Annotated in this window: 111 protein-coding genes, 4 tRNA genes and 1 other annotated feature; of the genes, 71 read left to right on the forward strand and 44 right to left on the reverse strand. The window is 52.3% G+C overall.

Going from position 1 to position 115,343, the window contains the following annotated elements; genetic code table 11:
• The first annotated feature begins 98 nt into the window (after positions 1-98).
• A complete protein-coding gene (gene ygiD / locus RAHAQ2_RS03115) occupies positions 99-887 on the forward strand; it encodes a 4,5-DOPA-extradiol-dioxygenase (RefSeq protein WP_015695856.1) in 789 nt (262 codons plus the stop codon).
• A 51-nt stretch (positions 888-938) separates the two neighbouring features.
• On the opposite strand, the gene RAHAQ2_RS03120 is transcribed toward ygiD, so the two are convergent.
• From RAHAQ2_RS03120 to tolC, 3 genes are all read right to left on the reverse strand, one after another.
• A complete protein-coding gene (locus RAHAQ2_RS03120; protein ID WP_015695857.1) occupies positions 939-2,099 on the reverse strand; it encodes a glutathionylspermidine synthase family protein in 1,161 nt (386 codons plus the stop codon).
• A 9-nt stretch (positions 2,100-2,108) separates the two neighbouring features.
• Complete coding sequence (locus RAHAQ2_RS03125) at positions 2,109-2,780, reverse strand: DUF1190 family protein (protein WP_015695858.1); 672 nt, start codon at positions 2,778-2,780, stop codon at positions 2,109-2,111.
• A gap of 185 nt (positions 2,781-2,965) precedes the next feature.
• Positions 2,966-4,459, reverse strand: coding sequence for an outer membrane channel protein TolC (tolC, locus tag RAHAQ2_RS03130; RefSeq protein WP_015695859.1), 1,494 nt, complete (start codon positions 4,457-4,459; stop codon positions 2,966-2,968).
• 230 nt (positions 4,460-4,689) lie between these two features.
• On the opposite strand from tolC, the gene nudF reads away from it, so the two are divergent.
• The 5 genes from nudF (at position 4,690) to parE (ending at position 9,195) form a co-directional block, all read left to right on the forward strand.
• Positions 4,690-5,322: an ADP-ribose diphosphatase gene (gene nudF, locus RAHAQ2_RS03135; RefSeq protein ID WP_015695860.1), complete on the forward strand. Its 633-nt coding sequence runs from the start codon at positions 4,690-4,692 to the stop codon at positions 5,320-5,322.
• Positions 5,322-5,747 carry a DUF1249 family protein gene (locus tag RAHAQ2_RS03140; RefSeq protein WP_015695861.1) on the forward strand — a complete coding sequence of 142 codons (426 nt, stop codon included), beginning with the start codon at positions 5,322-5,324 and terminating at the stop codon, positions 5,745-5,747. The genes nudF and RAHAQ2_RS03140 overlap by 1 nt, the downstream gene beginning before the upstream one ends.
• A gap of 27 nt (positions 5,748-5,774) precedes the next feature.
• Positions 5,775-6,605 (forward strand): 3',5'-cyclic-AMP phosphodiesterase, encoded by an 831-nt coding sequence (gene cpdA / locus RAHAQ2_RS03145; protein ID WP_015695862.1) that lies wholly within the window; start codon positions 5,775-5,777, stop codon positions 6,603-6,605.
• Positions 6,602-7,183 (forward strand): esterase YqiA, encoded by a 582-nt coding sequence (gene yqiA, locus RAHAQ2_RS03150; protein ID WP_015695863.1) that lies wholly within the window; start codon positions 6,602-6,604, stop codon positions 7,181-7,183. The genes cpdA and yqiA overlap by 4 nt, the downstream gene beginning before the upstream one ends.
• A 116-nt stretch (positions 7,184-7,299) precedes the next feature.
• The gene (parE, locus tag RAHAQ2_RS03155; protein WP_015695864.1) at positions 7,300-9,195 is read left to right on the forward strand and encodes a DNA topoisomerase IV subunit B; all 1,896 of its coding nucleotides are present in this window, start codon (positions 7,300-7,302) and stop codon (positions 9,193-9,195) included.
• A gap of 82 nt (positions 9,196-9,277) precedes the next feature.
• Here the strand turns inward: parE and RAHAQ2_RS03160 are convergent, their stop codons facing one another.
• Positions 9,278-9,583 carry a putative quinol monooxygenase gene (locus RAHAQ2_RS03160; RefSeq protein WP_015695865.1) on the reverse strand — a complete coding sequence of 102 codons (306 nt, stop codon included), beginning with the start codon at positions 9,581-9,583 and terminating at the stop codon, positions 9,278-9,280.
• 30 nt (positions 9,584-9,613) lie between these two features.
• Complete coding sequence (locus tag RAHAQ2_RS03165) at positions 9,614-10,201, reverse strand: NAD(P)H-dependent oxidoreductase (RefSeq protein WP_015695866.1); 588 nt, start codon at positions 10,199-10,201, stop codon at positions 9,614-9,616.
• A gap of 331 nt (positions 10,202-10,532) precedes the next feature.
• Between RAHAQ2_RS03165 and parC the strand changes: the two genes are divergently transcribed.
• The 3 genes from parC to ftsP all read left to right on the forward strand — a co-directional run bounded on the left by parC (position 10,533) and on the right by ftsP (position 15,260).
• A complete protein-coding gene (gene parC, locus RAHAQ2_RS03170; protein WP_015695867.1) occupies positions 10,533-12,806 on the forward strand; it encodes a DNA topoisomerase IV subunit A in 2,274 nt (757 codons plus the stop codon).
• 216 nt (positions 12,807-13,022) lie between these two features.
• Positions 13,023-13,760 carry a 1-acylglycerol-3-phosphate O-acyltransferase gene (locus tag RAHAQ2_RS03175; protein ID WP_015695868.1) on the forward strand — a complete coding sequence of 246 codons (738 nt, stop codon included), beginning with the start codon at positions 13,023-13,025 and terminating at the stop codon, positions 13,758-13,760.
• An 84-nt stretch (positions 13,761-13,844) separates the two neighbouring features.
• Complete coding sequence (gene ftsP / locus RAHAQ2_RS03180) at positions 13,845-15,260, forward strand: cell division protein FtsP (protein ID WP_015695869.1); 1,416 nt, start codon at positions 13,845-13,847, stop codon at positions 15,258-15,260.
• A gap of 66 nt (positions 15,261-15,326) precedes the next feature.
• Here the strand turns inward: ftsP and dkgA are convergent, their stop codons facing one another.
• Together dkgA and ahr are read right to left on the reverse strand one after the other, a co-directional pair.
• The gene (gene dkgA, locus RAHAQ2_RS03185) at positions 15,327-16,151 is read right to left on the reverse strand and encodes a 2,5-didehydrogluconate reductase DkgA (RefSeq protein ID WP_015695870.1); all 825 of its coding nucleotides are present in this window, start codon (positions 16,149-16,151) and stop codon (positions 15,327-15,329) included.
• A gap of 127 nt (positions 16,152-16,278) precedes the next feature.
• Entirely contained in the window at positions 16,279-17,316 is a 1,038-nt protein-coding gene (ahr, locus tag RAHAQ2_RS03190) for an NADPH-dependent aldehyde reductase Ahr (RefSeq protein WP_015695871.1), read from the reverse strand.
• 305 nt (positions 17,317-17,621) lie between these two features.
• On the opposite strand from ahr, the gene RAHAQ2_RS03195 reads away from it, so the two are divergent.
• Positions 17,622-18,557, forward strand: a complete 936-nt coding sequence (locus RAHAQ2_RS03195) for an AraC family transcriptional regulator (RefSeq protein ID WP_015695872.1) — start codon at positions 17,622-17,624, stop codon at positions 18,555-18,557.
• 9 nt (positions 18,558-18,566) lie between these two features.
• Here the strand turns inward: RAHAQ2_RS03195 and RAHAQ2_RS03200 are convergent, their stop codons facing one another.
• The 5 genes from RAHAQ2_RS03200 to RAHAQ2_RS03220 form a co-directional block, all read right to left on the reverse strand.
• Positions 18,567-19,226 carry a DedA family protein gene (locus tag RAHAQ2_RS03200; RefSeq protein ID WP_015695873.1) on the reverse strand — a complete coding sequence of 220 codons (660 nt, stop codon included), beginning with the start codon at positions 19,224-19,226 and terminating at the stop codon, positions 18,567-18,569.
• A 213-nt stretch (positions 19,227-19,439) separates the two neighbouring features.
• Positions 19,440-20,633, reverse strand: coding sequence for a cystathionine beta-lyase (gene metC, locus RAHAQ2_RS03205; RefSeq protein WP_015695874.1), 1,194 nt, complete (start codon positions 20,631-20,633; stop codon positions 19,440-19,442).
• 177 nt (positions 20,634-20,810) lie between these two features.
• Positions 20,811-22,103 carry a TRAP transporter large permease gene (locus tag RAHAQ2_RS03210; protein WP_015695875.1) on the reverse strand — a complete coding sequence of 431 codons (1,293 nt, stop codon included), beginning with the start codon at positions 22,101-22,103 and terminating at the stop codon, positions 20,811-20,813.
• A gap of 12 nt (positions 22,104-22,115) precedes the next feature.
• A complete protein-coding gene (locus tag RAHAQ2_RS03215; RefSeq protein WP_015695876.1) occupies positions 22,116-22,628 on the reverse strand; it encodes a TRAP transporter small permease in 513 nt (170 codons plus the stop codon).
• Between the two features lie 56 nt (positions 22,629-22,684).
• Positions 22,685-23,662: a TRAP transporter substrate-binding protein gene (locus RAHAQ2_RS03220; protein WP_015695877.1), complete on the reverse strand. Its 978-nt coding sequence runs from the start codon at positions 23,660-23,662 to the stop codon at positions 22,685-22,687.
• Positions 23,663-24,184: 522 nt separating this feature from the next.
• On the opposite strand from RAHAQ2_RS03220, the gene exbB reads away from it, so the two are divergent.
• Together exbB and exbD are read left to right on the forward strand one after the other, a co-directional pair.
• A complete protein-coding gene (gene exbB, locus RAHAQ2_RS03225) occupies positions 24,185-25,102 on the forward strand; it encodes a tol-pal system-associated acyl-CoA thioesterase (protein WP_238532070.1) in 918 nt (305 codons plus the stop codon).
• Positions 25,103-25,111: 9 nt separating this feature from the next.
• Entirely contained in the window at positions 25,112-25,546 is a 435-nt protein-coding gene (gene exbD, locus RAHAQ2_RS03230; RefSeq protein WP_015695879.1) for a TonB system transport protein ExbD, read from the forward strand.
• 72 nt (positions 25,547-25,618) lie between these two features.
• On the opposite strand, the gene garD is transcribed toward exbD, so the two are convergent.
• On the reverse strand, positions 25,619-27,190 hold the full coding sequence (garD, locus tag RAHAQ2_RS03235) for a galactarate dehydratase (RefSeq protein WP_015695880.1): 1,572 nt from the start codon (positions 27,188-27,190) through the stop codon (positions 25,619-25,621).
• 551 nt (positions 27,191-27,741) lie between these two features.
• Here garD and RAHAQ2_RS03240 point away from each other — a divergent pair.
• From RAHAQ2_RS03240 to RAHAQ2_RS03260, 5 genes are all read left to right on the forward strand, one after another.
• Positions 27,742-29,088 carry an MFS transporter gene (locus tag RAHAQ2_RS03240; protein ID WP_015695881.1) on the forward strand — a complete coding sequence of 449 codons (1,347 nt, stop codon included), beginning with the start codon at positions 27,742-27,744 and terminating at the stop codon, positions 29,086-29,088.
• Positions 29,089-29,145: 57 nt separating this feature from the next.
• On the forward strand, positions 29,146-29,916 hold the full coding sequence (garL, locus tag RAHAQ2_RS03245; RefSeq protein ID WP_015695882.1) for a 2-dehydro-3-deoxyglucarate aldolase: 771 nt from the start codon (positions 29,146-29,148) through the stop codon (positions 29,914-29,916).
• Positions 29,900-30,838, forward strand: a complete 939-nt coding sequence (garR, locus tag RAHAQ2_RS03250) for a 2-hydroxy-3-oxopropionate reductase (RefSeq protein WP_269430062.1) — start codon at positions 29,900-29,902, stop codon at positions 30,836-30,838. Before garL ends, garR begins: the two co-directional genes overlap by 17 nt.
• A 116-nt stretch (positions 30,839-30,954) precedes the next feature.
• On the forward strand, positions 30,955-32,094 hold the full coding sequence (locus tag RAHAQ2_RS03255; protein ID WP_015695884.1) for a glycerate kinase: 1,140 nt from the start codon (positions 30,955-30,957) through the stop codon (positions 32,092-32,094).
• Positions 32,095-32,211: 117 nt separating this feature from the next.
• Positions 32,212-33,519 (forward strand): amino acid deaminase, encoded by a 1,308-nt coding sequence (locus RAHAQ2_RS03260; RefSeq protein ID WP_015695885.1) that lies wholly within the window; start codon positions 32,212-32,214, stop codon positions 33,517-33,519.
• A 27-nt stretch (positions 33,520-33,546) separates the two neighbouring features.
• On the opposite strand, the gene barA is transcribed toward RAHAQ2_RS03260, so the two are convergent.
• Positions 33,547-36,297: a two-component sensor histidine kinase BarA gene (barA, locus tag RAHAQ2_RS03265; protein WP_015695886.1), complete on the reverse strand. Its 2,751-nt coding sequence runs from the start codon at positions 36,295-36,297 to the stop codon at positions 33,547-33,549.
• Positions 36,298-36,360: 63 nt separating this feature from the next.
• Between barA and rlmD the strand changes: the two genes are divergently transcribed.
• From rlmD to queE, 6 genes are all read left to right on the forward strand, one after another.
• On the forward strand, positions 36,361-37,731 hold the full coding sequence (gene rlmD, locus RAHAQ2_RS03270) for a 23S rRNA (uracil(1939)-C(5))-methyltransferase RlmD (RefSeq protein ID WP_015695887.1): 1,371 nt from the start codon (positions 36,361-36,363) through the stop codon (positions 37,729-37,731).
• 9 nt (positions 37,732-37,740) lie between these two features.
• Positions 37,741-39,978: a GTP diphosphokinase gene (relA, locus tag RAHAQ2_RS03275; RefSeq protein WP_015695888.1), complete on the forward strand. Its 2,238-nt coding sequence runs from the start codon at positions 37,741-37,743 to the stop codon at positions 39,976-39,978.
• A gap of 76 nt (positions 39,979-40,054) precedes the next feature.
• Positions 40,055-40,858 (forward strand): nucleoside triphosphate pyrophosphohydrolase, encoded by an 804-nt coding sequence (gene mazG, locus RAHAQ2_RS03280; protein ID WP_015695889.1) that lies wholly within the window; start codon positions 40,055-40,057, stop codon positions 40,856-40,858.
• Between the two features lie 349 nt (positions 40,859-41,207).
• Complete coding sequence (gene pyrG, locus RAHAQ2_RS03285; RefSeq protein ID WP_013573994.1) at positions 41,208-42,845, forward strand: glutamine hydrolyzing CTP synthase; 1,638 nt, start codon at positions 41,208-41,210, stop codon at positions 42,843-42,845.
• Positions 42,846-42,921: 76 nt separating this feature from the next.
• On the forward strand, positions 42,922-44,226 hold the full coding sequence (eno, locus tag RAHAQ2_RS03290) for a phosphopyruvate hydratase (RefSeq protein ID WP_015695890.1): 1,305 nt from the start codon (positions 42,922-42,924) through the stop codon (positions 44,224-44,226).
• A gap of 167 nt (positions 44,227-44,393) precedes the next feature.
• Entirely contained in the window at positions 44,394-45,065 is a 672-nt protein-coding gene (gene queE, locus RAHAQ2_RS03295) for a 7-carboxy-7-deazaguanine synthase QueE (protein WP_015695891.1), read from the forward strand.
• Between the two features lie 129 nt (positions 45,066-45,194).
• On the opposite strand, the gene queD is transcribed toward queE, so the two are convergent.
• Positions 45,195-45,554, reverse strand: coding sequence for a 6-carboxytetrahydropterin synthase QueD (gene queD / locus RAHAQ2_RS03300; protein ID WP_013574001.1), 360 nt, complete (start codon positions 45,552-45,554; stop codon positions 45,195-45,197).
• Between the two features lie 169 nt (positions 45,555-45,723).
• On the opposite strand from queD, the gene RAHAQ2_RS03305 reads away from it, so the two are divergent.
• The 4 genes from RAHAQ2_RS03305 (at position 45,724) to RAHAQ2_RS03320 (ending at position 51,403) form a co-directional block, all read left to right on the forward strand.
• The gene (locus tag RAHAQ2_RS03305; RefSeq protein ID WP_015695892.1) at positions 45,724-46,728 is read left to right on the forward strand and encodes a hypothetical protein; all 1,005 of its coding nucleotides are present in this window, start codon (positions 45,724-45,726) and stop codon (positions 46,726-46,728) included.
• Between the two features lie 346 nt (positions 46,729-47,074).
• On the forward strand, positions 47,075-48,877 hold the full coding sequence (cysJ, locus tag RAHAQ2_RS03310; RefSeq protein ID WP_015695893.1) for an NADPH-dependent assimilatory sulfite reductase flavoprotein subunit: 1,803 nt from the start codon (positions 47,075-47,077) through the stop codon (positions 48,875-48,877).
• Between the two features lie 27 nt (positions 48,878-48,904).
• Positions 48,905-50,641 carry an assimilatory sulfite reductase (NADPH) hemoprotein subunit gene (gene cysI, locus RAHAQ2_RS03315; RefSeq protein WP_015695894.1) on the forward strand — a complete coding sequence of 579 codons (1,737 nt, stop codon included), beginning with the start codon at positions 48,905-48,907 and terminating at the stop codon, positions 50,639-50,641.
• A gap of 24 nt (positions 50,642-50,665) precedes the next feature.
• Positions 50,666-51,403 (forward strand): phosphoadenylyl-sulfate reductase, encoded by a 738-nt coding sequence (locus RAHAQ2_RS03320; RefSeq protein WP_015695895.1) that lies wholly within the window; start codon positions 50,666-50,668, stop codon positions 51,401-51,403.
• 158 nt (positions 51,404-51,561) lie between these two features.
• Here RAHAQ2_RS03320 and RAHAQ2_RS03325 read toward each other — a convergent pair whose 3' ends face one another.
• Positions 51,562-52,599, reverse strand: a complete 1,038-nt coding sequence (locus tag RAHAQ2_RS03325; RefSeq protein ID WP_015695896.1) for an aminopeptidase — start codon at positions 52,597-52,599, stop codon at positions 51,562-51,564.
• A gap of 251 nt (positions 52,600-52,850) precedes the next feature.
• Between RAHAQ2_RS03325 and cysG the strand changes: the two genes are divergently transcribed.
• From cysG to rpoS, 13 genes are all read left to right on the forward strand, one after another.
• Positions 52,851-54,275 carry a siroheme synthase CysG gene (gene cysG, locus RAHAQ2_RS03330; RefSeq protein WP_015695897.1) on the forward strand — a complete coding sequence of 475 codons (1,425 nt, stop codon included), beginning with the start codon at positions 52,851-52,853 and terminating at the stop codon, positions 54,273-54,275.
• Positions 54,276-54,285: 10 nt separating this feature from the next.
• Positions 54,286-55,194: a sulfate adenylyltransferase subunit CysD gene (gene cysD / locus RAHAQ2_RS03335; protein WP_015695898.1), complete on the forward strand. Its 909-nt coding sequence runs from the start codon at positions 54,286-54,288 to the stop codon at positions 55,192-55,194.
• 13 nt (positions 55,195-55,207) lie between these two features.
• Complete coding sequence (gene cysN / locus RAHAQ2_RS03340; RefSeq protein ID WP_015695899.1) at positions 55,208-56,635, forward strand: sulfate adenylyltransferase subunit CysN; 1,428 nt, start codon at positions 55,208-55,210, stop codon at positions 56,633-56,635.
• Position 56,636: 1 nt separating this feature from the next.
• Entirely contained in the window at positions 56,637-57,260 is a 624-nt protein-coding gene (gene cysC, locus RAHAQ2_RS03345; protein ID WP_015695900.1) for an adenylyl-sulfate kinase, read from the forward strand.
• A gap of 59 nt (positions 57,261-57,319) precedes the next feature.
• Complete coding sequence (locus tag RAHAQ2_RS03350; protein WP_015695901.1) at positions 57,320-57,700, forward strand: DUF3561 family protein; 381 nt, start codon at positions 57,320-57,322, stop codon at positions 57,698-57,700.
• A 167-nt stretch (positions 57,701-57,867) separates the two neighbouring features.
• Positions 57,868-58,188, forward strand: coding sequence for a cell division protein FtsB (gene ftsB / locus RAHAQ2_RS03355; RefSeq protein WP_013574012.1), 321 nt, complete (start codon positions 57,868-57,870; stop codon positions 58,186-58,188).
• 2 nt (positions 58,189-58,190) lie between these two features.
• A complete protein-coding gene (gene ispD / locus RAHAQ2_RS03360) occupies positions 58,191-58,910 on the forward strand; it encodes a 2-C-methyl-D-erythritol 4-phosphate cytidylyltransferase (RefSeq protein WP_015695902.1) in 720 nt (239 codons plus the stop codon).
• The gene (ispF, locus tag RAHAQ2_RS03365) at positions 58,910-59,383 is read left to right on the forward strand and encodes a 2-C-methyl-D-erythritol 2,4-cyclodiphosphate synthase (protein ID WP_015695903.1); all 474 of its coding nucleotides are present in this window, start codon (positions 58,910-58,912) and stop codon (positions 59,381-59,383) included. Before ispD ends, ispF begins: the two co-directional genes overlap by 1 nt.
• Before the next feature lie 22 nt (positions 59,384-59,405).
• Positions 59,406-60,452, forward strand: coding sequence for a tRNA pseudouridine(13) synthase TruD (truD, locus tag RAHAQ2_RS03370; protein WP_037040573.1), 1,047 nt, complete (start codon positions 59,406-59,408; stop codon positions 60,450-60,452).
• The gene (surE, locus tag RAHAQ2_RS03375; RefSeq protein WP_015695905.1) at positions 60,433-61,197 is read left to right on the forward strand and encodes a 5'/3'-nucleotidase SurE; all 765 of its coding nucleotides are present in this window, start codon (positions 60,433-60,435) and stop codon (positions 61,195-61,197) included. The genes truD and surE overlap by 20 nt, the downstream gene beginning before the upstream one ends.
• Positions 61,187-61,813: a protein-L-isoaspartate(D-aspartate) O-methyltransferase gene (locus tag RAHAQ2_RS03380; protein ID WP_015695906.1), complete on the forward strand. Its 627-nt coding sequence runs from the start codon at positions 61,187-61,189 to the stop codon at positions 61,811-61,813. Before surE ends, RAHAQ2_RS03380 begins: the two co-directional genes overlap by 11 nt.
• A gap of 242 nt (positions 61,814-62,055) precedes the next feature.
• A complete protein-coding gene (nlpD, locus tag RAHAQ2_RS03385) occupies positions 62,056-63,075 on the forward strand; it encodes a murein hydrolase activator NlpD (RefSeq protein WP_015695907.1) in 1,020 nt (339 codons plus the stop codon).
• A gap of 51 nt (positions 63,076-63,126) precedes the next feature.
• Positions 63,127-64,113: an RNA polymerase sigma factor RpoS gene (rpoS, locus tag RAHAQ2_RS03390; protein WP_013574019.1), complete on the forward strand. Its 987-nt coding sequence runs from the start codon at positions 63,127-63,129 to the stop codon at positions 64,111-64,113.
• A gap of 98 nt (positions 64,114-64,211) precedes the next feature.
• Here rpoS and mutS read toward each other — a convergent pair whose 3' ends face one another.
• The gene (mutS, locus tag RAHAQ2_RS03395; protein WP_015695908.1) at positions 64,212-66,767 is read right to left on the reverse strand and encodes a DNA mismatch repair protein MutS; all 2,556 of its coding nucleotides are present in this window, start codon (positions 66,765-66,767) and stop codon (positions 64,212-64,214) included.
• Positions 66,768-67,297: 530 nt separating this feature from the next.
• Between mutS and RAHAQ2_RS03400 the strand changes: the two genes are divergently transcribed.
• The 23 genes from RAHAQ2_RS03400 (at position 67,298) to luxS (ending at position 89,784) form a co-directional block, all read left to right on the forward strand.
• Positions 67,298-67,912, forward strand: a complete 615-nt coding sequence (locus RAHAQ2_RS03400) for a fimbrial protein (RefSeq protein ID WP_015695909.1) — start codon at positions 67,298-67,300, stop codon at positions 67,910-67,912.
• A 57-nt stretch (positions 67,913-67,969) separates the two neighbouring features.
• Positions 67,970-68,698: a fimbrial chaperone gene (locus RAHAQ2_RS03405; protein ID WP_015695910.1), complete on the forward strand. Its 729-nt coding sequence runs from the start codon at positions 67,970-67,972 to the stop codon at positions 68,696-68,698.
• Positions 68,699-68,758: 60 nt separating this feature from the next.
• A complete protein-coding gene (locus RAHAQ2_RS03410; protein WP_015695911.1) occupies positions 68,759-71,350 on the forward strand; it encodes a fimbria/pilus outer membrane usher protein in 2,592 nt (863 codons plus the stop codon).
• Positions 71,341-71,913 (forward strand): fimbrial protein, encoded by a 573-nt coding sequence (locus RAHAQ2_RS03415; RefSeq protein WP_015695912.1) that lies wholly within the window; start codon positions 71,341-71,343, stop codon positions 71,911-71,913. The genes RAHAQ2_RS03410 and RAHAQ2_RS03415 overlap by 10 nt, the downstream gene beginning before the upstream one ends.
• 10 nt (positions 71,914-71,923) lie before the next feature.
• Positions 71,924-72,502 (forward strand): fimbrial protein, encoded by a 579-nt coding sequence (locus RAHAQ2_RS03420; protein WP_015695913.1) that lies wholly within the window; start codon positions 71,924-71,926, stop codon positions 72,500-72,502.
• Entirely contained in the window at positions 72,474-73,139 is a 666-nt protein-coding gene (locus RAHAQ2_RS03425) for a fimbrial protein (protein ID WP_148267111.1), read from the forward strand. The genes RAHAQ2_RS03420 and RAHAQ2_RS03425 overlap by 29 nt, the downstream gene beginning before the upstream one ends.
• A 15-nt stretch (positions 73,140-73,154) precedes the next feature.
• Positions 73,155-73,874: a fimbrial protein gene (locus RAHAQ2_RS03430; RefSeq protein ID WP_015695915.1), complete on the forward strand. Its 720-nt coding sequence runs from the start codon at positions 73,155-73,157 to the stop codon at positions 73,872-73,874.
• Positions 73,875-73,973: 99 nt separating this feature from the next.
• Positions 73,974-75,131 carry a fimbrial protein gene (locus tag RAHAQ2_RS03435; protein ID WP_015695916.1) on the forward strand — a complete coding sequence of 386 codons (1,158 nt, stop codon included), beginning with the start codon at positions 73,974-73,976 and terminating at the stop codon, positions 75,129-75,131.
• Positions 75,132-75,430: 299 nt separating this feature from the next.
• Entirely contained in the window at positions 75,431-78,091 is a 2,661-nt protein-coding gene (locus RAHAQ2_RS03440) for a hypothetical protein (protein ID WP_015695917.1), read from the forward strand.
• A gap of 153 nt (positions 78,092-78,244) precedes the next feature.
• On the forward strand, positions 78,245-79,348 hold the full coding sequence (gene mltB / locus RAHAQ2_RS03445) for a lytic murein transglycosylase B (RefSeq protein ID WP_015695918.1): 1,104 nt from the start codon (positions 78,245-78,247) through the stop codon (positions 79,346-79,348).
• 160 nt (positions 79,349-79,508) lie between these two features.
• Positions 79,509-80,003: a nicotinamide-nucleotide amidase gene (gene pncC / locus RAHAQ2_RS03450; protein ID WP_015695919.1), complete on the forward strand. Its 495-nt coding sequence runs from the start codon at positions 79,509-79,511 to the stop codon at positions 80,001-80,003.
• 107 nt (positions 80,004-80,110) lie between these two features.
• Complete coding sequence (gene recA / locus RAHAQ2_RS03455) at positions 80,111-81,175, forward strand: recombinase RecA (protein ID WP_015695920.1); 1,065 nt, start codon at positions 80,111-80,113, stop codon at positions 81,173-81,175.
• A gap of 270 nt (positions 81,176-81,445) precedes the next feature.
• Positions 81,446-81,988, forward strand: a complete 543-nt coding sequence (recX, locus tag RAHAQ2_RS03460) for a recombination regulator RecX (RefSeq protein WP_377433310.1) — start codon at positions 81,446-81,448, stop codon at positions 81,986-81,988.
• Positions 81,989-82,126: 138 nt separating this feature from the next.
• The gene (gene alaS / locus RAHAQ2_RS03465) at positions 82,127-84,754 is read left to right on the forward strand and encodes an alanine--tRNA ligase (protein WP_015695922.1); all 2,628 of its coding nucleotides are present in this window, start codon (positions 82,127-82,129) and stop codon (positions 84,752-84,754) included.
• 256 nt (positions 84,755-85,010) lie between these two features.
• Complete coding sequence (csrA, locus tag RAHAQ2_RS03470) at positions 85,011-85,196, forward strand: carbon storage regulator CsrA (RefSeq protein WP_013574027.1); 186 nt, start codon at positions 85,011-85,013, stop codon at positions 85,194-85,196.
• 324 nt (positions 85,197-85,520) lie between these two features.
• Positions 85,521-85,613: transfer RNA gene (locus tag RAHAQ2_RS03475), tRNA-Ser, on the forward strand.
• Between the two features lie 8 nt (positions 85,614-85,621).
• Positions 85,622-85,698: transfer RNA gene (locus RAHAQ2_RS03480), tRNA-Arg, on the forward strand.
• Positions 85,699-85,808: 110 nt separating this feature from the next.
• Positions 85,809-85,885, forward strand: a tRNA-Arg gene (locus RAHAQ2_RS03485).
• A gap of 180 nt (positions 85,886-86,065) precedes the next feature.
• Positions 86,066-86,142, forward strand: a tRNA-Arg gene (locus RAHAQ2_RS03490).
• Between the two features lie 320 nt (positions 86,143-86,462).
• Positions 86,463-87,029 carry a fructose-1-phosphate/6-phosphogluconate phosphatase gene (gene yqaB, locus RAHAQ2_RS03495; protein ID WP_015695923.1) on the forward strand — a complete coding sequence of 189 codons (567 nt, stop codon included), beginning with the start codon at positions 86,463-86,465 and terminating at the stop codon, positions 87,027-87,029.
• Positions 87,026-87,454 (forward strand): YqaA family protein, encoded by a 429-nt coding sequence (locus RAHAQ2_RS03500; protein ID WP_015695924.1) that lies wholly within the window; start codon positions 87,026-87,028, stop codon positions 87,452-87,454. The genes yqaB and RAHAQ2_RS03500 overlap by 4 nt, the downstream gene beginning before the upstream one ends.
• An 85-nt stretch (positions 87,455-87,539) precedes the next feature.
• Positions 87,540-89,111, forward strand: coding sequence for a glutamate--cysteine ligase (gene gshA / locus RAHAQ2_RS03505; protein WP_015695925.1), 1,572 nt, complete (start codon positions 87,540-87,542; stop codon positions 89,109-89,111).
• Positions 89,112-89,268: 157 nt separating this feature from the next.
• Complete coding sequence (gene luxS / locus RAHAQ2_RS03510) at positions 89,269-89,784, forward strand: S-ribosylhomocysteine lyase (RefSeq protein WP_015695926.1); 516 nt, start codon at positions 89,269-89,271, stop codon at positions 89,782-89,784.
• A 69-nt stretch (positions 89,785-89,853) separates the two neighbouring features.
• Here the strand turns inward: luxS and RAHAQ2_RS03515 are convergent, their stop codons facing one another.
• Positions 89,854-91,143: an HlyC/CorC family transporter gene (locus RAHAQ2_RS03515; protein ID WP_015695927.1), complete on the reverse strand. Its 1,290-nt coding sequence runs from the start codon at positions 91,141-91,143 to the stop codon at positions 89,854-89,856.
• Positions 91,144-91,159: 16 nt separating this feature from the next.
• On the reverse strand, positions 91,160-91,951 hold the full coding sequence (locus RAHAQ2_RS03520) for a cytochrome C assembly family protein (protein ID WP_013574033.1): 792 nt from the start codon (positions 91,949-91,951) through the stop codon (positions 91,160-91,162).
• A gap of 164 nt (positions 91,952-92,115) precedes the next feature.
• Here RAHAQ2_RS03520 and ffh point away from each other — a divergent pair, with 164 nt between their 5' ends.
• The 5 genes from ffh to rplS all read left to right on the forward strand — a co-directional run bounded on the left by ffh (position 92,116) and on the right by rplS (position 95,717).
• Positions 92,116-93,477, forward strand: coding sequence for a signal recognition particle protein (gene ffh, locus RAHAQ2_RS03525; protein WP_015695928.1), 1,362 nt, complete (start codon positions 92,116-92,118; stop codon positions 93,475-93,477).
• A gap of 178 nt (positions 93,478-93,655) precedes the next feature.
• Positions 93,656-93,904, forward strand: coding sequence for a 30S ribosomal protein S16 (rpsP, locus tag RAHAQ2_RS03530; protein WP_015689395.1), 249 nt, complete (start codon positions 93,656-93,658; stop codon positions 93,902-93,904).
• A gap of 18 nt (positions 93,905-93,922) precedes the next feature.
• The gene (gene rimM, locus RAHAQ2_RS03535) at positions 93,923-94,471 is read left to right on the forward strand and encodes a ribosome maturation factor RimM (RefSeq protein ID WP_015695929.1); all 549 of its coding nucleotides are present in this window, start codon (positions 93,923-93,925) and stop codon (positions 94,469-94,471) included.
• 76 nt (positions 94,472-94,547) lie between these two features.
• On the forward strand, positions 94,548-95,321 hold the full coding sequence (trmD, locus tag RAHAQ2_RS03540; protein ID WP_013574037.1) for a tRNA (guanosine(37)-N1)-methyltransferase TrmD: 774 nt from the start codon (positions 94,548-94,550) through the stop codon (positions 95,319-95,321).
• Positions 95,322-95,369: 48 nt separating this feature from the next.
• Entirely contained in the window at positions 95,370-95,717 is a 348-nt protein-coding gene (gene rplS / locus RAHAQ2_RS03545) for a 50S ribosomal protein L19 (protein WP_013574038.1), read from the forward strand.
• 91 nt (positions 95,718-95,808) lie between these two features.
• Here rplS and RAHAQ2_RS24780 read toward each other — a convergent pair whose 3' ends face one another.
• From RAHAQ2_RS24780 to RAHAQ2_RS03650, 23 genes are all read right to left on the reverse strand, one after another.
• Positions 95,809-95,988, reverse strand: coding sequence for an ogr/Delta-like zinc finger family protein (locus RAHAQ2_RS24780; protein WP_015695930.1), 180 nt, complete (start codon positions 95,986-95,988; stop codon positions 95,809-95,811).
• A gap of 65 nt (positions 95,989-96,053) precedes the next feature.
• On the reverse strand, positions 96,054-97,133 hold the full coding sequence (locus RAHAQ2_RS03550) for a contractile injection system protein, VgrG/Pvc8 family (RefSeq protein WP_015695931.1): 1,080 nt from the start codon (positions 97,131-97,133) through the stop codon (positions 96,054-96,056).
• Between the two features lie 2 nt (positions 97,134-97,135).
• Positions 97,136-97,606, reverse strand: a complete 471-nt coding sequence (locus tag RAHAQ2_RS03555) for a phage tail protein (RefSeq protein ID WP_015695932.1) — start codon at positions 97,604-97,606, stop codon at positions 97,136-97,138.
• Positions 97,603-99,234 (reverse strand): phage tail tape measure protein, encoded by a 1,632-nt coding sequence (locus RAHAQ2_RS03560; RefSeq protein WP_015695933.1) that lies wholly within the window; start codon positions 99,232-99,234, stop codon positions 97,603-97,605. The genes RAHAQ2_RS03555 and RAHAQ2_RS03560 overlap by 4 nt, the downstream gene beginning before the upstream one ends.
• The gene (locus RAHAQ2_RS03565; protein ID WP_037040551.1) at positions 99,227-99,361 is read right to left on the reverse strand and encodes a GpE family phage tail protein; all 135 of its coding nucleotides are present in this window, start codon (positions 99,359-99,361) and stop codon (positions 99,227-99,229) included. The genes RAHAQ2_RS03560 and RAHAQ2_RS03565 overlap by 8 nt, the downstream gene beginning before the upstream one ends.
• Before the next feature lie 20 nt (positions 99,362-99,381).
• The gene (locus RAHAQ2_RS03570; RefSeq protein WP_015695934.1) at positions 99,382-99,669 is read right to left on the reverse strand and encodes a phage tail assembly protein; all 288 of its coding nucleotides are present in this window, start codon (positions 99,667-99,669) and stop codon (positions 99,382-99,384) included.
• Between the two features lie 58 nt (positions 99,670-99,727).
• Entirely contained in the window at positions 99,728-100,237 is a 510-nt protein-coding gene (locus RAHAQ2_RS03575; protein WP_015695935.1) for a phage major tail tube protein, read from the reverse strand.
• Positions 100,238-100,251: 14 nt separating this feature from the next.
• Positions 100,252-101,421: a phage tail sheath protein gene (locus RAHAQ2_RS03580; RefSeq protein ID WP_015695936.1), complete on the reverse strand. Its 1,170-nt coding sequence runs from the start codon at positions 101,419-101,421 to the stop codon at positions 100,252-100,254.
• Between the two features lie 170 nt (positions 101,422-101,591).
• Positions 101,592-102,623 carry a phage tail protein gene (locus tag RAHAQ2_RS03585; protein WP_015695937.1) on the reverse strand — a complete coding sequence of 344 codons (1,032 nt, stop codon included), beginning with the start codon at positions 102,621-102,623 and terminating at the stop codon, positions 101,592-101,594.
• Entirely contained in the window at positions 102,613-103,227 is a 615-nt protein-coding gene (locus tag RAHAQ2_RS03590) for a phage tail protein I (protein WP_015695938.1), read from the reverse strand. The genes RAHAQ2_RS03585 and RAHAQ2_RS03590 overlap by 11 nt, the downstream gene beginning before the upstream one ends.
• Positions 103,220-104,128: a baseplate assembly protein gene (locus RAHAQ2_RS03595; RefSeq protein ID WP_015695939.1), complete on the reverse strand. Its 909-nt coding sequence runs from the start codon at positions 104,126-104,128 to the stop codon at positions 103,220-103,222. Before RAHAQ2_RS03595 ends, RAHAQ2_RS03590 begins: the two co-directional genes overlap by 8 nt.
• A 5-nt stretch (positions 104,129-104,133) precedes the next feature.
• A complete protein-coding gene (locus tag RAHAQ2_RS03600) occupies positions 104,134-104,484 on the reverse strand; it encodes a GPW/gp25 family protein (RefSeq protein WP_015695940.1) in 351 nt (116 codons plus the stop codon).
• The gene (locus RAHAQ2_RS03605; RefSeq protein WP_015695941.1) at positions 104,481-105,122 is read right to left on the reverse strand and encodes a phage baseplate assembly protein V; all 642 of its coding nucleotides are present in this window, start codon (positions 105,120-105,122) and stop codon (positions 104,481-104,483) included. Before RAHAQ2_RS03605 ends, RAHAQ2_RS03600 begins: the two co-directional genes overlap by 4 nt.
• Before the next feature lie 79 nt (positions 105,123-105,201).
• On the reverse strand, positions 105,202-105,663 hold the full coding sequence (locus RAHAQ2_RS03610) for a phage tail protein (RefSeq protein ID WP_015695942.1): 462 nt from the start codon (positions 105,661-105,663) through the stop codon (positions 105,202-105,204).
• Positions 105,626-105,874 (reverse strand): Rz1-like lysis system protein LysC, encoded by a 249-nt coding sequence (gene lysC / locus RAHAQ2_RS25895; RefSeq protein WP_148267150.1) that lies wholly within the window; start codon positions 105,872-105,874, stop codon positions 105,626-105,628. The genes RAHAQ2_RS03610 and lysC overlap by 38 nt, the downstream gene beginning before the upstream one ends.
• Complete coding sequence (gene lysB / locus RAHAQ2_RS03615) at positions 105,759-106,184, reverse strand: Rz-like lysis system protein LysB (RefSeq protein WP_015695943.1); 426 nt, start codon at positions 106,182-106,184, stop codon at positions 105,759-105,761. Before lysB ends, lysC begins: the two co-directional genes overlap by 116 nt.
• Entirely contained in the window at positions 106,185-106,694 is a 510-nt protein-coding gene (locus RAHAQ2_RS03620; RefSeq protein ID WP_037040549.1) for a lysozyme, read from the reverse strand.
• A complete protein-coding gene (locus RAHAQ2_RS03625; RefSeq protein ID WP_015695945.1) occupies positions 106,675-106,896 on the reverse strand; it encodes an HP1 family phage holin in 222 nt (73 codons plus the stop codon). Before RAHAQ2_RS03625 ends, RAHAQ2_RS03620 begins: the two co-directional genes overlap by 20 nt.
• Positions 106,887-107,090, reverse strand: a complete 204-nt coding sequence (locus tag RAHAQ2_RS03630) for a tail protein X (protein WP_015695946.1) — start codon at positions 107,088-107,090, stop codon at positions 106,887-106,889. Before RAHAQ2_RS03630 ends, RAHAQ2_RS03625 begins: the two co-directional genes overlap by 10 nt.
• Positions 107,091-107,301: 211 nt before the next feature.
• A complete protein-coding gene (locus RAHAQ2_RS03635) occupies positions 107,302-107,496 on the reverse strand; it encodes a hypothetical protein (RefSeq protein WP_015695947.1) in 195 nt (64 codons plus the stop codon).
• A gap of 112 nt (positions 107,497-107,608) precedes the next feature.
• A complete protein-coding gene (locus RAHAQ2_RS03640; protein ID WP_015695948.1) occupies positions 107,609-109,537 on the reverse strand; it encodes a replication endonuclease in 1,929 nt (642 codons plus the stop codon).
• 93 nt (positions 109,538-109,630) lie between these two features.
• Positions 109,631-109,852 (reverse strand): TraR/DksA C4-type zinc finger protein, encoded by a 222-nt coding sequence (locus RAHAQ2_RS03645; RefSeq protein ID WP_015695949.1) that lies wholly within the window; start codon positions 109,850-109,852, stop codon positions 109,631-109,633.
• A complete protein-coding gene (locus RAHAQ2_RS03650) occupies positions 109,852-110,127 on the reverse strand; it encodes a DUF5347 family protein (RefSeq protein WP_015695950.1) in 276 nt (91 codons plus the stop codon). Before RAHAQ2_RS03650 ends, RAHAQ2_RS03645 begins: the two co-directional genes overlap by 1 nt.
• Positions 110,128-110,259: 132 nt before the next feature.
• Here RAHAQ2_RS03650 and RAHAQ2_RS03655 point away from each other — a divergent pair, with 132 nt between their 5' ends.
• The 3 genes from RAHAQ2_RS03655 (at position 110,260) to tyrA (ending at position 113,345) form a co-directional block, all read left to right on the forward strand.
• Entirely contained in the window at positions 110,260-110,850 is a 591-nt protein-coding gene (locus tag RAHAQ2_RS03655) for a helix-turn-helix domain-containing protein (RefSeq protein ID WP_015695951.1), read from the forward strand.
• Positions 110,851-111,140: 290 nt separating this feature from the next.
• On the forward strand, positions 111,141-112,217 hold the full coding sequence (locus tag RAHAQ2_RS03660; protein WP_015695952.1) for a 3-deoxy-7-phosphoheptulonate synthase: 1,077 nt from the start codon (positions 111,141-111,143) through the stop codon (positions 112,215-112,217).
• A 6-nt stretch (positions 112,218-112,223) separates the two neighbouring features.
• Positions 112,224-113,345 (forward strand): bifunctional chorismate mutase/prephenate dehydrogenase, encoded by a 1,122-nt coding sequence (gene tyrA / locus RAHAQ2_RS03665; RefSeq protein WP_015695953.1) that lies wholly within the window; start codon positions 112,224-112,226, stop codon positions 113,343-113,345.
• Positions 113,346-113,408: 63 nt separating this feature from the next.
• Here the strand turns inward: tyrA and pheA are convergent, their stop codons facing one another.
• Positions 113,409-114,563, reverse strand: a complete 1,155-nt coding sequence (gene pheA / locus RAHAQ2_RS03670; protein ID WP_015695954.1) for a bifunctional chorismate mutase/prephenate dehydratase — start codon at positions 114,561-114,563, stop codon at positions 113,409-113,411.
• Positions 114,564-114,616: 53 nt separating this feature from the next.
• Positions 114,617-114,741: a sequence feature (Phe leader region), on the reverse strand.
• Positions 114,742-114,875: 134 nt separating this feature from the next.
• A complete protein-coding gene (gene raiA / locus RAHAQ2_RS03675; protein WP_015695955.1) occupies positions 114,876-115,220 on the reverse strand; it encodes a ribosome-associated translation inhibitor RaiA in 345 nt (114 codons plus the stop codon).
• Positions 115,221-115,343: the final 123 nt, after the last annotated feature.

Genomic DNA, 115,343 nt, shown 5'->3' on the forward strand with positions numbered 1-115,343 from the left:
TCCGGCTGTCAGCGTTCATCAAAAAGAGTACCGTATTGTCATCACGCGGCAGGTCACTCACCGGCCCTCTCCCTTTTATTTGCGGTAAGGAATTCATGATGACAACTCAACGTATGCCCGCACTTTTCTTAGGCCACGGCAGCCCGATGAACGTGCTGGAAGATAATATTTATACCCGTGCCTGGCATGCTCTGGGCGAAACATTGCCGCGTCCGAAGGCGATTCTGGCCGTGTCAGCTCACTGGTTCACTCGCGGCACTGCAGTAACGGCAATGGAAAGCCCGCGCACCATTCATGATTTTGGCGGTTTTCCGCAGGCGCTGTTTGACAAGCGCTATCCGGCACCGGGTTCACCGGCGCTGGCGAAACGGGTTCAGGAATTGCTCAGTCCGGTGAATGTGGTGGCTGATACCAGCGAGTGGGGGTTTGACCACGGAACCTGGGGTGTGCTGATCAAGATGTATCCTGACGCGGATATTCCGGTGATCCAGCTGAGTATCGACGGCACGCAGCCGCCGGAATACCACTATGAATTAGGCCGGAAACTCGCGGCCCTGCGTGACGAAGGCGTGATGATTGTCGCCAGCGGTAACGTGGTGCATAACCTGCGCATGGTGAAATGGGGCGGCGACGCCGAAGCTTATCCGTGGGCGACATCTTTCGAGACATTTGTGAAAGAGAATCTGACCTGGAAGGGCGAGGCGAAAGATCATCCTCTGGTGAAGTTTATGGAACATGAAGGCGGTGCATTATCGAATCCGTCTCCGGATCATTATCTGCCATTACTGTATGTTTTAGGGGCATGGGATGGTGCTGAACCGATCACGCAGCCAACGGACGGGATCGTGATGGCATCACTTTCGATGCTTTCCGTTCAGGTAGGCTAATTTGCTGAATAAAAAGGATAATGATTTTTCTCATTATCCTTTTTAGTTTTTTTATCCGACAATAGTATGCGGATAGAAACGTGACAGATCCTGCGTGATCAGCGCCTTATCTTCACGGATGCCGATCCCGCACGGCTGATCGTTGACCAGCCAGCTGCCGATCAAGGTGTAACTGCCTTCAAACACTGGCAGCGGATGGAACTGTTGCACAATCATGCCTTCAGCGCCATACGGGCCATCCACACGGGCGACTTCCTGGCCTTTCTCGATGACTTTAATGTTCGCGCCTTCGCGGGAAAACAGCGGCTTCACCACGTAGTGATCGAGTTCCGGATGCGGATCCTCGGCAAAATAAGCCGGTAACAGATTCGGGTGATCCGGGAACATTTCCCATAACAACGGCAGCAAAGCTTTATTCGACAGAATGGCTTTCCAGGCCGGTTCCAGCCAGCGTACACCGGCATCTTCCAGCTTGGTCGCGAAGACTTCGCGGAACATGAATTCCCACGGATACAGTTTAAACAGGTTAGAAATCACCTGATCCTGCGTGTCGGTGAATTGTCCGCGTTCCCCCAGACCGATTTCCTCGATAAACAGGAATTCGCTGGCCAGTTCTGCTTCCAGTGCGCAGTCCTGCAGATATTGCACGGTGCCGCGATCTTCTTCGGTGTCCTGACAGCAGGCGATGTGCAGCAAGGAGAAACCATGCTGATTTTTCAGCTCGGCAAAACGTTCAATCAGCTTTTCCTGCAGGCTGTTGTACTGATCCGCGTCCTGCGACAAATTGCCTGCCGCAATCTGATCTTCAAGCCACAGCCACTGGAAGAAGGCCGCTTCATACAAAGAGGTCGGCGTATCGGCGTTATTTTCCAGCAGCTTCGGCGGATTGACGCCGTCGTAAGCCAGATCCAGACGTGAATACAGGGAAGGCTGTTGCGTGCGCCATGAACTGCGGACAAATTCCCAGACGTGTTTCGGGATCTGGAATTTCGCCATCAGCTTGTCGTCATTTACCACGCGCTCAACGACCTTCAGGCACATCTGATGAATCTCCGCCGTCGCGTCTTCGATCTCTTCAATCTGCGCCAGCGTGAACTGGTAATACGCATCTTCACACCAGTACGGTTCGCCATACATAGTGTGGAAGTTGAAGCCAAACTCCGTGGCTTTTTCGCGCCAGCCCGGGCGCTCGTTAATGGGTAAACGTTTCATCGGTATCTCTTAGCCACCCATGCTGCGGCCAGGGCTGCGTGTCGTGGCGGAAGAGGTGCGCTGCATTGAGGTTTGTTTTGCCACGCTGTCGCCAAAACCGCCACGGGTAATGGTGTTGGTCACGGCGGGTTTCGGCGCCATCGCGGTTCTCGGCACGTTCATGGTACGGCCACCCGCGGTTGCCGGGCCGTAGTTTTTACCGGTCGCATCAACGAACTTACCGTTCGCCGGGCTGGCCGGGTTTTTTGAGCTGAACAATGGCTGTTGCGCATAACCGCCACCGCTCATCATCCGGCCCATCATGTAACCTGCCATCAGTGGCATCCACATGCTGCCACCGCTGCTCTGGTTTTCGGCCGTTGCGACGCCTGACTGCGCCGGAGCCTGAGTACACTGGCCTTCGCCGAATTCAGCGATACAGTCTTCACGGCTGGCGTATTTTGGTGCGGTTTTTGCCGCTTCCTGTTTCGCTGCGTCATAGGCGGCAACACACTGCGCACTGCCGGAAGGATTGGCTTTTGAGCAGTCATCCGCATTCTGATACAGAGAAACGGTTTCATCGGTTTTCTCACAGCCAGCCAGCATAAAGACGGCGCTGACTGCCAGTGCGACAGGAGTGATTCGAGAGCTACGCCATGATTTACGGAAGGTAGCCAGGTTAACGCGTTGTGTCCGTTTCATCGTTCTTATCCCATGTATAGGGCTTTTTTGCCCTTTCCCAGTAGGGACTAAGAATAGGGGAAAGCGGGTGATTGTTAAAGCAGCGACAGGCAATTGTTACGAGACTTTACAGAGCGGCGTGACGCAGACAAAAAAAAGCAGCCTTTTCAGGCTGCCTTGATGGAAATGCGGGGGACTTTTCAGAATCAGTTCTGGAAAGGATTGCCACTTTTCTTCGGTGTTGTGGTTGCGGTTGTTGCACTGGCGTTCTGAGCGCGTGGTGCAGGCGCAGTGGCGGTTTTATTACCGTAACCGTCTGCTGCGGCATCCTGATCTGGCGTTTCTGGTGCAACCTGATCCGGTGCGGTTGGAACGGGTTTACCCAGAGTACCATTCAGTGCCAGCAGGTCGCTTTCGTTGAGCGTACCCAGTGCCGATTTGATGTTCAGCTGGTTAATCAGGTACGTGTAACGTGCGCTGGAAAGCTGTTGTTTGGCGTTATACAGCGTGGTGGTGGCATCCAGCACATCAACGATTGTACGGGTACCGACCTGGTAACCGGCTTCCATCGCATCTAAAGAACTCTGTGCAGAAACAACGGCTTGTTTATACGCGTTGATGCTGCTGATCGAGGCCGAGATGTTGTTGAAGGAAGAACGAACGGTCTGCACGACGCTGCGGTGCGCGCTTTCAAGCTGCTCGCTGGCACCCACAAAATTGTACTGCGCCTGTTTCACCTGAGAGGTGACAGAACCGCCACTGTACAATGGCAGGGAGAAGCTCAGCCCAATCTTGTTCTGACCCGCATCGGCGTCCTGATAGCTGGAAGAGCCACCCGTTTTGTCACCGTGGTACTTGGTATTACTGATACCGGTTGAGGCCGTCAGATCAACCGTTGGCATGTGGCCTGTTTCAGCATAACGGATTTGTTCACGAGCCAGATCCTGTGACAAACGCGCAGACAGCAAGCTCAGGTTGCGGCTTTCGGCTTCTTTCAACAGCGTGGCGACCGGTTGCGGACGCGTGGTGTTGAAGTTATCGACATTCAGGGAAGACAGTTGCGGGTAATACATCCCGGTAACCTGACGCAGGGATTCCAGCGCGTTATCCAGGTTATTACGGGCCGTCACTTCGTTAGCCAATACGGTGTCGTATTGTGAACGGGCGTTCTGAACGTCGGTAATCGCGACCAGACCCACGTTAAAACGCTGAGTGGTTTGATCCAGCTGACGGTAAATAGCCTGTTTCTGCGCTTCGGTGTAGGAGAGTGAATCAATCGCACTCAATACGTTGAAATAAGCCGTCGCGGAGTTGAGGATCAGCGATTGTTGATCCGTCTGATAAGACACATCCTGAATACCGGCCGTTTTTTCCTGCAGCGTCAGGGCGCGCCATTTTGACATATCAAAGATGGTTTGCGTTAATTGCAGGCTGGCGCTGCCAACGTCGCTGTTAACGCCATTCGCATCACGGTAGCCATTGGTGTAATTGTAATCCGCACCCAATCCGAGTTGCGGTAATAAAGGACTGCGGCTTTCGTTAATTTTTTCGAATGCAGCATCCCGGTCAGCAGCAGATTTGCGCAGGTCCGGGTTACTTGTCCTGGCTTGCTGATAGACCTGCATCAGGTTTTCGGCCTGGCTTATCGTACTGAAGCCGCCCAGGCTGAGTCCGATGAGAAGGGGGAGCAGTTTCTTCATTTGCATTCCTTGTTGTGCAGCAATGTTGTTATGTATGGTGGCGCAGTCAAATTAACCAATAGACGCGGATTCTAGCAGAGTCAGGCTAGCGGGGCGGTTGGCTTAACGTGCCTTCCCGAGTGAATGAGCCTAAATCTATCACAAACAACCTTGATTATTATTAACGCATTTTCATCAAATTGACCTCAAAGGGCGATAAATTACCTTTATGAGGGATAAGGAAACATTCCATGTCTTCATTTAAACGGTCACCGGTTACTTTCGGCAAAGATGATGTAGAAATTATTGCACGTGAGACGCGATATAAAGGTTTTTTTTCTATTATTGCATATCGGTTTCGCCATCGGCTGTTTAATGGGGAAATGAGCGGAGAAGTTGTCCGCGAAGTTTTTGAGCGCGGCCATGCCGCCGTACTATTACCTTATGATCCGCAAAGGGATGAAGTTGTGCTGATCGAACAGATCCGCATCCCTGCTTTGGATTCCAGTGATACCCCTTGGCTTCTGGAGATGGTCGCCGGTATCATTGAAGAGGGCGAGACAGTTGAAGATGTTGCCCGCCGCGAAGCACTCGAGGAAGCGAACATTGTGGTGAAGCGCTGTAAACCGGCTGTGAATTACCTGGCAAGTCCGGGCGGAACCAGCGAGCGTCTTTCCATTATGGTTGGTGAAGTCGATGCCACGACGGCAGAAGGAATTCACGGTCTGGAAGCAGAGAATGAAGACATCCGGGTACATGTGGTCAGCCGCGAACAGGCTTACCGCTGGGTGGAAGAAGGAGCGATAGACAATGCGGCGTCAGTGATTGCCCTGCAATGGCTGCAGCTGCACCATGAATCCCTGAGAAAAGAGTGGGCCAACTAATGATTAAGCGCTATACCCCTGATTTCCCTGAAATGATGAGATTGTGTGAAACTAATTTTGCACAATTGCGCCGTTTGATGCCACGCACCGATGAACCTGGTGAAACGGTGACATATCAGGTGAGTAGCGCAACGTATTGCCTGACGATCCTCGAATCAACGCGTTATACCTCTCTGATAGAAATCAAACAGACCGCACCGGCAGTGAGTTACTGGAGCCTGCCTTCGCTCACCGTGCGTCTGTATCATGATGCGATGGTGGCCGAAGTGTGTGCGAGTCAGCAGATCTTTCGCTTCAAAGCACGTTATGATTATCCGAATAAAAAGTTGCATCAGCGTGATGAAAAGCATCAAATTAACCAGTTCCTTGCGGATTGGCTGCGTTATTGCCTTGCGCACGGAGCGATGGCAATTCCGGTTTGTTAGACAGACTTCAACAACAAAGGAAACGATTTGGAAAGCCTGTTTACACTGCCTTTGGTGAATGGGGCCAAAGTCAGGATTCTACAGATTACTGATACCCATCTTTTTGCCGGTGAAGATGAAACGTTGTTAGGCGTGAATACGTTCAACAGCTATCGCGCAGTGCTGGACGCCATCAAAGCGCAACAGCGCGAAGTCGATATTATCGCGGCAACAGGTGACCTGGCACAGGATCAGTCGGTGGAAGCCTATCACCAGTTTGCCCGCGGTATCAGCGAGCTGACAGCGCCCTGCGTCTGGCTGCCGGGCAACCATGATTTCCAGCCTGCGATGGTGAATGCTTTGCAGGATGCGGGGATCAGCCCTTCGAAACACGTTCTGCTCGGTGAACACTGGCAAATTATCCTGCTTGATACGCAGGTGTTCGGTGTGCCGCACGGCGAGCTGAGCGACTATCAGCTGGAATGGATGGAACGCTGCCTGAATGCCTGTCCCGATCGTTTCACGCTGCTGATGTTGCATCACCATCCGCTGCCTTCAGGCTGTACATGGCTTGATCAGCACAGCCTGCGCAATGCGCATATGCTGGCGAACACGCTGGTGAATTACCCGAAAGTGAATACGCTTTTGTGCGGACATATTCATCAGGAACTGGATCTCGACTGGTATGGCCGCCGTCTTTACGCGACGCCGTCGACCTGCGTACAGTTCAAACCGCACTGCACCAATTTCACGATTGATACCGTTGCGCCGGGTTGGCGCTACCTTGATTTGTATCCGGATGGCCGTGTGGAGACTGAAGTCTTCCGTCTGGAAACCAGCGAGTTTCATCCTGACACGGAGTCGGACGGCTACGAATGAACACCTTACTTTACCTGCACGGATTCAACAGTTCTCCAAACTCGGCGAAAGCCACGGCGTTAAAAAACTGGCTATCGGTCAATCATCCCCATATCAATATGATTATCCCGCAATTACCGCCTTATCCGGCCGATGCGGCTGAAGAACTTGAGAGTCTGGTGATTAGCAATGCGGGTAAAAAACTGGGTATTGTCGGCTCCTCGCTTGGCGGCTATTACGCTACCTGGTTGTCGCAATGTTTTGCTGTGCCAGCCGTGGTGGTGAATCCCGCCGTGAAGCCTTACGAGCTGCTGATTGACTTCCTCGGGCAAAACGAGAACCCCTACACCGGCCAGCAATATGTGTTAGAGTCACGCCACGTTTACGATCTGAAAGTCATGCAGGTCGAACCGCTGGAGTCGCCGGATTTACTCTGGTTACTGCAGCAAACGGGCGATGAAATTCTCGATTACCGTCAGGCTGTGGCGTATTACACCACCTGTCGCCAGACGGTTGAACCCGAGGGGAATCATGCATTTGTCGGCTTTGAACGCTATTTTTCGCCGATTGTAGATTTCCTGGAACTGGCCGCAGACTAACATCGTCAGGGTGACTTTTTCCCCCGGATTTATAGCGTCTGCTTGCTGCCACTGCTTCCACCCGCCCACATACTGTATCGTTAGCCCACAAACCTATGAGCCACGAATAATCAACGATGAGCCAATCAACTTATAACGCGGATTCCATAGAGGTCCTCAGCGGACTCGAACCGGTGCGCCGCCGTCCGGGCATGTACACCGATACGACCCGGCCAAACCATCTCGGTCAGGAAGTTATTGATAACAGCGTGGATGAAGCATTAGCTGGCCATGCCAAACGCATTGAAGTGATCCTTCACGAAGATCAGTCTCTCGAAGTCATTGATGACGGTCGCGGCATGCCGGTGGATATCCACGCGGAAGAAGGCGTTCCGGCGGTCGAACTGATCTTCTGCCGTCTGCACGCAGGCGGTAAATTCTCCAACAAAAATTACCAGTTTTCCGGCGGCCTGCATGGCGTGGGGATCTCGGTGGTTAACGCCTTATCCAAACGTGTCGAAGTGGCGGTAAAACGCGGCGGCGAAGTGTATGAAATGGCGTTTGAAAATGGCGATAAAGTGCAGGATTTGCACGTTACCGGGACCTGCGGTAAGCGCAACACCGGAACCAGCGTGCATTTCTGGCCTGACGGCAGCTTCTTCGACAGCCCGCGTTTTTCAGTCAGCCGCCTCAGTCATTTGCTGAAAGCCAAAGCCGTACTGTGTCCGGGCGTGGAAATCCTGTTCAAAGATAAAGTGAATAACACCGAGCAACGCTGGTGTTATGACGATGGTCTGACTGATTACCTGATGGAAGCGGTTAACGGCCTGATTACTCTGCCTGAAAAAGCCTTTGTCGGTGCCTTTGCCGGGGATACCGAAGCGGTAGACTGGGCGCTGTTATGGCTGCCGGAAGGCGGCGAACTGCTGACTGAAAGCTACGTCAACCTGATCCCAACGATGCAGGGCGGTACGCATGTTAACGGCCTGCGTCAGGGCCTGCTCGATGCCATGCGTGAGTTTTGCGAATTCCGCAATATTCTGCCGCGCGGCGTGAAGTTGTCTGCGGAAGATATCTGGGAACGCTGTGCCTATGTGCTGTCGGTAAAAATGCAGGATCCGCAATTCGCCGGTCAGACTAAAGAACGTTTGTCTTCACGTCAGTGCGCGGCCTTTGTTTCCGGCGTGGTGAAAGATGCCTTCAGTCTGTGGCTGAACCAGAACGTTCAGGCGGCAGAACAGCTGGCGGAACTGTGCATTTCCAGTGCCCAGCGTCGTCTGCGCGCGGCCAAAAAAGTTGTGCGTAAGAAACTGACCAGCGGCCCTGCGCTGCCGGGTAAACTGGCTGACTGTACGTCACAAGATCTGAACATGACTGAACTGTTCCTGGTGGAAGGGGATTCCGCGGGCGGTTCTGCCAAACAGGCGCGCGATCGTGAATATCAGGCGATCATGCCGCTCAAAGGTAAGATCCTCAACACCTGGGAAGTCTCTTCCGATGAAGTGCTGGCCTCGCAGGAAGTGCACGATATTTCTGTGGCGATCGGTATCGATCCGGACAGCGAAGATCTGACCCAGCTGCGTTACGGCAAAATCTGTATCCTGGCGGATGCGGACTCCGACGGCTTGCACATCGCCACCTTGCTGTGCGCGCTGTTTGTTCGTCACTTCCGATCCCTGGTGCGTGGCGGTCATGTGTATGTGGCGATGCCGCCGTTATACCGTATCGATCTGGGCAAAGAAGTGTTCTATGCGCTGGATGAACAGGAAAAAGAAGGCGTGCTGGAGCAACTGAAACGTAAGAAAGGCAAGCCGAACGTACAGCGCTTTAAAGGGCTGGGTGAAATGAACCCGTTGCAGCTGCGCGAAACCACGCTCGATCCGAATACCCGCCGTCTGGTGCAACTGACGATCGACGAAGATGATATCGATCAGACGCTGCGTATGATGGATATGTTGCTGGCGAAGAAACGTTCTGAAGATCGCCGTAACTGGTTGCAGGAAAAAGGCGATACCGCCGAACTGGACGTCTGATCCTTTCGCCGCTGCCATAAAAAATGCCGGACGCTTTGCAGCGCCGGCATTTTTGTTTCTGAATCGACAGAAGTTCAGGAAATCAGGCTTTCTCAATAATGTGGATCACCACATCCAGTACGTCTGCTTTGATATTTTCGCGGTGCCTGTCCATATGCTCAGCCTGCTGATGCGCTTCGAGATGCGCCAGGCTTTCCCAGTCTTCCAGCATGAAAATGGAATCTGGCACGGTTTTGCGCCAGGGGATCTGTCCGTTGAAATCCACGTAAGGCTCATAACGATGGCAGCCTTTCTCAGCGAGAACGCTGGGCAGCAGTGCTGTAATTTTTTCCATGACCGAATCGCGACGGCCTGGTTTTACTTTGATTTCAGCAATAACAGTGATCATAAAAACCTCTTTCCCGGGTGACCCTCAACCTTAAGCCTGACCGAATACATTTTCAAGGTGAGCACGGTAGCGCGCGAAATCACCTTCCACATCAGGTTGTTTGATCACGTCGTTACACATAAAGGTTGGCAGCGTATCGAGGCCGATAAACTGATTGGCTTTGTGCTGTGCCATGTAAACGCCGTCAACGCCGACGCCGTGGAAGAACTGTTCTTTATCTTCGAATGCTTCTAAAGGCGCGTTCCATGTCACGGACAACATGTAGCATTTGCCGTGCAACAGGCCGCCGGAACCGTACTTTTTCGACTGATCGGAACGGGTACGGCCATCGCTGGCATACAGCTTGCCGTGGCCTTCGGTGAACACTTCATCAATGTATTTTTTCAGCGTCCACGGCATGCCCATCCACCAGCCCGGTTGCTGATAAATGATGGCGTCGGCCCACAGATAACTTTCGATTTCGGTCTGCACGTCGTAACCGTCTTCAAGAACAGTCACGCGCACGTCGTGACCTTTGTCGCGCAGGAAGCTGCCGGCGACCTCGGTCAGGCTGTTATTCAGCGCGCCTTTGGAGTGGGCAAAGGTCTTACCGGCATTGATAATCAGGATATTACTCATGCTTTTTCCTTATGGGGAATTCTTAAATTCTGGTTGTCAGGCTGTTATCACCCAGTGTACTCAACTCTGCATGGCCGAAAAATGTGATATTGCGCATAAGACTATTGACTCAGATGCAATAATTAAAGAAATAGCGCGGCAATTTAACCATTTTGTTGTGGAATAACTGTTTAAAAATAAGGCATAAACACAGCAACTGTGACAGTCATACGGCAGATGATGTACTATCGCGGACATCATTGCCTCGCGGCAGCGGACATTGCGCGCCTGCGGGTGCAAGCTTCCTTAATTTCCAAAACGATAACGCCACGGGTCTGAGGATTAAACATCAATGAGCGAAATGACTCATGACGGAACAGAGCGTTTAGCTCTGCACACGTTTACTGAGAACGCCTATCTCAACTATTCCATGTACGTCATCATGGACCGCGCGCTGCCGTTTATCGGTGACGGGCTCAAGCCGGTGCAGCGCCGTATTATTTACGCGATGTCCGAACTGGGCCTGAGTAATAACGCCAAATTCAAAAAATCCGCGCGTACCGTCGGTGATGTGCTGGGTAAATATCATCCGCATGGCGACAGCGCCTGCTATGAAGCCATGGTACTGATGGCGCAGCCGTTTTCTTACCGCTATCCGCTGGTCGACGGACAGGGAAACTGGGGCGCGCCGGATGACCCGAAATCCTTTGCGGCGATGCGTTATACCGAATCGCGCCTGTCAAAATATGCTGAAGTTCTGTTACGCGAATTAGGTCAGGGTACGGTCGATTATGTGCCGAACTTTGATGGCACGATGCAGGAGCCGAAAATGCTGCCTGCGCGTCTGCCAAATATTCTGCTTAACGGGACGACCGGCATTGCGGTCGGGATGGCGACCGATATTCCGCCGCATAACATTCGTGAAGTGGCCGCCGCTGCGGTGGCATTGCTTGAGAAACCGAACAGCTCACTCGAAGACCTGCTGGAATTCGTGCAGGGGCCTGATTTCCCGACGGAAGCTGAGATCATCACGCCGCGTCATGAAATCCGCAAAATGTACGAATCGGGTAAAGGTTCGGTGCGTATGCGTGCGGTCTGGCACAAAGAGGATGGCAGCGCCGTGATCACCGCGCTGCCGCATCAGGTTTCCGGTGCGAAGGTGCTGGAGCAAATCGCTGGCCAGATGCGTGCCAAAAAGCTGCCAATGGTTGAAGACCTGCGTGATGAATCAGATCACGAAAACTCGACCCGTCTGGTCGTCGTGCCACGCTCCAACCGTATCGATCTGGATCAGGTGATGAATCATCTGTTTGCGACGACCGATCTGGAACGCAGCTACCGCATTAACATGAACATGATCGGTCTTGATCACCGTCCGCAGGTCAAAGGACTGGTTGAGATCCTGACGGAATGGCTGGCTTACCGCCGCGATACCGTACGCCGTCGTCTGAACTTCCGCCTTGATAAGGTGCTGAAACGCCTGCATATCCTCGAAGGCTTGCTGACAGCGTTCCTCAATATCGATGAAGTGATCCACATCATCCGTACGGAAGATGAGCCGAAACCGGTACTGATGCAGCGTTTCGAACTGTCAGATACGCAGGCTGAAGCTATCCTTGAGTTGAAATTGCGCCATTTGGCGAAACTCGAAGAAACCAAAATCCGTGGTGAGCAGGATGAGCTGGCAAAAGAGCGCGATCAGTTGCAGGCATTGCTGGCGTCAGAACGCAAACTCAGCACACTGATCCGTAAAGAGATTCAGGCTGATGCCGACGCCTTTGGTGACGAGCGCCGTTCGCCAATCACTGAACGTGAAGAAGCGAAGGCGATGAGCGAGCACGATTTCATTCCGTCCGAACCGGTGACTATCGTGTTGTCTGAATCAGGCTGGGTGCGCAGCGCCAAAGGTCATGACATTGATGCTTCCGGTCTGAGTTATAAAGCCGGTGACAGTTTCCGCGCGGCGGCCAAAGGCAAGAGCAATCAGCCGGTGGTGTTTATGGATTCCACCGGCCGCAGTTATGCGCTCGATCCGACTACGCTGCCTTCCGCGCGTGGTCAGGGCGAACCGCTGACCGGCAAACTGACACCGCCGCCGGGCGCAACCATTGAGCATGTACTGATGGCGGCGGACGACCAGAAACTGCTGATGGCATCGGATGCCGGTTATGGTTTCGTTTGTACCTTCAATGATTTAGTGGCGCGTAACCGTGCCGGTAAAGCGATGATCACGTTGCCGGATAACGCCAAAGCCTTCCCGCCAATGGAACTTCATGGCAATGACGATATGTTGTTGTCGATCACTGCCGCAGGACGTATGTTGCTGTTCCCGGTGGCGGATCTGCCGCAGTTGTCGAAAGGCAAGGGTAACAAAATTGTTTCAATTCCGGCGGCGCAGGCAGCCAGTGGCGAAGATAAACTGGCATGGTTACTGGTTCTGCCACCGCAAACGTCGATCACACTGCATGTCGGTAAACGTAAGCTGGTTCTCCGTCCGGAAGACCTGCAGAAATTCCGTGCCGAACGTGGACGGAAAGGAACCCTTCTGCCGCGCGGGCTGCAACGTATTGATCGCGTTGAAGTCGATTCCCCTGTCCGCGCCGGTGGTGGTGACAGCGAAGAATAAGTCTGCTGTTGACCGGCAAAATCAGGGCACATTTGTGCCCTGAAATCTTTCGATGGAATTCAGTGGCCTGAGACTGTCGCGCAGTGCAAAGATTTTACATTTGTATTAATAAAACCGTTGTGCCGTGTTGAATGAGGCTTGAGAATAGTTCACCGCACAGGGAGCGAAACTGCACAGGTTTCTTACCGGCTTCGGCTGTAGTTTTAAGAGGATGTTATGTTATTTATTTTGCGTCTGATTATCGTGGTGATTTACTCAATTCTGGTCAGTGTTTTTGGTTGCATCTACTGTCTTTTCAGCCCGCGTAATCCGAAACACGTGGCGACATTTGGTAAGTTGTTTGGCCATCTTGCCCCGGTATTAGGCCTGCGCGTTGAAAAACGCATTCCGGCAGAAGCCGTGAATAACGGCAACTGTATATATATTGCCAACCATCAAAATAATTACGACATGGTGACGGCGTCATCGGTGGTGATGCCCGGTACAGTCACCGTGGGTAAAAAAAGCCTGGCCTGGATCCCATTCTTTGGTCAGCTGTACTGGCTTACCGGTAATCTGCTGATTGATCGTGATAACCGCGCCAAAGCGCACGGCACCATTGCGCAGGTCGTGGCCCAGATTAAGAAAAAAAATCTGTCGATCTGGATGTTTCCGGAAGGTACCCGCAGCCGTGGCCGCGGCCTGATGCCGTTCAAAACCGGCGCATTCCACGCGGCGATTGCCGCCGGTGTGCCGATCGTGCCGATTTGCGTATCGAATACCAGCAACAAGGTGAAGTTAAACCGCTGGTCTAACGGGCTGGTGATTGTCGAAATTCTGCCACCGATCGACACCAGCGGTTACACCAAAGAACGCCTGCGTGAATTGTCCGATCACTGCCGTCAGATTATGGCGGACAAAATCGCCGAGCTGGATGCCGAAGTTGCCCGGCGTGAAGCCGCTGCAAAAAAATAAGATTCAGTTTATGCCACTCTTCCCGCTGCCATTGATGGCGGCGGCGTTCAATACAGTTTATGGTTTTGTTTTCATGGAGAAGATATGTCACTCAGTCGTCGCTCGTTCCTGCAAGCCTCCGGCGTGGCTCTTGCCGCAGGTGCTCTGCCTTTAAAAGCAGAAGCGAGTGGTTCGCAACCGGCATTACCTGTTCCCCCGCTGCTGGAATCGCGCCGCGGGCAACCGCTGTTTTTAACATTGCAGGCCGCGCACTGGTCATTCCTCGGCGGCGCAAAGGCACCGGTCTGGGGCATTAATGGCATGTATCTTGGCCCGACTGTCAAAGTACACAGCGGCGATGACGTCAAACTTATTTACAGCAACCGTCTGGCTGAACCGGTTTCCATGACCGTTAGCGGTTTGCTTGAGCCGGGAACATTAACCGGTGGCGCGGCGCGTCTGATGCAACCGGGGGTCGACTGGTCACCGGTGTTGCCTATTCGGCAGGCGGCGGCGACCTGCTGGTATCACGCCAATACGCCTGACCGCATGGCGCCGCATGTTTACAACGGGCTGGCGGGCATGTGGATTGTTGAAGATGAAGTCAGTAAGAACCTGCCATTACCGAATCACTACGGCGTTGATGATTTCCCGCTGATCATTCAGGACAAGCGTCTGGATGGGTTCGGCGTGCCGCAATATGACACCCCGGCGTCCGGTGGGTTCTTCGGTGACACCATGCTGGTCAACGGTGTGCAAAGCCCTTATGTCGAGGTTTCGCGAGGCTGGGTGCGTTTGCGCTTGCTGAATGCGTCGAATGCCCGCCGTTACGAACTGAGCATGACGGATAACCGCGCGTTTCACGTCGTGGCTTCTGATCTGGGTTTCCTGCCTGCGCCAATGACCGTTAAACGTCTGTCGCTCGGGCCGGGAGAACGCCGCGAAGTGCTGGTGGATATGTCGCAGGGCGAAGAAGTGTCGATTACTGCCGGTGAAGCCGCAGGCGTGATGGACAGACTGCGTGGCCTGTTTGAGCCATCAAGCATTCTGGTGTCGACGATCGCCCTGACGCTCAAACCTACTGGCCTGTTGCCGCTGGTGACGGATAATCTGCCGATGCGTTTGCTGGCTGATCAGATCCTCTCCGGTAACGTTGTCCGTACCCGTGATTTGCGTCTCGGCGACAGTGAACCGGGAATCAACGGCGCGATGTGGGATATCAACCGTATCGATCTGACCGCGCAGCAGGGCACCTGGGAACGCTGGACAGTTCATGCGGACATGCCGCAGACATTCCATGCAGAAGGCGTGTCCTTCCTGGTGAAAAGCGTCAACGGTGCCGCACCGCTGGTGGAAGATGCCGGATTCAAAGACACGGTCTGGGTGGATGGCGATGTCGAATTACTGGTGTATTTCAATCAGCCTTCCTATGAGCATTTCCCGTTTGTCTACCGCAGCGGAGCGCTGGAACTGGCCGATCGTGGCTCAGCGGGAAATATGCTGGTTCAGCCATCGATGTAACCGTGTTCCGCCCAAACAAAAACCCGCCACGGCGGGTTTTTGTTTTTAGGGCATTGACTGAATAGCTTACAGCCCTTTTTCCGGATCCGGCCCCAGACGTTGTCCTTTATCCAGCTTGGTGACTTCCGCCAGTTCTTCCTTCTCCAGTTTAAAATCAAACACGTCGAAGTTTTCACGGATACGTTTTGGTGTCACCGATTTCGGGATAACAATCAGCCCGTTATCCAGATGCCAGCGGATGACAATCTGCGCAGGTGTCTTGTCATATTTTTCTGCCAGTTTCTGGATCAGCGGCTGATCAAATACCCCTTCGCCGCCCTGCGCCAGCGGGCTCCAGGATTCGGTGGCGATGGTGTGGGTGGCATTCCAGGCGTGCAACTGGCGCTGTTGCATCAGCGGGTGTAGCTCAATCTGATTCACAACAGGGAAAATACCGGTTTCGTCTTTCAGCTTCTGCAAATGTTGCAGCGGGAAATTACACACACCGACACTTTTTGCCAACCCTTGCTCTTTTAGTTTCAGCAGGGCTTTCCAGGCATCGACGTAATGACCCTGTGCCGGTTGTGGCCAGTGGATCAGGTACAAGTCGACATAATCTGTTTTCAGCTTTTTCAGGCTGGTTTCCAGCGCCTGTGGCGCGTTTAGCTGATCGTCATTCCACAGCTTAGTGGTGATAAACAGCTCTTCGCGTGGCACGAGGTTAGCGGCAATGGCTTCGCCGACGCCTTCCTCATTTTTGTAGATGGCGGCGGTATCAATGTGGCGATAACCGGTTTCAATCGCCGTTTTCACCGCACTGGAGGCTTCCTGATTACTGGCTTTCCATACGCCAAGTCCTAACTGAGGCATCAGATTGCCATCGTGAAGTTTGATGATGGGTTGCGTTGCCATGAGTTTCTCCTTTCAGGGCAGAGTGCCCGCCGGAATGCACGGGCACCGTGTAGGGATTGACGTTAAGTCTAGTTAACGAAACGGCATCTTGCTGAGCAGGCTACGTATATTCAGACCGGTAAGATGCTTAAGCGTTCATATCCAGCACCACGCGGTAGCGCGCTTTGCCTTCATGCAGATGCTCAACGGCATCATTGATTTTGCTCAGCGGGAAGTGCTCAACCTGCGGCGTAATGTCATGACGGGCGCAGAACGCCAGCATGTCAGCAAGGCGGGAAGGGGAACCGGTCGGTGAACCGGAGATTTCTGCCTGTTTGCTGATAAGCGCCATCACATGCAGCGGTACCGCTTCCGGCACCACGCCCACAAAGTGCAGACGGCCTTTCGGGGCGAGTGCACCGATAATGGCGTCCCAGTCCAGCGAGGCATTGGCGGTCACCATAATAAAGTCCAGCTGACCGGCGATTTTCTTCAGTTCTTCGCTGTCACGGGTGGCAATAACACGGTGCGCACCGAGCGATAATGCTTCATCACGTTTTGCCAGTGATGACGTAAATGCAGTGACTTCACAGCCCCAGGCATTCAGGAAGCGCAGCGCCATGTGGCCTAAACCGCCGATGCCAATCACGCCGACACGGTGAGTTGGCAGTACGCCAAACTGCAGCAGCGGGTTGAAGACGGTGATACCGCCACAGAACAAGGGACCGGCGCTGGTGATATCCACGCCTTCCGGCAGCGGGATCGCCCATGCCCAGTGGCTGCGGATACGGTCAGCGAAGCCGCCGTGATGGCCGATGATGGTGGCTTCTACGTCATGACAAAGGTGCTGATCGCCGGACATACAAGGGTGACAGTGCATACAGCTGCCCCGGTTCCAGCCAACGCCGACAATCTGGCCGACTTTCAGCCCTTTGTTTTGCGCATGGTTACCGATTTTGACGATTTTACCGACCACTTCATGACCCGGTACGAACGGATACTGCGTGATACCCCAGTCGTTGTTGAGCATCGACAGATCCGAGTGGCAAACGCCGCAGTAATCAATCGCGACTTCAATTTCTTCATCGCCGATCGGACCGGCATCATACGGGAACGCTTCCAGTGGCTGATTCGGACCGGCAGCGGCCCAGGCGTTAAAGGTGTTTTCAGCAGCAGGTGCAGACATAAAATCCTCCGAACTTTCGGGTTAGACAAATAATGAGTTGAAATAAGGAGTTATCAGAAAAAAGAATCGGTGACCGAAAGTCGCTCACGATCAGCGAATGAAAAGTGCGTTCATACAGACTAGCAGTTCATCGCATTTATGCAGGTGTGTCCCCCTGCGGAAGGCGACATTAACTGTAAGAGAAAATGGGCGACAGGAAGATGCACATTTCTGCCGGAGTCTTGCCTGATTCTGCTTGTCTCTGTAGGAAAGCAGGGAGTTATGGCAGAATCAGTGCCAGTTTATTGAATATGGGGAGCGAAATGATGGAAAACGTGAACAGTTTGTGCGCCCGTATGGCAGCCAGAGTCGCGCAACTCAGCGGCGATAACAGCCTGACACCGTCGGCAGTACCGCAGGTGACGCTGATGTACACCACGCGATACCATCCCCGTCAGCCTGTTTTGTATAATCCCGGCATCGTGATCCTTTTTCAGGGGCGAAAAGTCGGTTATCTGCGCAAGAAAACCTTTTCTTACGATCCGCACAATTATCTGATGCTGACCGTGCCGCTGCCTTTCGAATGTGAAACCTTCAGCAGCCCCGAAGAGCCGCTGGCCGGGATTCAGATCAGTATTGATAACCTGATGTTGCAGGATTTACTGATGGATATGGGCGACGAAAGCGTGGTACGTCAGAAAGAACCTTCAACCGGTATCAACTCCGGCGTACTGGATGGCGATATTTTGTGTGCCACGGAGCGTCTGCTGGATGTGATGGATAAGCCACTACATGCCCGTATTCTGGGGCCGAAGATTATCCGCGAAATCCTGTTCTTTATTCTGACCAGCGAAAACGGCGGGGCGTTACAGGCACTGGTTAACCGCCATACGCATTTCAGCCAGATTGCCAAATCCCTGCGCAGGATTGAAGCGCAATACGCCGACAATCTGAGTGTGGAAGCGCTGGCCAGTGAAGTGAACATGAGTATTTCCGCGTTTCACCATAATTTCAAAGCCGTCACCAGCACCTCACCGCTGCAGTACCTGAAAACTTATCGTCTGCACCGCGCGCGGACGCTGATGATTTTTGATGGTGTGAAAGCCAGCGTGGCGGCACTCCAGGTCGGGTATGAAAGCGCCTCGCAGTTCAGTCGCGAATTTAAGCGTTATTTCGGCGTCACACCGAGTGATGAGATGGCGCGTCTGCGTGAAGGGAGTTCCGGTGTGCTGGCGTTAGCGGATGTGGCGTTGAAAGCCTGAACAGTGAGTTCAGGCCCGGCATTTGCGTTTCTTCCATACCACCACCAGCCCGCCAAACAACCCCATCACCAGCAACAGAACCGGTAAAATCATCAGCCCCGCCATGACCTGATCTTCATGGCGTTTGACCAGCGGAATGTGGCTCAGTGCGAACCCGAGGGAGATCACCACACCAACCCACAAAATGGCGCTCAGCCAGTTAAAGAACTGGAAGCGGGCATTGTTCAGCCCTGAGATGCCCGCCATGGTAGGCAGCAGGGTGCGGACAAACGCCAGAAAACGGCCAACCAGCAGTGCCATCAGCCCGTGTTGTATAAACATATGATGTGCGCGCTGATGATAATGCGCCGGAAGTTGCAGCAGCCAGCCTTTCACCAGCCGGGTATGTCCGAGCCAGCGGCCCTGAATATAGCTCAGCCAGCAGCCCAGGCTGGCAGCGATAACCAGAATAATCAGGGTAGGGAAGAAGCTCATGACACCTTTGGCAATCAGCGCACCGGTCAGCAGAAGCAGGCTGTCACCGGGCAGGAAAGAGGCGGGAAGCAGTCCGTTTTCAAGAAAAAGCGTGGCGAACAGAACCGCGTAAATCACCCAGAGAAGTTTCGGGTCGGCGAGCATACTGAAATCATGCTGCCAGAGCGCATGAAAAATGTCGCAAATAACGGCCATATTCTGTCCTGTTTCTGTTCATTAAAAACTGTCACTTACCAGTGTACCGCGATTTGCGCCGGAAGACGTTGATCTGCGGCTACTGCGAAAAAGACAGAATGCCCCGGCAGATTTCACCGGGGCTGGAGAGAGCTTACAGATTATTCTCATTTTGCGAACGAAAATACGTCAGACACCTTACCGATCTGCGCGGTGGGTCGCAATCTGTATGGCTCAGGATGTCGTAATCCGTTCAAAGGCTGTTGAAAGATCGGCGATCAGGTCGTCACAATTTTCCAGCCCGATATGCAACCGCACCAGCGTACCGCTGAAATCCACGGTTTCAGCCGGACGTATCGCCTGAATTTCTTCCGGCTGATTGGCCAAAACCAGTGATTCAAAACCGCCCCAGGAATAGGCCATGCTGAAATGGTCGAAGTGATCGAGGTAGTCGGAAAGTTGCTGTTTGCTCAGACGCTGTTTCAGCACGAAAGAGAACAGTCCGCAACTGCCGGTGAAATCACGTTTCCAGAATTCATGGCCTTTGCTGCCGGGTAATGCGGGATGATTGACCACTGCCACTTCCGGTCGCTCTGCCAGCCATCGCGCAATGCGGAGACTGCTTTCTGCATGTTGTTTCAGCCGCACGGCCAGGGTGCGCAAACCGCGGCTCGCCACATACGCGGTGTCGGCATCGGCCATCTGGCCCATCAGATACGAATGTTCCCGCAGTTGCTCCCAGCAACGTGCGTTCGACACAGCGGTGCCAATCATGGCATCGGAATGGCCGACAATATATTTGGTGCCCGCCTGAATCGAAATATCGATATCGAATTCCAGCGCTTTAAACAGAATACCCGCCGCCCACGTGTTGTCGATCATGATGACAACGTCCGGGTTCACTGCCCGCACGGCTTGCACCATCGCCGGAATATCCGGGACTTCCAGGGTGATCGAGCCCGGCGATTCCAGGAACACCACTTTGGTGTTGGGTTGCATCAGCGTACCTAACGCTGCACCGACAGTGGACGGAAAATAAGTGGTGGATACACCGAGTTTTTTCAGCACTTTTTCGCAGAAATCCTGCGTTGGTTCGTAGGCGGAACCGGCCACCAGAATGTGGTCGCCGCTGCTGACAAATGACAGCACAGCGTTACTGACGGCCGCCGCGCCACACGGATACAGCGCACAGCCCGCGCCGCCTTCCAGCTCCACCATCGCCTCCTGGAAGGAGAAATGCGTCAGTGTGCCACGGCGTCCGTAGAACAGCTCACCATTGGCGCGGTTGGCGGTGGCGTGTTTCTTGTCAGCCACGGTATCAAACACCAGCGACGAGGCGCGCTGGATCACGGCATTCACTGAACCCTGTGTGAACTTCTTGTCACGTCCGGCGCTGACCAGCGCGGTTTCAATTTTCTTAGACGACATAATCCGTATTTCACCCTGTTTTGTAGCGCGGCGCGCTCTGACATCCGCTGATATACCATTAACTTAACATGATGAATTTAAGGGATCAGGCTTTTGGCGGGTGGATGAGAAAATTTCAGCCAGCCGGGCAAAAAAAGCCCGTCATGACGACGGGCAAGGGAGAAACACGTTCTGACCTCAGCCGGTATAAACGCCAAACAGTTTGGGGAGGAACAGCGAAATGGTCGGGATGTACGTCACCAGTAGCAGCACCACAAACAGCACGCAGTAGAACGGCATCATGGCCCTGACGACATTCTCGATGCTTTGCTTGCTGACCGCGCTGGCGACAAATAACACCGAGCCGACCGGTGGCGTGATCAGGCCGATCCCCAGATTCACCAGCATGATCATGCCGAAATGCACCGGGTCGATGCCGAGCGATAACACGACGGGTAACAGCACCGGCGTCAGGATCAGAATGATCGGTGCCATGTCCATCAGCGTGCCGATCACCAGCAGCATGATGTTGATCCACATGAGGATCACGTACTTGTTGTCAGAAATGGAGGTGAAAAATTCGGTGATGCGCATCGGCAACTGCATGTAGGTCATCACCGCGCCAAAACTGGCGGCAAAGCCTATCAGGATCATCACGATGCTGACGGTTTTCACCGTGCGATACATCAGTTTCGGCAGTTCGCTCCATTTGTAATCGCGGTAGATAAACATCGTGACGAAGAATGACCACAAACAGGCGATCGCTGCGGATTCCGTGGCGGTAAATATCCCGCTGAGGATCCCGCCCATGATGATGACAATAGTCATCAGGCCCCACAGCGTATCGATAAAAATCTTCAGCGCCTGGCGGAACGGCACGCGCTCACCTTTCGGGTAACCGCGTTTGTGCGCGAACACGACGCACATCACCATCAGCGTCAGACTGAGCAATAAACCGGGCAAAATACCGGCGATGAACAGCGCGGCGATAGACACCGTACCGCCGGTCGCCAGCGAGTAAATCACCGAGTTGTGGCTGGGTGGTGTCAGGATGGCCTGCACCGAGCCGCTGGCGGTGACCGCCGCCGCAAAGTCACGCGGATAACCTTTTTTCTCCATTTCCGGGATCATCACCGAACCGATAGACGCGGTATCTGCGACGGAAGAACCGGAAATTGCTCCGAAGAATGTCGATGCCACGATATTTACCAGCGACAGCCCGCCGCGGATAAACCCGACAAAGATATAGGCAAAACTGACCAGCCTGCGGGCGATCCCTCCCTCGGCCATGATCGCACCCGCCAGAATAAAGAACGGGATCGCCAGCAGGGAAAATTTGTTCACACCGTTGGTGAGCTGGATCATCAGCGCTTCAAACGGCAGGTCAATCCACCAGGCACCCACCAGTGCACTCAGCCCCACGGCGTAAGCGACCGGCACGCCAATCGCCAGCATTACGGCCAGCGTTAACAATAAGATTAATGCATCCATAACAGGCTCCGGTCAGGCGTCAGAATTGCCCAGCATCACCACAGGCCGCTGATGTTGCGGGCCGGCAATGATCTGCTCAATGATGAATAACAGCGTCAATGCAGAACCTACAGGCAGCGGCAGATAGGTCTGTCCGGCGGTCAGCAGCGGGAATTCCGCCACCGGCTGTTGCCAGAGTTCACTGCACAATTGCAGGCTGTACCAGAAAATAAACACGCTGATGGCCAGCATCATCAGGTCAGCAAGCAGGGCTGAGAATTTTTTCAGCGCAGGCGGCAGGCGGTCAGTGACCATGGCCACCACAATGTGCGAACCGGCGCGGTAACTGACGGCGGCACCGATAAAGGTGAACGTCACCATGCACATAATCGCGATCGGCTCCGGCCACGACAGGGCGCTGTTCATCACGTAACGGGCGAAGATCCCAACCGGGATCACCGCCACCATCAGCAGCAACGCGATACCCGCGAGCCACATCGCGCCGCGGTAAAGAATGTCCATCAGGGTGTGATAACTCGAAACCATAAATCCCCCGGCGAGTGATCAGAAAGAGGCAGCCCGCAGGCTGCCGGTGTCAGGGTTTATTTAACATCAGCAATTTGCTGCATCAGATCCTGATGGTCTTTGCCGAATTCATCGCGCACGGATTGCGTGGCTTTGACATACGTCGCAGGGTCAATCTCATAGAATTGCACGCCGCCTGCTTTCATGGTGGCGAGGGCTTTCTCGTTATAGGCTTTCCACAGTTCGCGTTGTTCATCCTGCGCTTCTTTCGCCAGTTTGAGGATTAACTGCTGGTCTTCCGGTTTCAGTTTGTCCCATTTCACTTTTGAATACAGGAACAACTCCGGGATAATGAAATGGCGGCTGTAGGTGTAGTTTTTCACCACCGGCAGATAGTTGTGGGCGACAAATGTCGGCGGGTTGTTTTCGGTGCCATCAATGACGCCGGTCTGCATGCCGCTGAATACTTCACTGACACCCATTGCCACCGGGTTTGCACCCATCGCTTTCAGCGTTGCCAGCGCAATCGGGCTGCCCTGTACGCGGATTTTCATGCCGTGCAAATCTTCCGGTTTCACCACCGGTTTTTTGGTGATCAGGTTACGCGTGCCGCCATCCATCCAGCCGAGAAAGACCAGCCGCGAATTCGGGTTGCTGGTGATTTTATCGCCGATTTCTTTACCGATCTGACCGTCGAGCACTTTGTGCATATGGTCTTCGTCACGGAAAATATAGGGCAGGGTGAACACATTAATTTCCGGCAGAATCGAAGCAACCGGCGTCATCGACACACGGATGATATCCAGCGCACCGAGCTGCGCCTGTTCAATTTCCTGCTTTTCATCCCCCAGCACGCCGCCCGGAAACGTTTTAATTTCGAGGCGTCCGTCCGTTTGTTTTTGCAGTTTTTCGCCCATGTGCTGAACGGCGACGACGTTGGGATAGCCTTGCGGATGTACGTCAGCGGCTTTCAGCGTCTGTGCTGACACGCCATGTGTAAATAAAAGGGTCGCGGAACTCAGGCAAAGGCTGAGAAGTGCTTTTTGCATTTTCATCAGTTTGTCTCCAGGGTACTCGGTAAGAGAAAGATAAATGTGAACAAGTATCGAACTGGACGGGCGCAGAGGCGTTGCCGATTCATTTTGAAAAATGTCTAAATAAGCTTTTAAATGATAGGGATACATGACGCGCCGGTGTGCGGTTTTCACCAGTGGAAGCACATTACCTTATTTTTCGTTGTGCGGTATTTGAGCGTTATCACAAACTAGCAACAAATGTAAAAAGCTGTTGCTTAATATTTAAAACGTTGTTTTGACTTGAGTAATGATATTCAGATGATTGATTTACTGCGTAATTTTTTTTGAAAGTGTGACGCAGGTTAAATTGTTCAACCCTTGTACAAACAGGAAAAACCTTGTCATCTGTCAATGACACGCTGGCCGCCAGGCGTGACAATGTAAATAATAATGAGAACGACTATCAATTAGGGCTTTTTTTTTGATATCATTCGGCGTTATTCATTCCTTTTACATACTGATTCTGGCTGGAGGCGACGCGTGAAAACGGCTCGCAATAAGATGAAAGAGGCGACCTCATTACTGATGTCGTTAATGTTGGTTGCTGGTCTGAGCGGCAACGCGATGGCTGCACCTGCGACGCCGGCTGGACAAGCCGTCAGTTCTGCTGCAACCCAACCGGCACCGGCTGCACCGGCGACCGGCGACGCCACGCGTGCTCCGGTGATGCAACCCGCGCCAACAGAGACGGCACCTGTCATTCCAACCGATTTGTCTGTTATGGGCATGTATCATCACGCTGATGTGGTGGTGAAGACCGTCATGATCGGTCTGCTGCTGGCTTCTGTGGTCACCTGGGCATTGTTATTCAGCAAGGGTGCAGAAGTCTTCACGGGTAAACGTCGTATGCGCCGTGAATTTGATGCGTTGTCTTCCGTTCGTACTCTGGACGAAGCCGCCGAGCAGGCTGAAAGTTTTGCCGCCAGCAGCATCAGCGCGCAGATGATCCGCGATGCGCAGAACGAGCTGGAACTGTCTGCCGGATCAACGGACAACAACGGCATTAAAGAACGTACCGGTTTCCGCCTTGAGCGCCGCGTCAGCGCCGCTGGCCGTTACATGGGCCGTGGTAACGGTATTCTGGCGACCATCGGGGCTATTTCGCCGTTCGTCGGCCTGTTCGGTACCGTATGGGGCATCATGAACAGCTTCATCGGTATCGCACAGACGCAGACCACCAATCTGGCAGTCGTCGCACCGGGTATCGCCGAAGCCTTACTGGCGACGGCGGTGGGGCTGGTTGCGGCCATTCCTGCGGTGGTGATCTACAACATTTTCGCCCGTACCATTACCTCTTACCGTCATCAGGTAGGCGATGTGGCGGCGCAGATTATCCTGTTACAGGGCCGTGATTTGGATCTGGCTGCCAGCGAAGGCAATGCGCCACGCGGTCAGACAGGTCAGTTACGCGTAGGGTAAGAACAGATTATGGCTATTCGGTTAAACGACGATATCGACGAAAGTGGTGAAATGCATGACATCAACGTCACGCCTTTTATCGACGTCATGCTGGTATTGCTGATTATCTTTATGGTGGCGGCACCGCTGGCCACCGTGGATGTGCGGGTGGATTTACCGGCTTCGACGGCGAAACAGCAGCCGCGTCCGGAGAAACCGATTTTCCTGTCGGTAAAAGCGGACAAGCAACTGTTTCTCGGCGACACACCCGTGAACGGCAGTAATCTGACCGCCATGCTGGATGAGCGTACTCAGGGCAATAAACAGAGTACGATTTTCTTCCGTGCGGATAAGAGTGTTGATTACGAAACGCTGATGAGTGTGATGGATAACCTGCGTAAAGCCGGTTACCTGAAAGTCGGGCTGGTCGGCGCAGAACAAACCGGTGCCACGGCGGCGCAGTAAGTTGTGAATCAAATCAGACGCACAAAAAAGGCCAGCATTTGCTGGCCTTTCGTTTATCTGAAGATGGGTCACTCAGGTCACCGGTGCCGGGTTAAACACCGCCAGCGCATTGTGAATGCCCCAGGTGTCTGACCAGGTTTTCTTGCGGCCGCTGGCGATGTCCAGAATGAAGTGGAACAGTTCCCAGCCCACATCCTCGATAGTGGCATCACCGGTCGCAATTGTCCCGGCATTGATATCCATCAGGTCGTGCCAGCGGTTTGCCAGTGTGGTGCGCGTTGCCATTTTAATCACCGGCACGGCCAGCAGGCCGTATGGCGTACCGCGCCCGGTGGTGAATACCTGAACGGTAATACCGGAAGCCAGTTGCTGTGTCCCGCAGACAAAATCGCTGGCAGGTGTGGCGGCGAAAATCAGGCCTTTTTTGGTCGGACGTTGTCCGGGAGACAACACTTCTGAAATCGCGCTGGTACCGGATTTAGCAATGGAGCCCAGCGCTTTTTCAACCACGTTAGCCAGACCGCCTTTTTTGTTGCCCGGAGACGGGTTGGCGCTGCGGTCGGTCTGACCCAGCGACAGATAATTATCGTACCAGGCCATTTCTTCCAGCAGACGTTTGCCCACGTCGACATCAGCGGCACGCGGTGTCAGCAGGTGGATGGCGTCGCGGACTTCTGTCACTTCCGAGAACATCACCGTTGCGCCGCAGCGCACCAGCAGATCAGAAGCGTAACCGACAGCAGGGTTTGCGGTTACGCCTGAGAAGGCGTCGCTGCCGCCGCACTGCGTGCCGACCACCAGATCGGAAGCCGGGCAGGTTTCGCGCTGGCGGCGGTTCAGGCGTTCCAGATGAAATTGTGCGACGGTCAGAATATCGTCCACCATTGACTGGAAGCCGACATGCTGCTCATCCTGCAAACGCACAATGTGCGTGTCATCGAGTGAAATCGCCTGCACATCCGGTGTGCCTTCCAGCAGACGTTCCGGTTGTAATTTCTCACAGCCCAGGCCGACCACCATGACTTCGCCGCCAAAGTTCGGGTTCAGCGCCAGATTGTGGATGGTGCGGATCGGCACGATCGCCGCAGGGGCGTTAATCGCCACACCGCAGCCGTACAGGTGATTCAGTGCCACGACGCCATCGACATTGGGGAATTTCGGCAGTAAATCACGTTCAATGATTTTCACCACGTAATCCACCACGCCCGCCACACAGTGCACGCTGGTGGTGATCCCCAGCAGATTTTTGGTGCCGACGCTGCCGTCGGCATTGCGGTAACCTTCAAAGGTATAACCTTCGAGCGGTGGCAGCGCTGGCGGCACACGGGTGGCCAGCGGCAGGCTGTTCAGCTCAGGGGCAACCGGTAATTCCACCAGCGATTCGTCAATCCATCCGCCCTGTGCGATATCCCGTACGGCATAACCAATGACTTCTCCGTAACGAATAATGTCGCCGCCTTTGGCAATGGTTTCTAACGCCACTTTATGGCCTTGCGGAATATGCTCAATTAATTCCAGACCATTAGCAAATCGGGTGCCGGCTTTTAAGCCATTGTCATTCACAATAATCGCCACGTTATCGCTTTCATGAACTTTAATAAAAAGCGCTTCGGTAGCGTGTTCTTTATCTTTATTACGTGACATAACTGTCTCCGCGTTTATTAAACATCCCGGAACAAAAAATTCCGGTTAATTCTCTGAAGTGGGCGCTCAATAATGTTCTTGTAAACATGCTCGGGTAATACAGGGTATGGTGTCCATTATAAGGCAGTCTTCCGGGAACCTCATTGTGCAACTGACCAGCTTTTTGCCTGATGAGCGTCATTCTGTGTGGCAGTTGACAGAATAAATGTGATGTAAATCACCCTTTGATTTGCGCGGTTATCACCTCTGCACAATCTGTGATTCTCCTCCCACACCGATGTGTGTATGCAAAAGAATAGTCACAATCAGCAGGGCTATTCTTGGGCGAATGCACAGTGTTATTTCCGGGCCTCTTTTTTATACTGTTCTGGCCCTCTGAAGGTGACGTTGAAAGTAATACAGGTAAATTTCAGGCGATCATAAATAAAGCATTTATTGCCTGTTTCGAATTAAGAAACTGTACGGCGAATAACCCCAGGTGAATGAAAAACGTTATTTCGATAGCGATAAGCTGCCTGAAAAATTTTCGCATTATGACAATGAGGGTCACCATGAACATTCAATCTCAGTCCCGGACAATCGCGCAGAGTAAGGTGCGGACCCATATCCGTTACTATATTCTGCTGATTATCTTTTTAATCACGGCGGTGAATTATGCTGACCGCGCAACGCTCTCTATCGCGGGAACTGAGGTCGCGCGTGAGCTGGGCCTGGATGCTGCCGACATGGGACAAATCTTTGCCGCGTTCGGCTGGGCTTATCTGATTATGCAATTGCCCGGCGGCTGGCTGCTGGACAGATTTGGCTCCAAAAAAGTGTACACCTACAGCCTGTTCTTCTGGTCGCTGTTCACCCTGTTGCAGGGCTTTGTGGGTTGGTTCCCGCTGGCATACGGCGCACTGACGCTGTTCATGCTGCGTTTCATGCTCGGCTTCTCAGAAGCCCCGTCCTTCCCGGCAAACGCCCGTATCGTGGCAGCCTGGTTTCCGACCACGGAACGCGGCACGGCCTCCGCTATTTTTAACTCCGCACAGTATTTCTCGCTGGCGCTGTTCTCACCATTACTGGGCTGGCTGACCTACGCCTGGGGCTGGGAACATGTTTTCATCGTCATGGGCGTGATTGGTTTTGTGCTGACGCTGGTGTGGATCAAATTTATTCACAACCCGCCGGAACATCCGAATATCTCTAAAAGTGAGCTGGAGTATCTGAAAGACGGCGGTGCCGTTGTCGACATTGACCATAAGAAAACGGACAGCGCAAACAGCGGCCCGAAATGGAGCTATGTTCGTCAGATGCTGAGCAGCCGCATGATGCTGGGGATCTTCTTCGGGCAGTATTTTATTAACAGTATTACGTGGTTCTTCCTGACCTGGTTCCCGATTTATCTGGTTCAGGAAAAAGGCATGTCTATTCTTAAAGTCGGGATGATTGCTGCAATCCCTGCGTTGTGTGGTTTTGCGGGCGGTGTGCTGGGCGGCGTGTTCTCAGATTTTCTGATCAGACGCGGCTACTCGCTGACTGTGGCGCGTAAAATTCCTATCGTGCTGGGCATGTTATTAGCCACCAGCATCATTTTGTGTAACTACACGGACAATAACGTACTGGTCGTCACCCTGATGGCGCTGGCGTTCTTTGGTAAAGGCTTCGGGGCGCTCGGCTGGCCGGTGATTGCGGATACCGCGCCAAAAGAAGTCATTGGCCTGTGCGGCGGCATTTTCAACGTGTTCGGTAACGTGGCATCCATCGTGACGCCGCTGGTGATCGGTTACATCGTGAAAGGTCTGCACTCTTTCAATATGGCATTAATTTTTGTGGGCTGTTCAGCACTGATGGCGATGCTTTGCTATCTGCTGGTGGTCGGCGATATCAAACGTCTGGAACTTAAGAAACAGTAAATTGCGATGCGGGGTAATCCGGGCATCCCGGCTCTGCCCCCTTTTATGAGGTCAGATATGAGTAACCAAATGATTCCAAACCGGTTCCGTCAGGACTTATTGCAAGGAAAAACCCTGATTGGCTGTTGGTCAGCATTATCCAGCCCGATTTCAACTGAAGTGCTGGGTGTGGCGGGTTTTGACTGGCTGCTGCTTGATGGTGAACATGCGCCGAATGACGTTGGCACGTTTGTGCCGCAACTGATGGCGCTGAAAGGCAGCCGCAGCGCGCCGGTCGTTCGTCCGCAATTTAATGATCCGGTGGTGATTAAACGTCTGCTGGACATCGGTTTCTACAACTTCCTGATCCCGTTTGTGGAAACGCAGGAGCAGGCAGAACTGGCTGTAGCGTCTACCCGTTATCCGCCAGCCGGGATCCGTGGCGTTTCCGTTTCGCATCGCAGCAACATGTTCGGCACCGTGCCGGATTACTTCAACCTTATCAATGACAACATCGCAGTGATGGTGCAAATCGAAAGCCAGCAGGGCGTCGACAATCTGGATGCCATTGCCGCCGTTGACGGCATTGATGGCATTTTCGTCGGCCCGAGTGATCTGGCCGCAGGCATGGGGCATCTCGGCAATGCCGGGCACCCGGATGTGCAGGCCGCCATCCGTCACATTTTTGCGCGTGCAAAAGCACACGGCAAACCGAGCGGTATTCTGGCACCGGTTGAAGCGGATGCCCGTCGTTATCTGGAGTGGGGCGCGACCTTTGTGGCCGTCGGCAGTGATTTAGGCGTTTTCCGCGCAGGAACTCAGGCGCTGTGCGATCGCTTCACCCAGTGATCCGCTCTCATTACATCAATATAAAGAGGATACCCGCATGAAAATTGGCTTTATTGGTTTAGGCATCATGGGCAAGCCTATGAGCAAAAACCTGCTGAAAGCAGGTTATGAGCTGGTCGTTATGGACCGCAATCCGGATACCGTAGGCGAAATTGTCAAACTCGGCGCGACGGCAGCAGACACGCCAAAAGCGGTAGCGGCGGTTTCCGACGTGATCATCACGATGTTGCCAAACTCGCCACAGGTGAAAGAGGTGGCGCTGGGTGAAAATGGTCTGATTGAGGGCGCGCGGCCGGGGACGATTTTCATCGACATGAGTTCTATCGCCCCGCTGGCAAGTCGTGAAATCAGTGAAGCGCTGGCTGCTAAACACATCGCGATGCTCGATGCGCCGGTCTCCGGTGGCGAACCCAAAGCCATCGACGGCACCATGTCCGTGATGGTGGGCGGCGACAAAGCCGTGTTTGATAAATGCTATGAAATCATGAAATCCATGGCGGGTTCCGTGGTGCACACCGGTGATATCGGTGCGGGCAACGTGACCAAACTGGCGAACCAGGTGATTGTGGCGCTGAACATTGCGGCGATGTCAGAAGCGCTGGTACTGGCAACCAAAGCGGGCGTCGATCCGGATCTGGTTTTCCAGGCCATTCGTGGTGGCCTGGCGGGCAGTACCGTGCTGGAAGCGAAAGCACCAATGGTGATGGATCGCAACTTTAAGCCGGGATTCCGTATTGATTTACACATCAAAGATTTAGCCAACGCGCTGGACACCTCACACGGTGTCGGCGCACAACTGCCTCTGACCTCGCTGGTCATGGAAATGATGCAGGCATTGAAAGCGGATGGTCACGGGCAATCTGACCATAGCGCCATTGCACGCTATTATGAAACCTTAGCGAAGGTTGAAGTTACCCGTTAGTCTGCGGCGGCCGCGCGGCACCCGACACGGGAGGCGCGTGGCCCTGCAGGCAGGATGCAAAACTGACAGGACGCTTTTCCACATCGGCGCGTGCAGTTTATGAAGGTAATGACTTTATGAAAATAGTGATCGCACCGGATTCATACAAAGAAAGTTTGTCTGCTTTGGATGTGGCAAAAGCCATCGAAAGTGGTTTCCGTGAGATTTTCCCCGAGGCGGAGTACGTCAAGTTGCCCGTTGCCGATGGTGGCGAAGGCACGGTAGAAGCCATGGTGGCGGCTACCGGCGGACGGGTGGTGAAGGTGAATGTTACCGGACCCCTGGGCACACCGCTTGAAGCATTCTTCGGCCTCTCAGGGGATGAGAAAATCGCGTTTATTGAAATGGCAGCGGCCAGCGGGCTGGAAAGTGTTCCTCCGGCGCAACGTAATCCGCTGAGAACCACGTCATACGGCACAGGGGAACTGATCCATTCAGCCCTCGGCCATGGCGTAAAACACTGCATTATCGGGATTGGCGGCAGCGCCACTAACGATGGCGGAGCAGGCATGATGCAGGCGCTGGGCGCAAAATTGCTGACCAAAGAGGGTAAATCGATTGGTCAGGGCGGCGGCGAGCTGGAAAAACTGCATCATATCGATATCAGCGGGCTGGATCCGAGAATTAAAAAATGCCGCTTTGAAGTGGCGTGTGACGTCACGAATCCGCTGACCGGCAAGGACGGGGCTTCCGCCATCTTCGGCCCGCAAAAAGGCGCGACACCGGAGATGATTGAACAGCTCGACGGCTATCTGCATCATTATGCCCGGGTGATCAAGCAGGATCTGGGCATTGACGTTGAGCATGTCCCGGGCGCCGGCGCGGCCGGTGGCATGGGGGCGGCACTTTACGGGTTCTGTCATGCTGAACTGCGTCAGGGCATTGAGATTGTCACCGATGCACTGGGGCTGGATGAGCTGGTGAAAGACGCCACGCTGGTGATTACCGGTGAAGGGCGGATTGACAGCCAGAGCATCAACGGCAAAGTCCCCATTGGCGTGGCGCGGGTGGCCAAGCGTTACAACAAGCCGGTGATAGGCATTGCCGGCAGTCTGACAAAAGATGTTGATGTCGTTTACGACCATGGTCTGGATGCCGTTTTCAGTGTGCTCTACAGCATTTGTACGCTCGATGATGCGCTGAAAAACGCCGCAGACAACCTGCGAAAATCAGCACGAAATATTGCCGCGACCATTAAGTTATCGCAAAAGCTTTAACCGACCGCAGTCAGGATAAAAAACCGGTGTTCAGGCCCAGCCTGCGCCGGTTTTTGTATTTTATTTCCGGCGTTTTTACGTTAGGTTTTAAAGACATTCGCCAATGAGAAAACACGTATGTCAGAGATCGATTTTTCACAGCAACCGGTTAATACGCAAACGAAAGGTCTGGGGCCGCTGAGTGACGGTGCGCGCATGGGCGATATCCGTGAACAGGGCTGGAATATTTTGCGTGAAGACGTCAGCCTGCCGGTGGCCGTGCTGCTCGAAGAACGAATCGAACACAACCTTTCCTGGATGCGTGAGTTTATTCAGCGCTATCAGCTGAAACTCGCGCCGCACGGCAAAACGACCATGAGCCCTGAGTTGTACCAGATGCAACTGGCGTTCGGTGCATGGGGCATCACACTGGCAACGGCACCGCAGGTCCGCGCGGCGTTTGCCCACGGTGTGCGTAACGTGATCATGGCGAATCAGCTGGTGGGGAAAGGCAACATGGCGATCATCGCCGGTCTGCTGCGTGAGGATAACGCCTTCGATTTTGCCTGCATCGTGGATTCCGCCGATAACGCTGATGCGCTCGGGCACTACTTTGCCAGCCAGCAACTCAAACTGCGCGTGATGTTTGAATATGGCATAGCGGGCGGGCGCACCGGTATTCGTACAGAACAACAGGAAGCCGACGTACTGGCGGCGGTGAAGCGCTGGCCGCAGTCACTGGCGCTGGTCGGCGTCGAGCTTTATGAAGGCGTGAGCAATGATGAAGCGGTGATCCGCCGCTTCCTGCGCCACGTCATGTCGCGCACCGAAGCGCTGGCGCAGGCCGGGGAATTTGCCGAACCTCAGGTTATTTTAACCGGTGCCGGTTCCGCGTGGTTTGATGTGGTGGCGGAAGAACTGACACGAAAAGAAACGCATCTTGATGCTGAAAAACACTACGTGCTGGATATTATCCTTCGCTCCGGCTGTTACGTGACGCATGACGTTGGCGCGTATCAGGCGGCGCTGGAACGCATGCAAACCAGCAATCCGGTGGCGCGTGAAATGAACAGCAGCTTACAGCCGGCGTTGCAGGTCTGGGCGGCCGTGCAATCTTTGCCGGAACCGGGCAGGGCGATTATCGCGTTCGGCAAACGTGATGCCGGTTATGACGCCGGATACCCGAAGGCTGCCGGACATTTTCGTCCGCGCAGCGCCACGCAGGCGGGATACACCACGGTGGTGCCTGCGCCTGACGACTGGAAAGTGTTCGCAATGATGGATCAGCATGCGTTTATGTCGATCCCGGAAGGGGCTGATTTGCAGGTCGGCGATATGCTGGTGTTCGATATCTGCCATCCGTGCCTGACGTTTGACAAATGGCGTCAGCTGTTGCTGGTGAATGAACAGTGGGATGTCACGGGCGCGGTAACGACCTGGTTCTGAAGCCTGTCCTGTTAACGGTGGCCCGTTTTATCCCGGTAAATAGGCCACTGCCGCGCGCTTCACGTTGTCAATTTCATCGAGCAGTTCAAACCATTCCGGCTCCAGCGTTTCCACGCTGACACCCTGACGCAGTTGTTGTTCAATGTAGAAACACAACTGTTTCAGGCGCGGTACGCCGCTGTAGCTGCAACTGCCATGAAGCTTGTGGATCAGCGCCAGAATATCGTTGTCCGGTTCGCCGCGCGTGACGGCTTCTACCCGTTCTGCCACCTGCGGTAAAAACTCCACCAGCATTTGCAGCAAATCCTGCGCCAGCGCGACCTTATTGGCTGACTGACTCAGCGCCAGTTGCCAGTCGAGTGTGCTGATCGGCGCGAGTGACTCGTTGGCCTGCAGCGGTGAATCCAGCTGAGTCTGATGCTGATGATGGCGTGACAGCACATTTTTCAGCATGCTTTCATCAATGGGTTTAGACAGATAATCGTCCATGCCCAGTTTCAGTAACTGTTCACGTTCGCCGCTCAGCGAGTGGGCGGTGACGGCCACCACCGGTGTTTTGGCATGACGCGCCATCTGGTGGATGATTTCGCTGGCACGAATGCCGTCAATATCCGGCATCTGAATATCCATCAGAATAATATCAAGATCGGTATGACGCGCGACATCAATGGCTTCTTCACCGCTGTGGCAAAGCACGGTGGTTTCCACCAGTTCTTCCAGCAAGGCGCCAATCAGTTTGAGGTTGGCCGGATTATCATCCACCGCCATGGCGGTCAGCGGCAGACGCGAGGTTTTATCTTCGTCGTTACCGATCACCCTGACGGAAGCCGGTTGTTCATGTAACAACAACGGCAGCAGGCGGATGCTTGACATCGGTTTAATCAGACAGGCCTGAACGCCACGCCTTTTCAATTCTTCGGCATCCACCTGGAACTGACTCGGCAATGCCAGCAGCAGGTGCTGTGTCATGCCCAGCACTTTCTGCAATTTACCGTCATAGTCCGCCAGAACCTGATCCGGTTTGACCGGAATGCTGCACAACATGATGTCGTACCACGGGTCTGGAAGCGCCGCCAGCGTGGTGCGATGTGTGACATCCAGCGGCGTGGCCTGCAGGATTTCCATCGTGGCTTTCGCCGCCGCCGGGTTGGCTTCGACATAGGCCAGACGTTTGCCTTCAAGATGACTCATGGAAACCGGCGTGATATGACGGTTTTCATTCAGTTCAAGTGTCACGTGGAACCAGAAGGTCGAACCGCGGTTCAGCTGGCTGTAGAAACTGATGTCTCCGCCCATTTCTTTCACAAGACGCTGGGTGATCACCAGCCCTAATCCGGTGCCGCCATGGCGGCGTGAAATGCTGGCATCTGCCTGACGGAAAGCCTGGAACAGTTGCGATTGCTGACGTTCGGAAATCCCGATGCCGGTATCGTGGATCTGCACTTCCAGTTCCACCTGCAAATTATTCTGCGAACGCAGCTCGACATTGATATCGATGTTGCCGGTTTCAGTAAATTTAATCGCATTTCCCAGCAAGTTAGTGACAACTTGCTGCATGCGCATCGGATCGCCCAGCACGTTTTCCGGCACGTTGTTGTGCACGTTCAGCGTCAGCTCCAGACCTTTATCATGCGCGGTATGCGCCAGCAAAATAACCACTTCATCGAGCATTTCACGCAGTGAGAACGGAATATGCTCCAGCACCAGCTTGCCGGCTTCCAGCTTGGAGAAATCCAGCACGTCATTAATGATGGTCAGCAGGTGATTCGCCGAACGCTCAATGGTTTGCAGGTAGTCTGCCTGCGTTGGCGACAGCGGCGTTTTCAGCGTCTGACGGGTAAAGCCGATCACGCCGTTGAGCGGTGTACGCAGCTCGTGGGACATGTTCGCCAGGAATTCAGATTTGATACGCGCCGCTTCCTGCGCGCGTTTTTTCGCCAGATCCAGCTCAACGTTCTGGATTTCCATCTGCTCCAGCGTTTCGCGCAGGTCGGAGGTTGCCTGATCAATATTCTGCTGCACTTCTTCGTGATAGGCCGTCAGCGACATCGCCATCGAGTTAATGCCGTTTTTCAGCATGCTCAGCTCGCCCGGCATGTTGCCTTCCACGCGGCTGTCGAGCTGCCCGCGGCGGATGCGGTCAACGGTATTCACCATATTACGGATCGGCCCTGTCACATCGCGCATCAGGCGGTAAGCGAACAGCGTGGCAATCCCCAGACACAGCAACAACAGCATGGTGGAAACGAACGCTTCCTGATATTGCGCCAGTTTTACCGAACGTAAATCCAGTTCAATGGCGATATAACCCAGCCGGTTGTCCGGCGAGGCACTGAACGTTTCGTCATCCGCTTCCGTATGGTTTTCGGCCTGAATGGGCGTGCGCAGGATCAGCACATCGCCGGAACGGGTTTTGGTCAGCTCACGCGGAATGTCTTCGATGCGTTTTACCTGCAACGGACTGTCGTCATGCTGGCTGGTCGAACTGGCAAACAGCTTGTTCTCACCATCAAACACGCTGATGCTGCGCACAATATCAGAATGATTACGGTGCAGACGGCTGATCAGCCGTTTCACCGGTTCGCGTTCCCGGAACGTCATGCCATATTCGCTTGCGACCGCCAGAGGTTCGATAATACTGGCTCCGGCTTCTGTCAGCTGGTTCTGCAACTCGTTATAGCGGTGCACCACAAAGAAGGTGCTGAGCAGCAAACCGATCATTAATGTCGGTGCCAGGATCAGGATCATCATCCGTGCGCGAAGGCTATATTTGGTCATGAGGTTCCAATGTGGGAGAATTAGCTAAAGTAAGCTTAATAAACCAGCGTGTAATCGACAATAATGGCTCAATTCTACTCTCCGAACCGTCGCGTGACGACCCGGCAAACGATAACTGTGACCGCCACCGACCTTGATACTTTCGGGCAAGGTGTGGCGCGCCACAATGGCAAAGCCGTATTTGTCAGTGGTTTACTGCCCGGCGAACAGGCAGAAGTCACTTTAACAGAAGATAAAAGCAAGTATGCCAAAGGTAAGCTGAAACGTTTGCTGACCACCAGCGACGATCGGGTAAAGCCGGTGTGCCCGCACTATTCCACCTGCGGCGGCTGTCAGCAGCAGCACGCCAGTGAGGCACTGCAACAGCGCAGTAAATCGGCAGCATTGTTACGTCTGATTTCCCGGGAAACCGGGGTTCAGGCGGATCCGCAGCCGGTGATTGCCGGCCCGCAATACGGCTATCGCCGTCGTGCGCGTCTGGGGCTGCAAATCGCGGGCGTTAAACCGGGACGTAAAACGGGGGCCGCCGGTGGCCCGCTGGTGATGGGATTTCGTCAGGAAGGCTCCAACGATCTGGTGGCGGTGACCCGTTGTCCGGTGCTGCGCCCTGAACTGGAGCAACTGCTGGTGCCGGTGCAGGAATGCCTGTCCTCCCTGTCTGCGGTGAAGCGTCTCGGGCATCTGGAAATGGTGCTGGCCGACAACGGGTCGCTGCTGGTGCTGCGTCATCTGGATCCGCTCAGTGAAGCCGACCGCGCGCGTCTGACGGCGTTTGCGGCGCAACACCAGTTAACGATTTTTCTGGCACCTGACAGCGAGACGCTGGAGCCTTTATGCGGCGAACCCCCTTATTATCAGATTGATAGTCTGAATCTGAAATTTGGCCCGCGCGATTTTATTCAGGTGAATGACGCTGTTAACCAGCAAATGGTGGCGCAGGCCCTGGACTGGCTGGAACTGACGCCGGAAGATCGCGTGCTGGATTTGTTCTGCGGGATGGGGAATTTCACCCTTCCGCTGGCAAAAAGAGCTAAGCAGGTTGTCGGCGTCGAAGGTGTTGCTACACTGGTGGCGAATGGGCAAGATAATGCCCGCAATAATGGATTAGAGAATGTGTCCTTCTTCCACGAGAATCTGGAAGAGGATGTCAGTAAACAACCCTGGGCGGCACAAGGTTTCAATAAAATCTTGCTGGATCCGGCCCGGGGCGGCGCTGCTGGCGTGATGACGCATATTGTTAAGCTTGCCCCGGCGCGTGTGGTGTATGTGTCATGCAACCCCACAACATTGGCGCGGGACAGTAAAATTTTGTTGGAGGCGGGTTATCGTTTGGCTCAGGTGCGCATGCTGGATATGTTCCCGCACACCGGGCACCTTGAATCGATGGCTCTGTTTATCAACCCGTCTGACACAGGCGTTGTGTCAGAAACGTAGGGAGAGGGTATGGTTGCGGTAAGAAGTGCACATCTGAACACGGCTGGCGAGTTCGCGCTCGACGACTGGATCAACAGTTTAGGACTGTCCAGCCAGCAATCATGTGAGCGTTTAGCCGAAACCTGGCGCTACTGCGAGCAACAAACGCAGGGCCATCCTGACGCCTCGCTGCTGCTGTGGCGCGGTCTTGAGATGGTTGAAATCCTCTCGACCCTCAGCATGGATAACGACAGTATGCGCGCGGCGCTGCTGTTCCCGCTGGTTGATGACGGCATCATTGATGAAGACACCCTGACCCAGCAGTTCGGCAAAGGCATTACCGATCTGGTGCATGGCGTGCGTGATATGGACGCCATCCGCCAGCTGAAAGCCACGCAAAACGACTCCATGGCCTCCGAGCAGGTGGACAACGTCCGCCGTATGCTGCTGGCGATGGTGGAAGATTTCCGCTGCGTGGTGCTGAAACTGGCTGAACGTATCGCTCACCTGCGCGAAGTGAAAGATGCGCCGGAAGAAGAGCGCGTACTGGCGGCCAAAGAATGTACCAATATCTATGCGCCGCTGGCTAACCGTCTGGGGATCGGCCAGCTGAAATGGGAACTGGAAGACTTCTGCTTCCGTTATCTGCACCCTGACGAATACAAGCGTATTGCCAAACTACTGCATGAGCGTCGTATCGACCGCGAGCAGTACATCGACGATTTTGTGTCGACCGTGAAAAATGCGATGGCCGAAGAGGGCATCAAAGTGGATGTTTACGGCCGTCCCAAACATATCTACAGCATCTGGCGCAAGATGCAGAAAAAATCCCTGTCCTTTGACGAACTCTTTGACGTGCGCGCCGTGCGCATCGTGGTGGAGCGTTTACAGGATTGCTACGCCGCGTTAGGGATTGTGCACACTCATTTCCGCCATCTGCCGGATGAGTTCGACGATTATGTCGCCAACCCGAAACCGAACGGTTATCAGTCGATTCATACCGTGGTGTTAGGGCCGCGCGGGAAAACGCTGGAAGTGCAGATCCGCACCCGTCAGATGCATGAAGATGCTGAACTGGGCGTCGCAGCGCACTGGAAATACAAAGAAGGCACCGCTGTAGTCGGTGGGCGCAGCGGGGGCTACGAAGGTCGTATTGCCTGGCTGCGAAAACTTATCGCCTGGCAGGAAGAGATGGCCGATTCGGGCGAAATGCTCGACGAAGTGCGCAGCCAGGTGTTCGACGACCGCGTCTACGTGTTTACGCCAAAAGGCGACGTGATCGACCTGCCGATGGGCTCCACGCCGCTCGACTTTGCGTATCACATCCACAGTGATGTGGGGCACCGGTGTATCGGCGCGAAAATTGGCGGCCGCATCGTGCCGTTTACCTATCAGCTGCAAATGGGCGATCAGATTGAAATCATCACCCAGAAGCATGCGAACCCAAGCCGCGACTGGCTGAATCCAAGTCTGGGTTACGTCACGACCAGCCGCGGACGCTCGAAAATTCAAAACTGGTTCCGTAAACAGGATCGCGATAAGAATATTATTGCAGGTAAACAAATTCTTGATGACGAGCTGGACAGGCTGGATATCAGCATCAAAGATGCCGAGAAACTGCTGCTGCCGCGCTACAACGTCAACTCGCTGGATGAAGTGCTGGCCGCAATCGGTAACGGTGATATCCGCCTGAATCAGATGGTGAACTTCCTGCAATCGCAGCTGAAAAAGCCGAGTGCGGAAGAACTGGATAAAGAAGCGCTGCGCCAGCTGACGCAGAAAACCACGCCGCCACCGACCCGTACCAAAGACAATGGCCGCGTGGTGGTTGAAGGCGTTGGCAATCTGATGCACCACATTGCGCGCTGTTGTCAGCCGATCCCGGGCGACGAAATCGTCGGTTACATCACTCAGGGCCGCGGGATTTCCATCCACCGGGCCGATTGTGATCAGCTGGAAGATTTACGTTCGAATGCGCCGGAACGTGTGGTCGATGCCGTATGGGGCGAAAGTTACTCCAGCGGGTATTCACTGGTGGTACGTGTGGTGGCTAACGACCGCAGCGGCCTGCTGCGTGATATCACCACGATTCTTGCCAATGAAAAAGTGAACGTACTCGGTGTCGCCAGCCGCAGCGACACACGCCAGCAACTGGCGACCATCGACATGGATATTGAAATCTACAACCCGCAGGTTCTGGGGCGTGTGATCGCCAAACTGAACCAGTTGCCGGATGTGATTGAAGCCAAACGACTTCATGGCAGTTGATTACATGCTTCTCAGGCCCGTTCGCCGGGCCTTTTCTTTTTTGCTTGTCACCCCCTTTTAAAAACGGACAGACCTTATGACCGACTCTTCTCTGCAACGCCTGCTCAGCATTATGAAAACCCTGCGCGACCCTGAAGCGGGCTGTCCGTGGGATAAAGAGCAAACTTTCGAGACGATAGCCCCGTACACGCTGGAAGAAACCTACGAAGTGCTGGATGCCATTGCCCGCAAAGATTACGACGACGTGCGCGACGAACTGGGCGATTTGCTGTTTCAGGTGGTGTTTTACGCGCAGATGGGCAGTGAGCAGGGGCTGTTCGAATTTGACGATATCTGCAATGCGATCTCTGACAAATTAGAACGCCGGCATCCGCAAATTTTCGGGCAGGAAGCGGCCTGGTCGAAAGACGCCAGCAGCCGGGACGTGCTGGTCAAATGGGAAGCACGAAAGGCGCAGGAGCGCGCAGAAAAATCCCTGCATTCAGCGCTCGATGATATTCCTTCCGCACTGCCTGCACTGATGAAAGCGCACAAAATCCAGAAGCGCTGTTCAAATGTCGGCTTCGACTGGACGACGCTCGGACCGGTGCTCGACAAAGTGTATGAAGAAATCGACGAAGTGATGTTTGAGGCGCGTCAGGCGGTCATTGATGAAGAAAAGCTCGGCGAGGAAATCGGCGACCTGTTGTTCGCGACCGTTAATTTGTCCCGCCATTTGGGCCACAAAGCAGAAGATGCGTTGCAGGCGGCCAACCGCAAGTTTGAGCGCCGTTTCAGGCAGGTCGAAGAAATTATCCGCGGAAAAGGCTTAAACATGGAAGATGCGACACTTGAACAGATGGAAGCCGCCTGGCAGCAGGTGAAAAAGCAGGAAGGCTGAGTTCCGCGATGCGACTTTGATCGGAAACAAGATCCGGCGAAGCTGAAACGGTTAAGCTCAGTGTTATGCCGTGGTTAAGCGGCTGATCTGAGAGCAGTAAAGTTCAACAAATTGAAATCTAAGATGTTTTAGGGTGTCATGCAATCAACACAGCAATTTTTATAAGCTAACCTGTTGTTTTTGAAAGAATGAAAAAATAAAGCTGGCAGGGTTAACCCTTCTGAACTGACGGTAAGGAAAACGAGGATGGACAGCAAAACGTTTATTTGTGGCGCACACAAGGTTCCGGTATACTGTTTTCCCGTCTTGGTTACTCCATCATCTTTAAACCTAACCTCTCAGGTTCAGCATGACAACTAATTATATTTTTGTGACCGGCGGGGTCGTATCCTCTCTGGGTAAAGGCATTGCCGCAGCCTCTCTGGCGGCTATTCTCGAAGCCCGTGGCCTCAACGTGACTATCATGAAACTGGACCCGTATATCAACGTGGATCCGGGTACGATGAGCCCAACTCAACACGGCGAAGTCTTTGTTACCGAAGATGGCGCTGAAACCGATCTCGATCTGGGTCACTACGAGCGCTTCATCCGCACCAAGATGACTCGTCGCAACAACTTCACCACGGGCCGTATTTATTCCGACGTGCTGCGCAAAGAGCGCCGCGGCGACTATCTCGGCGCAACCATCCAGGTTATCCCGCACATCACTAACAACATCAAAGAACGCATCATTGAAGGCGGCGAAGGCCACGATGTCGTTCTGGTTGAAATTGGCGGTACTGTCGGTGATATCGAATCCCTGCCGTTCCTGGAAGCGATTCGTCAGATGGCGGTTGAAGTGGGCCGTGAGCACACACTGTATATGCACCTGACGCTGGTGCCTTACATGGCGGCAGCCGGTGAAGTGAAAACCAAACCGACCCAGCACTCCGTGAAAGAACTGCTGTCTATCGGTATCCAGCCAGACGTGCTGATCTGCCGTTCTGACCGCGCTGTGCCTGCCAACGAACGCGCGAAAATTGCGTTGTTCTGTAACGTGCCGGAAAAAGCCGTTATCTCCCTTAAAGACGTTGATTCTATTTATAAAATCCCGGCACTCTTGAAATCTCAGGGGCTGGACGATTATATTTGTAAACGTTTCAGCATCAACGCACCGGAAGCCAACTTGTCCGAATGGGAACAGGTTGTTTACGAAGAAGCCAATCCGGGCGGTGAAGTCACCATCGGTATGGTCGGTAAGTACATTGAGCTGCCAGATGCTTATAAATCTGTGATTGAAGCGCTCAAACACGGCGGTCTGAAAAATCGTCTGACCGTGAATATTAAACTTATCGATTCACAAGATGTCGAAACCCGTGGCGTGGAAGTGCTGAAAGGCCTGGACGCGATCCTTATCCCGGGTGGCTTCGGTTACCGTGGTGTGGAAGGGAAAGTGGCCACGGCACGTTATGCACGTGAAAACAACATTCCTTATCTGGGCATTTGTCTGGGTATGCAGGTTGCGCTGATCGAATTTGCCCGTAACGTCGCGGGTATGGAGAACGCCAACTCTACTGAATTTGTGCCAGACTGTAAGTTCCCGGTGGTCGCACTCATCACCGAATGGCGCGATGAAGAAGGTAACGTCGAAGTACGTTCCGAAGACAGTGATTTAGGCGGCACCATGCGTGTGGGCGGACAGCAATGTCACCTGAACGACGGTAGCCTGGTTCGTGAGATGTACGGCGAGCCGACAATAGTTGAACGCCATCGTCACCGTTACGAAGTGAACAATATGCTGCTTAAACAGATCGAAGCCGCAGGTTTACGCGTAGCCGGTCGCTCTGGCGATAAGCAACTGGTTGAAATTATTGAGCTGCCGAATCATCCGTGGTTTGTCGCTTGTCAGTTCCATCCAGAATTTACGTCAACGCCGCGTGATGGTCATCCGTTGTTTGCAGGCTTCGTGAAGGCTGCCGGTGAGTATCAGAAGCGTCAGGTAAAATAAAATACCGGCGAAACGATGCGCCTCAGGGCACGTCGTTTAACCGAAGCTTTAGTTAACTTGTACTGAGGAAATCCTAATGTCCAAAATCGTTAAAGTCATCGGTCGTGAAATCATCGACTCCCGTGGTAACCCGACCGTAGAAGCTGAAGTTCATCTGGAAGGCGGCTTTGTAGGTCTGGCTGCTGCGCCATCAGGTGCTTCTACTGGTTCCCGCGAAGCGCTGGAACTGCGTGACGGTGACAAATCCCGTTTCCTGGGCAAAGGCGTACTGAAAGCCGTTGCTGCTGTAAACGGTCCTATCGCTCAGGCTGTAACCGGTAAAGACGCTAAAGATCAGGCTAACATCGACAAGATCATGATCGATCTGGACGGTACCGAGAACAAATCTAAGTTCGGTGCTAACGCGATTCTGGCTGTTTCCCTGGCTGCTGCTAAAGCGGCGGCTGCTTCTAAAGGTCTGCCACTGTACGCACACATCGCAGAACTGAACGGCACTCCAGGCAAATATTCTATGCCACTGCCTATGATGAACATCATCAACGGCGGCGAACATGCTGATAACAACGTTGATATTCAAGAGTTCATGATCCAGCCTGTTGGCGCAACAACGCTGAAAGAAGCTATCCGCATGGGTTCAGAAGTGTTCCACACTCTGGCTAAAGTGCTGAAATCTAAAGGCATGGGTACTGCTGTTGGTGACGAAGGTGGCTATGCGCCAAACCTGGGTTCTAACGCAGAAGCGCTGGCAGTTATCGCTGAAGCGGTAAAACAAGCAGGCTATGAGCTGGGTAAAGACATTACTCTGGCGATGGACTGTGCGGCATCTGAATTCTACAAAGACGGTAAATATGTTCTGGCTGGCGAAGGCAACAAAGCCTTCACCTCTGAAGAATTCACTCACTTCCTGGAAGACCTGACCAAACAGTATCCAATCGTCTCTATCGAAGACGGTCTGGACGAATCTGACTGGGATGGTTTCGCTTACCAGACTAAAGTTCTGGGCGACAAAATCCAGCTGGTGGGCGACGATCTGTTCGTTACCAACACCAAGATCCTGAAAGAAGGTATCGATAAAGGCATCGCTAACTCCATCCTGATCAAATTCAACCAGATCGGTTCTCTGACCGAAACTCTGGCTGCGATCAAAATGGCGAAAGACGCGGGCTACACTGCCGTTATCTCTCACCGTTCAGGCGAAACTGAAGATGCGACCATCGCTGACCTGGCTGTGGGTACTGCTGCAGGCCAGATCAAAACCGGTTCTATGAGCCGTTCTGATCGTGTTGCTAAATACAACCAGCTGATCCGTATCGAAGAAGCGCTGGCGGCTGCGGGTACTCCTGCTCCGTTCAACGGTCTGAAAGAAGTTAAAGGTCAGTAATTACTGACCCGTAACACTTTCTTAAAAAACCCGCTCCGGCGGGTTTTTTTACGCCCTGATTTTGCTCACAGAGAAATCTGCCATACTCATTTACAGCACAAGTTTGGTCTCAACGGCCATATCTGTGATAATGCGCGCTGATTTTTTTAGAGATGACTGAGAAACCGATGCAGTACCCGATTAATGAGATGTTCGAAACCCTGCAAGGGGAAGGCTATTTTACCGGCGTGCCGGCGATTTTTGTGCGCCTGCAAGGCTGTCCTGTAGGGTGCAGCTGGTGCGACACCAAACACACCTGGGATAAAATTGCCGATCGGGAAGTCGATATGCAGCGCATTCTGGTCAAAACCGAAGAGAGCGATGCCTGGGGCAATGCCACGTCAGAACAATTGCTCGACATTATCGCCCGGCAAGGTTATACCGCGCGTCATGTGGTGATCACCGGCGGCGAGCCGTGCATTTACGATCTGACTGAACTGACGTCATTGCTGGAAAAGAGCGGCTTCAGTTGCCAGATTGAAACCAGCGGTACGCATGAAGTGCGTTGCTCAGTCAATACCTGGGTAACCGTTTCTCCGAAAGTGAATATGCGTGGCGGGTACGACATTCTGCCACAGGCATTGAAACGTGCGGATGAAGTGAAACATCCGGTGGCGCGTCAGCGTGATATCGACGCGCTGGATGCCCTGCTGGAAACACTGACGGACAGCAAAGCGCGGATTATTGCCTTACAGCCGATCAGTCAAAAAGAAGAAGCCACCAGACTGTGCATTGCGACCTGCATTGCAAGAAACTGGCGGCTGTCAATGCAGACACATAAGTATCTGAACATTGCATAATACCCTGCATCCTTCGCGCTGTCTCCGCGTTGGCTGCTTTCATTCACCCCAGTCACTGACTATTGTCAGCTCCGGGGGATTCATTCAATTGCCGCCTGGATACAGCACGAATGATTTTGGGTATCTGAATTAGCCTTTATACACACAACCCGCCGTGCAGGTTTCTTTCACGCGCACGGCGCTGAGTAATGGCAGCTTAGGTTTCATCTCGTTCCAGATCCACGCGGCCAGCACTTCGCTGGTCGGGTTTTCTAAACCCGGAATGTCGTTCAGATTATAGTGATCGAGACGATCCAGGGTCGGATTAAACGCGGCTTTCAGTTCGGCGAAATCCATCACCCAGCCGGTATGCGGGTCCACTTCACCGGTGATTTCTAAACGAACGGTGAAAGAGTGTCCGTGCAACCGTCCGCACTTATGCCCGGCAGGCACATGCGGTAAATGGTGGGCGGCTTCAAACTGAAAATCTTTAAATAATGTGGTGGTCATGAGGCATGTCTCGTTGCTCGAAAAAACGCGGCATAGTACCGGAATACGGGCTTGCGTGCCATGACTTAACTGCGCTTTTCTTCACCAAATCCTGACTTTTACTCTCTTTACTCCGCCCGCATTGCTGGCTTACAGTGAGCCGGTAGAAACTAACTTGTTGAGATGGTGAATGATTACTGTGCTTCGTTGCGCTGTTCTGGCGCTGTTGTTCTCTGCGGGTGTACAGGCAGAAACCACGGCACCCGCTCAGGAGTCCGCGCCCGCTGCGGCTAAACCGGTTCAACCTGTGGCGAAAGCTTCTCCGGTTGCCAAAACTCCGGCCAGTAAAGCCCCTCTGGCTTTCCCGCCGGGATCCGGTGTGATGCACATTGCATTAACGCCGGGTAAAAAGCCGCTGGAAGTGTTCACCTATCAACCGGTCGGTGCAGATGAGACTACGCCGGTGGTCATGGTCATGACCGGCGTTGACCGTAATGCGGCCACGTATCGCAACGACTGGATAACCGTCGCCGATCAGTATCATCTGCGCGTCGTCGTGCCGCATTTCAGCGAGCAGGATTTCCCCGGTGCGGCAGGCTATAACCTGGGCAACCTGACGGACAGCAAAACCCATCACCGCCTGCCGAAATCGCAGTGGGCGTTCAGTATTGTCGATAACCTGTTTACGACGCTGCAAAAGCAGGGCATCACCCGCCAGACGCAATATTATCTGTTTGGAAACAGCGCGGGTTGCCAGTTTGTCCACCGCATGCTGACCTTGCTGCCGGAGCCAAATGTCAAAGCGGCAGTCTGTGCGGCGGCAGGCTGGTGGACATTGCCGGATACCGATCAGCGCTGGCCTTACGGTTTACGTGAAGCGCCGGTGGCGGTCAGCCAGCAGCAGCTAAATGATTATTTTGCCAAACCGGTGCTGATTGCCGTGGGGGCTGAAGATGATGATCCGGAGAACCATCTGCTGCGTAAATCCAAGCAGGCCATGGCGCAAGGCACAAACCGTCTGGAGCGGGCCGAGGGTTACTTCACCACTTCCCAGCAACGCGCTGAACAGAACAATACGCCGTTTAACTGGCACTTCATGGATTTGTCAGATACCGGTCACAGCGGCAGTAAAATGTCGGTGTTTGCCGCAGGTCAGTTTGCGTGGTTTGAGCAGCACAACGCTTTCCATCTTTAAACGCGTCACCGTAAAACGTAATCCTGAAAAATATTCATCACCCCGCTCCGGCGGGGTTTTTCTTTATGTATCCGGCACTTTGCAGAGAGCCTGTGAACAGTGAGGGAAATTTTTTAGCGATTTCAGTACGATAAAAATCACGGCTTACCACTTTTTTAGATAGAACTTACCTCTAAATCCTCTTAGTCATTTTGGTTATTTATTATTTCCATCACTTCTTTAATTGTTATTATCCGGCTCGTTAACCTACATCCTCTGAAAGGTCTTTCCCGCGCGAAAACACACTGTAAAAGGCGCCGGAGGCCGGATTGATGACTTGCTTTTGCATAAGGGAATTCGTACCGCGATGACGACTCAGGCTCCTCCAATTTCACTGCTCCCGCTGACCCCCGAGCAAATGGCCCGCCTTCAATCGGCGATTGGTGATTACTCACCGACTCAGATGGCCTGGCTGTCCGGGTATTTCTGGGGAATGGTTAACCAGCAACCGGGTGCGGTCGCTGACCCCGCGCCGGTGCAGGCCGCCGCGTCGGTGACCCTGATTTCTGCCTCGCAAACCGGTAACGCCCGCCGTGTTGCCGAGCAGTTGCGTGATGACCTGATCGCCACGAAAATTAACGTCAATCTGGTGAATGCCGGGGACTACAAATTCAAACAAATTGGTCAGGAGAAGCTGCTGCTGATCGTGGCCTCTACTCAGGGCGAAGGCGAGCAGGCGGAAGAGGCGGTTGCGCTGCACAAATTCCTGCAATCCAAAAAAGCGCCAAACATGAAAGGCACCGCCTTTGCGGTGTTTGCGCTGGGCGATACCTCTTACGAATTCTTCTGTCAGGCGGGTAAAGACTTTGATACCCGTCTGGGCGAACTCGGCGCAGAACGCCTGTTAGATCGCGTTGATGCCGATGTTGAATATAAAGAAGCGGCAGAAAACTGGCGTAAACGCATTGTCGATGTGCTGAAACAGCGCGTACCGGCTGACACCGGGGCGCAACCGGCTCCGACGCTGGCGGGCAGTGTCAATCAGGTCGACAGCAGCCCTTATACGAAAGAAGCGCCGCTGACCGCGACCCTTTCCGTTAATCAGAAAATTACCGGTCGCGATTCGGATAAAGACGTACGTCATCTGGAAATTGAACTCGGTGATTCCGGCCTGCGTTACCAGCCGGGCGATGCGCTGGGGATCTGGTTTGAAAACGATCCGCAACTGGTGCAGGAAATCGTTGAACTGCTGTGGCTGAAAGGGGATGAAATCGTTGAGGTGAACGATAAAAAACTGCCGCTTTCTGAAGCCCTGCAACATCACATTGAACTGACCCAAAACACGACACCGATTATTGAGAAATACGCCGCGCTGTGCCGCGACGAACATCTGACCGGTTTACTGGCCGATAAACCTGCGCTTCAGCAATACGCGCAGACCGTACCGTTTGCTGACATGGTACGCCGCGCACCGACGGAGCTGGATGCCCAGCAACTGGTAGATTTACTGCGTCCGCTGACGCCGCGCCTGTATTCGATTGCCTCCTCACAGGCGGAAACCGAAACAGAAGTGCATATCACTGTCGGCGTGGTGCGTTACGACATCGACGGGCGTGCGCGTTCCGGTGGCGCGTCCGGTTTCCTGGCCGATCGTCTGGACGAAGACGGCGAAGTGAAAGTTTTCATCGAGCATAATGATAACTTCCGTCTGCCGGCGGATCCTGAAACGCCGGTCATTATGATCGGACCCGGCACCGGTATTGCGCCATTCCGCGCTTTCATTCAGCAGCGTGATAACGACGGGGCCACCGGTAAAAACTGGCTGTTCTTCGGTAACCCGCACTTTACCGATGATTTCCTGTATCAGGTCGAATGGCAGCGTTACGTGAAAGACGGCCTGCTGACGAATATCTCCCTGGCATGGTCACGGGATCAGGCTGAAAAAGTGTATGTACAGGACAAACTGCGCGAGCAGGGTGCTGAAGTCTGGCAATGGTTGCAGGAAGGCGCACATGTCTATGTCTGCGGCGATGCCAACCGTATGGCGAAAGACGTAGAGCAGGCGTTACTGGAAATCATCGCCAAATACGGCGTGATGGATCTGGAAACTGCCGACGAATATCTCAGTGAATTACGTCTTGATCGCCGTTACCAGCGCGACGTCTACTAACGAATCAGAGCAATGAGCGAAAACCTTATGAGCAATAAGTTGTGGAGTGAACTCAATCCCGGTCCGGGCCCGCTGATCGTCGATGCCCCGCTGGCCGATGCCGAACGCCTGAAGAAGGAAAGTAATTTCCTGCGCGGGACGATTGCCGAAGATTTAAAAGACGGTCTGACCGGCGGCTTCAACGGAGATAACTTCCTGCTGATCCGCTTCCACGGCATGTATCAGCAGGATGACCGCGATATCCGTGCGGAACGTGCTGAGCAAAAGCTGGAACCGCGTCACGCCATGATGCTGCGCTGCCGCTTGCCGGGCGGGGTGATGACGCCTGCGCAATGGCTGGGTATCGACAAATTTGCCGAAGACAGCACGCTGTATGGCAGCATCCGTATTACTAACCGTCAGACATTCCAGTTCCATGGCATCCTGAAACCGAACGTCAAACCGGTGCATCAGTTGCTGAATAAACTCGGCCTGGATGCGCTGGCGACCGCCAACGACGTTAACCGTAACGTGTTGTGTACGTCGAATCCGGTGGAGTCTGAACTGCATCAGGAAGCCTATCAGTGGGCGAAGAAAATCTCCGAGCATCTGCTGCCGCGCACCCGTGCTTACGCTGAAGTGTGGCTGGATCAGGAAAAAGTTGAAACCACCGACGAAGAGCCGATTCTGGGCGCGACCTATCTGCCACGTAAATTCAAAACCACCGTGGTGATCCCGCCGCAAAATGACGTGGATCTTCATGCCAACGACCTGAACTTTGTGGCGATTGCCGATAACGGCAAACTGGTCGGCTTCAACGTGCTGGTCGGCGGCGGGCTTTCTATCGCACACGGCGATAAAGCCACGTATGCGCGCACTGCCAGCGAACTGGGCTTTATTCCGCTGGAGAACACGCTGGCGGTGGCCGAAGCCGTGGTGACCACGCAGCGCGACTGGGGTAACCGTACCAACCGTAAAAATGCCAAAACCAAATACACGCTGGAGCGTGTCGGTGTGCCGGTATTCAAAGCCGAAGTTGAAAAACGCGCGGGTATTCAGTTTGCTGATATCCGCCCTTACGCATTCACCGGTCGCGGCGATCGCATCGGCTGGGTAAAAGGCATCGACAAACAATGGCATCTGACGCTGTTTATCGAAAATGGCCGTATTCTCGACTACCCCGGCAAACCGCTGAAAACCGGACTGGCAGAAATTGCTAAGATCCATAAAGGCGATTTCAGGCTTACTGCTAATCAGAACCTGATCGTGGCCGGCGTTTCTGAAAAAGACAAAGACGCGATCGAAACTCTGGCGCGTAATCACGGCCTGATTGACGACGGTATCACCGAGCAACGTAAAAACTCGATGGCCTGCGTCTCTTATCCGACCTGCCCGCTGGCGATGGCGGAAGCGGAACGTTTCCTGCCTGAGTTTGTGACCAAAGTCGAAGGCATCATGCATAACCACGGTGTAGGCGATGAGCACATCGTTCTGCGTGTGACCGGCTGCCCGAACGGCTGTGGACGTGCGCTGCTGGCTGAAATAGGTCTGGTGGGGAAAGCGATAAACCGCTACAACCTGCACCTCGGCGGTAACCGCGCCGGAACACGCATTCCGCGCATGTACCGCGAAAATATTTCTGATGCAGAGATCCTGAGCATCATTGACGAACTGGTCGGACGCTGGTCGAAAGAGCGTGAGGCCGGGGAAGGCTTTGGCGACTTCGTGATCCGCGCAGGGATCATCAGGCCCGTGCTGGATCCGGCGCGTGACTTTTATGATTAAGAGCGATAACCGACAGGAGGCGATATGAGTTGGCTGAACCTTACTCTGGCTGAACTGAATGAACTGCCGAAGTCCGGACAATCCATGGCGCTGGCGGAAATTAACGTCAGCCTCGAAAAGTTGTCCGCGCAGGAGCGTGTGCAATGGGCGCTGGAAAACATGCCCGGTGAGTTCGCGCTGTCTTCAAGCTTCGGGATTCAGGCTGCGGTCTGTCTGCACTTAGTCACACAGCAGAAACCGGATATTCCGGTGATCCTGACCGATACCGGTTATCTGTTTCCGGAAACCTATCAGTTTATTGATACGTTAACCGAAAAGCTGAACCTGAATCTGCAGGTATTTCGTGCCGAACACTCGGCTGCCTGGCAGGAAGCGCGTTACGGCAAACTGTGGGAGCAGGGCGTCGAGGGCATCGAGAAGTACAATCACATCAACAAAGTCGAGCCGATGAATCGGGCGATTCAGACGCTGGGCGTGCAGACCTGGTTTGCCGGTCTGCGTCGTGAGCAGTCCGGCAGCCGTGCGCATCTGCCGGTGCTGGCGGTGCAACGTGGGGTGTTTAAAATCCTGCCGATTATCGACTGGGATAACCGCCAGATCTTCCGTTATCTGCAAGACAACGGTCTGAGTTATCACCCGCTCTGGGATCAGGGCTATCTTTCCGTCGGTGACACGCATACCACGAAAAAATGGGAAGAAGGGATGAAGGAAGAAGATACCCGCTTCTTTGGCTTGAAACGCGAATGCGGCCTGCACGAATAAATCCCTGTCATACTTCGGGTTGCAGATGCGTTGGCTACGTTCAGTCGCCCGAATCACTGACTCATGTCAGCTCACCGGGACTTCTTCGCTTGCCGCCTGCCTGCAATCCGAATTATTTAGGGGATTCCTGATAAGAGTCCCTTAAATTATCCTCTTAATCAGGCGTGTTTCGCCGGTTTCGCCAGATCCTTCAGCAGCGGGAATAACACTTTCACGGTATCGCGCGAGCGCTTCTCGATGCGGCCAGGCAGCGTTTTATCCAGATATTGCAGATTATCGAACTGGCTTTGATAGCGGGTGGTGCCCAGCGGGAAGTGGCTGGTGATCGCACGTTGCTGTACGCCGTCTTTCTTACCCAGCGCAAAGTTGGTCGCGGTCACGTTCAGCAGCGGCAGGCGTGCGTCATCCAGCGCTTTAATGCCATCGCAGCAATGTGCGCCTTCATGGCTTTCTGCCGGAATACCCAAACTGCGCGCAAGATTCAGCGCACGCACGCGGGTGAGTTTCGCCACCGCCACGGACGTATTCGCGCCGCTGTTGAAATACAACCGGTCACCGGTGATCAGCGAATTCAGGTTGATCACCAGCAGCGTATTTTTCTTCTCTTCAGCACTCATCCGCTTTACAAACTCTTCCGCACCTTTAGCACCGGTTTCTTCCGCGCTCAGTGCCACGAAACGCAAGCTGTAGTGCGTGGGGATCGCCTGCATGCGTTCGGCCAGCTCAAGCATCACGCCGACGCCGGACGCGTTGTCATCGACACCCTGCAACGTCAGGCCGCCGAGATTGTGGTTGGTATCACTGTCACTTTGCGGCACATAGGTATCAAAATGCGCCATCACGATGATTTGCTGCGGCACTTCTCCTGCACGTGCGGCAATCACCGACGTGGCGTGAATATTTTGCCAGTTCTTTTTGCCCGCACTGCTGGTGTAAACATAACGGGTATCGAAGCCACGTAAATCGCTCTTATAGCCTAATTTATTGAACTGCTGGTTAAGATAATCTGCGGCGATAAGTTCTGCCGGGCTGCCGGCCATGCGTCCCGGGAAATAGGTGGCGATATGGCGAATTTGCTGACTGGCGATCATGCCCATCGGCGGAAGCGGGGCGGACGCCGCCATCGCATGACCCATACAGACACAGCTCAGGCTCAGCGCCAGCAGCGTCCGCTTCATGCGTGAAAAAGAAAACATAGCCAAAAATCCTTATTTGCTGGTCAATACGACCGGAAGGCAATCAAACAACAGGCCGCGTGTGGCGGTCTTTCTGGGGCATACAGTATGCGATTGTCTGTGCGATTAGACAATTTCCCGTTATCCCAAACCGCTCTTTTTGTCGGGCTATATTCCATTTAGTAACTATTCATTCCTTTTCGTCATTTCAGATCAATTATTGCCTGCACGTATAGTTTGTTTATTAATCCTGACAATCATTAAAGGCTTTTGTGGACTATCTACCAATATTTGCCGACCTCAAACAACGCCCTGTGCTGGTTGTAGGGGGTGGCGAAGTCGCTGCTCGCAAAATCGATCTCCTCCTGCGGGCGGGTGCGCAAGTACGGATAGTCGCACAGGCACTTTCCCCCGAACTGGAACAACGCAGACAGACCGCTGAAGTCAGCTGGTCAGCCCAGGCTTTTCTGCCGGAGCAGCTCGACGACGTGTTTCTGGTGATTGCCGCCACAGACGACGCTGCGCTGAATGCTGAGGTTTTCGAGCAGGCCAACCGCCGTCATGTTCTGGCCAACGTGGTCGACGATCAGCCGAAGTGCTCCTTCATTTTCCCGTCGATTGTTGACAGATCGCCGATTGTGGTGGCGATTTCTTCCAGCGGCAAAGCGCCGGTGCTTGCCAGAATGCTGCGCGAAAAGCTGGAAACTCTGTTGCCGAACAGCCTGGGGCAAATGGCCGATATCGCCGGGCGCTGGCGCGACAATGTCAAAACACAGTTCAGTTCAATGCGTGCGCGTCGCCGTTTCTGGGAACAACTTTTTGCCGGACGTTTTGCCAGCCTCGCTTCTGCGGGAAAGCTCGCAGAAGCAGAGCAGGCGCTGCAACAACAGTTAGAAAACGCGGAAGACATCTCGCATAGCGGGAATGTCACGCTGGTCGGTGCCGGGCCGGGTGATGCAGGATTGCTCACCCTTCGCGGGCTGCAGGTGATGCAGCAGGCCGATGTGGTGCTTTACGACCATCTGGTCAGCGAAGACGTGCTGGATTTAGTGCGCCGCGATGCGGACAAGATTTGTGTGGGTAAACGTGCGGGCAGCCATTCTGTCGCGCAGGAAGAAACCAACCGTCTGCTGGTCGAACTGGCGCAGCAGGGGAAAAAAGTCGTGCGCCTCAAAGGCGGTGATCCGTTTATTTTCGGACGTGGCGGCGAAGAATTACAGGCGGTGCAGGCGGCAGGCATTCCTTTCCAGGTGGTGCCGGGTGTTACCGCTGCTGCAGGCGCAACGGCTTATGCCGGAATTCCGCTGACGCACCGCGATTACGCGCAGAGCGTGATATTCGTGACAGGGCATTGCCGCCCGGAAAACAACGGTGTGCAGTGGGAAACCCTCGCGAAAGGCCAGCAGACTTTGGCGATTTATATGGGCACGCTTAAAGCTGCCGAAATCAGCCAGCAACTGATCGCTCATGGTCGCGCAGCGCATACGCCCGTTGCGGTCATCGGACGGGGAACGCGTTCTGATCAGCAGGTGCTGACCGGAACACTTGATAATCTTGAACATCTGGCTCAACAGGCACCGGCGCCAGCGTTACTGGTGATTGGTGAGGTGGTATCACTTCATCAGCAACTGGCCTGGTTTGGGCATCATCCTGAGACTGACGGCACCCAGCGCCCGTCAGTTGTGAATTTGGCTTAAAGGATCTGTTATGGACGAAAAACGACTGACTCATTTGCGGCAACTGGAGGCGGAGAGTATCCATATCATCCGTGAAGTGGCTGCTGAATTCGCCAACCCGGTGATGATGTACTCCATCGGGAAAGATTCCTCGGTGATGCTGCATCTGGCACGCAAAGCCTTCTTCCCGGGAACCTTGCCGTTCCCGCTATTGCATGTGGATACCGGCTGGAAATTCCGTGAAATGTACGAATTCCGCGACCGCACGGCGAAGAATTACGGTTTTGAGCTGCTGGTGCATAAAAACCCGGAAGGCGTGGCGATGGGCATCAACCCGTTCGTGCATGGCAGTGCCAAACACACTGACATCATGAAAACCGAAGGTTTGAAGCAGGCGCTGAATAAATACGGCTTTGATGCCGCTTTCGGCGGCGCACGTCGTGACGAAGAAAAATCCCGTGCCAAAGAGCGTATCTATTCGTTCCGCGATCGTTTCCACCGCTGGGATCCCAAAAACCAGCGCCCTGAGCTGTGGCACAACTACAACGGTCAGATTAACAAAGGCGAAAGCATTCGCGTATTCCCGCTCTCTAACTGGACTGAGCTGGATATCTGGCAGTACATCTATCTGGAAAATATCGAGATCGTTCCGTTGTATCTGGCCGCACCGCGTCCGGTGCTGGAGCGCGACGGTATGCTGCTGATGGTCGATGATGATCGTATTGATCTGCAACCGGGCGAAGTGATCGAGAAGAAAATGGTGCGTTTTCGCACATTAGGTTGCTGGCCGCTGACCGGTGCCGTTGAATCCGGGGCACAAACGCTGCTGGAGATCATCGAAGAGATGCTGGTGTCGACCACCAGTGAACGTCAGGGACGTGCGATCGACCGTGATCAGGCCGGTTCGATGGAACTGAAAAAGCGTCAAGGGTATTTCTGAGGAGCCGCAGCTAATGAATAACGCAATTGCACAACAAATCGCGGAGCAGGGCGGCGTTGAAGCTTACCTGCACGCCCAGCAACACAAAAGCCTGCTGCGCTTCCTGACCTGCGGCAGCGTCGATGACGGCAAAAGTACCCTGATCGGTCGTCTGCTGCATGACACCCGTCAGATCTACGAAGATCAGTTGTCTTCGCTGCATAACGACAGCAAACGTCACGGTACCCAGGGTGAAAAACTGGATCTGGCACTGCTGGTGGATGGCTTACAGGCCGAGCGCGAGCAGGGCATTACCATTGATGTGGCGTACCGTTATTTCTCTACCGAGAAACGTAAGTTCATCATTGCGGACACCCCGGGGCACGAACAGTACACCCGTAATATGGCGACCGGCGCATCGACTTGTGATCTGGCGATCTTACTGATCGACGCCCGTAAAGGCGTGCTGGATCAAACCCGCCGTCACAGCTTCATTGCGACCTTGCTCGGGATCCGCCACCTGGTGGTTGCCGTCAACAAAATGGATCTGGTGGATTACAGCGAAACGGTTTACGAGCAATTCAAACAGGATTATCTGGATTTTGCTCAGCAACTGCCGACCGATCTGGACATCAAATTTGTGCCGCTTTCTGCGCTGGAAGGCGACAACGTTGCCACACCAAGCGGCAAAATGAGCTGGTACACCGGCCCGACGCTGCTCGACGTGCTGGAAACGGTCAACATCATTAACATCCGTGAACAGCAGCCGATGCGCTTCCCGGTGCAGTATGTTAACCGCCCGAACCTCGATTTCCGGGGTTATGCGGGAACGCTGGCATCAGGTTCTGTCCGTGTCGGTCAGAAGGTGAAAGTGTTGCCATCCGGTGTGGAATCTACCGTGGCACGCATTGTGACCTTTGACGGTGATTTACCGGAAGCCTGGGCGGGCGACGCGATTACGCTGGCGCTGGCCGATGAGCGCGATATCAGCCGTGGCGACACGCTGGTCGATGCAGAAGAAACGGTTAAACCGGTACAAAATGCCAAAGTTGACGTGGTGTGGATGGCCGAGCAGCCACTGAGCGTCGGCCAGAGCTACGACATCAAAGTCGGCGGTAAGAAGGCCCGTGCGCGGGTGGAAAATATCGAATATCAGGTTGAGATCAACACCCTCACGCAGCGTGTGGTGGAAAACCTGCCACTGAATGGTATCGGACTGGTGGAACTGGCCTTTGACGAACCTCTGGTGCTGGATAACTACCAGAGCAACGCGGTGACCGGCGGCATAATCTTTATCGATCGCCTGACCAACGTCACTGTCGGTGCCGGTCTGGTGCGTGAGGCCATTGAGCAGGTCTATCAGGAATCGGATAAATACAGCGCATTTGAGCTGGAACTGAACAGCCTGGTTCGCCGTCACTTCCCGCACTGGGGTGCACGCGATTTACTGGGTGGTAAATAAGATGGCGTCACCGGACGGCTCCTTACTTAAAGATGACAATGTTGTCTGGCATCCGCACGCGGTGACGCGTGCGGATCGCGAAAAGCAACATGGTCATCGCGGTGCGGTGCTATGGTTCACCGGGCTTTCGGGCTCGGGGAAATCCACCGTGGCCGGTGCACTGGAGCAGGCACTGCATGCTCAGGGCGTCAGCACGTATCTGCTGGATGGCGACAATGTCCGCCACGGACTGTGCCGTGATCTGGGATTCACCGACGATGACCGGCGTGAAAACATCCGTCGTGTGGGTGAAGTGGCAAAACTGATGGTGGATGCCGGGCAGGTTGTGCTGACGGCGTTCATTTCACCTCACCGCGCCGAGCGTGAAATGGTGCGTGATTTGCTGGGAGACGGTCAGTTTATTGAAGTGTTCGTCGATACGCCGCTGGCGATCTGCGAGGCGCGGGATCCGAAAGGTTTATATAAAAAAGCCCGTGCCGGTGAACTGAAAAACTTTACCGGTATTGATTCAGAATATCAGCCGCCGGAAACCCCGGATGTGCATCTTGATGGTGAACAATTGGTAACACAATTGGTGCCTCAATTATTAGAAGTGATGCGCCAGCGCGCTATTATCAATCCCTGAATGTTGCCGGCCAAACGCCACAGAGTGTGCCGGTTTACACTGAAATACAGGGATCATCTATGCAGGCGTTACTTAGCAGACTTGTCAGCCGGATCCGCGTGGATCGTACCGGGGAAATCAGCCCCCGGATCCGCGTGCCGATACCGGCAACAGACAGCGCAGATACTGAGGAACCGTCCTACTCCATTCAGGGTGGGTTTATCGGTTTTGTCTTCTACTGGCTGGCGTTTGCGATCCCTTTCCTGATCTACGGTTCCAATACTCTTTTTTTCCTGCTTTACACCTGGCCGTTTTTTCTGGCACTGATGCCCGTTTCCGTGCTGATAGGCATTGCATTCAGCATGTTCTTTGGCGGTGGCTGGTTCAAAAGCTCGGCGGTCAGCGGCATCTGTGTCGTTAGCATGTTCTGGGCAGTCTTCTCTTTCTTGTCTGGCTGGTGATTTTTTCTGGCGCTTTTCCCTGCAAATTCCCTTCACGATGTAACCCATTGTGTCATTCTCACCCATAATTGCGTGCGTAAGTCTGATTCTCACTGGCATTTACCCTGCCACAGTGGAGTCAGAGGGAAAGTTGTGGGATGATTGTCCGGCTTTTTTAGGGGGCGGGGATGGGCAAACTAACACTGCTATTACTGATTTTACTTGGCTGGCTACAGTATTCGCTGTGGCTGGGTAAGAATGGTATTCACGATTATGTACGTGTAAATGATGACGTTCAGGTGCAACAAGTTAATAACGGCAAACTGAAATCACGTAATGATCAACTTTTCGCAGAAATCGACGATTTAAACGGCGGTCAGGAAGCGATAGAAGAACGCGCACGCAACGAACTGGGCATGATTAAACCCGGCGAGACTTTCTATCGTCTGGTGCCTGACAATAAACGTGCGCCGGGCAGCACCGTTTCGCAAAACAACCTGAATCAATAGCCATGAGCCATACCGCAGTTTCCCTTCCAGAGGTCATTGCCGTTTTACCGGCTGCCGGCATTGGCAGCCGTATGCAGGCAGAATGCCCCAAGCAATACCTTTCTGTCGGCGGTAAAACGCTGATAGAACATTCAATTCGTGCTTTGCTGCAAAGCGGCAGAGTCACCCAGGTTATCGTGGCGTTAAGCCCGCACGACACTCAATTCGCACAACTTCCCATTGCCAGCGATCCGCGTATTCGCGTAGTGGCGGGCGGTGCTGAACGGGCTGAGTCGGTAATGGCCGGGCTGGACGTTGCCGGAGACAGCGGTTGGGTGCTGGTGCATGACGCCGCGCGCCCGTGCCTGCACCCTGACGATCTCAATAATCTGCTGGCGATTTCTGCCACCAGCAACGTCGGCGGGATCCTCGCCGCGCCGGTGCGTGACACCATGAAGCGTGGCGAACCCGGCTTAGCGGCCATTGCGCATACGGTCGAACGTCAGGATCTCTGGCATGCGCTGACGCCGCAGTTTTTTCCGCTCGAATTACTGAAAACCTGCCTGCGCCGTGCACTTGATGAAGGTGCGACGGTCACAGATGAAGCCTCAGCAATGGAATATTGCGGTTTTCATCCTATGCTGATCCCGGCACGGGCCGATAATATTAAAGTCACCCGACCAGAAGATCTGGCGTTGGCAGAATTCTATTTAACCCGCTTATCCCAGGAGGAGAACGCCTAATGCGTATCGGTCACGGTTTTGATGTACATAAGTTTGGCGGCGAAGGCCCGCTGGTGATCGGTGGGGTGCGTATCCCTTATCCGCAGGGTTTACTGGCGCATTCAGATGGCGATGTTGCCCTGCACGCGGCCACTGACGCGCTGCTCGGCGCGGCTGCGCTGGGTGATATCGGCAAGCTTTTCCCGGACACTGATCCGGCATTCAAAGGTGCTGACAGCCGCGAACTGCTGCGCGAGGCTTATCGCCGCATCCGTGCAAAAGGCTACAAGCTGGGCAATCTGGATATCACCATCATCGCGCAGGCACCGAAAATGGCACCGCACATCCCGCAGATGCGCGTGTTTCTGGCAGAAGATCTGCAATGCCATATGGATGACGTCAACGTGAAAGCCACGACCACCGAACAGCTGGGCTTTACCGGCCGTGGCGAAGGCATTGCCTGCGAAGCCGTTGCCCTGCTGATTAAGGAATGATGTTGTGGAAGATTACCGCATGATAGATATGTCCCGACTCACCTGGTTACTGGGCAAACCTGTCGCCACCGGCCAGCTGAAAGCCAATCCGGAAGACTTTATCGTCGAAGAGGATCTGGGTTTTGAGCCGGACGGCGAAGGTGAACATCTGTTGGTGCGGATCCGCAAAAATGGCTGTAACACGCAGTTTGTCGCGGAGCAACTGGCGCGGTTTGCCAAAGTGCATCCGCGCGATGTCAGTTATGCCGGTCTCAAAGACCGCCATGCAGTTACCGAACAATGGTTTTGCCTGCATCTGCCGGGCAAGACGGATCCCGATTTAAGCCAGTTTGATCTCGAAGGCTGCGAAGTTGTCCGCGCTTCACGCCATCGCAAAAAGATGCGAATCGGCACGCTGAAAGGCAACGCGTTTACGCTGGTGCTGCGTCAGTTAAGCGACATTGCTGATGTCGAGGCGCGTCTGGAAAAAATCGCCCGACAGGGCGTGCCGAACTATTTCGGTACCCAGCGTTTTGGCCGTGGTGGCAATAATCTGGTGCAGGCGAAACGCTGGGCGACCAACGAAGCCCGTCCGAAAGAACGCGCGAAGCGCAGCTTCTATCTTTCCGCCAGCCGCAGTGCGATGTTCAATATCGTCGCCAGCCAGCGGCTGGCAGAGGGGGCCGTGCGTCAGCCAATGCTCGGGGATGCCCTGCAACTCAGTGGTCGTGGCAGCTGGTTTGTCGCGAAAGGGGAAGAGTTCGAATCGCTGCTACCGCGCGTTGAAAGCGGTGAGTTGCTGGTAACGGCACCGTTACCGGGGGATGGCCCGCTGGGCACACTCGAAGACGCCGAAGCGTATGAACAAGCCTGTCTGCATGGTCAGGGCGATTTACTGTCGCTGCTTAAACGTGAGAGGGTTGAACCGGCACGTCGTGCCATCATGCTGCAACCGTTGCAGATGCAATGGCAGCGCTGGGATGATGTCACGCTGGAACTCAAATTCTGGTTACCGGCCGGCAGTTATGCCACCAGCGTGGTGCGTGAACTGATGAATCTGGATGAAAGTGATGCGGATATTACTGAGTAACGACGACGGCGTACTGGCTCCGGGCATACAGGCGCTGGCGTCAGCGCTGCGTGAGTTTGCTGACGTGAAGCTGGTAGCCCCTGATCGTAACCGCAGCGGCGCATCGAATGCGCTGACGCTGGATGGCCCGCTGCGTATTCAGTCTTACCCTAACGGTGATACCGCCGTAATTAACGGTACGCCGACCGATTGCGTGTATCTTGGCGTGAATACGCTGATGCGTCCGAAGCCGGATATTGTAGTCTCTGGCATCAATGCGGGACCGAACCTGGGCGACGACGTCATCTATTCCGGCACGGTCGCCGCCGCGATGGAAGGTCGGCATCTGGGCTTTCCTGCGCTGGCGGTCTCGCTGGACGGGTATCAGCATTACGACACGGCGGCAATCATCACCTGCCGGATCCTCAGGGCGCTGGCGCGTGAGCCGTTACGTACTGGGAAAATTTTGAATGTTAACGTCCCGGATCTGCCACTTTCGCGGATTTTAGGTATCAAGGTGACGCGTTGCGGTAGCCGTCATCCGGCCGAGCAGGTATTTTGTCAGCAGGACCCGCGTGGTCAGGACTTGTACTGGATTGGCCCGCCGGGGGATAAATTTGATGTCGCACCTGACACTGATTTTGCTGCTGTAGCGCAAGGTTATGTTTCAGTAACGCCACTTCAGGTGGATTTAACCGCCTATGCGGCTCAGGATGTCGTGGTCTCATGGTTGGAAAAGGCCGGGGTGAGCGCGAATGGTGAATAAACCGATGTACAACCTGCTGGAGCAACTACGCCAGCAGGGCATTCATGATGAAAAACTGTTGCATGCCATCGAAGCTGTGCCGCGCGAGCGTTTCGTGGATGAGGCATTTCAGCATAAAGCCTACGAAAACACTGCATTACCTATTGGCTCAGGCCAGACCATTTCTCAGCCTTATACCGTGGCGAGAATGACTGAATTACTGCGCCTTGAGCCTTCTTCCCGGGTGCTGGAAATTGGCACCGGTTCAGGCTATCAGACTGCCATTCTGGCCCATCTGGTTGAACACGTTTTCTCGGTTGAGCGCATCAAAGGGTTGCAGTGGCAGGCAAAAAGACGCCTCAAGCAGCTCGATTTGCATAATGTCTCCACCCGTCATGGTGACGGCTGGCAGGGCTGGCCTTCGCGCGGCCCGTTTGATGCCATTATTGTCACCGCTGCACCTCCAGAAATACCTCAAGATTTGCTGCAACAACTCGATGATGGCGGCGTATTAATTCTGCCCGTGGGTGAAGAAAATCAGACATTGCAGCGGGTCACACGGCGTGGTGATGAGTTTATCGCAGAGACGATCGAAGCTGTACGCTTTGTCCCGCTGGTGAAAGGCGAACTCGCCTGAAACCAGTGAACCGCCGGTAGCGTCAGGACTAAACCCTTAAAATTTAAATACAACTGTTATATGGTGCTGTACTGGCGATGTTGATAGCATCCACTACAGTTTTTTATGGCACAGCGGCATTTGGGCAAAGACCTGAATGAGCATGTTGCCTGCCCGCACCGTGTCCGATGACACGAAAAGCGCCAGCTGGCGCGGTGTGCGCGGTTAAAGAGATATTCTGAGATTGCCGTAACGGGGGAAATATGAGCACGGGAAGCCCAATAAAAACACTAAGCCGCATTGCAATGTGTACTTTTATCAGTGCCTGGATGGCGGGATGTACGAACAACTCAACGACATCCGCACCCATCAGCAGCGTCAATGGCGGCGGTGGCAGTGGCAACAGCAGTCAGAATACTCCGAATTCCGCTTCGCCAATGGCACCTGCTGTCGGGCCTGGCGGACACATTGTGTACAACCGCAGCTATAACTCAATCCCTAAGGGAAGTTATAGCGGCAGCACCTATCAGGTGAAGCGTGGCGACACGCTGTTCTATATTGCCTGGATCACCGGTAATGACTTCCGCGACCTGGCCGCGCGCAACAATATTCCCGCGCCATACAGCCTTGAAGTTGGCCAGACAATCCAGATAAATAACGTCTCTTCCGCAGCCAGTACCGGGGGTGCGATAGCGGTCACAGATGCCACAAATGGCGGGGTTCCGAAAGCGCCAACCGGGGGAATGCTCACAGGTTCTGTGGTTGCATCTCAACCAACTACCACGTATTCTGATTCTTCTGGTAAACAGAATGTAGGCAAGATGTTGCCTTCATCAGGTGCAGTTACCACCACAACACCTGTTGCTGTAGCCAGCACTCCCGTCGCCACCTCAGCAAATAATGGCGGTCCGGTTTCCTCCTGGAAATGGCCGACTGACGGGAAAATTATCGATAATTTCTCTGCTTCTGAAGGGGGAAATAAGGGGATCGATATCGCTGGTTCGCGTGGACAGTCTGTCGTAGCAACCGCCTCCGGGCGCGTGGTCTACGCCGGTAATGCTCTTCGCGGTTACGGTAATCTGATCATCATTAAACACAATGATGATTACCTGAGCGCCTATGCACATAACGATACAATGCTGGTCCGGGAACAACAAGAAGTGCAGGCGGGACAAAAAATAGCGACGATGGGTAGCACCGGAACCAGTTCAGTAAGATTGCATTTTGAAATTCGTTACAAGGGGAAATCCGTAAACCCGCTGCGTTATCTTCCGCAGCGATAAATCGGGGCAGAGCATCGATTCTGCCCTCGGGACCACGGGTAGGAGCAGCTTATGAGTCAGAATACGCTGAAAGTTAACGAGTTACATGATGATGTAGATTTCGATGAGAACAGCGCTGAAGCCTTTGACGAGAAAGCTATAGTCGAAGAGACTGCCGACAATGATGCTGAAGAAGAATTATTGTCGCAGACTGTAAGCCAACGAGTGCTGGACGCAACTCAACTGTACCTCGGTGAAATCGGTTATTCCCCTCTGCTTACCGCAGAAGAGGAAGTTTATTTCGCACGACGCGCGCTGCGGGGAGATGTGCCTTCCCGCCGGCGTATGATTGAAAGTAATCTGCGTTTGGTGGTTAAAATTGCCCGCCGCTACAGTAACCGCGGTCTGGCACTGCTGGATTTGATCGAGGAAGGTAACCTGGGTCTGATCCGTGCGGTTGAAAAATTCGACCCTGAGCGCGGTTTCCGTTTCTCTACCTATGCAACATGGTGGATCCGCCAGACGATTGAACGGGCGATCATGAATCAAACCCGTACTATCCGTTTGCCAATCCATATCGTTAAAGAACTGAACGTTTACCTGCGTACCGCACGTGAACTTGCACATAAGCTGGACCATGAACCGAGTGCTGAAGAGATTGCTGAGCAGCTCGACAAACCGGTACATGACGTCAGCCGTATGTTGCGCCTGAATGAACGCATTACCTCTGTGGATACGCCGTTGGGCGGTGATTCAGAGAAAGCGTTGTTAGATATTCTGGCGGATGAAAAAGACAACGGCCCGGAAGACACCACGCAAGACGACGATATGAAACAAAGTATCGTGAAGTGGTTATTCGAGTTGAATGCAAAACAGCGTGAAGTACTGGCGCGTCGTTTTGGCCTGTTAGGCTATGAAGCGGCAACGCTGGAAGATGTGGGCCGCGAAATTGGTCTGACACGCGAACGTGTCCGTCAGATTCAGGTAGAAGGTTTGCGTCGCTTGCGTGAAATCCTGCAGGGACAAGGACTGAGCATTGAAGCACTTTTCCGTGAATAAATAATTCACAGGCAATTGCCACAATATGCAGCATCCAATAAAAACGGTGGGTTAATCCCCACCGTTTTTTTATGCGTCCGGTTCAGTTCAGCGAACGTCTACACCATATCTTTCAGACGATAGATCCATTCCAGCGCCTGACGTGGCGACAACGAATCTGCATCCAGTGATTCCAGTGCTTCAACGGCGGGAGACACTTCTTCGGTCAGTAAAGCCAGTTGCGGACCGTCGACTTTGCTGGCGGCAGCGTTGTTCGACAAGGTTTCCAGCTCTTTCAGTTTCTGACGTGCGCGCTTAATCACATCACGCGGGACACCAGCCAGCGCGGCAACAGCCAGACCATAACTCTTGCTGGCGGCGCCATCCTGTACGCTGTGCATAAACGCAATAGTGTCGCCGTGTTCGATAGCATCCAGATGCACGTTGACGGTGCCTTCCATTTTTTCCGGCAGGGTGGTCAGTTCGAAATAATGGGTGGCAAACAACGTCATGGCCTTAATACGGCTGGCGAGATTTTCCGCACATGCCCACGCCAGCGACAGACCATCGTATGTTGACGTCCCCCGCCCGATTTCATCCATCAGCACCAGACTGTTCTCGGTGGCGTTATGCAGGATATTGGCGGTCTCGGTCATTTCCACCATGAAGGTAGAACGCCCTGAAGCCAGATCGTCCGCCGCACCGACGCGGGTGAAGATACGATCGACCGGGCCGATGACGGCGGCTTCTGCCGGTACATAGCTGCCGATATGCGCCATCAGGACGATCAGCGCCGCCTGACGCATATAGGTACTTTTACCGCCCATGTTCGGACCGGTGATGATCAGCATGCGTCGCGCCGGAGACATATTCAGCGGGTTGGAAATAAACGGTTCGCTCAGCACCTGCTCAACCACCGGATGGCGGCCACCGGTGATATTAATGCCCGGTTTTTCACTCATGGTCGGACAGGCGTAATTCAGTGTATACGCACGTTCCGCCAGATTGCTCAGCACATCCAGCTCGGCCAGTGCACTGGCGCTTTGCTGTAATGCAGAAAGGTGCGGCATCAGCAAATCGAACAACTCTTCGTATAACGCTTTTTCCAGAGACAAGGCTTTACCTTTTGAAGTCAGCACCTTGTCTTCGTACTCTTTCAGCTCAGGAATGATGTAGCGCTCAGCATTTTTGAGCGTCTGGCGACGGACATAGTGGATCGGCACCAGATGACTCTGACCACGGCTGACCTGAATGTAATAACCGTGAACGCCGTTAAAGCCGACTTTCAGCGTATCCAGCCCCAGCTTTTCACGTTCGCGGATTTCTAATCTGTCGAGATAATCCGTCGCGCCATCGGCCAGCGCGCGCCATTCGTCCAGCTCGGCATTGTAACCCGGCGCGATTACGCCACCGTCACGCACCAGCACCGGCGGGCTTTCGATCACAGCGCGTTCAAGCAGTTCCACCAGTTCAGTGAATTCGCCGGTTTGTTCGACCAGTGTTTTCACATGCGCGGCGTCGGTGCCCTGTAAAATTTCACGGATTTCCGGCAATTGCTGCATCGCATGGCGCATACGGGCCAGATCACGTGGGCGGGCGCTGCGCAGGGCCAGACGCGCCAGAATACGTTCGAGGTCGCCAACCTGACGCAACACCGGCTGCAGATCTGCGGTGATATCCTGCAATGCGCCGATGGCCTGCTGGCGATGCGTCAGCAGTTTGATGTCGCGGCTCGGCATGTGGATCCAGCGTTTGAGCATGCGGCTGCCCATCGGTGTGACCGCCTGGTCAAGCACTGCTGCCAGCGTGTTTTCTATGCCGCCCGCCAGATTTTGCGTCAGCTCCAGATTCCGGCGCGTGGCCGCATCCATAATGATGCCGTCCTGCTGACGCTCCATGGTGACACCACGGATATGCGGCAGGGCGGTGCGTTGCGTATCTTTAACGTATTGCAGCAGGCAACCCGCTGCACGCAGCGCCTGAGTGGCCTGCTCGACGCCGAAGCCGCTTAAATCGCGGGTACCAAATTGCAGGTTCAGCTGCTGTTTCGCGGTTTCCAGCTCAAATTCCCACATCGGACGGCGGCGCAGCCCACGGCGGGAGGCAATCAGCGGCATGGCTTCAAAGCTTTCCGGGTAGAGTAATTCTGCCGGATTGGTACGCTGTAATTCGGCTGCCATGGTTTCCAGATCATCAGGCTGTGCGACGCGGAAACGGCCGGAACTGATATCCAGCGTGGCGTAACCAAACCCGCGTCCGTCCTGCCAGATAGCCGCCAGCAGGTTATCATGACGCTCGCTCAGCAACGCTTCGTCACTGACGGTGCCCGGTGTGACGATGCGTACGACTTTGCGTTCAACCGGTCCTTTACTCAGTGCCGGGTCGCCAATTTGTTCAGCAATTGCGACAGACTCACCGAGTTGCACCAGTTTCGCCAGATAGCCTTCTACCGCATGATAAGGCACGCCCGCCATGGGGATCGGCTCACCGGCAGAAGCACCGCGTTTGGTCAGGGAGATATCCATCAGCTGCGATGCGCGTTTCGCATCGTCATAGAACAGTTCGTAAAAGTCACCCATACGATAGAACAGCAAAACTTCCGGGTTCTCAGCTTTCAGACGCAAATACTGTTGCATCATCGGGGTGTGGGCATCCAGGTTTACATTATTTGTCATAGAGTTAATCTTTTTTAATCCACTTCGACGCGATGGGGTTAAGGATTTTTTTCTGTTGCGTATCTTAGCCCAGCGGGCAAGAAGCTGTCACAACTAAAAATGGATAACATCGCGCAAATCTTGCATGTAATAGCCGGTATGACGTTACAGGATGGGAGTTAAAATAAAGAAAAAATAGTGTGTTGTTGTGGGAAAAAGAGAGAGGAGAGGGAGAACTTTTTTAGAAGGACCAGACAATAACACCATGTTACAAAATGATTCTAATGGTTTGTGGAAAATCATCTTATGAGGAATATTTTCACTGTTCATTTTTTTTAAAATTTCATCTTAACAAAAGAATATAAAATACAGAGTATTAGGATTTTTTTTATAAAACTTAATACATCATTTAGTGGTTTAACTAATTCATTTGAATGATTATACACCCCGAGGAATATCTTATATGGAATGATAGTTTATTGTTTCAGGTGTTATATGTATGTGTTTCTTAAGTTGTTATTTAAAAATCATTTAATTAGAAGGATCTAATCATGTCAGCAAAACGTAATGTATTGAAAGCGTCGGTAATTGCACTCACTTTGGTTTCTGCTTTTGCAAATGCTGCAGATGACGGCATCGTCAGTGATGATGGTGGCGTGACGCTGTTGGGTCATGTTTATACCGGTACTTGTGTTGTCACAACGAATGGCCAGGATTCTAAGGATACCGTTCGCCCTGAAGTGACTATGCCGAGCATTCTCATTGCTGACGTTAAAGACGCGGCAATTGGTGATTTGCTGGGTGATAACTTTAGTAAATTTAACGTTGAAGTCTCTGGTTGCGCTGATGATGTTGTTCCAAAAGCGATTGCCTTTAATCAGGGTGTGTTTGGTGTAGATTCTGCGGGTGTTGACAGTTATAAAAATGACTTCATCGGTCAGGGCTCTACTCCTGTTGCAACAGGTGTTAACGCGGCCATTGTACTGCCATCCGCGCCGACTGCGGCTGTCACTTTTGGTCAGGAATTACCATTAGTTAAAACCTCAGCTGGCGATACAGACTTCACAGGAAATGTAGAAGTTGGTGCTCAGTTTGTTAAAACCGCTGCCACTATTGGCTCAGGTGCTTTCACCTCTGTAGCTACGTTTGACATCGTTTACAACTGAGTTTGAATTGGTCATTGTCTTCATCAGGCAATGACCTCTTTTTAACGAGTTATTCAAATGAAACAAAATTTAATTAAATGCACTCTGGCTGTATTACTCGCTGCGGGATTTTGCCAATCTGCTAATGCAGATTTAGTTCTTTCAGGGACTCGCGTTATATTTCCGGCAGAGAAAAAAGATGTCACAGTACAACTGACGAATAAGGGAACTCATCCTTTATTAGCACAATCATGGATAGATGCCGGTGACCCATCTGCTCGCCCGGAGTCTGTAGATGTCCCTTTCTATTTGACACCACCCGTTTCGCGAATCGATCCGGAAAAAGGCCAGACGCTGCGTATTGTTTATAATCAGCCAAAACTACCCAAAGATCGTGAAAGTGTCTTTTGGTTAAACGTATTAGAAATTCCTGCAAAAGCCAAGAAAGGTGAAAGCAGTGAAGTGGATAATACTTTACAACTTGCATTCCGTACCCGCGTAAAAATATTTTATCGTCCGACGGGTTTAAAATCCCAGCCGAATCTTGCTGCGAAAGATGTTATCTGGAGCAAAGTCGGGACGAATAAGATTAAAGCTAATAACCCTACGCCATATTACATTTCTTACTCAGCAGTTAACTTAAGTTCTGGTGCTAAGAAAGTGGAGTTAGGTGATGCGATGTTAGCGCCTTTTAGCACGACAGAGTTACAATCCAAACAAAATATTAATGAAAATTCATGGGCAATAAATTACGCATTCATTAATGATTACGGTGGTTCGGAAAACGGCAATGCAGCGCTTAAATAAATCAGTTACTTTTATTCTAATGAAGTGATTTCCTATACGTAGGTTTTCAGGTGTTTTTACATGTCTAGAATGAAGCTTTCATTATTAACTCTTTCTGTATTTGTCGCATGCAATAGCGTTTATGCTGCAGATATTAGTGAACAACAACCCATTTTAACAACGGATGTACAAGATAATAAAAAAGGAGAAAGTGAGGGTGTTGAGTTCAATGAAGGTTTCTTAAGTGGTTATGGCATTGACATTTCAAAATTCAACGAAGGTAATCCGGTTATTCCCGGACATTATATTGTCCGTTTCATCACCAATGATGTTGATAAAGGTGATAAAGCTGTCGATTTTATTGATACCAATAAAGATGGTGTTGGTGACGCCTGTTTAACGCCAGTTCTGTTAAAGCAGGCAGGGATAAAAGATGCTGGCTGGGATAAAGATACCGATCAGGAAGAAACCGACGAAAAACGCTGCGTTGATCTGAAAAAATATATTCCTACTGCGCGCTGGAATTTAGACGTCAACACGCAAACCTTCAGGCTTGATGTCCCTCAGGTTAATACCTTTGTGTCTGAAGATGGCACGGTAGATCCTGAGCTTTGGCAGAATGGCATTAATGCTGTGCTGCTGGATTATAACTTTAATGCTTACTCAACTAAAAATGACGCCGAAACTTCACGTACGGTAAGCGGGAACTATAACGGTGGGATTAATCTTGGTGCCTGGCGTTTTCGTACCAATGCCTATTCTAACTGGAGTGAAGAGAGCGGCAGCACTTTCGATACCGGTGACTACTATCTCGAACGTGACATTGCCTTCTTACGTGGCCAGGTCCGGCTCGGTAATGCTTACAGCGATGGTCAGCTTTTCGACTCATTTAATGTTAATGGTTTCACTCTCAAAAGTGATGACCGTATGTTGCCTTTTTCGCAACAGGGTTTTTTCCCGGTGATCCGGGGTGTGGCGGAAAGCAACGCTAAAGTTAAAGTGAAGCAGAACGACTATGTTATCTATGAAACCACTGTACCACCCGGTGCATTTGAATTTTCGAATATCCGCTCGGGAAACGTTGGCACAGATATCCAGGTTGAAGTGACCGAAGCCGATGGCAGGGTTAAGACATTCGTTGTTCCTTATTCCACATCGAGTCAGATGTTACGCCCTGGCGTATTTCGTTATAACTTCACCGTCGGTGAATATGATGCCGGGAGCACATACAGTGATAAGCCTTTAGTTGCGCAGGGAACCTGGCAGCAAGGGTTAAGTAATACCATTACTGCCTATGGCGGTTTGCAAGGGACAGAAAGTTACTGGGCTGCTGTTGTCGGTGGCACGCTGAATACGTCAATTGGGGCATTTTCTTTTGATGTTACAAACTCTAATACGCAAATCCCCACAGATAAAACCTATAACGGGCAAAGCTATGAATTGAGTTATGACCAGTTTATTGATGCGACTAAAACGAATTTCCAGCTGGCTGCTTATCGCTATTCAACCAGCGGTTACTTTAGCTTAAGCGATGCAATGGATTATATCTATGATGACAATATAGATGATTTGTCTCAGTTAAGCCGTTCGCGCAATAAGTTCCAGCTCAATATCAGTCAGGCATTACCACAAGGTTATGGTTCTCTCTATCTGAACGGCAGTATTGAAGATTATTGGGATGCAGAAAAAGGGAAAAATACCCAATACCAAATGGGCTACAGCAATAACTGGAGCAAAGTCTCCTACAGTATTTCAGCGTCGAAATATTATGATGGAACAGAGGGCAGGTCTGACACCCAACTCTATGTCAATTTGTCGATTCCTCTTGACTGGTCTGACGGTAAAAGTACTACGCCACCTGTATTTGACAGCCTGAATGTGGGTTATGGCACCAACAATAAACATGAAACCAGCACCAATATAGGGGCGAATGGTTACCGGCCAGAAAATGAATTCAGTTACGGTGTTAACGCGTATTACAACACCACCCGGGATGGCGGGCAGGATATTTCTTCTGTAAGCGGTAACAGCTCCATCAATACCCGATTCTCACGTCTCGGTGGAACGGCTACCCGGAGTAATGATGGCAACCAGCAAGTGTCGATGTCGGTAAACGGTGGCCTGGTCGGGCATTCAGGGGGGATCACGTTTGCGCCTGATGTTTCGCTCAACGGGCCAATGGCACTTATTGAGGCAAAAGGGGCGAGCGGCAGCAAAGTACAGAATGGCAGCGCGAAGGTTGACGGTAACGGTTATGCGTTAGCCACTAACCTTTCCCCTTATATTGAAAATAAGGTCGCGCTGGATATCAGCAGCATGGAAGGCGATGCCGAGATGAAGGGCACCATGAGTAATGTTATCCCTCATGATGGTTCTATTGTGCGTGTGAAGTTTGATACGGATGAACGGCGCTTTGTGATGTTTGTTGCTAAACGCCAGAAAGATTTTATCCCACTTGGTGCAGATGTTTATAACGAAGCGGGAGAGCACATTGGCAATGCGGCGCAAGGTGGAAAGTTATTAACCCGTGGTGCCAGCGATAAAGGTGAGCTGACTGTACGCTGGGGTGAGGATGCCGCAAGCAGTTGCCGCGTTTCATATCAATTACCGCCCGAGCTTAAAGAAACCAAACCGGGCGAAACGGCCACTGTAGAAGGACTGCTATGTCAGTAATCAGCGCATCAATTTTAAAAAAGATGACTCATACTTTGGGCGGGCTGATGTTGATGTCAGCATTTCCTGGCCATGCAGCCTCATTGAATATGGAATTTAAGGCAAGGCTGGTGGCAGAGACGTGCACTTTTGCGGCCACGTCCAAAACCTTTGCCTTTGGTAACGTTTATCCGCAAGAAATATTGCAGGAAACCAAATTCGTGACCCAGGACATTGCCGTAAGCAGTTGTACCGGGTCGCCGCAAAATATGCAGTTTTATCTCACGCCCATCACGGGAACGAGTAACAGTGCAACGACGCGTAATTTACTGGTACCTCCCGGGAAAAGTTATGGCATAGAAACGACGCTGAGTATTCTTAATGGTTCTAATCAGCAGCAGGGAAATATTATTTATCTTCCCTTCGAACCCACGAGTGCCGTGAGTATTACCAATCAGTCAATGGTTGGGAAAAAGATCCGGCTGACAGCGGGTCTCGTTCCTGTTCCCGGGAAAACAAGCGGTGCAGACTTTGAAGTTGGCGCTTTTTCTGCCGTTGCCACTTTAAATATTGTTTATTTTTAGAGGGCAACCTATGACAAGAATAACACCATTGCTGATATTCACCCTGCTTACTGCAGTCTTATCATCGGCAAAATTAATGGCAGATGATGCGGGTAATCAACTCCAGATGACATTTGGTGGCAGAGTGAATATATCCACCTGCCGTGTCATTATTCCTGAGAAAATTGTGGTCATGCCAAGTGCGCTGATCGCGGATTTTTCGCCTCTGAAAACTGGTGATTTATTCGCAGAAAGGGAATTCAGTGTCAGCGTTGCTGACTGTAACGGTGGTGAAGGTAACATCAATCAGGTTGTTTTATATTTCGAACCCAAAACTGCCACTTATGATGACAAATTCCCGGCATTTAAAAATGATGCAGGCGATGCTGTTCAACCCAGAGCAACCGGAATTGGCGCTGTCATTACTGACGAGCGGGACGACAGAAATGTGACCGGGAACGATCAGAAGCCTGTCGCCATGACGTATGACACAGAAATAAACCCACTGGGTTCTGAATATAAATTTATTGCACGTTACATCAAAACATCCACCACAGTGACTTCCGGCTATTTTTCTTCAGATGTCATTATTACAGCAACGTACCAGTAGCAGGAATTTTGAAATCGAGAACGATATGAAAATAAAACATCATTTTTACTTTTTACCTCTTGTTATTGCGGGCGTTGTGCCTTTGTCAGTACAGGCGGCAAGTACTGGCCTGAACCTGACCGTAAATGCCACAATCCAGCCCGGCACCTGTTATTTTAATACCTCAGCCTTGACGTTTGATTTTGGTACGGTCTATCCGGCGAATATTGCCAGCTCAGATCCGACCTTGCGCCCGGCATCCGACGATAAAACTATTACCTCAGTGGCTCAAACTTCCGGAGATAATAGTACGCGCCATCTGGCATGTGACCCCAGCGCGGCAGTCATGAAATTTAATATTGATGCACAGGGGCACTCGGCATTAGGGGCAGATAATAAAGACATTATCACATTGTTTGCAGATCCCGGACAAACAGGCGCTGCCGCTGCAGGGTTTGGTATCACCGTTTATAAAGTTGATACAGTGAATTCTTCACAAAGTGAAACCCCGATTATGCTGGGTCAGGACACGGATATGGGCACGCCCGGTAATTTTATTTTGCGAGCCAGACTTGTGCCACTGAATGGCAATCTGGGAAAAGATATTACGGGTGGCTATATTCATGCGCAGGCTACATTAGATATCAGCTATCAGTAATAACAGGTATTGAACATGAAAATTAAATTACTCACTCTTTCTCTGGTCTTGTTTGTTCACGCAGCATGCGCCGGGGATGGTATTAAAACGATTGATTTAAACTTTACCGGAACGGTGATCCAACCTTCTTGTATGATCACATTTCAGAATGGCGGGTCAACTCAAAATGTTAATTTTGGTGCTGTCAATGTTTCTGATATCCGTTATTTTAAGAATAATGAGGTCGACAATATGTATACCTATTCCAAGACAATCGACTCCCCATTATTTGGCATAAAAATCAGGGGTTGCCTGCCAGGTAATATCAGTACAGACAGCAGTGGCAAGCAGTTTACCCTGTCTATTGCGGCAGGTGCAGGTTCTCAATGGATATCAAGTTCAGCTGATAATCAAAATTATATGGGCGGCGGGCTTTCGCCGACCTCCGGTGCGACTGATTACGCCGCGAAAGTACTGGTGCCCGCCACGTTCCCGGCACAAGTCTCACCCACGTCCTGGAAAACACTCACGGCCTCGGGGATAAACGGACGTAATTACCCTGATGAAGGCAATATGGGGGTGATCAGCGATATGCCGATTGCCTTCAGTGACCTGATTACGTCAGGGACGGGCAGTGATCAGAGCTGGGAATTACCGATGAAAGTTGCACTGGGGATGGCGGGTGCCGGTTCCGGTTCCGGAGAAAATGCCGGGGCATTTAGTGTGTCGGCGATCCTGACGGTGTCCTATTTTTAATGTTTTTAAGAATGCCAGCCAAAATTTGAGGCTGGCATCCATTAATTTAACCGCGAAAATTATAATTAACGCACGCACAATATTATCCGTGAGAACCCTATGAAATTCCTCTCTCTGCTGTTGTTTCTTTTTATTGTTGATATACCGCTCTGCCATGCGTATTTAATAACAACTACTGGCGCGACATCAGATACAAAATGTGAATTTGTTAACGTAGTTAAGGCTCAACAGGTGAGCATAAGGAATATACGGATTGATGCCAGCCAGATTGTCAATTTGGCCAGCGGGCAATACTATGAGCTCCCACAAACGTTATCCATGCATCCCGGTAACGAGACCATTGCCTTTGTTGTAAATTGTGATGAATGGGGAAAAAGACTGGAAAAGACTAAACAGACAACGAAAATAAGCAGTTCAAATACTTACGCCACGATTAAAGAAAGTTCCATCATTGGAGCTTCACAAATTCCGGGCGAACTTAATGGTGATGTCAGTCTTTTTACAACAAATATTCCTGGCCTGTTCTATTATTATGAATTTTCGTCCGGATTCTCATATCGCCTTCCCTCTGCTGTAGAAGGAACTGACACACTTTCTATTAAAGAGGATTTAAGATCTGATGTATTTGCTGTACTTGTTGTAAATAATGAATTTAGAGGGGTGCCAGAAGGGGCAAGTATCTCTTCAACAGCAGGCCAGACATCTTTTGATTGGTATGATGCGAATGTGACGGGGGGGGCTGTTCTCACTAACAGGGTAACTTTAAATACAATACCCCCTGGGGAGATAAAAATAATAGCATCTTGCAATTACTCTTTGTCCAACAACGGTATTGTAGATTTTGGTGATCAAAATCTCTCAAAAGTAACCAATAACCGCACGACGACAGTTAAGAAACCCTTAACCCTGTATATGAGAAATTGCTACGGCGTGAATAAAGTGAAAACTTATATTACCAATGCTACGACGACGCTTGAAAATGGTTTGTTACTGGGAAATACCCAAACAAGCAATGCCGCTACGAATGTTGCCATCGGCATTAATGTAGCAGCCAGTTCCGCCAAAAATAGTGAAAATAATGGCAGCCCGATGTATATGGATGGCAGTAATCCGCTGGAGTGGGAATTGGGTAATGACCATAGTCTTGATGCTATCAGTAAGGAAATCCCGCTGGATGTCTTTTTATTAAAATCAGGTGGTGAACCCACAAGCGGTGATTTTAAAGCCACCGCTACTATTATGATGGATTTTATCTGATCTGTTTTGTGCCGGGCACCCTTACTGTCACAGGTGACTGACACTTAAAAATGCTTAATATTACAGTTTATATTTTGAGTGATAAATTTAATTCCCGAAGCGGAATTTTTTAAATTCATATTGAGTTTGTTTATATTGTTGGTTTTGTTTTTATCTATCACTCCACATAACAATTGCATAAAATGAATTAAGTGTGAAGATGAATGATTTATTCCTCTGCTAGGGTAGTGACTGTTCCCGGATGACATTATTTATTCGGGAGTTTCCATACTATATATCCCTCTTTGCGGAGAAGTATTATGCAATTGCAATTCAAATTAAACATGATCAACGATGCCTGGTATCCTACTCTCGATTTGAATGAGATGAAATCAACGTCTGGTGGCACAGTTGATATTAAAGAAAAGTTAGTGATCGTTTTTTCCGCACCCGGAAAAATAACTGTCGGTGATATTAATGTTGAAACTAACCCGTGGAAGCCACTCGGCACGAAAGTGGAGTCAACAGATGTGGGCGGAGGTGTGTTTGACATCAAAGTGACCATCGAGCCGACAGACGGGCAGCCTGTTGGCGACGCCATTCAGAAAATCCATATGGGGCTGAATGTCTCTTCTGCGGACTCGCCAGCCTGGTCTGATTTTCGCGAAACCTTTGCGCTGGCCGCAGACGAAGAGCCGGGTATGACCGGTGAATTGTCGGTCAGTTGCCCGCCGCTTCCTGCCGGATTGACAAATGCCGCGCTGGAATTGCGTCTGGCGCGCGGTGATAAGACACTGCGAGTTTTGCCTGGGTTTGGTCACGTGTCTACCTTCGCCGTTAATGCAGGGAATTACACGGTCTTTGCGACAGATTTAAGCACGGATGATGGCACGGTCCGCGTTCCCGTGAATATCGGTCAGGCAGAAATCACCATTGATAAAGGCCGCACCACGTCGCTTGCCATCACCTTCGGCGCAGTGGATCGCAGCACGACCATTGATGTTGCCCTGAATTTCTCTGGTCTTGCCGGTTTGCGTGATGAAGAACTGACGCTGATTTGCAGCGAGAATGGTACGGATAAACTGAGCCTGCCGGTGCGTTCCGGCCAGCAACATCGTCTGGAGCATTTGCCTGTTTCCGGCCGGTTTGAAATCCGCCTCGCCGATGTGCGTCTGAACAACATTCATTATCTGTTCGATGATTATGACGGTCAGTTCGACGGTCAGTATCACAGCATCAATTACACGCAGGCACAGGTCAGCCAGCGTGGCGATTCACAGTCAAATGCGGCGAAGCTGACGGTCAATGTGAAGGCAGAAACTGCGGTCAGTAAATCCCTTACCCTGCGTCTGACGGACAACGCCGTTCCGCCGCGTCAGTACCGGTTTGATGCGATTGCCGCGCAAAATGGCAGCATTGAGCAACCGGTTCTGGTGGCGCCCGGTTCTTATACCGTGGTTTCCGGCACCTTTATTCATAATGGCGTTGTGCATTACGTGGATGTCAGTCCTCAGCCGTTACTGATCAGCGCGAATGCGCCGGCACAGCTGAATGTCGCGATTGTGAAAGGCGCGAATCTGCATGTGAAAGGTTTCCCTGAGTTCCTCACCTTTGGTGCCTGCGCCAATATGGTGCCGACTAACGTGGACGATTTTGCCGCGGCGCGCGTCTCTTCAATTTTCAAATATTCCGGTGATGACGGCATGGGCGATGCGGGCGATTATCTGTCACCGTCTAAAGAACCCACACTGCAGATTATTAAAATGGCGCGGGACGTCTCCGCCAAACTGAATGAAACTGTGCTGCCGGTGATGGTGTCTTATACCTGTAACTTATCACTGGGTGATGTGCCGAATATTATTGCCGATCCGGTTCGCCATAAATTCAGCTTCGCCAACTTTATTCAGTCACTGCAAATGGCGCAATCCCAGCAGGATGCCGAACATCCGGTGCCAGCCGGGTATATTGTGAATCCGGATTATCTCGGCGAATGCCAGAAATACGGTTTCCTGCCAACTTATGAAATTCCGGTGCGTCAGCCTCTGAGCGAAGCACTGGCCCATCATAATGTGAATGTGCAGGTTCCTGCGGGTATTACCAATACCCTGAAAGGGTATATCCGTGCGGTAAACTGGCTGACACGCGTGGTTGCGCCGGATGTGGTGCTCGGCTGGCAGGTCAATCTGTGGGGCGTGGCCGGTTCACAGTGGATCTATAAAGATTTCTCCTATGATGATGTGTTCGATGCCGCTGACGGGCAGCATAAAAAAATGACGGTTGATCCGTTCACCGCGGGCAGACTGACGGCGCAATATGCGTTGCTGGTCGGCGTGTTTGATGACATCGAGTATATCCGTGCAGACGGTGCGCCGGATGTGGCGAAAGGCGCTGATTTTATGGCGGCTGACCGTTACGAGGCGGATGATTTCACTATCCGTTCGTATGCCAATGGCTATTGTTATTCGCCATACGAATGGGAGCGCACCTTTGATTTCTGCGCCTCATTAAGTCGCCATCTGCGTCAACCGGTTCTGCCATGGCAGGTTCCGGCCAGCCATCTGCCGACTTCTGCTGATGAGGTTAACGCTGATTTCAACACCCAGAACTGGGGCAGCGGCGGCAGCTATCTGATGGGGCATTCTGAAATTGGAACCTCGGTAGATGCGATCCATGAACGCCTTCTGGCACTGAAATTCGATGCCGCTTATGCATCAATGATGGGCCACGACACCCGCGAACTGTTCTCACGTCATTCATGGGATCTGTCCACGCCGAAGTATCTGGATTTCCCGTCACGCGGTATTTTCCATGTCCATCTTGGCGGCGGAGCGACGACCGGGGTGATCAGCGGGGTGGGTGATGCCAGCAGCTGGATGCGCAACAAACTGAAAGCTTATCGCGATAATCCGGTGAAATTTGAGGAAAGCACTACGCTTAAATCAGGCAGCCAGTGGCGTTCTAAGTCGCCAGTGACGAAGTAATCTGACCGCGTTTTTACTACAGGCGGGTCCGGTACAGCGGGCCCGCCTCACGGGATCATGGTTCCTTGTAAAGACGGTGATTTTCAGTTTTTTCGGTTCTGATAATGCTCTACCATATCCGCACCTCTTTTCTTGCATGGTTACGGATATCCGATGCGCCACCTGGCAGTCATTCTTCCCCTGGTTCTTATACTTTCTGCATGTAGCAGTCACAAGCCCGCGCCACAGCCTGAAGGCCCGCGAAATCCTTTTTCCGATGGAAGAAATGCCAGCGTGAATACGGTTCCCGCCGGCGGTTTTCTGCTGCAACCTGAGCATACCGGTGCGGTTCAGACCGGTGATTTCGCCTACGATCCGGCCATGAATCAGTTCGTCGACAAAATGGTGCGCGAGCACGGATTTGACCGTCAGCAACTGCATGATGTGTTGTCGCAGACCAAACGTCTGGCCTTTGTCTTAAGGCTGATGGATCAGCAGGCACCTTCCGGCCCGCCATCGACCGTACCGAACGGGGCGTGGAATCGTTACCGCAGTAAATTCATTACGCCGGATAACGTGCAGAATGGCGTAGTATTCTGGAATCAGTATCAGGATGCGTTACAGCGTGCGGAGCAGGTTTACGGCGTGCCACCTGAAATCATTGTCGGGATTATCGGTGTGGAAACCCGCTGGGGACGCGTAATGGGTAAAACCCGCATTATTGATGCGCTGGCGACCTTATCCTTTGCCTATCCGCGCCGGGCTGAATACTTCTCCGGTGAGCTGGAAACCTTCCTGTTGATGTCCCGTCGTGAAGGCGACGATCCGCTGAGCCTGCGCGGCTCCTTCGCGGGCGCGATGGGCTACGGCCAGTTTATGCCGTCCTCCTATAAAGATTATGCTGTCGACTTTAACGGCGACGGCCATGCCAACCTGTGGGATCCGATTGATGCCATCGGCAGTGTCGCCAACTATTTCAAAGCACACGGCTGGGCGAAAGGCGCGCCAATTGCGGTACCGGCAGCGGGGCAGGCACCTCTGCTTGAAAATGGCTTCAAAACCCAGTATCCGCTGTATACATTGAAAGCCGCCGGGCTGAGCCCGTTGGGTTCGCTGGGTAATTATCAGGAAGCCAGCCTGCTGCGTCTTGATATGGGTACCCATTATCAGTACTGGTACGGGCTGCCGAACTTCTACACCATCACCCGCTATAACCACAGCGTGCATTATGCGATGGCCGTGTGGCAGTTGGGCGAGGCAGTCAAAGCCGCACGCTAATCCCGGTTGCGTTGATTTCTGAAGGGCCGCAAACTGCGGCCCTCTTTTTTCTTTTCATTCCAATTCTGAATACATCGCGCAAAACGCTTCGACAGGACTCACAGACCTGAAGAGAAATGCTAACATCGGATCAGTTTCAGATGGCCCGCCAGGAGGGGATATGGACGAAAAACGTTTACATGAACTGAGTGTGGAAATCGGGGCGGCGCTGAAAGCGCAGGGGCGTTGGATAACCTGTGCGGAATCCTGTACCGGCGGCCTGATTGCCAAATCAATCACCGATATTGCTGGCAGCTCTGCCTGGTTTGATCGCGGATTCGTCACTTACAGCAATGCGGCCAAACATGAATTGCTGGGTGTTTCAGAAAGCACGCTCGAACAATATGGTGCGGTAAGCGAACAGGTGGTGCATGAAATGGCACTGGGCGTTCTGCATGCTGCGGGCGCTGATGTTGCGGTTTCGGTCAGCGGTATTGCTGGCCCTGACGGCGGTTCTGAAGAAAAACCTGTCGGCACTGTCTGGTTTGGTTTTGCCGGAAAAGACGGGCGTGTTCTCACGGCTAAACAACAATTTTCCGGCGATCGCGAAGCGGTGCGTTTGCAAGCTGCTGTTTTTTCGCTACAAACTGCATGGGATGAGTTTCTTAAAAATTAGGCTTGATACTGTATGAGCATACAGTATAATTACTGCCAATTACCTGTACATAAATTATATTCAGTGATGCAGGCGGGATGTTCCCCTGTATCAGACGAGGAGTAAAAATGGCTATTGATGAGAACAAGCAAAAAGCGTTAGCTGCAGCACTGGGCCAGATTGAAAAGCAATTCGGTAAAGGCTCCATCATGCGTCTGGGTGAAGATCGCTCCATGGACGTCGAAACGATCTCTACCGGCTCTTTGTCTCTGGATATCGCGTTAGGCGCTGGCGGCTTGCCAATGGGCCGTATCGTTGAAATTTATGGCCCGGAATCTTCCGGTAAAACCACGCTGACGTTGCAGGTTATCGCGGCTGCACAACGTGAAGGCAAGACCTGTGCGTTCATCGATGCAGAACACGCCCTGGACCCTATCTACGCTAAAAAACTGGGCGTGGATATTGATAACCTGTTGTGTTCTCAGCCCGATACCGGTGAGCAGGCTCTGGAAATCTGTGATGCGCTGACCCGCTCAGGCGCTGTTGACGTTATCATTGTGGACTCCGTGGCAGCACTGACACCGAAAGCAGAAATCGAAGGCGAAATCGGTGACTCTCACATGGGCCTTGCGGCGCGTATGATGAGCCAGGCGATGCGTAAACTTGCCGGTAACCTGAAAAACGCCAACACCTTGCTGATCTTCATCAACCAGATCCGTATGAAAATTGGTGTGATGTTCGGTAACCCGGAAACCACTACCGGCGGTAACGCCCTGAAATTCTATGCCTCTGTACGTCTGGATATTCGTCGTATCGGTGCTATCAAAGAAGGTGATGTGGTTGTCGGGAGTGAAACGCGTGTGAAAGTGGTGAAGAACAAAATCGCGGCACCATTTAAACAAGCTGAATTCCAGATCCTGTACGGCGAAGGTATCAACATCAACGGCGAACTGATCGACCTGGGCGTGAAGCACAAACTGATCGAGAAAGCCGGCGCATGGTACAGCTACAACGGCGAAAAGATTGGGCAGGGTAAAGCGAACTCTTGCAACTACCTCAAAGAAAACCCGAAAGTTGCTGCTGAGCTGGACAAAAAACTGCGTGATATGCTGCTGAGCGGTACCGGCGAACTGAGCGTTGCGACTACCGCTGACGACGCTGACGACAACATGGAAACCAGCGAAGAGTTTTAATTTCGCGGTTGTCTGACAAAGACATTTGAAGGGCAGGGGGGCGTTGTCCGCTACTTTCAAAAGTCACTAAAATGCCAGTCTGGTTACCAGACTGGCATTTTGCATATCAGAGGGGGGAACCTTATGTCCGATGAAAACTTACCTGATAAAAAAATCATCGACCTGAAAAAACTGCTGGAAGAAGTTGCGCAAAACAGTGAGTCCAGGCTGTTCGAGCCGCAGAAAAAAGACGGTGATGCAGCGAAAATCAACACGCTGATTAATCGCGCTATGCGTCTGCTTTCTCAGCGTGACCACGGCGAAACCGAGTTGCGCCGCAAGTTGCTCATTCCACCGATGCCTTTTGTTAAACCTCAGAATAAGAAAAACAGCTGGTCATCGCGTAAAAAACCGGCGCAAAATATATTTGCTGACGAAGAGGTGGTGAGAGCTAAACCGGAGCCGCTGCCGGTGCCAGAGGAAATTGCGGAAGAACATGTGCAGGCGGTGATTGACTACTGCTATCAGCATCACTGGCTCGATGATGCCAAATTTGCCAGCCGTTATATTTCCGGTCGCAGTAACAAAGGTTACGGTGCGCAGCGCATCCGTTCGGAATTACTGCAAAAAGGTGTCGATAAAGAAACCATTACAATGGCACTGGAAAACACAGATGTAGACTGGTGCGTTCTGGCGCGGGATTTGGCGGTCAGGAAATTTGGTGAAAATTTACCGACTGACTGGAAAGAAAAATCAAAAGTTCTGCGTTATTTGCTCTATCGGGGCTTCTTTCAGGAAGAAATACAGTCTATTTATCGCGATTTTGACGATTGACCGCATACGGTATTTTACTTCCCTGCGCAGAAATTTTATCTTATCCGCACTTTTTCGTTCGTGAGCTGTACAGATTGCTGCCATATGCAGCGTTATCCGGCTCAAGAGCCGTTCTTCCAGCATGATTCCGGGACATTTATGAGCAAGAGCACCGCTGAGATCCGTCAAGCGTTTCTCGATTTCTTCCATAGTAAGGGACACAACGTTGTTTCAAGCAGTTCGCTTGTCCCGACAAACGATCCGACACTGTTGTTTACCAATGCCGGGATGAACCAATTTAAAGATGTTTTCCTCGGTCTGGATAAGCGCGATTACAACCGCGCCACCACATCTCAGCGCTGTGTACGCGCGGGCGGGAAGCACAATGACCTCGAAAATGTCGGTTATACCGCGCGCCATCATACCTTCTTCGAAATGCTGGGTAACTTCAGCTTCGGTGATTACTTCAAGCACGATGCCATCAACTACGCCTGGGAATTGCTGACCGGCGAAAACTGGTTTAATTTGCCGAAAGAGAAGCTGTGGGTCACCGTCTATGAGACCGATGATGAAGCTTTTGAAATCTGGGAAAAAGAAGTCGGCGTTCCGAAAGAACGTATTATCCGCATTGGCGATAATAAAGGCGGTGCATACGCTTCTGACAACTTCTGGCAGATGGGCGATACCGGTCCCTGCGGTCCTTGTACTGAAATTTTCTACGATCATGGTGATCACATCTGGGGCGGCCCTCCGGGTTCTGCTGAAGAAGATGGCGACCGTTATATCGAAATCTGGAACCTGGTGTTCATGCAGTTCAACCGTCAGGCTGACGGCACCATGCTGCCACTGCCAAAACCATCTGTAGACACCGGGATGGGGCTTGAGCGTATCACTGCGGTTATGCAGCATGTGAACTCAAACTACGACATTGATCTGTTCCAGAAACTGATCGCTGCAGTGGCAGACGTCACTGGCGCGACCGATTTGAGCAACAAATCCCTGCGCGTTATTGCTGACCACATCCGTTCATGCGCATTCCTGATTGCAGACGGCGTGATCCCATCGAATGAAAACCGTGGCTATGTGCTGCGTCGTATCATTCGTCGTGCTATCCGCCACGGCAATATGCTGGGTGCGAAGGACACTTTCTTCTACAAACTGGTTGCTCCGCTGATTGAAGTCATGGGTCCGGCAGCGACGGAACTGAAAGAACAGCAGGCGATGGTTGAACAACTGCTGAAAACTGAAGAAGAACAGTTTGCCCGTACTCTGGAACGTGGTCTGGCGTTGCTGGACGAAGAATTGTCCGCACTGAAAGGCGACACGCTGGACGGCGAAATTGCTTTCCGTCTGTACGACACCTTTGGTTTCCCGCTGGATCTGACCGCTGACGTTTGCCGTGAACGTAATCTGAAAGTGGATGAAGTCGGTTTCGAAAAAGCGATGGATGTTCAACGCCGCCGTGCTCGTGAGTCCAGCGGTTTCAGCGCAGACTACAACAGCATGGTACGTGTTGACGGGGTCACTCAGTTCTCCGGTTACGAACATTTGCAGCGCCATTCCAATGTCGTGGCACTGTTTGTCGAGGGGCAGCCAGTGAATGAGATTGAGGCTGGCGTTAATGCTATCGTGGTTCTGGATGACACGCCGTTCTACGGTGAATCAGGTGGCCAGGTTGGCGATAAAGGCATTCTGAAAACGGCTGCTGGCGTATTCTCTGTATCTGATACTCAGAAATACGGCAAAGCGATTGGCCATCAGGGCGCACTGAACGCGGGTAAACTGAGCATCGGTGACAGCGTCGAAGCAGAAGTTGACGTCGCGCGCCGTGACCGCATCCGTCTGAACCACTCCGCTACACACTTGCTGCACGCCGCGCTGCGTCAGGTGCTGGGCAAGCACGTGGCTCAGAAAGGTTCTCTGGTTAACGACAGCTATCTGCGTTTCGACTTTTCGCATTTTGAAGCGATGAAACCAGAAGAGATCCGTCAGGTAGAAGATCTGGTGAATGCGCAGATCCGTCGCAATTTGCCGATCCAGACCACTATTATGGATCTGGACGAAGCGAAAGAAAAAGGCGCAATGGCGCTGTTTGGTGAGAAATACGAAGACAGCGTCCGTGTGCTGAGCATGGGTGATTTCTCTACCGAATTGTGTGGTGGTACACACGCCAGCCGTACCGGCGATATCGGGCTGTTCCGTATTCAGAGTGAATCCGGTACCGCAGCAGGTGTTCGTCGTATTGAAGGGATCACTGGTGAAAACGCGATTAATGCATTGCATCAGCAAAGCGATTTGCTGCAGGATGTCGCGCATCTGGTGAAAGGCGATGTGAACAGCATCACCGATAAAATCCGTTCTCTGATTGAACGTTCACGTGTGCTGGAAAAAGAACTTCAGCAGGTGAAAGGCCAGCAAGCTGCGCAGGAAAGTGCATCACTGTCCAGCCAGACGAAAGAAGTGAAAGGCGTTAAATTGTTGGTCCGTCAACTGGATAACGTAGAGCCTAAAATTCTGCGTACGATGGTTGATGACCTGAAAAATCAGTTGGGATCAGTGATTATTGTCCTGGCAACCATTGCTGATGATAAAGTCAGTCTGATTGCAGGTGTCACGAAAGATCTGACCGATCGCGTTAAAGCCGGTGAGCTGATTGCTTCTGTGGCACAGCAGGTCGGTGGTAAAGGCGGTGGTCGTCCTGATATGGCTCAGGCAGGCGGCAGTGATGTGCAGGCATTGCCTGCCGCGCTGGCGACTGTTGAAGCCTGGGTTGAAGCTAAGCTGTAATAAGAAATAAATAGCTAACCATGTAAACGCCATAATCTATTGTGCTGTATGGCGTTTTCAGTCTTAATGGCGATGTAAGCTTCGCGATTAAAGTCGCGACAATGACGATATCGGCTAAACTTAAAGTACTCATGGCTGAAGTTGCAGGCTGCTTACATTTTATGTAGGGGTCATGGCTTACGTTTTACCCGCTTATGTTCGATAATGGCCGGGAAACTGAGAGACCCGACTCTTTTAATTATTCAAGGAGCAAAGAATGCTTATTCTAACTCGCCGAGTTGGTGAAACCCTCATGATTGGCGATGAGGTTACAGTTACCGTTTTAGGTGTTAAAGGTAATCAGGTACGCATTGGTGTGAATGCGCCGAAAGAGGTCTCTGTTCACCGTGAAGAGATTTATCAGCGTATTCAGGCTGAAAAGTCTCAACAGACGAGTTACTGATTTACGAGGCGTCTCGCTAATGGCGAGGCGCTGAACCTCTTTTGTGTACGTTATCGCTTATCCTCACCTCGTTTTCCTGCGTTTTCTTTTTAATTTCTTACTGTGTTAACTCTCCTGAATTGTCTTTTCCTAAAAATGAAGGCATTTTTTCTGCGTTCATGGCCTGTTTTTGTGTTCAAACTGCTCAGGTTGCGCGTGAAATGTCCAAACGGATGATTGTCAGGAAAAAAGGGTTTGACTTATAAGGGCCAGAAAGTAATATGTGCGCCACGCAGTGCCGATGAGCTTGAACAAAGTTAGTCAGCACACTCGCAAGAGGCGTATGGTGAGGTGGCCGAGAGGCTGAAGGCGCTCCCCTGCTAAGGGAGTATGCGGTCAAAAGCTGCATCCGGGGTTCGAATCCCCGCCTCACCGCCATTTAAAATGCACCCATAGCTCAGCTGGATAGAGTACTCGGCTACGAACCGAGCGGTCGGAAGTTCGAATCTTCCTGGGTGCACCATACTTTCCTGAACGTATATTGATTTGCAATCAAATGAGCGTGACGGGCAAATGCGAAAGCAGATGCAGTACGGAAAAATGGTCAGGTAAATCTGCAGTAAGAATCAAAATGCACCCATAGCTCAGCTGGATAGAGTACTCGGCTACGAACCGAGCGGTCGGAAGTTCGAATCTTCCTGGGTGCACCATATTTTGTGTATGTTGAAGTGATAATAACGATTTTATATTGCACTCAACATGCAGATAGCACGAAGGAAGATAACGTTGCTTCAGCAACGGCCCGTAGGGCGAGGCGATAGCCGAGTAATCTTTCTGGGTGCACCATTCTTCTTAAGCAATTTCCGAACTAAAATCTGTAGTACCCTAATGCACCCATAGCTCAGCTGGATAGAGTACTCGGCTACGAACCGAGCGGTCGGAAGTTCGAATCTTCCTGGGTGCACCATATTTTAAACATGTTTGAGCGACGACTTTCGTATAGGGTCCTCCGGCATGAAGGTAGCACGAAGAAAGATAACGTTGCTTTAGCAACGGCCCGCAGGGCGAGGCCCCGCCGAGTAATCTTCCTGGGTGCACCATATTAGAAAAACCCGCTTCGGCGGGTTTTTTGCTTTCTGCATTTCACCTCTGTATCTCACCCTTCTTTTTCATTTTCCTGAGCTTTCTGACGTGTTCTGATGTGCTGTGCGCGTGGACAAAATGCGACTTTCTACAGACTTTGCGATAAAGTAGTTTTCCTGTTTTTTCGTGATCATGGAGCATCCGATGTACGATCGATACGAAGGGCTAATATTTGATATGGATGGCACCATATTGGATACCGAACCTACGCACCGTAAGGCATGGCATCAGGTATTGACCAAATACAGCATGCAGTATGATGTCGACTCCATGGTTGCTCTCAATGGTTCTCCGACCTGGCGGATCGCCAGGTTCGTTATAGACAGTAATAAGGTTGAGATGGATCCCCATCTTCTGGCGGCTGAGAAAACAGCGGCCGTGCAGGAAATGTTGCTCGACACCGTCCGGCCTCTGCCATTGATTGACGTCGTCAAATCCTACCATGGTCGCCGACCGATGGCGGTAGGAACGGGCAGCGAGCACTGGATGGCGGATGCACTGTTACGGCATTTAGGGCTGCGCGATTACTTTGATGCGATTGTGGGTGCGAATGACGTAAAAAACCACAAACCCGCGCCGGACACTTTTTTGCGGTGTGCGGAGTTGATCGGTGTGCCTCCTGAAAAATGTGTCGTCTTTGAAGATGCAGATTTCGGTATTGAGGCGGCGAAACGCGCCAATATGGATTTCGTGGACGTGCGTAAGCTGTGAGCCGTGCTCTGGCGCTGGCTTCCTTATTTGGCAGCAGCTTTTTAAGTGCCACATTATTGCCTGGAAATTCAGAAGTCTTATTAGTGGCTTTATTGTCAGCTGGCAGCGCAATGCCAGCTGCACTGGTTTTGTCTGCATCTGTCGGCAATACCTTAGGCGGCATAACCAACGTCATCATCGGACGCTTTCTGCCACAGCTTAAGCCTCAGCGTGGACTCAATGTCGCACAGGGCTGGCTGAAGCGCTTCGGACCCGCCGCGTTATTGCTGAGCTGGTTACCGGTGGTGGGTGATGTGTTGTGTGTATTAGCAGGTTGGCTGCGAATGCCGTGGGGGCCTGTGGTCTTTTTCATGTTTATCGGAAAAGCGGTGCGTTACATCCTTTTGACTTTTGTAACGCTGGAGGGGCTCTCATGGTTCGGTTAGATTGGCATCAGCTATCAATTATGGTCACATCTATGCAGATTCAGTATGCTTGCAAATTAATGGTTTCACCAAGCGGGAGGTCAATTTGATCCCGGATGTATCTCAGGCGCTTTCCTGGCTGGAAGCCCACCCTCAGGCATTAAAAGGTATTCGTCGTGGTATCGAGCGTGAAACGCTTCGGGTTAATCCTGACGGTTCATTAGCGACTACGGGGCACCCGGAATCTTTAGGTGCGGCTCTGACGCATCGCTGGATCACCACCGATTTTGCTGAAGCCTTATTAGAGTTTATTACGCCCGTCGATGACAATATTGAGCATCTGATGGCGTTTCTCCGTGACATTCATCGTCACGTGGCCCGTGAGCTGGGTGACGAGCGCATGTGGCCGTTCAGCATGCCGTGCTTTATCGAATCCGGACAGGATATTGAACTGGCGCAATATGGCTCCTCGAATGTCGGGCGTTTAAAAACGCTTTATCGCGAAGGCCTGAAAAACCGCTATGGCGCACTGATGCAGGTGATTTCCGGCATCCATTACAACTTCTCGCTGCCGATGACATTTTGGCAGGAGCGGTTGGGTGTGACCGATACGCAAAGCGGGAAAGAGGCGATCTCTGCGGGGTATTTCAAGCTTATCCGTAACTATTACCGTTTCGGTTGGGTGATCCCGTATCTGTTTGGGGCTTCGCCTGCAATCTGTTCCTCCTTCCTGAAAGGACGTGAAACGGATCTGCCTTTCGAGTATACCGAAGGCGGATTGTGTTATCTGCCTTATGCCACGTCACTGCGTCTGAGTGATTTAGGATATACCAATAAGTCGCAGAGCAATCTGGGCATTACATTTAACGATCTGAGCACCTATGTTCAGGGCGTGAAGAAAGCGATCCGCACACCATCTGCTGAATATGCTGAAATGGGTGTGAAGAAGGACGGGAAATATCTTCAGCTGAACACCAATGTGTTACAGATTGAGAACGAACTTTATGCGCCAATCCGTCCTAAACGGGTCACAAAATCGGGTGAAACGCCTTCGGATGCGCTGATGCGCAGCGGTATCGAATACATTGAAGTCCGATCGCTGGACGTCAACCCGTTCTCTCCGGTGGGTATCGATGCAACCCAGGCGCGTTTCCTGGATCTGTTTTTGGTATGGTGTGCTTTAGCGGATGCGCCGGAAATGAACAGTGATGAGCTGCTTTGTACGCGCAAAAACTGGAACCGGGTGATCCTTGAAGGGCGTAAACCGGGCCAGACGATTGGTATCGGCTGTGACGATCAACGTCAGCCGTTAGCCAGCGTCGGCAATGCGTTGTTTGCAGATCTGAATCGGGTGGCTCAGGTCATGGATAACCAAAATGGTGATCATCTCTATCAGGATGTCTGTAAAGAGCTGGTTGCTGCGTTTGATGATCCTGAACTGACTTACTCTGCCCGCATCCTCAAAGATCTGAAACAGCAGGGCGTCGGTAATCTCGGACTGGAACTGGCGGAAAAATATCGTCAGATGCTGGTGAGTGAACCGCTGGAAGTCTTGGATGAAAGCGCTCTGATGGCTGAGCAGGATGGTTCATGGCAGCGTCAGCGCACCCTGGAAACCAGTGATAAGCTAAGCTTTGAAGAGTATCTGGCTGCGAATGCAGGCAGTAGCAATGAGTAGAAAAGAAAAAGGCCACAATTAATGTGGCCAAATAAACATCTCTGTTTACAGGGATGATGATAACAAATGCGCGTCTTTCACTAATTAAGACCCGCATGCTGGGAAAAGGTTTCCTGAGTTCGTAAAAAAAATTAATTTATTTAGGAGAGGTGACGATATGCCACTGTTGGATAGCTTTACCGTAGACCATACCCGTATGGCAGCACCTGCTGTTCGCGTCGCAAAAACCATGAAAACCCCACACGGGGATACCATCACTGTGTTCGATCTGCGTTTTTGCCGCCCGAACATTGAAGTGATGCCGGAACGTGGTATCCACACGCTTGAGCACCTGTTTGCGGGTTTCATGCGTAATCATCTGAACGGTAACGGTGTTGAAATCATTGATATTTCTCCGATGGGTTGCCGTACCGGTTTTTACATGAGCCTGATCGGTGTGCCGGAAGAGCAACGGGTTGCTGACGCCTGGAAAGCAGCGATGGCGGACGTTCTGAAAGTGAAAGAACAGCGCCAGATCCCTGAGCTGAATGAATACCAGTGCGGGACTTACGAAATGCATTCCCTGAAAGAAGCCCAGGAAATCGCGCAGCATATCCTCGATCATGAGGTTGTCGTGAACCGTAACGATGATCTGGCTCTGCCAAAAGAGAAACTGTCCGAACTGCACATCTAGTTTTCAGGTGGTGCAGATGACAAAAAAGACGCGAAATTCGCGTCTTTTTTATGCCTGAAATTCAGCGTACTAGTGCTGATTCACACTGCTTTGCAAAGGTTGTAACGGACGGACCTGCACTTGTTTGATCATGTTGTCCTGGACATCCAGGATCTCAACTTCATAGTCTTCAATGCGCAGATTAGTACCGATTGTCGGGATCTCTTCCAGCACTTCCAGCAGCATGCCGTTGATAGTTCTCGCTTCTTCGGCGGGCAGGTGCCAGTTAAAAGCTTTATTCAGTTCCCGCACGTTCGCACTGCCTTCAATCAGCACTGAGCCATCGCTTTGCGGCGTCACTTCTTCAGCCAGCGTTGGCGACATCGACGTTGTGAAATCGCCGACGATTTCTTCGAGGATATCCTCAACCGTTACCAGGCCCTGAATATCACCGTATTCATCCACCACGATGCCTACTTTCTTTTTATTCCGCTGGAATTTTACCAGCTGAATGTTCAGCGGTGTGCCTTCCGGAATGTAGTAAATCTCGTCAGCGGCCCGCAGGAGGTTTTCTTTGGTGAACTCTTTTTTCTCGGTCATCAGGCGATATGCTTCGCGCAAACGTAGCATCCCGATAGCATCATCGAGCGAGTCGCGGTAAAGCACGATGCGGCCATGAGGTGAGTGGGTCAATTGACGAATAATCGACTTCCAGTCGTCGTTGATATCAATGCCGACGATTTCATTGCGCGGAACCATGATGTCATCAACAGAGACTTTCTCCAGATCAAGCACAGAAAGCAGCATGTCCTGATTCCGGCGCGAGATATTGGAGCGTGACTCGTTCACGATGGAGCGCAGCTCTTCTTTACTGACGGCGTCGCTGAGGCTCGTAGTAGTTTTGATGCCGAACATTCTCATCAGCAAACGCGAGAGACTGTTAAGGATCCACACCAGTGGCATCATAATAGTTTGCAGCGGACGCAACAAAATACTGCTAGGAAACGCGATGCGTTCCGGATTCAGTGCGGCAAATGTTTTAGGCAGCACTTCTGCAAACAGCAGAACGACAAATGTCAGTACACCCGTGGCAATCGCCACACCGGCATCACCGTAAAGACGGATGCCCACAATCGTTGCCAGAGCGGAAGCAAGAATGTTGACCAGGTTGTTGCCAATAAGCACCAGGCTGATCAGCTGGTCCGGACGTTTTAACAGCTTTTCGACGCGCCGCGCCGCGCGGTTACCCTGTTTGGCCAGGTGACGTAACCGGTAACGGTTGAGTGTCATCATACCGGTTTCGGAGGCTGAAAAATAAGCCGAAACCACCACCATGATGATCAATGTGATGATCAGGGTTGTTGTCGAGACGTGCTCCAACGGGTATTCCTTTTGATTAATGAACCATGATTTGCTGGATCAGGCGACTGCCAAAATAGGCAAGAGTAAGCAGGATGGCGCCCGCCATGCTGAACCATACCACGCGACGGCCGCGCCAGCCTTCGTGATAATGGCCCCACAGCAGGACGATATAAACGAACCATGCCAGTATCGATAAGACGGCTTTGTCGATATTCTCCGGGCTGAACAGGTTATTCAGATAAAGTAATCCGGTGCACAGCGTCAGCGTCAGTAAAATGACGCCAATCTGGGTAATGTGAAAAAGTTTGCGCTCAATACTCATCAGCGGCGGCATGTCAGCGGTGAACGTCAGGCGTTTATTCTTCAGCTGATAGTCGAGCCAGGCCAGCTGCAAGGCGTAAAGGGCGGCAATCATCAGCGTAGCATAAGAGAATAATGCCAGGCCGATATGTACCAGTAAGCCTTTGCTTTCTTCAAGATGGGTGATGAATTCACCTGGAAGAAACGTCACGAACGCCAGATTGATCAGCGAAAAGCTGTAAACAATCGGTAAAACGAACCAGCCGCGATTGCGCGAGGCGACGATGGTCATCACCGTTCCGATGATTAAACTGACCACTGAGCCGATATTGACCAGGCTGAGGTTCTGACCGGTGCTGACATCAAAAATTCGTTGTTGCAATGCTACGGCGTGGCAGACAAGTGCCACTACAACGGAAATCAGTGCTAAACGCCGGTATGCGCTGTTCTTCCGGATAATGCTCGGAATAATCAGTGCAAGGCTGAGCAGATAGGCCAACATGGCGACGAGAGCAAAAACTGACATAGCGTTTCGGTAGCATCGAAAAGTGAATGAGAACCGCAGTATAACGTTACCCGCGTCACGCTCCAACCTATCTGAGACGCCAAAGCAGAGATCGTTCGCGCTTCGTGTTATAATCCCGCAATTACGTCGCAAAAGCGGCCTGTCATTACGTTGAGCAAGAGACGATGTTTGAGAATTTAAGCGATCGATTGTCGCGCACATTGCGCAATATCAGCGGCCGCGGGCGGCTGACCGAAGAGAATATCAAAGAGACATTACGTGAAGTGCGTATGGCGTTACTGGAAGCGGACGTTGCGCTGCCGGTTGTACGTGATTTCATCAACCGGGTGAAAGAGAGCGCCGTTGGCGTTGAGGTCAATAAGAGCCTCACACCGGGTCAGGAATTCGTCAAAATTGTCCAGAAAGAGCTGGAAACCGCGATGGGCGAGGCGAACACCGAGCTTAACTTAGCGGCACAGCCGCCGGCTGTGGTTCTGATGGCGGGTTTACAAGGTGCCGGTAAAACCACCAGCGTCGGTAAACTGGCGAAGTTCCTGAAAGAGAAGAAAAAGAAAAAAGTGCTGGTGGTTTCCGCCGACGTTTACCGCCCTGCGGCGATCAAACAGCTGGAAACCCTGGCGCAGCAAGTTGAAGTGGATTTCTTCCCGTCTGACGCCCAGGAAAAGCCGGTTGATATCGTTAACCGTGCCCTGCAGCAGGCGAAACTGAAATTCTACGACGTGCTGATTGTCGATACCGCCGGACGTTTACATGTCGACGAAGCGATGATGGACGAAATCAAACAGGTTCACGCCGCGATTAATCCGGTTGAAACCCTGTTTGTTGTCGATGCCATGACCGGTCAGGATGCTGCGAATACGGCGAAAGCATTTAACGAAGCGCTGCCGCTGACCGGTGTGATCCTGACCAAAGTCGACGGTGATGCGCGCGGCGGTGCTGCGCTGTCGATTCGTCATATTACTGGCAAACCGATCAAATTCCTGGGTATGGGTGAAAAAACCGATGCGCTGGAGCCGTTCCATCCGGATCGTATTGCCTCCCGTATTCTGGGCATGGGCGACGTTCTCTCTCTTATCGAAGACATTGAGAGTAAAGTTGACCGCGCACAGGCTGAAAAACTGGCCAGCAAACTCAAGAAAGGCGACGGCTTTGACCTGACCGATTTTCTCGAGCAGCTCAAGCAAATGCGTAATATGGGCGGCATGGCGAGTATGATGAGCAAACTGCCGGGTGTCGGTCAGTTGCCGGATAACGTCAAATCCCAGATGGATGACAAAGTGCTGGTGCGCATGGAAGCGATCATCAACTCGATGACGCTGAAAGAGCGCGCTAAGCCAGAAATTATTAAAGGTTCCCGTAAGCGTCGTATTGCGATGGGTTCTGGCATGCAGGTGCAGGACGTGAACCGCTTACTCAAGCAGTTCGACGATATGCAACGCATGATGAAGAAAATGAAGAATGGCGGCATGGCGAAAATGATGCGTGGCATGAAAGGTATGATGCCACCAGGTTTCCCTGGCCGTTAATCGACGTCACTGCCTATATATCAGCCATATAGGCGGCTCATGCAAAATGGTGGCTAAGGTTTCTACGCTTTAGATTGCTTTTTGCGCCAAAATGAGTAAAATTTTCGGGCTTTTTATATTGCAACCAGACCCCGTTCCCCGATGGGGTCTGGTTGTTTTATTAACTAAAGAGGATGTTATGGTAACAATTCGTTTAGCACGTGGCGGCGCAAAAAAGCGTCCGTTTTATCAAGTAGTAGTGACCGACAGCCGCAACGCTCGTGACGGTCGTTTCATCGAACGCGTAGGTTTCTTCAACCCATTGGCTTCTGGCCAGGCTGAAGCACTGCGTATGGATCTGGACCGTGTTGCCCATTGGGTTGGTCTGGGTGCTACCGTTTCTGATCGCGTTTCTGCGCTGATCAAAGACGCTAAGAAAGCAGCTTAATCTGTCGCGGTGGTGGCAATGAGCAAGCAATCCAATCCAGTGGTACCCGCTGAGCCGTTAGTTCTCGGCAAAATGGGTTCAACGTACGGCATTCGTGGTTGGCTCAGAGTGTTTTCATCCACCGAAGACGCTGAAAGCATCTTTGACTACCAGCCCTGGTTTATCCAGCGTGCCGGTAAGTGGCAAGTTGTCGAGCTGGAAGGCTGGAAACGCCACACTCAGGACCTGATTATCAAAGTCAAAGGCATTGATGATCGGGATGCCGCGAATCTTCTGACCAATTGTGAAATTGTCGTCGATTCAAAGCAACTGCCTCCACTGGAAGACGGTGACTACTACTGGAAAGACCTTTTTGGTTGCCAGGTAGTGACAACTTCCGGTTACGAACTGGGCAAAATCATCGATATGATGGAAACCGGTTCTAACGATGTGATGGTAGTTAAAGCCAACCTGAAAGATGCATTCGGACTCAAGGAGCGGTTGATTCCGTTCCTCGATGGGCAGGTTATCAAGAAAGTCGATCTCGCTACTCGCACTGTGGAAGTAGATTGGGATCCTGGTTTTTGACCTCCGTAGTGTTTATTCATGTAAAACATGTAAACAAGGTCTGGTTGAGCGGTCAAACATTTGGAAGGGGTAGGCTATGTGGATTGGTATAATTAGCCTGTTTCCTGAAATGTTCCGCGCAATCACGGATTACGGGGTAACTGGCCGGGCAGTTAAGAATGGCCTGTTGAGCGTAAATTGCTGGAGTCCTCGTGACTTCGCATACGACCGACATCGTACCGTGGATGAGCGCCCTTATGGCGGTGGTCCCGGAATGCTGATGATGGTGCAACCCTTACGGGAAGCGATTCATGCAGCAAAAGCAGCGGCAGGCGAAGGTGTGAAGGTGATTTATCTTTCACCTCAGGGTCGCAAACTGGATCAAACCGGTGTTTGCGAGCTGGCGGCTCATCAGAAAATTATTCTGGTTTGTGGCCGTTATGAAGGGATCGATGAGCGCATAATCAAAACCGAAATTGATGAAGAATGGTCAATTGGCGATTATGTTCTTAGCGGTGGAGAGTTGCCGGCAATGACCCTGATTGATTCAGTTTCCCGCTTTATACCGGGCGTTCTGGGTCGTCAGGCTTCAGCAGAAGAAGATTCTTTCGCTGACGGATTGTTGGATTGTCCCCATTATACCCGCCCTGAAGTGTTGGAAGGCATGGAGGTACCGCCAGTTTTACTGTCGGGCAACCACGCTGATATACGTCGCTGGCGCCTGAAACAGTCGCTGGGTCGAACCTGGCTTAGAAGACCTGAACTTCTGGAAAACCTAGCTCTGACTGACGAGCAAGAGGTGTTGCTGAGAGAGTTCCAAAAGGAACATCGGCTCAGTCAACAAAACTATGAAGGGAACGCCAAAGCGTAACGCGAGGCCGTCCCGATATATCAGTTTACCTAGGGTAAGAGACATATTATGAGCAATATCATTAAACAAATCGAACAAGAGCAGATGAAGCAAGACGTACCTGCATTCCGTCCAGGTGATTCTCTGGAAATTAAGGTATGGGTCGTTGAAGGTTCTAAAAAGCGTCTGCAGGCATTCGAGGGCGTGGTTATCGCTATTCGTAACCGCGGTCTGCACTCTGCATTCACTGTTCGCAAAATTTCTAACGGCGAAGGTGTTGAGCGTGTATTCCAGACTCACTCCCCGGTAATCGACAGCATTACTGTTAAACGTCGTGGCGCCGTTCGTAAAGCTAAACTGTACTACCTGCGTGAGCGTACTGGTAAGTCTGCTCGTATTAAAGAGCGTCTTAACTAAGGTATCGCTAACGCGACATCTACTAGTTAATATAGAACAAGGGGTTAGCCATCGGCTAACCCCTTTTTTTGCATCAATGACCCCATATTGACTACGCAGCGGCAGGCTGGCCACCCGGTTTTGAGATAACCCGGGCGACAGATTCGTGTGTTGCGAAAGTACAGCTGCACTCAATGTTCTGACACTGGTGATAGCGTTCTTTCGTGGATTCACTCAGATAACGGCTTGAACGTGTATGGGCAACCTTTCCACAAAGCGGACAATGCATCATAAAAACCTCCGGCATGACAGGTAAGCGATAAGGTGATTATGAAACCCACATCTTGCAAAAGCAAGTTAATATTGCAATATTGATGATTCGTAGGTGATATCTGCAACATAAATCTTCAGATTCAATGTTGTCGTGAAACCTTTTTCATTAAGATTATGAACGGCTGAATCGATGATCCAGTGCTGGTTGTCTATCACATCTTTAAACCCCTGCACGTTGACCGGCGTTTGTGCGCCCAGGTCTGCGCGCCCCAGCGCCAGACGGATGCTAAAAGAGGCCGAATCTGCCTGAACCTGATTAAACACAGAGTCAGCTGCGCGTTTTGCGGTTTCCTCGTCAGGAAATATTTTGGCGAGCTGGAGAACGTTATCTTTTGTGCCTGCGGTATAACTTTTTTCAGACGTATTTTTTAGCGCGACATTGCTTGTTGTTGCCGTTTTAATGTCATGCCATCGGGCATTCACTCCCTCATAGGCCTTCTTGTCGGCAATTTTGAAAATATGGTTATCACCGTCACTTCGAGTGAGGGTCTTCCAGGGAAGCGGTTGTCCGGAAGCGGTACGGCCTGTGCCTGGTTTGAAAAATAAAATGGCGCCATTTTTCACGGTTACCTGAGCACCGTAAAGCTGCGCCAGCCGGGTCAGGAAATAGCCGTCATTCTCTTCCGTCTGGTCAATATGTGGGATCTTAATGCTGTCGAGTTCCGGCGGGATGACCGGCAGGGATAATTGGTTGCGGCTGGAAATCATGCGGATAATCGCGCCAAGCGTGTAATCATCGTAGGACTGGCTGAGCTTTGTCTCGAAAGAACCCCGAAAATCGGCACTCCGGGCCGTGACATCGATCCTGTCCGGTGAGCCCTGATGATTCACAGTATCTACAGTGAAATAACCACAGTCATATAACGCCTGCTTCGACCATCCGAGGTGCAGATGTAAAACCGTCCCGCGGGCTGGCATTTGCACCTGACCATCACTGTCGTCGAAAGTCAGGGTCAGGGTGTCCGCCTCAAAGCCACTTTTGTCAGTCACTGTCAGGCTGATAATGTGGTCAGAGATATTTTGCTCAAGCACCTTATTTTTGATCTTTAAGCTAAAAACAGGCGCGATGCGGGCGCCGACAGGTAACTGCAAATCAGTAAGCATGATCAGGCTCCGCTGGCGAAATTGCTGAGTGCCGAACTGGCCTTGTTATATAAGCCCTCGGCCTGAGTCAGCAGATCGCCGAACATGGCGGCCTGCGATTCATCGACGCGCGTCAGATTGAGCGTGAAAGTGATGCTTCGCGCCTGGCCGCTGGAGTTAAACTCGGCATTGTCATTGGTTATGCTTTTGATAACAAACATGCCGTAAATCGTCCCGCTGCCTTCAATGAGCGGCCATGCGCGCCCGGAATCCGCCATAACCTGCAGCGCTTGCAGATACCGTACTCCACCGGTAACTTCGGGCAACAGTTGCCCTTTGAGGGTCATGGCCTCTTCACCCAGTCCAAGAAATTGCGAGACCGGGCGCTGTCCAAACCGGGTATTGGTGCCCCAACCATAATTTACCTGACGGGAAGTATTCTGATACGGCAGCGTGTTTAATTTAAACACGAATAAACCCAGCGACATCATCATGGGTAAATCCCTCCGTTGTTGTACTGGCTGAGAAGATTGTTGGTATTGTTCCATTCCCGCTGGTTTAACGAATCCTCGATCCAGGTTCTGATCTGGTTATGATCCGTCTCCGGTGTCGCGGTGAAACTTAAGTTCACGGTCGTCGCCCGGTTATCCGTCAGGTTGTTGGCCACGCTGCTTTTAGCTGGCTGATACAGGTTCAGCGCGCCGCCGGTTGGGGATATGCTGTCTGATGGGGGAGCTGAGATATCCGGGCGTTCAGCGGGATCACTGCCGCCAAAAAGGGAGTCCCATCCTTTTTTTGCCCAGTTGAAGACTTCGCCAATTTGGGAGACGGCTTTATTGAGCGTGACGAAAATCTCTGCGATTGCTTCTCCGACCGCTTTGCCGATATCAGTGAAGCCGCTCAGGGTGTTTTGTGTGAAGTGAATGGGCTCAAACAAATCCGTAATCCATCCCAGCGCGGTTCTGAACGGTGCAAACGCGCCACTTATTGGCCCCATTGCCGCAGTAAATCCGTCAATCACTCCGCCGACAAAGGCACTGATCGGCTCCCAGAGTTTCACCACCGCAATGCCAATCCCGGCAATCAGCGCGATGACTGGCAGCAGCGGAAGTCCGATGGCGGCAAAGGCTGCAGCAATAACGCCGCCGGTACCGGTAAAAATGGTTCCCAGCAAACCGGCGCCCGCCATCAGCATATTGATACCGCTCAGCACCGGTGCAATGACCATGCCGAGCGAGCCCAGCCCGCCGATGATGCCGGTGATACCTAATGCCAGACCGAGCAGGGAATTCACCAGAACGGGATTATCAGTAATCCAGGTATTGATCGTGCCCAGCCAGCTGGTGGCGGTTTGCGTCAGTTCACGCAGGGCGGCACTTTGCCCGTCGAAAAGGTTGATACGGATAGTGTCCCAGGTGGCAAAAAGCTTGGTGATATCGCCATCCAGATTGTCGCCTTTCACGGTCACCGCCATCTGCGCCGCAGGCGTTGCGCCATTCAGTGCCGCCGGTGTTTGTTCCAGAACCTGATCGGCATTCATTCCGTTTTTAGCGAGTGCCTGCTGTTTAGCGACCACTTCCGCCGGTGAATGGCCGGCAGCCGCCATCGACAAGCTTTGCTGGCGTAAAGCCGCCAGTTGTGGATCGTCATTTTTCAGTCCGAGAACAGACTGCACTTCAGCCAGTCCGGATTCTAGCTCTGCACCCGGTTTAAGAAAGTTTTGTGCCAGCGTCAGTTTCGGTTGTGCAAAGGAAAGGGCAGACGAGCTAATATTTTTTAACTGGCCAATTTTCAGTTCGCGATTTTTAAACTGTTGCCCGATCTCCTGCCCTTTGTGTTCCATTTGCATCGGGCGTTGCTGGCGCAGCTTTTCTAAGGACTGGCTGGCCACCTTTTTTTTCAGACCAGAAAATGCCTGCGTTTCTGTCCCGCTGTCGGGGGCGAACAGTGACGTTTCAAACTGAAGGGAAGCATCAGCCATATCTTCTGAAACAACGCTGAATAACGTCTTCCCGGGCAGCGCGAGCAGGTTTTTCCTGACCCTGTCTGTTTCTGCCCTGAAGACGGCCAGATCCTGATTTATTTTTTCCAGCGTGTCGGGTAACTGTTCGAGATTACTCATCTGTTTTTACTCCGCTGCGTTGCAATGCCTTATATCGCCAGTTCAACAGATCGGTGAGTGACATGCCGTCCATCTCGGACGGCGGCCAGTGAAAGATCACCGCGATATCAGCCATCAGGTCATCCACGGTGAGACGGGGCGCAATGCTTACACCACCGGTTTCGGCGATAAAAAACCAATCACCTTGCCTGCCAGCGCAATCAGGTCAGGCAGTTCCAGGCGTGAGCACTCTTCTTTGGTCAGGTTCGGATAGGTGATGCGCGGCAAAATAGTGATCAGAGCATCCACATCGGCGTTTGCCAGCGCTGCGAGGCCGATGCCCCGCAGGCTGCCTGCTGTCGGTTTAGTCACCTGAATTTCAGTGATTTCCATTTCACCGCGTTTTAGCGGAACATCTAAAATCACGGTGTTGTCGTTGATGTCAGTAAGATTCATACGTTTCCTGCTTAAATCGGAGATGAAGCCGGCAATAGCTGCCGGCTTGGGGAAGAGATTACAAGCCGAGTGCGGTGCGATGTTCCGCCAGACGGTCAACGCCGTTGACGATTTCCACCATATTGACGGTGTCGATCTCAATCAGTTCTTTGCCGTCGATAGTGAGTTTGAAGTACGTACACTGGGTGGTGACTTTGGTCTCAGTGTCTTCACCTTGTTTGTACTCGCCGAAATCAAACTCTTTGTGGCGGCCGCGCATCATCACTTCAACTGCCGACACATCGCCGGTGTCGTCGCGCTGCAGTGAACCGGCAAAACGCAGCGGAATATCCGATGTGCTGCCCCATTGCTGCAGAACCAGTTCATCCAGACCGCCGATAGACCATTCCAGTGTCAGCGCATCATCATCCAGACCGAAGTCCACCGCGACCGAACCGCTCATGCCGCCGCCACGATAGTTTTGCAGTTTGCGGGTGAGTTTCGGCAGTGTCAGCGAAGAGACCAGACCGAGGTAGCTGTTCCCGTCATTAAACAGGTTCAGGTATTTCAATTTCTTTGGAAGTGCCATGAGTCTTTGTCTCCTTAGCTGTTAATGGACGCGGCAAAGTTCACCAGATACGAGTCGGTGATACGCTGGCGCAGGGTCAGATCTTCCAGTGGAGGAACCGGGGTGTAGTCGTAATCGATGTAAAGTTTGCCAGCTTTCAGCGTTTCCGCTGTATTCGCGGTTTCGTCGTACCAGCAGTCACCGTCAATGATGTAACCCGCTGATTTCATCTCGCGCATTTTGGCTTTGATGCCGTCGATCATGTCGCGCACCAGTGTCGGGGTCATGGGTTTATCGACCGCCCACATGTGCGCTTCCGCCATGGTGTCAGCCAGAATCTGCGCGGTACGGGTGTAGTTTTCGAACAGGAACAGCGTGTCATCGCTGCAGGTGCGGTTACCCCAGAAACGGAAGCCGTCTTTGCGCACCAGCGTCGTCACCCCAGCTTCGTTCAGTAAATCGGCATCGGTGCCGGTGGCCTGCAAATCCCAGAAGACACTGGCGGACAGACCGGTCACACCGTTGACGCCGACGTTGGACAAGGTTTTATGCCAGCCGGTATCCTGGTCAATTTTGGCGCGTAAACCCAGAGCACGGGCGGTGGCATAAGCGATATCAGACTGGCTGGTGGTGGTATTCCAGTTCACGAAGTCCGGCCAGATCAGCATCAGTTCACGCTGGCTGAAGTTGTCGCGGTATTTGATCGCATCAGAAAGGGTTTTCGCGCCGTAAACGCTGACATAACCGAACGCACGCAACTGCTGACACACACCCGCCAGCGCAGTGGCGACGGCCTGATTATCCAGCCCCGGAACACCCAGAATACGAGGCTTCACGCCCAGCTCTGCCTGCGCAGAAAGCAGCGCCTTCATGCCGGTGTAACGGCCATTGGCATCAGAACCGCCAATGATATTGCTGGTGGTTGCGGCTTCATCTTCACCCGTGGCGACACGTACCACGACAGTGACCGGTTTACACTGATCGGCAATCGCCAGAAGCGCGGCACGCAATGTCCCGCTGGTACCGGCTTTACCGCTGGCCGCCAGAACGTCAGTGATCAGAACCGGCATATTAAGAGGAAATACAGTGGCATCCGCATCTTCTGCGGTACAAACCATGCCGATAATTGCTGTGGAAACGGTGGAAATAATGCGGGTGCCGTCGTTGATTTCGACAACACGCACGCCGTGATGATAATCAGCCATCAGGGTGACTCTCTCTGTTGTGGGTGGTGAAGCAAGGATGCCGGTTCGCAACAGAAAGCGCATTTGATCAGGGGCGTGGGGGCGGTGGCACAACAGAAGCAGAGAATAAAAAAGAGATAATGGCAATTATCTCTTTGATAAATTAGGTATTTTATGCGTATCGCTTAGGGTCAGGCGGCCCGGACAATATAATTAAAAGCGATATTGCGAGGTCGCATGGTGATCCATACTCCTGCGGGGTTTGATAGGCTGGCCGGTAATTGTACGGCTGTCATGCAGTTATCCGCCATGATGGGAATAAGTGTACTATTGTTCGGACTTTTTGCCCCTGGAGGCTGCCCGGCAATCGCTGAGTCAGCAGCCACAAAAGGAGTGCCTATAGTTCCTCCAGTTGTTGTTTCATCGGCTCCGAAGTAATCCAGCGCGGCCGTTCTGATACCGGTTGCCCCCTGAGCGCTATAGATCACTCGCCCTGCATCAACCCCTCTTCCATCATCCCAACCACGAATAAATTCCCCGCGTAAGTCTGGCAATAAACCAGATGGATAGGCTAATGCCAGTTTAGGATACTTTGCCTTATCAAATGCCGCGCCATTACATTTCAACCATCCTGCTGGTGGTGTTGCTGTCGGCCAGGGAAGAGGAATGCCAACGGGCAGATCGTATTGTGGATGTGGATTCACAGCCGCCACATGCTTTGCCAGCAGATCATCCGCATACGCCTTAACTTCGATGGCTTTATCATCGACATATTTGCGCGTTGCCAGCACCACGGAAGGATCAATTTTCAGCGTTACCGCATCCGTACTGTTTACCACTAAAATCATACGAACCGTCTGCGTCCGGCCACTGCCTTCCTGTAATTGCGGTTTATAGGTTTCAGGGCAGTTGGCGATGGCAATCAGCGTATTGTCCTGATCGAATAAACCAATTTCACGGATCCAGAATCCGCCCTGATCTTCAGGAATGATCTGTTCGGCGATAATCTGATTAGTATTCGCCGGATCAACGCTAAGTGCGTTGAGTGAGGCACGACGCTTTTCGCCAATCAATTTTGTTTGCGCCGGATCGGGCGTTGGCAAAATACCGCCGCCATCACCGACCGCCATTTGGGTCAGGCTGAGTTGCGTACCCAGCGCCGTAGCATTGGCCAGTTTCGCTGCACCCAGATTGGTCAGCAACGCATAATATTTAGCTGTCATAATTCACTCTCAGGTTGTCGATTAAATGAATGGCTGAACCGGTAAACGCAGGGCCGGAGGCGGTAATGGTTTCAGGGAGATAGGGATAAACCGTCAGTTCTTCGCCGTCGTAAGTCGCTGCGGCGATATAAAAATCTCCCGTCACGTCCAGATTGATGGAGAGGCCAATCAGATGGCGGCTACAGGGTTTGGCATCAGTGATCAGGCGTTCGAGTTCCTGATACATCTCCTCAGTGATACCCGTTTCCAGCACGCCGACATCGAGGCGAAAAGTGCCCGGAACATCGTGGGTCTGCCACCATTCGGTGACGCGGATTAAATATCCGAGCGGTTCAACGACCCGGCGTAATGCGCCAATAGTGCCTTTGTGTTTATGGACGAACCAGGCTGCGCGAACTGCGGAGCGTTTCGCTGGTTCCGTCCAGTTTTCATCCCAGCGGTCAACCGAAAATGCCCAGCCAAGATAGGGGAGTAATTCCAGCGGACAGAAATCAGGATCCCAGAGTTCACGAAGAGGAACGCTGAGATTACCGATTTGCGATAACGCCTGTGCGGCCGCGACTTCAAGTTGTGTTGAACCGGAAGGTAAAAGACGGTCACTCATCCGAGCCTCCCACTGTCAGTGAGTAACCGGTACAGAGTGACGCCTGAGTTTTATCAAGCACGATATCCGCCAGCGGCGATGACAACTCGACCCGCTGAACGCCCTCAACATGCAAAGCTGCATAGATGGCAGAAAGCCGGATATCGCGGCCTAGCCGACTTTGCGTATTGATATACGTTTTTAACTGCGCTTCTGATGCCGCCCGGACAGGCTCAATTTCAGGTGTGGGTAAGACATACAGCACGGCATCAATCTGATAAGGCACAATATCTGCCGCCTGCACAGTGACACGGTCGGCGACAGGCCGGACATCTTCATGGTTCAGTGCCTTCTCCACGGCAACGAGCAAATCAGCAGAGGCAACGCCATCGTTGTCACGTGACAAAATGGTGACTGTCACTTCTGCGGGAGACGGGCTGATGGCCGATGCATCCGCGATACGTCCGTCTGCCGAGCGCGCATGATATTCGTAAGCGCCTGTGGGGCCGGCCACGCTTAACCCTTCGAATGCCTGAGGAATACGCATGCGTAAATCGCTATCGGCTTCTAAAACGGCGGCTGTTGGTGGGATGGTATTGTTATTCGCAGGCTGCAGAACCAGGCGCTGAACGTTAAAATTCGCCGCCAGCTGATCCAAATCACTGCCCGTCGCATAGGCAACCATCACCGCGCGGGCGGCTTCGTTCACCCGCTGGCGCAGGATCAGTTCGCGGTAGGCATTCTCCTGCAACAGTTTGACCAGTGGCTCGGATTCCAGCGTCAGTGTGCGGCTGATGGCCTCCTGCTGATCGGCGGGATAGAGCGAAATCAGCGTCGTTTTACGTGCTTTAAGCAGGCTTTCATAATCCAGTTCTTCGACCACATCAGGGGGCGGTAACTGGCTCAAATCGATCGTTGCCATAAGTATCAGCTCACAGGAATATTCAGGGAAAAATCCGTTGCCGTGTCGGTACGGCTTCCGGTCAGTTCCACCACCATCTTGCCGTCGTAACCGGTGTCGAAAGTGATGGCATTCAGTGAAATGCGGGGTTCCCACTGCAGCAGAGCGGTGTAGCAAATTGCCATCATCTGCAGTCGCAGGGCGCCGTTTTGCGGCTGGTCGATCAACTCTGAAAGCAACGAACCGTAAGTGCGGCGCATCACCCTTGAACCGACCGGTGTATTTAAAATGTCGCTCACGGACTGGCGGATATGGTCGAGATCCTCAATGGCGATACCGCTGTTTCTGTTCATCCCCAGATATTTTGGATTGCTCATTGCGGGCCTCCAGTCTGACCGCTGCCTGTCTGTACACCGCTGTGCCGGTGGGTATGCACAACAATGCCGTTGGATGTCAGGTTGCCGCCGCTGTGGGTTAAGTTGCCGGTCAGCGTGCCGCCTTGTTTCACTTCGAGTGAACCTGTCGTCAGTTTGCGGGTGCACACCACTTCCGGCGTATCCAGCGTGATGCGGGTGCTGGCGGTACAGCGGATTTCGGGTGCGGTAACGTCCACTTTCTGCGTCGCATTGATCACGGCGGTTTTAATGCCGGTGACCTTCAGTGCACTGGTTTCCGGTTCGTACTCAAAAATGGCACCGTCCGGAAAGACCAGATGAAGGGCGTCCGCCGAGGATGAAGGTGCGGGCGAGGCATCGGAGAAAACCGCCGGCAAAACGAATGCCGTATTGAGTTCGCCCCCCATCGAGAGCAGTAAGACCTGTTCACCGACGGAGGGTGCCCACCAGCTGCGCGTGCGTCCGGCACGGTGCGTCATCCACGGCAACCAGGCCGTCACATTGCTGCCTGTGGCAACGCGGCAGCGGGCGTTGGCAAGATCCAGTTCTGAGACCTTGCCGATGCGCACCATATTGCCAATCAGCCGCATCATGTCGTTGAGTTGAAGAGTTGTGTTCATGAGATAAAGGATGCCGTTTCAGAGGGTTGGGCGACAACCTGTGGCCGTCCGACAGTGGATGGCACAACGAGGCGTTGAGTTACACGGTCCAGCTGCTGATCAGTTCACCGTTGAGATAAACCTGACGCGGCAGCGCCACGTTTTCCGGCAGCGGCGGCTCCGGCAGATGAGTGATCGTGCGCACCTCATCCTTGTCACTTACCTGGACGCGTTCCGTCAGTTGCAGCAACAGAACGAGGCTTCGTTCCTGCTGAGTAAAGGTAAAATCATTCAGCCGGTGCAGGGCGTTGCCGAGAATTTCAGGCTGATTAACCTGCAGCCAGTCGAGAACAGTGACCACGGCCAAGTCGACCAGCGTTTCGCTCAGCGTATCGTCAGTGATCGTCATCGTCAGCGGATAGCGGTACTCAAAAGAAAGCGACGGTGCGGATGTGGCCACCACGTTGACCGGCCCGGTGGCGATCACCAGTTTTTCAGGTGCGGCCGCAAGCAGGGGGATTTGTTCAATGAGCCGCTGTTGCAACTGAATTGGTTTTTGCATGTTGTGCCTCCTGACACTGTTTGATGGCTTCAATTTGTAAGCCGCAATCCATCAGCGCGGACTCCAGCTGAAGAATGTCGGCACTCAGGTCCTGATTAGTGACGGGGTGACTGGCCGGTATCGGACAAGAGCTCACCGCCGGACAGCCAATGTAAATAATCGCTGGCGGAGCTGAAGGCGGGGCGCTGGTGCAGCCGGCTAATATCAGCAGGCAACCCGTTATCAGCCCACTGACGGGTTTGCAGATTTTCATGGAGGCTCCTCTGCCTTTGTTGTTCACGGGTTTGCATCACCTGCCGCGCGGCACTGAGGTTTTGGCGTAACGACAGTTCAGCCTGTTCACGCTGACGCATTTGCTGATTCAGTGTGGCGATCAACTGCTCGCGTTGTTGTAACTGTGACATCAGGGCATCGCGTTGCTGACTGGCATTGTTGAGGTCGTGCTGTAATGAGCGGTTGGAAAGTATCAACATGGCAATCAGCAGAACCATTGCAGCCAGAATGGCCAGTAATGTGCGCATTCAGACACCTTTCAGGCAGAGGGCATGTTCGGCGTTTCGCCTGCGTTCCAGACCCCGGTTGCGTTCGCCATTGACGAAAACCCACCGTGGCAACTGGTCACAGGCTTGTTGCCATCGTTTTTTGTTGATGAAAAACGCCAGTGTTGATCTGCACGCTGCGCCGGCGCCGACGTTAAAACTGAAGGACACCACAGCATCAAAAACCGGTTGCGGCATCGTGACCGGCATGCACTTTTTTATGGTGCGCTCAGTGTGCTGAATATCGGCCAGCAGGTTTTTAGCGGCCTGATGTTCAGTTATTTCCTGCGCCGGTTTAACGCCTGACGTATGACCGATACCGCTGGTCCATACCCCGGCACTGCACTGGTAGGGTTGCAGCTGGCAGCCTTCAAAATCGGTGATCAGCCGCAACCCTTCTTCCGACACCTGCAATGACAGGTAACCTGGAAGTGTCGCCATCAACCCTAAAACCATGGCGGCGCTGCAGCGTTTAAGAGTTGAGGTTTTCATAGTCATCTTTGCTCAGGCTTTTACGTGCCAGCAACTGGTAGCTTTTGCGCCGGTAGTACCAGTTGATCAAAAACGTGCCAACACCCACAGCTGAACCGATCAGAAAGGCGACGTCCTGTGATGTCAGACTGGCGAGCCAGGTCAGCGAGGTGGCAATGAAGTAGGCGCAGCCTGAACTGATACGTTCTGTATTCAGTCCCATAATTTGAGCGCTTCCTGTACGGGTTGTTCTGCAATGTCGGGCATAACGATGGCCGTGCCGTGAGGTAATAGCGGGCCTAAATCCGCGATGCCAATATTAGCGGCATACACTTTTTCGACGACGACCGCCGTGCGGTTGTAATAGCGCCAGCAAAGAGAATCGAGGGTATCGCCCTGTTCTGCATAGACTTTCATGAGGTTTCTCCACAAGTGAGTGACATCGTCAGGAGGTGAGTTCAGTCTGCGCAATAGCACGCCGGGCGGCAATCTGAGCGGGATGTGAAACGGCTGGCACAACAGGTAAGCAGGCAGCGAACGGAGGGAGAGGGCGGGGCGCTTAGTCCGGAGGGAAACCGGTCGGGCAAGCGCCTGCAATGTTGACTACTACCGCCGCAGGATCTGGCAATCAGTGGGTATCGTCAGCGCTCCCGTTGCAATACACAACGTCCTGGTTCTCGTCAGTCAGCGCCTGGCTGGCGAGCTCTGAGATCAGTGACATCACGACCAGAAATTCTTTTGGATTGCATTGCGCCGTCTGCGAAATGTCTGCGATCAATTGTATCCTGGACAACGTTAGCTGTTGTTTAGTCAGGTTTTCCATTTTCTCCCCTCGCCAGATACTGTGTTTATATACAGTATTCTTTAATTGATCTAATACGTCAACAGTCAGGGTATTTTAAAATTTATAATTCATTGAATTTATGCATAAATTTTTATTGGCGCGATTTTTGTATCAATAACTCACTTTGTCCGACAGGCGGTGATCCACAGTTATTGACAGAACTCCAAGGCAGCCGAATCTCTGTTATTTCCGGATAAGAAGGCCGGTGGCGGACAATCCGCCATTGTTCAGTGTGTGTCAGAAAGATAGGGGAGATGCCAAGATGAGGCGCGTAAATGCCGATGACTTTATTGCGGGGTTCGTCATAGGCATTTTTCTCCTCGCTGAGCTGGCGGGCAACGCGAACTGTCTGCGCTTTGCGGGGAATGTGAATACCGCCCTGTGCCTGAATATAGCCGGCGAAATCACCGTCATCGGCAGCGCTGCGCACGTTTTCAACCCGCGCGTCAAAACGGTTGGTCAGATTCTGGTGGCGGATCCGTCTGCATTCGCGCCAGGCGCCGACCGAAGGAATACCGATGGCGTGGAATTGCGGGATCCTCCACGTCGATGCCCAGGCCGTGACCGCCGTGGCGACATCGGTCAGCAAGCGACCGGAGTCAAAATCAGTTTCGCCATCGAGCGCGTACCCATCAATATTTTTGGCGACGTATTTCGCGATATATCCGGCTGCGCCACCCCGGTTAAGCGGCTTGCAATTGAAACGTGACTCAGCGGCACCCGGCTCATCCGGATCTTCTTCAAGGGCATAACGACGCATAACCTCGGTCACTTTTTGCTGCTGGTCCGGCGGTGTGAACAACATCATGTGCCAGTGCGGTGTGCCGTCGTGATGTGGCTCGACGACGCGCACGCCATAAACTTTCAGGTTCCGGTCTTTAAAAGTGGTACGGATTTTTGCCCAGACCGCCACCAGATAACGCTGCGCATCTTTGGGGGTAAACGCGTGCTGATCCCATTTCTGGTTAAAAACAGGTGATGAACCGGTGCCAGTCGTTTTTAGCGGATGATATTTTGACGGCGTGGTCAGCGTAATAAACAGCCCGCAGTCGCGCTGCCGGTCAGCGACATCTTCGACGCCGGCAATCAGCGTCATCAGTTCCATACGACGAAGTTTGGGATTGGAAATGCTGGCTAATACGGTATCCAGCAGACTCAGTGTTTCACCGGATTCAACATTTTCAAGCTGGCATTGTTTCAGGTAATTGATGGCGGATAAGCGGCGTGACACCACATCACGGATGGCGTTTTTACTGGCATAAGGTGATGTCGCACGGCTGACATAACCGCAGGCAATCATCAGGGATTCACGCCACAAGCGCTGTTTTGAACGCAGCTGTTTTTCCCACCACTCGCCGCTGACCAGGCGTGAAATGCTGGCGACAGCCAAATGCGCTGTCATGCGGCCTTTTTGCCATTTCTGCCAGTAAAGAGGCTGTACGCGGCAGGAACGCGCCATCGCGGCGACATGTCCGTAAATCTCCTGCTGGGTGCTGTCGAGTAATAACACGCCGGATCCGTCATACCTGTCTTTCAGCCAGCATTCACAATGATATTCATAGGCATCCTGCATATGCACAGCGAGTTTATTGGCCAGCCTTCTCAGGTCATCATCATTAAGATCGGGCAAGCTGTTAAACGTTTCTTCTTCCGTAAGTAGCTTTTGCGAGATTTGACGATTCAGTGTGTTTCGCGCATTTACCTGCTTAATACGCGGCCATAAGCGTTGGGTGAAAACTGTCATCAGGAAATGAAATGCAGCGCGTACCCCTTTTGTTTCCAGCAAAAATGTATATCGCTGATGTAAAGGCGCGCGCAGGCACCCGGGCAGCGTTGCCAGCTGAGAAAGGGCCATTTGCTGGCGCTGACAAAAATCACGAGTCAGGGGCTTTTCCAGCGGATTGCTGAGCGCCGCGCGGGGGGCATTCCACCACCAGGCACCTGCAAAATATTGCACTGATGTCGGGTTAAGCGTGGGCGGTGACGAAGGGATGATTCTGTCTCTGATATTATCTGACATATCCGTTTCCCGAAAAATGAAATAAAGAATTCCCTCCGGAAATAATATTATTTCCAGCGCGTTGATTAATTTTAGTGATATGGATCTGTCAGTTTATACTGGCCGATAATTCTTTCTTTTAATCTCCTCAATTTCCTGACATTCAATACATCGCTGTACACCCGAAATAATTTTCCTGCGTTGTTCCGGAATGGAAGCATCGCAATCAACGCAGAAGAAGGTTGAAGGCGCGCGCTGCATGCGGGTCGCCTGCGAAATCTGCGTTTCAAGTACCTTCAATTGGTATTCCTGTGATTCATCTATCCAGTCAGCCATCAGCAAAGTTCCCCTTTAAATATCGCCGTGAAATGGCGAAGTGATAATAAAGCCTGTGTAATTTTCAACTGTTCTTCCTCATTTAATTGTGAATACGCCAGAAAGGTATGATGGCGTTTAAGACCTGCATGAAAACATAATGTGAGTTTCCATTTTTCAGGGGCCTGATCAAAAATAACCTCAACCCTGCTTTTATTGCGGGAAAAATAGGTTTCTTTCAGATGAGCGATATGGCGCAGGCCGGTCTGGCGCTGCTGCTCTGTTCCTAAAAACATCGCGTCTCCTTATTTCTCCATGACGCCGTAAATTTGGTATCATGGTCGTCTGTCGGTACATTACATAATCAATCTAAGCTTGCATTTGCGAGTTGTCAAGATGATATTTACAGATTCAGGGGTTTTCGCCAGATGCAATTAGATGAACTTGAAGGTGGAAAAGCTGTTTTGACGCGTATGCTTCAGGCTTACGGCTTTAGCATGCAGAAGGAACTGGGGGATCTGTATGGATTGTCATCTGGCACGATAAGTACTTGGGTAAGAAGAGATTATTTCCCCGGTGATGTGGTCGTAGCCTGTGCGCTGGATACCGGCGTGTCGTTGCGCTGGCTGGCAACGGGCAAAGGCTCGATGCAGGATGCAAGCTCTTCGGCTGCCATGGCGTCAGGTGAAACCCGCCAGCTTAAAAAGTTAAGATTGCGTGGCGGTGCGCTCGAGGAAGAAGGTCTCTGGGCGGTCGATCCTTCACTGCTGGACGATTCGCTGGCACAACCTGCGTATATCGTGAAAGGCAATCATTCATGGATTATCGATCTGGGCAGCACGCATCCGGGCAATGGCCGCTGGTTGCTGGATATCGACGGTGATCTGGATGTTTACGATGTGGCCCGCATTCCTGGTAACCGCCTGCAAGTGAGCCGTCAGGAAAGCCATTTCGAATGTGGCGTTGATGAAGTGACTGCTTTAGGGCAGGTATTTATTACTCTGGATCGTAACCTGTAAATTTCGTTTCCTCAGCAGCACCCCGTTGCTGAGGGCATTTCTGACGTTTTTCCCCCTCCCTTTTCCCTAAAACTCATTTTTCACCGCCGATAAACCGTATGTAATATTTACGATACACGCCTTGGGTTTGATATCCCTTGTATGTAAAGTTAACTTTCCATTAAGTGCGTGATGGCGATGAATTGGTAATGATAACTTTACAACTAAGGCTTGCTAAGTTTACGCGCTGTGTTAATGTTGTCCGCAGATGCCGCCGCGGCAGCCCATTTTCCTTATAACGGAACACGATCATGCAAAAAGACGCCCTGAATAATGTTCATATCACTGCTGAACAAATCCTGATTACTCCTGAAGAGTTGAAAAACCGTTTTCCTTTAAGCGTCAGTGATGAAAACAGTATTTCCGAAGCTCGCAAAACCATCGCAGATATTGTCCATGGTCGTGATCCTCGTCTTCTGGTGGTATGTGGCCCTTGTTCAATTCATGACGTCGATGCGGCGCTGGATTACGCGCGTCACCTGCGCGCACTGGCAGCGGAACTGAGCGATCGTTTGTACATCGTCATGCGTGTGTACTTTGAAAAACCACGTACCACTGTCGGCTGGAAAGGGTTGATTAACGATCCGCACATGGATGGGACGTTTGATGTGGAAGCGGGTCTGCACATTGCCCGAGATTTGCTGTTGCAACTGGTCGGCATGGGTTTGCCACTGGCGACAGAAGCACTGGATCCCAACAGCCCGCAATACTTAGGCGATCTGTTCAGCTGGTCAGCAATCGGTGCGCGTACTACTGAATCTCAGACTCACCGCGAAATGGCCTCAGGCCTGTCAATGCCGGTGGGTTTCAAGAATGGCACCGACGGCAGCCTGGGAACCGCGATCAATGCCATGCGGGCGGCAGAAATGGCGCACCGCTTTGTGGGGATCAATCAGGCCGGTCAGGTTTGTTTGTTGCAGACTCAGGGTAACCCGGACGGACATGTGATTTTGCGCGGCGGCAAAACACCAAACTACAGCGAGCAGGACGTTCAGGCTTGCGAAAAACAGATGGCCGATGCGGGACTCCATCCTTCCTTGATGATAGATTGCAGTCACGGTAACTCAAACAAAGACTATCGTCGCCAGCCTGTTGTGGCTCAGTCCGTTATCGACCAGATTAAAGCCGGTAACCGCTCTATCACGGGGCTGATGCTGGAAAGTCACCTGAACGAAGGCAGCCAGTCTTCTGAACAACCGCGTTCAGAAATGAAATACGGTGTGTCTGTTACGGATGCCTGTATTAACTGGGAAACCACGGAAAGCCTGCTGCGCACAATGCATCAGGAACTGGGCGACGCGCTGGCGGCAAGAATCGCAGGAGAGTAAGTTTTTATGGTGGCAGAACTTAACGCGTTGCGCGATCAGATCGACGACGTTGATAAAGCGTTGTTGGATCTCTTATCACGGCGTCTGGCGCTGGTGGCAGAAGTCGGGGAAGTCAAAAGCCGTTATGGTTTGCCGATTTATGTGCCTGAACGGGAAGCCGCCATGCTGGCTTCACGTCGTCAGGAAGCGCAGAACCTCGGTGTTCCGCCGGATCTGATTGAAGATGTATTGCGCCGCGTGATGCGTGAGTCCTACTCAAGCGAAAACGATAAAGGCTTTAAAACGCTGCATCCGGCACTGCGCCCGGTAGTGATTATCGGTGGCAACGGGCAGATGGGGCGTTTGTTCACCCGCTTGCTGGAGCTTTCCGGTTATCAGGTGAAAGTGCTGGAGCAGGAAGACTGGCCACAGGCAGAAACGCTGCTGGCGGATGCCGGTATGGTGATTGTCAGCGTGCCGATCCATCTGACCGAAGACGTGATTGCCCGTCTGCCGAAACTGCCTGATGATTGTATTCTGGTGGATCTGGCGTCGGTGAAAAATCGTCCTCTACAGGCGATGCTGGCGGTGCATGAAGGTCCTGTGCTTGGCCTGCATCCGATGTTTGGCCCTGATGTCAGCAGCCTGGCAAAACAGGTTGTGGTGTACTGTGATGGCCGTGAACCTCAGGCCTATCAGTGGTTGCTGGAGCAGTTGCAGGTCTGGGGCGCGCGGTTGCATAAAATCAGCGCCGTCGAACATGACCAGAACATGGCCTTTATTCAGGCGCTGCGCCACTTCGCGACCTTTGCATATGGCCTGCATTTGTCAGAAGAGAATGTACAGATCGAGCAGTTACTGGCGCTGTCTTCGCCAATTTATCGCCTCGAACTGGCGATGGTCGGACGCCTGTTTGCACAGGATCCTCAGCTTTACGCTGACATTATTATGTCGTCAGAAAGCAATCTGGCGCTGATCAAACGTTACTATCAGCGTTTTGGTGATGCCCTTGCTCTGCTGGAAAGCGGTGACAAACAGGCGTTTATCGATAAATTCAGACAGGTTGAGCACTGGTTTGGCGATTATGCGCCGCGGTTCCTGAAAGAAAGTGGTGCGTTACTGCGTCAGGCAAACGACAACCGCAAGTAATTCGATGGGCTGATGAAGAGAAGGGCGTTGCAGTCGTATGCAACGCCCTTTTTGTTTGCGCAATTACAGATCGACGGAGACGACGTTTTCGCTTGGATAACAGCCAAGAACTTTCAGTGAGCGTGTGATTGGCGCCAGATCCTTCAGCGCCTTTTTCATCTCTTCTGAACGCAGGTTGGCCTGCACATCGATGTAAAACATCTCCTCCCACGGATTGCCGTTAATCGGGCGTGATTCCAGTTTGGTCATGATGATGCCCTGATCGCGCAGTACCAGAAGCGCATTCACCAGCGCACCTGCTTGCTGGCCGGTTGCCATAATCAACGTGGTTTTAGCCGGAACCTGATCCGTCACTTCAATGGCTTTGCGCGCCAGAATAATGAAGCGGGTGATATTTTCCTGCTGGTTTGCCAGATTATGTTCAAGCACCTGCAGTTTATATAGCGCGCCACCGGCTTCGCTGCCCAGCGCAGCAACATGAGGAGAATTGGCTGCCGCCACTTTTTCCATCGCCGCGGCAGTACTTTCACAGTATTCAATTTTCCAGTGAGGGAAACGGTTAATGAACTGGCTGCATTGCTGGAACGGTTGCGGATGACTGTAAACCGTCTGAATCTGCGACAAATCGGTGTCGGTTGCCACCAGCACGCAATGGTCGATAGGATTCGTCAGCTCGCCCACAATCGACAGACTGGTATGCTGTAGCAGGTCATATACATCATTGATCGAGCCTGAACTGGTATTTTCAATCGGCAATACCGCGTAATCGGCCTGACCGGTTTCTACCTGAGAAAAGATATCCTGGAATTTCTGACAGCCGCACTCGATGAACTGGTCGAAATGACGGGCGGCAAACTGACGGGCGGCGAGGTGTGAATATGAACCTTTCGGACCGAGGAAAGCGATGCGGGCGGAGTCAGAAGGGGTGTTATTCAGATGTTGTTGCAAAAGCGCCTGTTGCGTGAGAACAGAATCTTCAATGATCAACTGATAAACGCGGGTGATGTAATGCCCGTCCAGCCCCTGCTTTTTCCCCTCCTGAATCAGCGTGTTAATCAATTCTGCTTCGCGTTCTTTATCGCGAATAGGGCGGTGAGAGTGCATTTTGGATTGCGCGACCTCAATTGCCATCGTACGTCGTTCTGCCAGCAGGGCCAGCAGTTTCAGGTCTAATGCGCTGATACGTTCGCGCAGTGCCAGTAATGAATTCTCGGTCATGTCGTTACCCTTTTAGATGTTCTTTCTTTCAGCAAAATGTGTAAAACGCAGGCATAAAAAAAGCCCCCTTTTCAGGAGGCTTTGTTGTTCGTCTTCGCATTTATTCTTTCGCGACGAAACGCCTCCCAATCAGGGGAAGGTAAAAAAGAATGCGAAGAAAAACAGACGGGAATTCATCTATGCGTTGTTTCCATAAGTTTGAGCAGAGTCTTAAAGTAACCGCAGGGTTTTCCTTGTGTCAATAACATTTCCTTCAGGCACAAAAAACGCGCTCCGCGGAGCGCGTGGTTACTGACATGTCGGATAACCCGGTTATTCCTCTTCTTCCTGCACCGGTTCCAGATTGAGTTCTTTAACGCCGGACTCTGCACGGCGGGCCTCACCCTTGTGCTGCGCTTTGTTGAGCTGACGCTCAAGCTTGGTGGTCATTTCGTTAATCGCAGCGTACATGTCATCGTGCGTGGCACTGGCAACCAGTTTTCCGTTTGGTGTACTGATAGTCGCATCGGCGACAAATCCCTGAGGTTCTTTCGACAGGATGATGTGCGGATTAATCAGCTGAGTTTGCCATTTATCCAGTTTTTTCAGACGGCCTTCGATGTGTTCACGAATAGCAGCAGTGATGTCCATTTGTTTACTGGTAATGTTGACTGTCATATAACTTACCTCTCTTCTTTCCGTCTCCGATGAATCCAACATACCAGCCTTTTTTACGAAATGCGTCCCCAGGCTCACGGTTTTTTGTCACTTTTTGTCAACTTTGACGTTTATGTGATGCAA

Origin of the sequence: Rahnella aquatilis CIP 78.65 = ATCC 33071, assembly GCF_000241955.1 — a bacterium.
Lineage (GTDB): Bacteria > Pseudomonadota > Gammaproteobacteria > Enterobacterales > Enterobacteriaceae > Rahnella > Rahnella aquatilis.

Bases quoted from the DNA above. Each gene is read 5' to 3' on its own strand.
- RAHAQ2_RS03425 (WP_148267111.1), top strand. From the start codon at position 72,474: ATGTCATTATTACAGCAACGTACCAGTAGCAGGAATTTTGAAATCGAG.
- RAHAQ2_RS03620 (WP_037040549.1), bottom strand. From the start codon at position 106,694: ATGAAAACCTCAACTCTTAAACGCTGCAGCGCCGCCATGGTTTTAGGG.
- RAHAQ2_RS03125 (WP_015695858.1), bottom strand. From the start codon at position 2,780: ATGAAACGGACACAACGCGTTAACCTGGCTACCTTCCGTAAATCATGG.
- nlpD (WP_015695907.1), top strand. From the start codon at position 62,056: ATGAGCACGGGAAGCCCAATAAAAACACTAAGCCGCATTGCAATGTGT.
- recA (WP_015695920.1), top strand. From the start codon at position 80,111: ATGGCTATTGATGAGAACAAGCAAAAAGCGTTAGCTGCAGCACTGGGC.
- queD (WP_013574001.1), bottom strand. From the start codon at position 45,554: ATGACCACCACATTATTTAAAGATTTTCAGTTTGAAGCCGCCCACCAT.
- RAHAQ2_RS03560 (WP_015695933.1), bottom strand. From the start codon at position 99,234: ATGAGTAATCTCGAACAGTTACCCGACACGCTGGAAAAAATAAATCAG.
- RAHAQ2_RS03645 (WP_015695949.1), bottom strand. From the start codon at position 109,852: ATGGCTGACTGGATAGATGAATCACAGGAATACCAATTGAAGGTACTT.
- ftsP (WP_015695869.1), top strand. From the start codon at position 13,845: ATGTCACTCAGTCGTCGCTCGTTCCTGCAAGCCTCCGGCGTGGCTCTT.
- surE (WP_015695905.1), top strand. From the start codon at position 60,433: ATGCGGATATTACTGAGTAACGACGACGGCGTACTGGCTCCGGGCATA.
- trmD (WP_013574037.1), top strand. From the start codon at position 94,548: ATGTGGATTGGTATAATTAGCCTGTTTCCTGAAATGTTCCGCGCAATC.
- RAHAQ2_RS03415 (WP_015695912.1), top strand. From the start codon at position 71,341: ATGTCAGTAATCAGCGCATCAATTTTAAAAAAGATGACTCATACTTTG.
- yqaB (WP_015695923.1), top strand. From the start codon at position 86,463: ATGTACGATCGATACGAAGGGCTAATATTTGATATGGATGGCACCATA.
- RAHAQ2_RS03195 (WP_015695872.1), top strand. From the start codon at position 17,622: ATGGAAAACGTGAACAGTTTGTGCGCCCGTATGGCAGCCAGAGTCGCG.
- pheA (WP_015695954.1), bottom strand. From the start codon at position 114,563: ATGACCGAGAATTCATTACTGGCACTGCGCGAACGTATCAGCGCATTA.
- exbB (WP_238532070.1), top strand. From the start codon at position 24,185: ATGAAAGAGGCGACCTCATTACTGATGTCGTTAATGTTGGTTGCTGGT.
- RAHAQ2_RS03160 (WP_015695865.1), bottom strand. From the start codon at position 9,583: ATGATCACTGTTATTGCTGAAATCAAAGTAAAACCAGGCCGTCGCGAT.
- RAHAQ2_RS03305 (WP_015695892.1), top strand. From the start codon at position 45,724: ATGATTACTGTGCTTCGTTGCGCTGTTCTGGCGCTGTTGTTCTCTGCG.
- RAHAQ2_RS03405 (WP_015695910.1), top strand. From the start codon at position 67,970: ATGAAACAAAATTTAATTAAATGCACTCTGGCTGTATTACTCGCTGCG.
- RAHAQ2_RS03575 (WP_015695935.1), bottom strand. From the start codon at position 100,237: ATGGCACTTCCAAAGAAATTGAAATACCTGAACCTGTTTAATGACGGG.
- parC (WP_015695867.1), top strand. From the start codon at position 10,533: ATGAGCGAAATGACTCATGACGGAACAGAGCGTTTAGCTCTGCACACG.
- metC (WP_015695874.1), bottom strand. From the start codon at position 20,633: ATGTCGTCTAAGAAAATTGAAACCGCGCTGGTCAGCGCCGGACGTGAC.
- RAHAQ2_RS03610 (WP_015695942.1), bottom strand. From the start codon at position 105,663: ATGCAAAAACCAATTCAGTTGCAACAGCGGCTCATTGAACAAATCCCC.
- rpsP (WP_015689395.1), top strand. From the start codon at position 93,656: ATGGTAACAATTCGTTTAGCACGTGGCGGCGCAAAAAAGCGTCCGTTT.
- cysJ (WP_015695893.1), top strand. From the start codon at position 47,075: ATGACGACTCAGGCTCCTCCAATTTCACTGCTCCCGCTGACCCCCGAG.
- mazG (WP_015695889.1), top strand. From the start codon at position 40,055: ATGACCGACTCTTCTCTGCAACGCCTGCTCAGCATTATGAAAACCCTG.
- RAHAQ2_RS03165 (WP_015695866.1), bottom strand. From the start codon at position 10,201: ATGAGTAATATCCTGATTATCAATGCCGGTAAGACCTTTGCCCACTCC.
- RAHAQ2_RS03410 (WP_015695911.1), top strand. From the start codon at position 68,759: ATGTCTAGAATGAAGCTTTCATTATTAACTCTTTCTGTATTTGTCGCA.
- RAHAQ2_RS03430 (WP_015695915.1), top strand. From the start codon at position 73,155: ATGAAAATTAAATTACTCACTCTTTCTCTGGTCTTGTTTGTTCACGCA.
- RAHAQ2_RS03240 (WP_015695881.1), top strand. From the start codon at position 27,742: ATGAACATTCAATCTCAGTCCCGGACAATCGCGCAGAGTAAGGTGCGG.
- yqiA (WP_015695863.1), top strand. From the start codon at position 6,602: ATGAACACCTTACTTTACCTGCACGGATTCAACAGTTCTCCAAACTCG.
- cysD (WP_015695898.1), top strand. From the start codon at position 54,286: ATGGACGAAAAACGACTGACTCATTTGCGGCAACTGGAGGCGGAGAGT.
- RAHAQ2_RS03580 (WP_015695936.1), bottom strand. From the start codon at position 101,421: ATGGCTGATTATCATCACGGCGTGCGTGTTGTCGAAATCAACGACGGC.
- RAHAQ2_RS03440 (WP_015695917.1), top strand. From the start codon at position 75,431: ATGCAATTGCAATTCAAATTAAACATGATCAACGATGCCTGGTATCCT.
- RAHAQ2_RS03140 (WP_015695861.1), top strand. From the start codon at position 5,322: ATGATTAAGCGCTATACCCCTGATTTCCCTGAAATGATGAGATTGTGT.
- ftsB (WP_013574012.1), top strand. From the start codon at position 57,868: ATGGGCAAACTAACACTGCTATTACTGATTTTACTTGGCTGGCTACAG.
- tolC (WP_015695859.1), bottom strand. From the start codon at position 4,459: ATGAAGAAACTGCTCCCCCTTCTCATCGGACTCAGCCTGGGCGGCTTC.
- RAHAQ2_RS03320 (WP_015695895.1), top strand. From the start codon at position 50,666: ATGAGTTGGCTGAACCTTACTCTGGCTGAACTGAATGAACTGCCGAAG.
- rimM (WP_015695929.1), top strand. From the start codon at position 93,923: ATGAGCAAGCAATCCAATCCAGTGGTACCCGCTGAGCCGTTAGTTCTC.
- RAHAQ2_RS24780 (WP_015695930.1), bottom strand. From the start codon at position 95,988: ATGATGCATTGTCCGCTTTGTGGAAAGGTTGCCCATACACGTTCAAGC.
- csrA (WP_013574027.1), top strand. From the start codon at position 85,011: ATGCTTATTCTAACTCGCCGAGTTGGTGAAACCCTCATGATTGGCGAT.
- RAHAQ2_RS03420 (WP_015695913.1), top strand. From the start codon at position 71,924: ATGACAAGAATAACACCATTGCTGATATTCACCCTGCTTACTGCAGTC.
- cysN (WP_015695899.1), top strand. From the start codon at position 55,208: ATGAATAACGCAATTGCACAACAAATCGCGGAGCAGGGCGGCGTTGAA.
- nudF (WP_015695860.1), top strand. From the start codon at position 4,690: ATGTCTTCATTTAAACGGTCACCGGTTACTTTCGGCAAAGATGATGTA.
- garD (WP_015695880.1), bottom strand. From the start codon at position 27,190: ATGTCACGTAATAAAGATAAAGAACACGCTACCGAAGCGCTTTTTATT.
- RAHAQ2_RS03200 (WP_015695873.1), bottom strand. From the start codon at position 19,226: ATGGCCGTTATTTGCGACATTTTTCATGCGCTCTGGCAGCATGATTTC.
- ygiD (WP_015695856.1), top strand. From the start codon at position 99: ATGACAACTCAACGTATGCCCGCACTTTTCTTAGGCCACGGCAGCCCG.
- alaS (WP_015695922.1), top strand. From the start codon at position 82,127: ATGAGCAAGAGCACCGCTGAGATCCGTCAAGCGTTTCTCGATTTCTTC.
- ispD (WP_015695902.1), top strand. From the start codon at position 58,191: ATGAGCCATACCGCAGTTTCCCTTCCAGAGGTCATTGCCGTTTTACCG.
- RAHAQ2_RS03555 (WP_015695932.1), bottom strand. From the start codon at position 97,606: ATGATGATGTCGCTGGGTTTATTCGTGTTTAAATTAAACACGCTGCCG.
- RAHAQ2_RS03625 (WP_015695945.1), bottom strand. From the start codon at position 106,896: ATGGGACTGAATACAGAACGTATCAGTTCAGGCTGCGCCTACTTCATT.
- raiA (WP_015695955.1), bottom strand. From the start codon at position 115,220: ATGACAGTCAACATTACCAGTAAACAAATGGACATCACTGCTGCTATT.
- queE (WP_015695891.1), top strand. From the start codon at position 44,394: ATGCAGTACCCGATTAATGAGATGTTCGAAACCCTGCAAGGGGAAGGC.
- recX (WP_377433310.1), top strand. From the start codon at position 81,446: ATGCGTCTGCTTTCTCAGCGTGACCACGGCGAAACCGAGTTGCGCCGC.
- parE (WP_015695864.1), top strand. From the start codon at position 7,300: ATGAGCCAATCAACTTATAACGCGGATTCCATAGAGGTCCTCAGCGGA.
- mutS (WP_015695908.1), bottom strand. From the start codon at position 66,767: ATGACAAATAATGTAAACCTGGATGCCCACACCCCGATGATGCAACAG.
- RAHAQ2_RS03605 (WP_015695941.1), bottom strand. From the start codon at position 105,122: ATGAACACAACTCTTCAACTCAACGACATGATGCGGCTGATTGGCAAT.
- RAHAQ2_RS03600 (WP_015695940.1), bottom strand. From the start codon at position 104,484: ATGAGCAATCCAAAATATCTGGGGATGAACAGAAACAGCGGTATCGCC.
- lysB (WP_015695943.1), bottom strand. From the start codon at position 106,184: ATGCGCACATTACTGGCCATTCTGGCTGCAATGGTTCTGCTGATTGCC.
- RAHAQ2_RS03220 (WP_015695877.1), bottom strand. From the start codon at position 23,662: ATGAAAATGCAAAAAGCACTTCTCAGCCTTTGCCTGAGTTCCGCGACC.
- exbD (WP_015695879.1), top strand. From the start codon at position 25,112: ATGGCTATTCGGTTAAACGACGATATCGACGAAAGTGGTGAAATGCAT.
- luxS (WP_015695926.1), top strand. From the start codon at position 89,269: ATGCCACTGTTGGATAGCTTTACCGTAGACCATACCCGTATGGCAGCA.
- RAHAQ2_RS03570 (WP_015695934.1), bottom strand. From the start codon at position 99,669: ATGAATCTTACTGACATCAACGACAACACCGTGATTTTAGATGTTCCG.
- RAHAQ2_RS03210 (WP_015695875.1), bottom strand. From the start codon at position 22,103: ATGGATGCATTAATCTTATTGTTAACGCTGGCCGTAATGCTGGCGATT.
- RAHAQ2_RS03585 (WP_015695937.1), bottom strand. From the start codon at position 102,623: ATGACAGCTAAATATTATGCGTTGCTGACCAATCTGGGTGCAGCGAAA.
- RAHAQ2_RS03590 (WP_015695938.1), bottom strand. From the start codon at position 103,227: ATGAGTGACCGTCTTTTACCTTCCGGTTCAACACAACTTGAAGTCGCG.
- RAHAQ2_RS03635 (WP_015695947.1), bottom strand. From the start codon at position 107,496: ATGGAAAACCTGACTAAACAACAGCTAACGTTGTCCAGGATACAATTG.
- RAHAQ2_RS03255 (WP_015695884.1), top strand. From the start codon at position 30,955: ATGAAAATAGTGATCGCACCGGATTCATACAAAGAAAGTTTGTCTGCT.
- pyrG (WP_013573994.1), top strand. From the start codon at position 41,208: ATGACAACTAATTATATTTTTGTGACCGGCGGGGTCGTATCCTCTCTG.
- barA (WP_015695886.1), bottom strand. From the start codon at position 36,297: ATGACCAAATATAGCCTTCGCGCACGGATGATGATCCTGATCCTGGCA.
- ffh (WP_015695928.1), top strand. From the start codon at position 92,116: ATGTTTGAGAATTTAAGCGATCGATTGTCGCGCACATTGCGCAATATC.
- RAHAQ2_RS03175 (WP_015695868.1), top strand. From the start codon at position 13,023: ATGTTATTTATTTTGCGTCTGATTATCGTGGTGATTTACTCAATTCTG.
- rplS (WP_013574038.1), top strand. From the start codon at position 95,370: ATGAGCAATATCATTAAACAAATCGAACAAGAGCAGATGAAGCAAGAC.
- ahr (WP_015695871.1), bottom strand. From the start codon at position 17,316: ATGTCTGCACCTGCTGCTGAAAACACCTTTAACGCCTGGGCCGCTGCC.
- RAHAQ2_RS03595 (WP_015695939.1), bottom strand. From the start codon at position 104,128: ATGGCAACGATCGATTTGAGCCAGTTACCGCCCCCTGATGTGGTCGAA.
- RAHAQ2_RS03400 (WP_015695909.1), top strand. From the start codon at position 67,298: ATGTCAGCAAAACGTAATGTATTGAAAGCGTCGGTAATTGCACTCACT.
- pncC (WP_015695919.1), top strand. From the start codon at position 79,509: ATGGACGAAAAACGTTTACATGAACTGAGTGTGGAAATCGGGGCGGCG.
- ispF (WP_015695903.1), top strand. From the start codon at position 58,910: ATGCGTATCGGTCACGGTTTTGATGTACATAAGTTTGGCGGCGAAGGC.
- RAHAQ2_RS03435 (WP_015695916.1), top strand. From the start codon at position 73,974: ATGAAATTCCTCTCTCTGCTGTTGTTTCTTTTTATTGTTGATATACCG.
- RAHAQ2_RS03215 (WP_015695876.1), bottom strand. From the start codon at position 22,628: ATGGTTTCGAGTTATCACACCCTGATGGACATTCTTTACCGCGGCGCG.
- RAHAQ2_RS03640 (WP_015695948.1), bottom strand. From the start codon at position 109,537: ATGTCAGATAATATCAGAGACAGAATCATCCCTTCGTCACCGCCCACG.
- tyrA (WP_015695953.1), top strand. From the start codon at position 112,224: ATGGTGGCAGAACTTAACGCGTTGCGCGATCAGATCGACGACGTTGAT.
- rpoS (WP_013574019.1), top strand. From the start codon at position 63,127: ATGAGTCAGAATACGCTGAAAGTTAACGAGTTACATGATGATGTAGAT.
- garL (WP_015695882.1), top strand. From the start codon at position 29,146: ATGAGTAACCAAATGATTCCAAACCGGTTCCGTCAGGACTTATTGCAA.
- relA (WP_015695888.1), top strand. From the start codon at position 37,741: ATGGTTGCGGTAAGAAGTGCACATCTGAACACGGCTGGCGAGTTCGCG.
- RAHAQ2_RS03120 (WP_015695857.1), bottom strand. From the start codon at position 2,099: ATGAAACGTTTACCCATTAACGAGCGCCCGGGCTGGCGCGAAAAAGCC.
- RAHAQ2_RS03630 (WP_015695946.1), bottom strand. From the start codon at position 107,090: ATGAAAGTCTATGCAGAACAGGGCGATACCCTCGATTCTCTTTGCTGG.
- RAHAQ2_RS03655 (WP_015695951.1), top strand. From the start codon at position 110,260: ATGCAATTAGATGAACTTGAAGGTGGAAAAGCTGTTTTGACGCGTATG.
- RAHAQ2_RS03260 (WP_015695885.1), top strand. From the start codon at position 32,212: ATGTCAGAGATCGATTTTTCACAGCAACCGGTTAATACGCAAACGAAA.
- RAHAQ2_RS03380 (WP_015695906.1), top strand. From the start codon at position 61,187: ATGGTGAATAAACCGATGTACAACCTGCTGGAGCAACTACGCCAGCAG.
- cysC (WP_015695900.1), top strand. From the start codon at position 56,637: ATGGCGTCACCGGACGGCTCCTTACTTAAAGATGACAATGTTGTCTGG.
- RAHAQ2_RS03520 (WP_013574033.1), bottom strand. From the start codon at position 91,951: ATGTCAGTTTTTGCTCTCGTCGCCATGTTGGCCTATCTGCTCAGCCTT.
- rlmD (WP_015695887.1), top strand. From the start codon at position 36,361: ATGGCTCAATTCTACTCTCCGAACCGTCGCGTGACGACCCGGCAAACG.
- dkgA (WP_015695870.1), bottom strand. From the start codon at position 16,151: ATGGCAACGCAACCCATCATCAAACTTCACGATGGCAATCTGATGCCT.
- RAHAQ2_RS03325 (WP_015695896.1), bottom strand. From the start codon at position 52,599: ATGTTTTCTTTTTCACGCATGAAGCGGACGCTGCTGGCGCTGAGCCTG.
- RAHAQ2_RS03350 (WP_015695901.1), top strand. From the start codon at position 57,320: ATGCAGGCGTTACTTAGCAGACTTGTCAGCCGGATCCGCGTGGATCGT.
- RAHAQ2_RS03660 (WP_015695952.1), top strand. From the start codon at position 111,141: ATGCAAAAAGACGCCCTGAATAATGTTCATATCACTGCTGAACAAATC.
- cysI (WP_015695894.1), top strand. From the start codon at position 48,905: ATGAGCAATAAGTTGTGGAGTGAACTCAATCCCGGTCCGGGCCCGCTG.
- eno (WP_015695890.1), top strand. From the start codon at position 42,922: ATGTCCAAAATCGTTAAAGTCATCGGTCGTGAAATCATCGACTCCCGT.
- RAHAQ2_RS03650 (WP_015695950.1), bottom strand. From the start codon at position 110,127: ATGTTTTTAGGAACAGAGCAGCAGCGCCAGACCGGCCTGCGCCATATC.
- RAHAQ2_RS03550 (WP_015695931.1), bottom strand. From the start codon at position 97,133: ATGCTTACTGATTTGCAGTTACCTGTCGGCGCCCGCATCGCGCCTGTT.
- mltB (WP_015695918.1), top strand. From the start codon at position 78,245: ATGCGCCACCTGGCAGTCATTCTTCCCCTGGTTCTTATACTTTCTGCA.